We start from the raw sequence: 114,020 nt of genomic DNA on the forward strand, positions 1-114,020 counted from the left end.
ATCAAATTAAGTAGTAAGCCGGTGCATAAATCCGGTGGTTACAAGCAGTCTTCGGTGGAGCGGTAGTTCAGTCGGTTAGAATACCTGCCTGTCACGCAGGGGGTCGCGGGTTCGAGTCCCGTCCGTTCCGCCACTTATTAAAAGCCCTGAGCTAACGCTCAGGGCTTTTTTCTTATCTGACGTTTAATTATTGCGAAATTAGCAAAAATCCTCTGCGTTTTGCGATCTTTTTCTCTATAACACCGCCAGCGATAATCGTCCTCAGTTTACGAACATAACGATTGAGGAATATTATGACTCTCCCTGCATTTGGTCTGGGCACTTTCCGCCTGAAAGACGACGTTGTTATCGCATCAGTTAAAACCGCACTCGAACTGGGCTATCGCGCAGTTGATACGGCACAGATCTATGAAAACGAAGCTGCCGTTGGACAAGCTCTCGAAGAGAGCGGTGTACCGCGTAATGAGCTGTTCATTACCACGAAAATCTGGATTGAGAATCTCAGCAAAGACAAGCTTATCCCTAGCCTGAAAGAGAGCCTGAAAAAACTGCGTACTGACTACGTCGATCTGACGCTGATCCACTGGCCATCACCGAACGATGCCGTCTCCGTGGAAGAATTCATGCAGGCGCTGCTGGAAGCGAAAAAGCAGGGCTTAACCCGCGAAATTGGGATCTCCAACTTCACCATTCCGCTGATGGAAAAAGCCATTGCCGCTGTTGGCGCAGAAAATATTGCGACCAACCAGATTGAGCTGTCGCCATACCTGCAAAACCGCAAAGTCGTGGACTGGGCAAAACAGCACGGGATCCACATCACGTCATACATGACGCTGGCCTACGGTAAAGCGCTGAAAGATGAAGTGATTACGCGTATCGCTGAGAAACATAACGCGACTGCTGCGCAGGTGATTCTGGCATGGGCAATGGGGGAAGGTTATGCCGTGATCCCATCATCAACTAAGCGTGAAAACCTGGCCAGCAACCTGTTAGCAACGGATCTTCACCTGGATGCTGACGATAAAAAAGCGATCGCAGCCCTGGAGTGCAACGATCGCCTGGTCAGCCCGGAAGGCTTAGCCCCTCACTGGGATTAAGTTTTACCCACCCTCTGTAACCTGAACCCTCACACAGCTCCTTCGGGAGCTGTTTTTATATGTTCACTCAGGAAGTCAATAAAGGCCCGTATGCGCGTGCTTACCGCTCTGTCACTGTAATACACTGCGCTAAAAGGCATCTCTACCGGCAGACGCTTATTGGCCATTAACTCCACAAGTTCACCGCGCGCAATTTCTTTATCAATCATGTAATCCGATAAACAGGCGATGCCATTCCCGGTAAGGCATAGCTGCTTCAATGTTTCCCCGCTGTTTGAGGATAATCCGCAGGTAATTTCATGAAGTTGACCATCATGACAGGCGACAGGCCAGGTGTTCAGTGACACCGGCTCCGTAAAGCCCAGACACAGATGCTGCTTCAGTTCTTCAACCGTCTCCGGTTTACCATGTTCAGCAATATACTCTGGTGATGCGATAATTTTGCGGTAGCTGGCAAACAGAGGGCGGGCACGCAAGCTTGAATCGGTCAGGGTTCCTGCCCGGATAGCCACATCCACTTTACGCTCGATGAGGTTGATAAACGTCTCTGAGGAGACCAGAGAGAGCGTCATCTCCGGATAACGTTCGCGGAAAGGTTTAATCAGCGGCATCAGAAAGTGAAGCACCACCGGCGTGGCCGCATCAATGCGCAGTAACCCACGCGGCGTGCTGCGGGTCTCCATAATCTCCGTCTCCGCTGCAGCCATCTCCTGCAGTACCGACTGCACGCGGCGAAAATAACGCTCTCCTTCTTCCGTCAGGCTCAGTTGACGCGTCGTTCGGTTGAGCAGACTCACCCCAAGCTTCATCTCCAGCTTTTTTACCGAGCGGCTGATGGCTGAGTTAGCCTGTCCCAGCTGTTCGGCCGCGCGGCTAAAGCTGCCGCTTTCAACGACGGCGACAAAGATTGTCAGCTCTTCTGACGTTGCTTTCATTGTTGCACCACCCGCAAAATTCTATTGATATTTTGACCATTTTTGTTATTTAAGCACTGGCGCATACTGCCTGTCATCTTAATCCTGTTGATACGGAGTATTTTATGCCACTGGCGCTTCTTGCCCTGACGATCAGTGCCTTTGCAATTGGCACGACCGAATTTGTTATCGTGGGGCTGGTTCCCACCATTGCTAACCAGCTTGCGATCTCGTTGCCTTCCGCCGGGCTGCTGGTGTCCATCTATGCCCTGGGCGTCGCCGTCGGTGCGCCCGTGCTGACGGCCCTGACCGGACGTTTTCCGCGTAAGCAGCTGTTAGTCGCGCTGATGGTGCTGTTCACCGCCGGCAACGTGTTGGCCTGGCAGGCACCGGACTACACCACGCTGGTCATCGCTCGTCTGTTGACCGGCCTTGCACACGGGGTGTTCTTCTCGATTGGTTCTACTATTGCAACCAGCCTGGTACCCAAGGAGAAAGCGGCGTCTGCCATTGCGATCATGTTCGGTGGGCTGACCGTCGCTCTTGTTACGGGCGTACCGCTGGGCACGTTTATCGGACAACACTTCGGCTGGCGTGAAACGTTCCTGGCCGTCTCCTTACTGGGCGTCATTGCCCTGGTGACCAGCCTGCTGCTGGTACCGTCGAATATTCCTGGCCGGGCCAGCGCCAGCCTGCGCGATCAGCTGAAGGTGCTCACGCATCCGCGCTTACTGATCATCTATGCGGTCACGGCACTGGGCTATGGCGGCGTATTCACCGCCTTCACCTTCCTGGCACCGATGATGCAGGACCTGGCAGGCTTCTCCCCCAATGCCGTGAGCTGGATTTTGCTGGGATACGGTATTTCCGTTGCGATTGGCAATATCTGGGGCGGCAAGCTTGCGGATAAGCATGGTGCGGTACCGGCGCTGAAATTCATCTTCGCCGCCCTGGTTGTTCTGCTGATGATTTTCCAGTTCACGGCTTCGCTACACTACGCCGCGCTGGTCACGGTGCTGGTCATGGGGATCTTTGCCTTTGGTAATGTGCCCGGGCTTCAGGTTTACGTTGTCCAGAAAGCCGAACTCTATACGCCCAATGCGGTGGATGTGGCATCGGGTCTGAACATTGCCGCATTTAATATCGGCATCGCGCTGGGCTCTGTCATTGGCGGACAAACCGTAGAGCATGTTGGATTAACTCAGACCCCGTGGATTGGCGCGGTGATTGTCCTGGTCGCCTTCCTGTTGATTGGCCTGAGTGGACGTCTTGATAAACCCGCTCGTGTCGCGCTGGGATAAAATCAGTAAGTGCTTGCTTACAAAACTGGAAAGCGGTTTCTCAGAAATTGCGTTGAAAGTATGACCTAAAGTCCCTATAACATTAGAACCAGTCCGTTTTCCGGGCTGGTTCATGTTACAGAGGCTGTTTCCAAAAGTGCGAAAAAATACCTATGCCATGCGTTATGTTGCCGGAATGCCCGCGGAGAGGATCTTGCCTCCGGGGTCATTTGCGAGCATAAGCCAGGCATTACCCGCCGGCACTCCGTTAAGCAGCGATGAAAAAATCCGTGTACTGGTGTGGAATATCTTTAAGCAGCAGCGTGCAGAGTGGTTATCGGTCCTCAAGAATTTTGGCAAAGATGCCCATCTGGTTCTGCTCCAGGAGGCGCAAACCACCCCTGAGCTGGTCCGGTTTGCCACCACGAACTATCTTGCCGCCGACCAGGTGCCTGCATTTGTTCTGCCACAACACCCCTCAGGCGTGATGACGCTTTCAGCAGCACATCCCGTCTATTGCTGTCCTCTGCGCGAACGTGAACCTATTCTGCGTCTGGCAAAATCGGCGCTGGTGACGGTCTATCCGCTGCCGGATACCCGTATGTTGATGGTCGTGAATATCCACGCGGTAAATTTCAGCCTGGGCGTGGATGTCTACAGTAAGCAGTTACTTCCCATTGGCGATCAGATTGCGCATCACAGCGGGCCCATTATTATGGCGGGCGATTTCAATGCCTGGAGCCGTCCACGCATGAACGCGCTGTATCGCTTTGCGCGCGAAATGTCGCTGCGTGAAGTTCGTTTTAGCGATGACCAGCGCAAAAAAGCCTTTGGTCGTCCTCTCGACTTTGTCTTCTATCGTGGTTTGAGCGTGCATGACGCCTCTGTTCTGGTGACGCGCGCCTCGGATCATAACCCTCTACTAGTCGAATTCAGTCCCGGCAAACCTGATAAATAATGGTGTGTCAGGTCTGCCGTGGGGCAGGCCTGCGCGGGTGCTGCCCTTTATTTTCCACTCACAAAGGACAGTACAATGACAACAACACACTCCCATCATGACAACGTAGAAAAACAGTTTGGTTCTCAGGCAAATGCCTACCTGAGCAGCGCAGTGCATGCTTCTGGCCGCGATCTGGTGCGTCTCGGTGAACGTCTGGCGGCATTCCCGCAGGCCCACGTGCTGGATTTAGGCTGCGGGGCAGGGCATGCCAGCTTTACGGCTGCACAGCATGTCGCGCACGTTACCGCGTATGACTTATCAAGCCAGATGCTGGACGTCGTTGCCGAGGCGGCGAAAGCGAAGGGGCTGGACAACATTGATACGCGTCAGGGCTATGCCGAATCATTACCTTTTGATGATGCGTCGTTTGAGGTGGTGATCAGCCGTTACTCCGCGCACCACTGGCATGATGTTGGCCAGGCATTACGCGAAGTCAGACGTGTTCTGAAGCCGGGCGGCATCTTCATTATTATGGATGTGATGTCTCCTGGACATCCGGTGCGCAATATCTGGCTGCAGACGGTCGAAGCGCTGCGCGATACCTCGCACGTGCAAAACTACGCCGGCGGAGAGTGGTTGTCATTCATCACTGAAGCGGGACTGATCGCGCGTGCGTTGATTACAGACCGCTTACCGCTTGAGTTCAGCTCGTGGATCGCGCGTATGCGCACCCCGGAAGCATTAAGCCAGGCAATCAGGCTGTATCAGGAGAGTGCGTCCGCAGAGGTAAAGGCATACTTTGAACTGCAGGACGATGGCTCGTTTACCAGCGATACCATCATGGCTGAAGCGCAAAAAGCGGGATAAACAAAAAAGGCACCGAGGGGAATCGGTGCCTTTTTATCTTTCGATCGTGCTATCAGGAGTCTGGCGTCGCGCTGTTCTTCACAAACAGCGTCAGCTGGTCGCCAGGTTTCAGATTGTCAGTATCATTGTTCCAGCGCATCACATCCTTGATGTTCACGCCGTGTCGTTTTGCGATACTGGACAGTGAATCGCCCTTGCGCACGCGATAGGTAATGCTATCGCTGTTGCTGGCGAGACGCTGTGCGCTGCTACCTGCACCTACCGTCAGAGTCTGACCCACTTTCAGGCCTGAACTGCGCAGGTTATTCCACTGCTGCAGATCTTTCGCATTCACGCCAAGACGTGAAGCAATGCCCGAAAGCGTATCACCTGAACGAACCTTATAACTGCGGCTGTTAACTGATGAGACATCCGCGATCAGCGTTGACTGAACGGCGGCGATTTCACCCGAAGCTAAAGACTCACGTAACTGCTCAGCATGTTTCTGCGGAACCATTACATACTGCGGGCCACTTGCCCCCAGGGTGGAGCCTTTAACGCCAGCATTAAAGGTTTTCAATTTACTTACCGACATACCCGTCATATCAGCAACCTGTTGAATATCAACCGGATTGCTGAGGCGAACACGCGCCAGTGCACGACTTTCGTCTGGTGTTGGCAGTTGTACACCGTAACGCTTGCTGTTCTTGAGAATATCGCTCAATGCCAGCATTTTCGGTACGTAAATCTTTGTTTCCTGTGGCAGTGAGAGCGACCAAAAATCGGTGGATTTACCCCGTGCTTTATTCGCTTTCATTGCCTTCAGTACACGACCTTCGCCACTATTGTACGCTGCGACCGTTAACAGCCAGTCACCGTCAAACATCTTGTTCAGACGTTGCATCATGTCGAGAGCGGCTGTCGTTGAAGCGACAACATCGCGACGCGCATCATAGTTGCGGGTCTGTTTCAGACCATAGTTTCGCCCGGTGCTCGGAATGATCTGCCAAATGCCTGCGGCATTGGCGCCAGACGTCGCGTGTGGGTCAAAAGCGCTCTCCACTATGGGTAGGAGTACCAGCTCCATAGGCATGTTACGTTTCTTAACTTGCCCGGCTATCCAGTACATATACGGCTCTGCCCGTAACGTTACATCGTGGAGATAGCTCTTATTACTTAAATACTTCTGTTTCTGTTCGCGAATCCGGGTATTTTCCGGAATTCCCATCTTTAGCTCGTCGCCAATAGAGGTCCACAAGTCTTGATCCTGCGCGAAAGATGTTCCATCGTCCATCCAGCGCGCCGAACTTGCAAACTTCCCTGCTTCCCCTTGACCAGCTGCAGAAAGGCTCTGTGCGTGCTGTTGTACGTTGCTGCCGTTCTGCGACTGGCAACCTACAAGCAGGACAGAGGCGAGTAATATCGCTTTTGCCTTCATGTGTGTGTCAATAGTTGCTTAAAAGACGAGCGATAATAACGGCGAAATTTTGAAAAGGCAACCCGCAATTATCTGAAGTTATCTTTCTTTGACCTTAACCATGCAAATCGCTGTTCTGGTTGTTGCAAATTTGTTTCTTGGTTAATTTTATTAATTAAATCAAGATCATCTGTTCGTAAAAATAAATTAATTTGGCGCTCATTTTTCAGAATTACGGGTAGTGTTTTTTGGTCTTTTGCACGTAACTCCTTCACTTTGTGATAATAATCCTGAATCGCCCGATCCTCGGGTAAGAGGCTCACGGCAAACTTCATATTTCCTAATGTATACTCATGGGCGCAACAAATAATGGTGTCATCGGGTAACGCATTAATCTTCTGTAAAGACTGGTGCATTTGAGCTGGCGTGCCTTCAAACAGTCTTCCGCAGCCTCCGGAGAACAGCGTGTCGCCGCAAAAAAGATAAGGTTTACTGTAGAAACACAGATGTCCCAAAGTGTGACCTGGTGTAGCAAATACGGAAAACTCCCACTCGCGTATGAGGATAGTTTCGCCTTCTTCGACTACTTGCGTGACGCCCTTATCTTGTGCCTCCGCCGGTCCGTAAACCACCAGATGCGGAAAATGAGCGCGCAGTTCAGGCACGCCGCCAGTATGATCGTGATGGTGATGCGTCAACAGAATGGCTTCCGGCTGCCAGCCGTTCTCTTTTATTGCGCGCAGAACGGGGGAGGATTCTCCGGGATCGACAATGACGCATCGGCGATCGTCGTCAACCAAAACCCAGATGTAATTGTCCTCAAAGGCTGGAATACTGATAAGATTCATACATTACCTCTTATAGCGTGGCGGGTGTTTTGATGAAACCGGCAAGGATACCTCAGACTGTCGCAGCACCGGAACGTTGGGCGGAATTGCCCTGGGGTGAATACTATCGCGAAGCGTTAGAACAACAGCTGAAGCCCTGGCTTGCGAAGATGTATGGCTTTCACCTGCTTAAGATTGGCAATCTCAGCGCGGAAATCAATACCGAAAGCTGCGCTATCTCGCATCAGGTCAACGTCTCTCTCGGCGGAGCGCCGGTTCAGGTGAAGGCAGACCCGTTGCATCTGCCGTTTGCAGAGAAATCCGTTGATGCCTGTTTGCTCGCCCACACGCTGCCCTGGTGCAGCGATCCGCATCGTCTGCTTCGCGAAGCCGATCGCGTGCTGATTGATGACGGCTGGCTGGTACTGAGCGGGTTTAATCCGCTAAGCCTGATGGGCCTGCGTAAGCTGGTACCGGTACTACGCCGGGCCCCACCTTACAACAGCCGGATGTTCACCATGATGCGCCAGCTCGACTGGCTTTCGTTGCTGAACTTTGAAGTGCTCTGCTACGGTGGTTTTCAGGTGCTGCCCTGGGCGCGGCAGGGGGGCGTTGTACTGAGTACCCACCTCCCCGCGTTGGGCTGTTTGCAGTTTATCGTCGCGCGTAAGCGAACCATTCCCCTTACGCTTAACCCCATGAAGCAGAGCAAGTCGAAAACGCCCATCCGCCAGACCGTCGGCGCCACGCGGCAGTACAAAAAAACCGATTAAACGTCGGGCTGATAGCCCGCATCTTCATGAGCGGGATTGGATGCTGCAGCACGCGCCAGTTCGTCGCAGCGTTCGTTTTCCGGGTGGCCTGCGTGGCCTTTAACCCACTCCCACTTAATCTGGTGCTGGCCCAGCGCAGCATCAAGACGTTTCCAGAGATCGACGTTCTTGACCGGTTTCTTATCGGCGGTTTTCCAGCCGCGTTTTTTCCAGTTATGGATCCACTGGGTAATCCCCTGGCGCACGTACTGACTGTCGGTGCTTAACACCACGTCACAATGTTCTTTTAACGCCTCCAGCGCCACGATGGCCGCCATCAACTCCATCCGGTTGTTGGTGGTCAGAAAATAGCCTTCGCTAAAAGTTTTTTCGTGCTGGCGATAGCGCATAATCGCGCCGTAACCGCCGGGGCCTGGGTTACCGAGACAAGATCCATCGGTGAAAATTTCTACCTGTTTACGCATCTCTGGTAGACTTCCTGTATTCGAAACGTTCAGTAAAACGATAAGTCTGACATAAATGACCGCTATGAGCACTGCAATTACTCGCCAGATTGTCCTCGATACCGAAACCACCGGTATGAACCAGATCGGCGCGCACTACGAAGGGCATAAGATCATCGAGATCGGCGCCGTTGAAGTGGTGAACCGTCGTCTTACGGGGAACAACTTCCACGTCTACCTCAAACCCGATCGGCTGGTGGATCCGGAAGCGTTCGGCGTTCACGGGATTGCCGATGAGTTCTTGCTGGATAAGCCGACGTTTGCTGATGTCGCTGACGAGTTCCTGGAATATATCAAGGGTGCCGAGCTTGTCATCCATAACGCCTCGTTCGATATCGGCTTTATGGATTATGAATTCAGCAAGCTTAATCGTGATATCCCGAAGACGAATACCTTCTGTAAGGTGACGGACAGCCTGGCGCTGGCAAGGAAGATGTTTCCCGGCAAGCGTAACAGCCTGGATGCGCTCTGCTCGCGCTACGAGATAGACAATACCAAACGAACGCTCCACGGGGCGTTGCTCGATGCCCAGATCCTGGCGGATGTCTATCTGACGATGACCGGCGGGCAGACCTCAATGAAGTTCAGTATGGAAAATGAATCCCAGCAGACGCAAGGCGAAGCGGGCATTCAGCGTGTTGTCCGTCAGGCAAGCCGGTTGCGGGTTGTTTTAGCCAGTGATGAAGAGCTTCATAACCACGAATCCCGGCTTGATCTGGTCCAGAAGAAGGGCGGTAGCTGTATGTGGCGCGCCTGAAAAAACGCCGGAATGCCTGTAAAATCATCGTTTGGGCGATTTTTGCAGCAAACGATTCAAAACGCGAGAAAAAGCGTTGACGAGATCGGAGGCGCACCGTAATATGCGCCTCGTTCCCCAAACGGGAACAGTGGAGCGGTAGTTCAGTCGGTTAGAATACCTGCCTGTCACGCAGGGGGTCGCGGGTTCGAGTCCCGTCCGTTCCGCCACTATTCAGAAGGCCTGAATCAGAAATGATTCAGGCCTTCGTCGTTTCAGCATTCTGTAATCTCATCCCCTCAACAATTGTTAACAAAAAGTTAATATCTATGGTGCAATTAATTAACAATTGCACAAATATAGTGCGTTATCTGCACTGATGTTGTGCATTTAACCACCATTCCTCTCTTCAGACCTCAGTCAGAATGTGTCTTTCTGTAAAAATAATTCACGCAGAATCATTTGGTTATCTCCCGCTTTCCAAAAAATAACCGAACCAATTGCGTATTGGTTTGGTTATTGCTTAATCATTAGCACGATAAGCTTCATTCCATATCAATAACTTATCGTTAATAAAAATAAAATTATGATGAAAGCGAGCGAACCAATATGGAAAAACCGTCACGGTTTCTGGCCAATTCCAGCACCGCGCTTGAGCAGCTGCGCGGGCTAATCAACCAGCATGAGTCAACACCAGGCATACCGCTGCCCACGGAACGTGAGCTGTCGGACACTCTCGGCGTAGGGCGACGTGAAGTGCGTCGTGCGCTGGACGTGCTGGAAGAAGAGGGGCGCATCTGGCGTAAGCAGGGCAAAGGGACCTTTATTGGTCCGGCGGCACCTGTTGAACCGCTGGCCCTTCAGGGATTGGTTCAGCAGACCAACCTTCTGGAAGTGATGGAAGCTCGTCTACAGCTCGAACCCGGCTTAGCCCGGCTTGCGGCACTGCGTGCCACCAGGGAAAACCTCGCGCTCATGCAGCGCATGCTGGAACGCATCGATAAGGTCAGCCCGGATGACCGCGATCTCAACGAGCTGTGGGATAGCGCCTTTCACCGGGCGATTGCCGAGGCGGCGGGCAACCGTCTGATGCTCGGCCTGTTTGATGCCATTGATGCCGTGCGGCGTGAACCGGGCTGGCAGCATCTGCGCGAGCTGGCTCGCACCCCCGAACGTGTCGACAGCTATAACGACCACCACCATAAGATCATGGCTGCGATTATCCATCGCCAGCCTAATGAAGCCGCGGCCGCCATGCGCGAACACCTGCTCAGCCTGCAAACCGCCCTGATTCAGGCGATCCACCTCGAGGACGACTTCACGCCATGACGACAATACCCTTTAAGGACGCCACGCCCGTATTGCGAGTGCAAAACCTCAACGTTACGTTTGCTGGCTCGCCGGTTAGCGTGCTTGATGGTATTTCTCTGACCGTTAGGGCAGGCGAAACGCTCGCGCTGGTGGGGGAGTCCGGCTGCGGGAAAAGTATCACCTCACTGGCGCTGATGGGGTTACTGCCCCCCAGCGCGCGGATCGTCAGCGGGGAGATGCAGTTTCGCCGCCACGACCTGCTAAAGCTCTCACCGCGGGAATATGCCGATCTGCGCGGCAGCGAGCTGGCGATGATTTTTCAGGAGCCGATGACCTCGCTCAATCCGGCGTTTACGCTGGGCGATCAGCTTAGCGAAGCGGTTATACGACACCAGAACGTCTCGCGCGCAGAGGCGATGAAGGTCGCGCTGCAGATCCTCGAGAAGGTACAGATCCCGGCGGCAGAGATGCGCCTGAAAGCGTATCCCCACCAGCTTTCCGGCGGCATGCGCCAGCGCGTGATGATTGCGATGGCGCTGATTAACCGTCCCAAACTGCTGATTGCTGACGAGCCCACCACCGCGCTCGACGTCACCATCCAGGCGCAAATCCTTGCCTTGCTCAACGCCTTAAAAGAGGAAACCGGCACGGCGGTGCTGATGATCACCCACGATTTAGGCGTGGTGGCAGAAGTCGCCCAGCAGGTCGCCGTGATGTATGCCGGGCAGGTGGTGGAGCAGGGGAGCGTGGAGGCTATTTTTGCCGATCCGCAGCACCCGTACACCATCGGCCTGATGGGCTCGATCCCCTCGCTGGGCGCACGTAAGGGCCAGCTCTCCACCATTCCCGGCGCGGTCCCGCTCCCGGAATCCATGCCGAAGGGCTGCCGTTTCGCGACGCGCTGCCCGTTTGCGCAGACGCGCTGCCACGCTGAAAAACCGCAGCTCACCACGCTCGGCGCGGGCCATCAGGTCGCCTGCTTCCGCGTGCCGCTCGAACAGCACATTGCCCTGGGAGAAATCGCATGACCACGCCCATTCTTGAAGCCCGTGACCTCAGCAAGCTTTTCCCCGGCCCGAAAAAACTCTTTACTCCGGCACGGTTTGTCACGGCGGTCGATCGCGTTTCGCTTGCCGTGATGCCGGGCGAAACGCTGGCGATCGTCGGCGAGTCCGGTTCCGGAAAATCCACGCTTGGCCGTCTGCTGCTGCGCCTGCTGGCCGCCAGCGAAGGGCGCGTGTTTTACCAGGGGGAAGAGATCACGCATGCCTCGGGTGCGCGCCTCAATCAGCTCCGGCGCGAGCTGCAGATCATCTTTCAGGATCCCTTCGCCTCGCTAAACCCGCGCATGACGGTGGAGCAGATCGTCGGTGAGCCGCTGTGGCTGCATCAGAACATGAAAAAAGCGGATCGCCAGTACCGCGTTGCCGAGTTGCTCAAGACTGTAGGCCTGCCCGCCGCCTGGGCCGGCCGGTATCCGCACGAGTTTTCCGGCGGGCAGCGCCAGCGTATCGGCATTGCGCGCGCGCTGGCCTCGGGACCGAAGCTGCTGCTGGGTGATGAGCCGGTATCCGCGCTGGACGTCTCCGTTCAGGCGCAGGTGGTCAACCTGCTGGAAAGCCTGAAGCACCAGCTGGGGCTGACGATGGTGATTGTCGCCCACGGCCTGGCGGTGATCCGCCATATGAGCGACCGCGTGGCGGTCATGTATCTTGGGCAAATCGTCGAGCTTGCCACCGTGGGTGAGATTTTTGACGCGCCGCTGCATCCCTATACCCAGGCGCTGATCGCCTCGGCGCCGCAGATGCAGCCGGGCATTGAGCGAGATGCGCCGCTGCTGCAGGGGGATCTGCCCAACCCAGCCAGCCCGCCGTCCGGCTGTCGTTTCCACACCCGCTGCCCGTACGTCACCGACGAATGCCGCCAGGTCGAGCCGATCAATCAGGTGCTCGACGGCGGGCGTCAGGTTGCCTGCCACCGCTGGCAGGAGATCAACCGCGATCGCAGCGTTATCCAGATTGCACCGCCATCCGCCGCTTTTCTGCGCCGCCGCGCGCTGTTTGAACACGCGGCCACTCACTCGTCCCTTCCTTCAAGGAACTCATGATAATGACAATGCGTAATTCTCTTTTGACCGTACTGGGAAGTGTTATGTTGCTTGGCGCGGCGCTGCCCGCCCATTCTGAAAGCGTGCTGCGAATCGGTCTGGGCGCTGACCCGGACATGCTCGACCCGCATCTGGCGCGCACCTACTATGGCCGCTTCGTGTTTGCCTCCCTGTGCGACAGGCTGGTGGACGTGGATGAAAATCTGAAGGTTGTTCCCGGTCTGGCCAAAGACTGGGCGTGGAGTGCGGACGGTAAAACCCTGACGCTCAATCTGCGCGAAGGCGTCACCTTCCACGACGGTGAGAAATTCGATGCCGCCGCGGCAAAATACAACCTCGACCGCGCCCTGACCCTGAAAGGCTCCCTGCGTAAGAGCGAGATCTCCTCCGTTGAATCGGTCGAGGTCACCGGCCCAATGCAGATTGCGCTGCACCTGAAGACCCCCGATGCCGCGCTGCTGATGCAGCTCACCGACCGCGCGGGTGCAATGATGGCCCCCGAGGCGGCGAAAAAGCCTGACTTTGCTGCCCATCCCGTCTGTTCTGGCCCGTATAAATTCGACAGCCGCGTGTCCCAGGACCGCATCGTCCTGACCCGCTTCGACAACTACTGGAACAAAGACGCCTACCACTTCGACAAAATTATCTATCTGCCGATCCCGGATGCCTCCGTGCGCCTCGCGAACCTGCGGGCGGGCGATCTCGACCTGACCGAAGGCATCGCCGCCAGCGATGTGAAAACCGTCGAGGCTGACAGCAAGCTGGCGCTGGCAAAGGTAACGGGCCTGGGCTATCAGGGCATCACCTTTAACATCAACAACGGCAAGGTGCCGGCGAACGATCCGTTCAAAGATGCCCGCGTGCGCGAAGCCTTCTCGCAGGCTATCGACCGCGATGCGTTAAACCAGGTGGTCTTTGAAGGGCTCTACACCCCGGCCAACCAGGCGTTTTCACCGGTCAGCCCGTATCACGTCAACCTGCCGGTGCCGCCGCGTGACGTCGACAGAGCCAAAGCGCTGCTGAAAGCCGCCGGTGTGACCACGCCGCTGACCGTCAACCTGCTGGTGCCGAACAACCCTACCTCGCAGCAGGTGGGACAGGTGCTGCAGGCGATGGTGGCCGAGGCGGGCTTCACCCTGAACCTGCAGATGACCGAATTCGCCACGCTGCTGGATCGCCAGCAGAGCGGTGACTATCAGCTGAGCTTCTCCGGCTGGTCGGGACGCCCGGATCCGGACGGCAGCATCTACGGCTTTATCAACAGCAAAGGCACCCTTAACGACGGCCGCTACAGCAACGCGCAGGTTGACGAATGGCTGACCCAGGCACGCCAGAACACCGACCAGGCCGCGCGCCAGCCGCTGTACGACAAGGTGGTGAAGCAGCTGCAAACCGACATGCCTATTGCCTACCTCTACTTCGAGCCGCGCATTTTCGGCCTGAACAAAAGCGTGCAGGGCTTTAAGCCTTACCCGGACGGCATCGTGCGTCTGGCGGGTTTGACGCTGGCGAAATAACCGTCCTGAGGAGAGCCCATGCTGGAACTGATTTGCAAACGTCTGCTGCTGGCCGTCCCGACGCTACTGCTGGTGAGCATGATGGTGTTCGGGCTGCAAAAGCTGCTGCCCGGCGACCCGCTGATCGCCATGGCCGGCGAGGAGCGCGATCCGGCGGTCATCGCTCAGCTGCGTGCGGAGCTGAACCTCGATGCGCCGATCCCCGTGCAGTATTTCCACTGGCTGACGCGGGCGCTGCAGGGGGATCTGGGCGTCTCCTTACGCACGCACGAGCCGGTGACGCAGCTGATCGCCAGCAAGCTGCCGGTCACGCTGGAGCTGTCGCTGCTGGCGATGATTATCGCGCTGGTGTTTGGCATCAGCATGGGGATCCTCGCGGCGGTGAACAAAAACAGCTGGGTCGATCACGGGGCGAACTTCGTGGCGATCTCGGGGATCTCGATCCCGCACTTCTGGCTGGGGATCCTGCTGATTCTGGTTTTTTCGGTGAACCTGCAGTGGCTACCCGCCTCCGGCTACGTGCCGTTCAGTGAAGATCCGATCCAGAACCTGCGTACGCTGCTGCTGCCCGCGTCCGTTCTCGGAACGGGCCTCGCGGCAACGCTGATGCGCCATACCCGCGCCTCGATGATTGCCGTGCTAAAGGCGGATTACATCCGCACCGCGCGCGCTAAGGGGCTGCTGCCGAAGGCGGTGATCTTAAAGCACGCGTTTCGCAACGCGCTGGTGCCGGTGATTACCCTCACCACGCTGCTGTTTGGCGAGCTGCTGGGCGGTGCGGTGCTGACCGAACAGGTTTTCACCATTCCGGGCTTTGGCAAGATGATCGTCGACTCGGTGTTTAACCGTGACTACGCGGTGGTGCAGGGCGTGGTGCTGATCGTGGCGATTGGCTTCCTGATGCTCAACCTGCTGGCCGACGTGCTCTACGTCCTTATCAACCCGAAAATGCGAGGTTAACCATGGCGGAACTGACGACGCAAACCGTTACGCCCGCGCTGCCGCGCGCGCAGAACCGGGTACTGAAGAAATTCCTCGGCAATAAAAGCGCGGTGATTGGCGCGGTGGTGGTGGGGTTCTTTGTGCTGGTGGCGCTGCTGGCGCCGTGGATCGCCCCGTTCGACCCGGTGAAAGCCAACTTCCTGGCGGTGCGCAAAGCGCCGTCGGCGATGTACTGGTTCGGCACCGACGAGCTGGGGCGCGACATCTTATCCCGCATTATCTGGGGGGCTCGCACCTCGCTGATGGCGGGCTGTATGTCGGTCGTTATTGCGGTGGTTATCGGCGTGCCGCTGGGGCTGGTGGCGGGCTACTTCCAGAAGATGTGGGACGGCGTGATCTCGCGCTTTATCGAGGCGCTGCTGGCCTGTCCGTTCCTAATCATGGCGATCGCGCTGGGGGCATTTTTGGGCCCAAGCCTGACCAACGCGATGATCGCCATTGGCCTCTCCGCGATGCCGATCTTTGCCCGCCTGACGCGCGGCCAGGTGATCGCCATTCGCAACGAAGAGTATATCGACGGCGCGCGGGCGATTGGCCTGCCGGATCGCTGGATCATCATTAAATACGTCCTGCCCAACGTGATGTCGCCGATCCTGGTGCAGGCCACGCTGGCGATTGCCTCGGCGATTATCGCCGAAGCCAGCCTGTCGTTTTTAGGGCTGGGACAGCAGCCGCCCAATCCGTCCTGGGGGTCCATGCTCAACACCGCGAAAGGTTTTCTTGAGCAGGCCCCGTGGATGTCCATTTTCCCCGGCGTGGCGATTTTCCTTGCCGTGCAGGGCTTTAATTTACTCGGCGACGGGCTGCGCGATGCGCTCGATCCGCGCCATGACTAAGGAGTCATGATGACCAAAGCGCTTGATTTTACGTCCGGTTACGATTCACGCCGCCCGCCGATGCTGGGCCATAACGCCGTTGCGACGTCTCAGCCGCTGGCGGCGCAGGCGGGCATGAAGATGCTGCAGCTGGGCGGGAATGCCGTGGATGCGGCCATTGCCACCGCGATGGCGCTGACGGTGGTCGAGCCGACCGGCAACGGGATTGGCAGCGATGCCTTTGCCATCGTCTGGGACGGCGAAAAGCTGCACGGCCTGAACGCGTCCGGTCGTTCGCCTGCGAGCTGGCATGCGGATCTGTTTGCCGGTAAAACCACGGTGCCGGAAATCGGCTGGGACGCGGTGACCGTGCCGGGGGCGGTATCCGGCTGGGTCGCGCTGGCGGAACGCTTCGGCACGCTGCCGTTTACCACCCTGGCGCAGCCCGCCATTGACTATGCGCGCAACGGTTTCCCGGTCTCGCCGCTGATTGGGCATCTCTGGCAGCGCGGTTATAGCAAGCTGAAAGATCAGCCGGGCTTCAGCGCCTGCTTCGCGCCGGAAGGCCGCGCCCCGCGCGTGGGGGAGATCTTCCGCAACCCGGCGCAGGCGAACTCGCTGGAGCTGATCGCCCGCACCAACGGCGAAGCCTTTTACCGCGGCGAGCTGGCGCAGAAAATTGCTGCCTTCGCCAAAGAACATGGCGCGCACCTGACGGCTGAAGATCTGGCCAACCACCGCGTGGACTGGGTCGAGCTGCTGTCGCGCGACTTCGCGGGCGGTTCGGTGCAGGAGCTGCCGCCTAACGGTCAGGGGATCGCCACGCTGATTGCGCTCGGCATTCTTGAGCAGTGCGGCATTGAGAAGCATCATCCAGATTCCGTGCAGTCTCTGCATCTCTCCATTGAGGCGATGAAGCTGGCGCTGGCGGATCTCGACCGCTACGTGGCGGACGAAGAGCACATGGCGTTCGCGGCGAAAGAGCTGCTGAGCGACCATTACCTGAAGTCGCGCGCGGCGCTGATCAACCACGACAGCGCATCTGATTTTGTCTACGGTTCCCCGACGCAGAGCGGCACGGTCTACATCAGCACCGCGGATGCCAGCGGGATGATGGTCTCGTTTATTCAGTCCAACTATATGGGCTTCGGTTCAGGCATCGTGGTGCCGGATACCGGGATCAGCCTGCAAAACCGGGGCTGCGGGTTTGTGCTGGATCCTAATCACCCGAACGCGCTGGCGGGCAGCAAGCGTCCGTTCCACACCATCATTCCGGGCTTTGCGATGGACGGCAACGGCCAGCCGCTGATGTCCTTCGGCGTGATGGGCGGCCCGATGCAGGCGCAGGGGCACATGCAGATGGCGCTGCGCATCATGCTGCACGGGCAAAACCCGCAGGCGGCAATCGACGCCCCGCGCTGGCGCGTGGTGCAGGGCAGGGAGGTGATCGTTGAATCGACGTTCGATCGCAACACGATTGCCGCGCTGCGCGAACGCGGGCATCAGATCGTGGTGGAAGATCCGCTGCAGGATTACAACTTTGGCGGGGCGCAGGTGATCTATCGCCTGCCGGAAGGGCACTACGTGGCCGCGACGGAAAGCCGCAAAGACGGGCAGGCGTTGGTGAGTTAATGTTTTATCCTCCCTCTCCCTTTGGGCTGAGGGATCCCCGGTAATTTTTTAGCCGGAAGCGATAAATATTGTTTCAGGATAATTAATGACTTACAGCGATGCCCTGATCCGGCTGTAAATCGCTGAGGCGTTTCCTGTAGGCCGGGGCGAGGCGCAGGGATGCGCCGAGAGGGCGGGCTTTACATGGACGTTGCCTCCGCCCGTCCCCGACAAGCCGGAAGGAATAAGCCGAGGGCACCGCGAAGCGGCGATTTACCGCCGGGAGCCCGGGTCGCCAGGGTGGTGGCGACTGAGCCACCCTGGCACGTTCACAGGTTGTGTCGTTACAGAGTAGCGAGGAACATAAAGTGAACGGAATAACCTCCGCAGTCGTATGTTCCCCCTCACCCCAGCCCTCTCCCTCAAGGGAGAGGGAGTCGTCTTTGCTGGCATTATTTTATGGGGATCTCTCAACCCTTTGGGTGAGGGGAAAATTTCAGCCGATGCTAAACGGATCCGCATCCTGCCACGCCGGAAACTTCTCCCGGTACTCTTTCAGCGCCGTTAACGACAGCTCCGCATCAATGCGCGTCGCCTGGTGCGGCTCGGCAGTGGCGATGATCTCGCCCTGCGGATTCACCACCCGGCTGTCGCCGCGGTAGTGATGTCCGTTGCCGTCCGTTCCCACGCGGTTACAGCCCACCACGTACGCCTGGTTCTCAATCGCGCGCGCCACCAGCAGCGACTGCCAGTGCAGGGAGCGCGGTGCAGGCCAGTTGGCGACATACAGCGCCAGGTCGTAATCGTTGCGGTTACGCGACCACACCGGGAAACGCAGGTCGTAGCAAACCAGCGGCAGAATACGCCAGCCTCGCCACTCGAACACCACGCGCTCGTGACCTGCTTCATAGTGATGATGCTCATCCGCCATGCGGAACAGGTGGCGTTTATCGTAAAAATGCACTTTTCCTTCCGGCTCGACCAGCAGGAAGCGGTTCACCGGCCCGCGTTCGGTCTGCAGGGCGGCGCTCCCGGCAATCAGCGCATTAGTCTGCTGCGCTTTGACATGCATCCAGGCGACCACCTCATCCTGCGGCATTGACTGTTGTGCCGCTTCCATGGCGAAGCCGGTGGTGAACATTTCCGGCAGGACAATCACATCACGCCCGGTAATGTCTTCCAGTTGGCGATCAAAGTGGCGCAGGTTGGCGGGGCCATCCATCCACACTAAAGGTTGCTGCAAAATAGAAATCTTCAGACCAGGCACAATTCAGACTCCTCAAACGACCACTTTTTGACACTGTAGCACGACATAACGAGAAAATGTGGCAATAAAAAACCCCGCGCGAGGCGGGGTTTGTATAAGCGAAACGCGTTATGCCGCTTCAGGTTTGCGGTGCTTCTCCGGCAGCTTTACCGGCTGCGTCGCCAGCTCGTCCGGTTCGAAATCATCCACGTTAATACTGCGCAGACGGCTCTCTTCGGCTTTCACCAGCAGAGCGGCTTCATCTTTATTGATAATGCCACCGGCGAGCGCCTGTTTTGCCAGTTCGTCCAGACGGGTAAACGGCAGGTTTTTGCCCAGCTGTTTACAGATCTTCTGGTGAATCGGATCGGCAGCCATCACGTCCAGCAGCGCTTCTTCCAGCAGACCCACCGGGTTATGTGGCGTCGGCGTCAGATACTGACCACGACCGATACGGGAGCGGGTTGCGCTCGGTACCTGCAGGATCTTCGCCACCTTGTGGTCCAGCTTGTCGGACGGCGCCAGGTGGTGACGACCGGTCGGGAAGATCACCACGCGCAGGGCGCCTGCCACAAAGCGGTTCGGGAAGTTCGCCAGCAGATCGTCAATCGCCTGTTCAGCCTGATACATCGCATCCTGCACGCCCCAGTGCACCAGCGGCAGATCCGCTTCCTGACGGCCTTCATCGTCGTAACGTTTCAGGACCGCAGAGGCCAGGAAGATCTGGCTCAGCACATCGCCCAGACGGGCAGAGATACGTTCGCGACGCTTCAGGCTGCCGCCCAGCACCGCCATGGAAACGTCAGACAGCAGGGCCAGGTTGGCGCTCAGACGGTTCAGATGCTGGTAATAACGTTTGGTCGCATCGCCGGTCGGCGTGGCGCTGGTAAGGCCGCGCGTCAGGCCCAGCCAGAAGCTGCGCACCTTGTTGCTGCCCACGTGACCGATATGTTTGAACAGCAGCTTATCGAAGGCATCCACGTCGTTGTTCTGCGCGGCGGCCATCTCTTCCAGAACGTAAGGATGGCAGCGAATTGCGCCCTGACCGAAGATCATCATGCTGCGGGTCAGGATGTTTGCCCCTTCCACGGTGATGGCAATCGGTGCGCCCTGATAGCCGCGCGCCAGGAAGTTGCCTTCGCCGAGCATAATGCCTTTACCGCCCGCGATATCCATCGCGTCAATGATTGACTGCTGCGCGCGGTGGGTACAGTGGTACTTCACAATGGCGGACAGTACGGCTGGTTTTTCGCCCAGCATAATGCCGTAGGTAATCAGCGTGGCGGCAGCATCCATCACGTAGGCGTTGCCCGCGATACGCGCCAGCGGCTCTTCGATACCTTCCATCTTGCCGATGGAGATTTTGAACTGACGGCGGATGTGAGCGTAGGCACCAATCCCCATCGCGACCGACTTCAGACCGCCGGTTGAGTTCGAAGGCAGGGTAATGCCGCGGCCCACCGACAGACATTCCACCAGCATACGCCAGCCCTGACCGGCCATTTTCGGGCCACCGATGATGTAGTCAATCGGCACAAAGATATCCTGACCGCGGGTCGGACCGTTCTGGAACGGCACGTTCAGCGGGAAGTGACGACGACCAATCTCGACGCCTGGGGTAGAGGTTGGGATCAGCGCACAGGTAATGCCCAGATCTTCTTCACCGCCCAGCAGTTTTTCCGGGTCAGAGAGCTTAAAGGCCAGACCCAGCACGGTGGCGATAGGTGCCAGGGTGATATAACGCTTGTTCCAGGTCAGGCGCATGCCCAGCACCTGCTCGCCCTGCCACTCGCCCATGCAGACCACGCCGGTATCCGGGATCGCGCCCGCATCGGAGCCCGCTTCCGGGCTGGTCAGCGCGAAGCACGGGATTTCCTGACCGCGTGCCAGACGCGGCAGGTAGTGATCTTTCTGCTCTTCCGTACCGTAATGCTGCAGCAGTTCGCCCGGCCCTAAGGAGTTAGGCACGCCAACGGTAATCGCCAGGATCCCGGAAACGCCTGCCAGCTTTTGCAGCACGCGAGCCTGAGCGTAAGCGGAGAACTCCAGACCGCCGTACTCTTTCTTGATGATCATCGCGAAGAAGCGATGCTCTTTCAGGTACGCCCACAGCTCTGGCGGCAGATCGGCCATTTCGTGGGTGATGGCAAAGTCGTTTGCCATACGGCAGGCTTCTTCTACCGGGCCGTCAATAAAGGCCTGTTCTTCAGCGGTCAGGCGCGGCTGCGGGTAGTTATGCAGCTTTTTCCAGTCCGGATTGCCCTGGAACAGGTCGCCTTCCCACCAGGTAGTGCCCGCATCAATCGCTTCTTTCTCGGTACGCGACATTGGCGGCATCACTTTGCGGAAGCCTTTGAACACCGGCGCAGAGATCATTGATTTACGCATCGGCGCCAGGTTAAACGGCAGAAGAATGATGGCAAGAGGGACTAAAAGCCAGATATTCCAGAGACCTGCGACGCCAAGCGCAGCCGTCCAGGCCAGAAGAATCAGGCTGCTCAGGAATAAACTTACGCGGTGATAGAACAACACACCGAGCAGAACAACGGTTGCGAGAATGCTCAAAATCATCATAAAGAAAAGCTCCCTTGCTTGTAGGAGGTCTGACCACTTGTGATGATATGGTTGTAGTTGATGTAAATTCCTTTAGCAATGTGTTTACAAAATAATTACAACCTGGTTCACATTGTTCGTGTTTTAGCCGGCACAAAAAATCAAAACGCCGGACGATTCGCATGGCTTTAGCTTCTCGCTTTTCGCGCTATCCGGTACACTCCACTGTGTTATTTCATCAATACTGAAGGATTATCCTCATGTACCAGGATCTTATTCGTAACGAACTGAACGAAGCGGCGGAAACGCTGGCGAACTTTCTGAAAGATGATGCCAATATTCACGCTATTCAGCGCGCAGCGGTCCTGCTGGCCGACAGCTTCAAAGCCGGTGGCAAAGTGCTCTCCTGCGGTAACGGCGGTTCCCACTGCGACGCGATGCACTTTGCAGAAGAGCTGACCGGACGCTATCGCGAAAACCGCCCGGGCTACCCGGCGATTGCGATTTCAGACGTGAGCCACATCTCCTGCGTAGGCAACGACTTCGGTTACGATCACATCTTCTCCCGCTACGTTGAAGCGGTAGGCCGTGAAGGCGACGTGCTGCTGGGGATTTCTACCTCCGGCAACTCCGGCAACGTGATCAAAGCGATCGCTGCCGCGCGTGAAAAAGGGATGAAAGTCATCACCCTGACGGGTAAAGATGGCGGTAAGATGGACGGTACGGCGGACGTTGAAATCCGCGTTCCGCACTTCGGTTATGCTGACCGTATTCAGGAAATTCACATCAAAGTGATCCACATCCTGATCCAGCTGATCGAAAAAGAGATGGTTAAGTAAGACTTCGCTGGGGGCACTCTTGCCCCCGCTGTTGTGGAGGTGACGTATGTGCGAACTGCTCGGGATGAGCGCCAATGTGCCAACCGATATCTGCTTTAGTTTCACCGGGCTGGTTCAGCGCGGTGGAGGAACCGGGCCGCATAAAGACGGCTGGGGCATCACCTTCTACGAAGGCAAAGGGTGTCGCACGTTCAAAGATCCACAGCCCAGCTTTAACTCACCGATTGCCAAACTGGTGCAGGACTATCCCATCAAGTCCCGCTCGGTGATCGCCCACATCCGTCAGGCTAACCGTGGCGAAGTGGCGCTGGAAAATACCCATCCGTTTACCCGCGAGCTGTGGGGCCGTAACTGGACCTACGCGCACAATGGGCAACTCACGGGCTATAAGTCGCTGGAGACGGGCAATTTCCGCCCGGTCGGCGAAACGGATAGCGAAAAAGCCTTCTGCTGGCTGCTGCACAAGCTGACGGAGCGGTATCCCCGCACGCCAGGCAACATGGCTGCCGTGTTCAAATACATCGCGACGCTGGCGACCGAGCTGCGTGAAAAAGGCGTGTTCAACATGCTGCTCTCTGACGGCCGCTATGTGATGGCGTTCTGCTCGACGAATCTGTTCTGGATCACCCGCCGTGCGCCGTTTGGCGTGGCGACGCTGCTGGATCAGGATGTGGAGATAGACTTTCAGAAGGAGACCACACCGAACGATGTGGTCACAGTCATTGCAACGCAGCCGCTGACGGGCAACGAAACCTGGCAAAAGATTATGCCAGGCGAGTGGGTGCTATTTTGTCTCGGGGACCGTGTAATTTGACGCCAGCTGTGGATGGACGACTTCGTGGCTCAGCGGTTTGCTGACCACGTAACGGCCATCTACGATAGAGACCACCGGTGGCTTGTGGGTCTGCTCAAAGTAGTCGTAACCTGGCTTCAGCTGTTTCCAGAAATCCGCGTAGTATGAGTACTTGTGACGCGCCATGTTGGCGTCCGTCATGCGGAACGGATAGATGCTGACCTGTACGCTAGGCTGTCCAAAGACCAGCGCGCCGGTCACGAACTGGAATATCTCATCAATGCCGGAATCGGTCATCGCATAACAGCCGATAGACACGCAGGCACCGTGGATCATCAGGTATTTACCTTCATAACCGTGCGCACGGTCATAGGCATTCGGGAAGCCGATGTTAATGGCTTTATAGAAGCGGCTGTCAGGCTTGAGCTGGCTGCGCTGAACGTTGTAGAACCCTTCCGGACTTTTGAAGTCGCCCTGACGCTGTTTTGGCCCCAGCCCGCCGGAGTAGTTACAAATTTTGTAACTATCAAGCAGCTGATAGGTCTCGCCCATTTTCACAAACAGATCGAGAGTGCGTTCTTCCTTGAAGATTTGAATATAAACCGGCGATCCCATTAACTGCTGTTTATATTCCTTGCTGACCGGCGTCGTTGAGCTATTACTGCTGAGCAGTCCGGCAAACGACATGCACGGAATCAGAAGCATCGCAATGAACAATGCGATTTTACGCATACTACTAGTTCCTTGATAAAACCATGACCAACTTGCCAGGACGGCAAAAGAGACCCGAAATCAGATTATTCTGTTAGGAGCGCTCACATTAGCACCGCTATAGATTTTCGCAAGAGCCGGGCGGTGAGTTTACAAATTAGTTTTACTTTATAAACCATCAAAATCGCGATGGCTCCAGGAACTTTGCGCATTAGCTCGCAATTTGGCACGCGCTACGGCGGATTCCCTGCCCGCGAGAAGGGGAAAATGTTACACTTCGCGCCCACTGGATTGTTGTTCATGGAAACCTGCTAACCACATGTTTAAAATAAAAAAAGGACTTGATCTGCCGATTGCAGGCGTGCCCGCGCAGCACGTTTCGACAGGCGCAAGCGTTAATCATGTCGCCATTGTGGGCGACGACTACCTGGGAATGCGACCTTCTATGTTGGTACAGGAAGGCGATCGCGTGATCAAAGGACAGGCGCTCTTTGAGGACAAAAAAAATCCCGGCGTGATGTTTACGGCGCCCGCGAGCGGCACCGTTGTGGCGATTAACCGTGGCGAACGACGCGTTCTGCAGTCGGTGGTTATTCGCATTGAAGGCAACGAACAGCGTGAATTCGCCCATTACGATGCCGCAGACCTCGCGTCGCTGAGCCGTGACGCCGTTCAGGCTCAGCTTCTGGCGTCCGGTTTATGGACCGCGCTTCGTACGCGTCCCTTCAGCAAATCCCCTGTTCCGGGCACGGAACCGGCCGCGATTTTCGTCACGGCCATCGACACCAATCCGCTTAGCGTGGACCCGCAGCCGGTTATCCTGGCGCAGCGCAAAGCCTTCGATGCCGGGTTGACCGTTTTAACCCGCCTCACGTCAGGGAAAGTCCACGTTTGCCAGGCCGGCGGCGGCAAGCTTGGCGGGCATCCGCAGGGGCAGGTCACGTTTAATGAGTTTGCTGGCCCGCATCCGGCGGGTCTGGTCGGAACGCACATCCACTTTCTTGAGCCGGTAAGCCTGACGAAGCGGGTCTGGCATCTGAATTATCAGGACGTCATCGCCATCGGTAAGCTTTTTACTACGGGTGAACTCTGCGCTGAACGGATCGTCGCCGTCGGCGGGCCGCAGGCTGCACACCCACGCCTGGTGAAGACGCTGCTGGGCGCAGACATCAATGAACTGCTGGTGGGGGAAACCAAAGAGGGTGAAAACCGCCTGATTTCCGGTTCGGTCCTCAGCGGACGCCATGCTGCCAATGCACACGCGTATCTGGGACGTTTTCATTTGCAGGTCAGCATTGTGCAGGAAGGGCGTGAGAAAGAGCTGTTCGGCTGGGTGCTGCCCGGTGCGGAAAAATATTCCGTTACCCGCACCACGCTGGGCCATTTCCTGCGTAATAAGCTGTTTAGCTTCTCGACCAGTACGCACGGCGGCGAGCGCGCCATGGTCCCGATTGGTAACTACGAGCGCGTCATGCCGCTGGATATTCTGCCGACCATGCTGCTGCGCGATCTGCTCGCCGGTGATACCGACAGCGCGCAGGCGCTAGGCTGTCTGGAACTTGACGAAGAAGATCTGGCGCTCTGTACCTATGTCTGTCCGGGAAAATACGAATATGGACCGGTATTGCGCGAGGTGTTAACCCGCATTGAGCAGGAAGGATAACCGATGGGCTTAAAACACCTCTTTGAAAAAATTGAGCCGTACTTTACCGAAGGGAAGCTCAAAAAGTACTACCCGCTGTATGAAGCAACGGCGACTATTTTCTACACGCCGGGGCTGGTGACGAAAGGCGCGGCGCACGTTCGCGACGCCATCGACCTTAAGCGGATGATGATCCTGGTGTGGTTTGCGGTCTTCCCGGCGATGTTCTGGGGAATGTACAACGTTGGCCTGCAGACCATTCCGGCGCTGCACCACATGTACGATGCGCAGCAGCTGGCGCAGGTGCTCCAGTCTGACTGGCACTACCGTCTGGCCCAGTCGTTAGGGGTGAGCTTCGCTGCAGACGCGGGCTGGATCAGCATGATGACGCTGGGCGCGGTGTTCTTCCTGCCGATTTACCTCACGGTATTTATCGTGGGCGGTTTCTGGGAAGTGCTGTTTGCCATCATCCGTAAACACGAGATCAACGAAGGCTTCTTCGTGACCTCGATTCTGTTTGCCCTGATTGTCCCGCCAACCTTACCGCTCTGGCAGGCGGCGCTGGGCATCAGTTTCGGCGTGGTGATTGCCAAAGAGATCTTCGGCGGCACCGGGCGGAACTTCCTTAACCCGGCGCTGGCGGGCCGTGCGTTCCTCTTCTTTGCCTATCCGGCGCAAATCTCGGGCGACCTGGTCTGGACGGCGGCAGACGGTTTTTCCGGCGCGACGCCGCTTTCACAGTGGGCGGCCCATGGTGGCGAAACGCTGGTGAACAACGCGACGGGTCAGCCAGTCACCTGGCTTGATGCCTTTATTGGCAGCATTCCGGGCTCCATCGGTGAAGTCTCGACGCTGATGATTTTGCTTGGCGGGGCGATCATTCTTTTCGGACGTGTGGCCTCCTGGCGGATTGTGGCGGGCGTGATGATCGGCATGGTGCTGACCGCCACCCTGTTCAACGTTATTGGTTCTACTACCAACCCGATGTTCTCCATGCCGTGGTACTGGCATCTGGTGTTGGGGGGCTTCGCGTTCGGCATGATGTTCATGGCGACGGACCCGGTCTCGGCCTCGTTTACAGACAAAGGTAAATGGAGCTATGGCGTGCTCATTGGCGCGATGTGCGTCCTGATCCGCGTGGTCAACCCGGCCTATCCGGAGGGGATGATGCTGGCCATTCTGTTTGCCAACCTGTTTGCGCCGCTGTTCGACTACCTGGTGGTGCGGGCCAACATCAAGCGGAGGAAGGCGCGTGGCTGAAGTAAAAAATAACGACAGCATCAGCAAAACGCTGCTGGTGGTGCTGGTGCTCTGTCTGGTCTGTTCCATCGTCGTGGCCGGTTCTGCCGTGGGGTTAAAACCCCTGCAGCAGGAGCAACGCGCGCTGGATAAACAGCGCAACATTCTGGCCGTGGCCGGGCTGATGCAGGAAGGAATGAGCGCAGACGACGTTTCGGCCGTCTTTGCCGAACGTATTTCCGCGCGGCTGGTGGATTTAAAAACGGGTGAACTGCTGGATAAAGACCCGGCAACCTTCAACCAGGCGCTGGCGCTGAAAGATCCGCAGATGAGCGTGACGCTCGAGGCATCGCAAGATCCGGCCGGGATTAAGCGCCGCAGCAACCTGGCCGAAATTTACCTGGTGCGTGACCCCCAAAAACGCATTCAGGAAGTGGTGCTTCCTGTCTACGGCAACGGCCTGTGGTCAATGATGTATGCCTTTGTGGCACTGGATACGGATGGCCGCACCGTTAAAGGCATTACGTATTATGACCAGGGCGAAACGCCGGGGCTGGGCGGCGAAGTGGAAAATCCGAACTGGCGGGCACAGTTTGTCGGCAAGAAAGTGCTCGACGATAACGGTTTGCCTGCGCTGAAGGTGATGAAAGGGGCGGCACGTCCCGGTGACGACTACGCCGTCGACGGGCTTTCCGGCGCCACGCTCACCTCAAACGGGGTGCAGCACAGTTTTGATTTCTGGATGGGCGAGCTGGGCTTTGGTCCTTTCCTGAAAAACGTACGTGAAGGAGCGCTGAACAATGGCTGATACCGGTGAACTGAAAGAAGTGAAAAAGGTGCTCATTGGCCCACTGCTCGCCAATAACCCGATCACGCTGCAGGTGCTGGGCGTCTGTTCGGCCCTGGCGGTAACGACCAAGCTGGAAACGGCGGTGGTGATGACGCTGGCCGTCACGCTGGTCACGGCGTTTTCGAGCATGTTTATCTCGATGATCCGCCACCACATTCCCAACAGCGTGAGGATCATCGTGCAGATGGCGATTATCGCCTCGCTGGTGATCGTGGTCGATCAGCTGCTGCGCGCCTTCGCCTATGAAACCTCCAAACAGCTCTCGGTGTTTGTCGGGCTGATCATCACCAACTGTATCGTCATGGGGCGTGCGGAAGCCTACGCCATGAAAATGCCGCCGCTGGCGAGCTTTATGGACGGTATCGGCAACGGCCTGGGCTACGGCGCGATCCTGCTGACCGTGGGGTTCCTGCGCGAGCTGATTGGCAGCGGCAAGCTGTTTGGCATCACGGTGCTGGACACGGTGCAAAACGGCGGCTGGTATCTGCCAAACGGTTTGTTCCTGCTGGCCCCTAGCGCATTCTTCATTATCGGTTTGCTGATCTGGCTGATTCGTACCCTGAAGCCAGAACAGCAGGAAAAGGAGTAACCGACGATGGCTCATTACCTGAGTTTGTTTGTGCGCGCGGTGTTTGTTGAAAACATGGCGCTCGCGTTTTTCCTCGGCATGTGTACGTTCCTCGCCGTGTCTAAAAAGGTCTCCACGGCATTTGGGCTGGGGGTGGCGGTCACGGTTGTGTTGGGGCTTTCGGTTCCGATTAACAATCTGGTGTACAACTTCGTGCTGCGGGACGGCGCGCTGGTGGAAGGGGTTGATCTCAGCTTCCTGAACTTCATCACCTTTATCGGGGTGATCGCGGCGCTGGTGCAAATCCTTGAGATGATCCTCGATAAGTACTTCCCGTCGCTGTACAACGCGCTGGGGATCTTCCTGCCGCTGATCGCGGTGAACTGCGCCATCTTTGGCGGCGTCTCGTTTATGGTTCAGCGTGATTACAACTTCAGTGAATCCGTGGTGTACGGTTTTGGTTCCGGCATCGGCTGGATGCTGGCGATTGTCACCATGGCGGGGATCCGCGAGAAAATGAAATATGCCAACGTGCCTGCGGGTCTGCGTGGCTTAGGGATCACCTTTATCACCACCGGTCTGATGGCGCTGGGCTTTATGTCCTTCTCCGGTGTGCAGCTATAAGGGCTAACAGATGGAAATTATCCTTGGCGTGGTCATGTTCACGCTGATTGTACTGGTGCTGTCAGGACTCATTCTGGCGGCGCGCGCGAAGCTGGTGAATTCCGGCGACGTGGTGATTGATATTAACGACGATCCGCAGAATCAGATCCGCACGCCGGCGGGAGATAAACTGCTCAACACGCTCTCAGGTAACGGTATTTTTGTCTCCTCAGCCTGCGGCGGTGGCGGCTCCTGCGGGCAGTGCCGCGTGACGGTAAAAGAGGGCGGTGGCGATATTCTGCCCACCGAACTGACGCATATCACAAAGCGTGAGGCAAAAGAGGGTTGCCGTCTGGCCTGCCAGGTCGCGGTGCGCCAGAACATGAAGATTGAGCTGCCGGAAGAGATCTTCGGCGTTAAAAAATGGGAGTGCGAGGTTATCTCTAATGATAACAAAGCCACCTTTATTAAAGAGCTGAAGCTGCGGGTACCGGAAGGGGAAGATGTTCCGTTCCGCGCCGGGGGATACATTCAGATTGAGTGTCCTGAGCATACCGTGGCGTATGCGGACTTTGACGTTCCGCAGGTGTACCGCGCCGACTGGGACAAATTCAATCTCTTCCGTTTTGTATCCGAGGTAAAAGAGCCGACGCTGCGCGCCTACTCGATGGCCAACTACCCGGAAGAGAAGGGCATCATCATGCTCAACGTGCGTATCGCCACGCCGCCACCGAATGTGCCGGATGCACCGCCGGGCGTGATGTCGTCATACATCTGGTCTCTGAAGCCGGGAGATAAGGTGACCATCTCCGGTCCGTTCGGGGAGTTCTTTGCGAAAGATACCGATGCGGAAATGGTCTTTATCGGCGGCGGTGCCGGTATGGCCCCGATGCGCTCGCACATTTTTGACCAGCTCAAGCGGCTCGGCACCAAGCGTAAAATCAGCTTCTGGTACGGGGCGCGTTCGCTGCGCGAAATGTTCTATGACGACGAGTTTGAACAGCTGGCGCGTGAAAACCCGAACTTTACCTTCCATGTGGCGCTCTCCGATCCGCAGCCGGAAGATAGCTGGACGGGCTATACGGGGTTCATCCACAACGTGCTGTATGAAAACTACCTCAAACAGCACCCGGCGCCCGAGGACTGCGAGTTCTATATGTGTGGTCCGCCGATGATGAACGCCGCCGTGATTAAGATGCTGAAAGATCTCGGCGTCGAAGATGAGAATATCATGCTCGATGATTTTGGAGGCTGATGATGCTGACGTTTCTGGCAACCTTTGTGGTTTTTGTGCTTGTCATCTTCGGCATGTCGTTAGGCTGGATCGTTAAACGGAAAAGCATTCAGGGCAGCTGCGGCGGTATTTCCTCCATTGGGATGGAAAAGGTCTGCGACTGCCCGGAACCGTGCGATGCGCGGAAAAAAAGAATGGCCCGCGAGCAGCAGCGCATCATTTAATCTGCCAGGTCGGGTAAGGCGAAGCCGCCACCCGACAATTCCCACGCACACTTCTCAATCCTCATTTGTTTACTGTATACTTATCCAGTTATGAGTGAGGGCTTACTATGCGCAAAATAATCCATGTTGATATGGACTGCTTTTTTGCCGCAGTGGAGATGCGTGACAACCCGGCGCTGCGGGATATTCCCATCGCCATTGGCGGCAGCCGCGTTCAGCGTGGTGTCATCAGCACCGCCAACTATCCTGCGCGCAAATTTGGCGTGCGCAGCGCCATGCCGACGGCGATGGCCTTAAAGCTTTGCCCTCATCTCACGCTTCTGCCCGGGCGGTTCGACGCCTATAAAGAGGCTTCCCTTCATATTCGGGAAATCTTTTCCCGCTATACCTCTCTGATAGAGCCGCTGTCGCTGGACGAAGCCTATCTCGATGTGACCGACAGCGTGCATTGCCACGGCTCCGCCACGCTGATGGCGCAGGAGATCCGCCAGACGATTTTCAACGAGCTGAATCTGACGGCATCGGCGGGGGTCGCGCCCGTTAAATTCCTCGCCAAAATCGCCTCCGATTTAAATAAGCCCAACGGTCAGTACGTCATCACGCCGGAAGAGGTGCCTGCGTTTTTGAAAACGCTACCGCTCGGTAAAATCCCCGGCGTCGGGAAAGTCTCCGCTGCAAAGCTGGAAAGCATGGGGCTACGGACCTGTGAAGACGTGCAGCGAAGCGACCTCGCCATGCTGCTGAAGCGCTTTGGGAAGTTTGGCCGCGTGCTGTGGGAGCGCAGCCAGGGGATTGACGATCGCGATGTGAACAGCGAACGGCTACGTAAATCCGTCGGCGTTGAGCGCACCCTCATTGAAGATATTCATGACTGGTCCGAATGCGAAACCATAATTACGGAACAGCTTTACCCGGAGCTGGAGCGACGCTTAAGCAAGGTGAAGCCGGACCTGCTCATCGCCCGACAGGGCATCAAGCTCAAATTCAACGACTTCCAGCAGACCACGCAGGAACACGTCTGGCCGCGACTGAATAAAGACGATCTTATCGCAACGGCGAAAAAGGCATGGGAAGAACGCCGGGGCGGGCGAGGGGTGAGGCTGGTGGGATTGCACGTCACGCTGCTGGATCCGCAGTTAGAGCGACAGCTGGTATTAGGATTATAAAAAAGCCCGGAGCGCTACGCTTACCGGGCCTGCGTTTTTCACCCTCTCCCTGTGGGAGAGGGCTGGGGTGAGGGTATTACTTAACGGGGATCGCTTTCAGCAGTTCAGTCAGCAGCGTCCAGTAATGGCCGACGCTTTCGATATGAACCTGCTCATCCGGCGAGTGTGGACCGGTAATGGTTGGCCCGATAGATACCATGTCCATGTCCGGATACGGTTTCTTGAACAGACCGCATTCCAGACCGGCGTGGATCACCTGAATGTTCGGGGTGCTGTTGAACAGACGCTGATAGGTTTCACGCACCAGCGCCATCACCGGAGAACTTGCATCCGGCTGCCAGCCCGGGTAGCTGCCTTTTGCAGACGTTTTCGCGCCCGCCAGCGTGCCCAGAGATTCCAGCATGCTCACCACGTACTCTTTACCGCTGTCGATCAGCGAACGGATCAGGCAGATAATTTCCGCGCTGTCGTCGCTCATGGTCACCACGCCCACGTTCAGTGAGGTTTCCACCACGCCTTTCGCCACGTCAGAGTTGCGGATCACGCCGTTTGGCGTCGCGTTCAGCAGCTGAACGAAGGTGTCACGAGACTTCGCGGTCAGCGCGGCTTTATCCGTGGAGACGGATTCCAGCACCACGGTCAGGTTCTTCTCTTTCGCTGACAGTTCGTTTTTCAGGATATCCAGGTACACGGTGGAGAGTTTTTTCAGCTCGTCGGCTTTTGCCGCCGGTACTGCCACTGTGGCGAAGGCTTCGCGTGGGATCGCGTTGCGCAGGGTACCGCCGTTGAAATCAACCAGACGCAGATCCAGCTCAGCCGCATGGCCTGCCAGGAAGCGCGCCAGCAGCTTGTTGGCGTTGCCCAGACCCAGGTGAATATCGCCGCCGGAGTGGCCGCCTTTCAGACCTTTCAGCGTCAGCTTGAAGGTCTGGAAACCGGCAGGAATCGCTTCGCGTGACAGCGGCAGGGTAGAGATGAAATCAATCCCGCCCGCGCAGCCCATGTAGATCTCACCTTCTTCTTCAGAGTCGGTGTTGATCAGGATATCCGCCTGCAGCCAGTTCGCCTGCAGACCGAACGCGCCGTCCATTCCTGCTTCTTCGGTCATGGTCAGCAGCACTTCCAGTGGACCGTGCTCAACGCTGTCGTCAGCCAGTACCGCCAGCGCAGAGGCCATACCGATGCCGTTATCCGCGCCCAGGGTGGTGCCGCGTGCTTTCACCCAGTCGCCGTCGATGTACGGCTGAATAGGATCTTTAGTGAAGTCGTGAACGGTGTCGTTGTTCTTCTGTGGCACCATGTCCAGGTGCGCCTGCAGCACAACCGGTTTGCGGTTTTCCATGCCTGCGGTGGCGGGTTTGCGGATCAGAATGTTGCCAACCTGGTCACGTTCCGCATGCAGACCTTTTTCCTTCGCCCAGCCCATAATATGTTCGGCAAGCTGTTCTTCATGGTAGGAAGGGTGTGGAATGGAGCAGATTTTGGCAAAAATATCCCACAGCGGCTGCGGAGATAGTTGAGACAGTTCAGACACGATAAGTCTCCTTGTCGAGGCGCTGCAAACAGGGTTGCAGGTCACAGGGTTAGCAGGTTAATAGTTACCACAAGTCAGGCTTGCGAGATGAAACTGAGAATACCACTTTCTCTGCTGGCTGGTAGCATAAAGCATGTAAAAACACAGGCAGAGGGCGCTAAACACTGGTTTTTAGTGCGCCAGATCTCTATAATCTCGCGCAACCTATTTCCCCCTCGAACACTTTTTAAGCCGTATAAAAACAGGCTGGGACACTTCACATGAGCGAAAAATACGTCGTCACCTGGGACATGTTGCAGATTCACGCACGCAAACTGGCTGCGCGTCTGATGCCTTCCGAACAGTGGAAAGGCATTATTGCCGTCAGCCGTGGCGGTCTGGTACCGGGGGCGCTGCTGGCACGTGAGCTGGGTATTCGTCATGTCGATACCGTTTGCATCTCCAGCTATGACCATGACAACCAGCGTGAGCTGACCGTGCTGAAACGCGCGGAAGGCGACGGTGAAGGTTTCATCGTGATTGATGACCTGGTGGATACCGGCGGTACTGCGGTCGCTATCCGCGAAATGTATCCGAAAGCACATTTCGTCACTATCTTCGCGAAACCTGCTGGTCGCCCGCTGGTTGACGATTACGTGATTGATATCCCGCAGGATACCTGGATTGAACAGCCATGGGATATGGGCGTGGTCTTCGTACCGCCGATTTCAGGCCGTTAATCCCAGTACGTAACTTTACACGCCCGGCAATGCCGGGCGTTGTTCTTTTTGGCCTGCCACGCGTTACAATAGTCTTCATATGACGTATTCATGGAGGCAACGCAATGACGCAGGCGAATCTCACCGAGACACTTTTCAAACCCCGTTTCAAACACCCTGAAACGTCGACGCTGGTGCGTCGCTTTAATCCGGGGACCCAGCCTGCCGTCCAGTCCGCGTTAGACGGTAAAAACGTGCCCCACTGGTATCGTATGATTAACCGCCTGATGTGGGTCTGGCGCGGTATCGATCCCCGTGAAATCCTTGATGTGCAGGCGCGTATCGTGATGAGTGAAGCCGAGCGTACCGACAGCGAACTCTATGATACGGTAGTGGGCTATCGCGGCGGAAACTGGATCTACGAGTGGTCTAAACAGGCGATGCTCTGGCAGCAAAAAGCCAGCCAGGAAGAGGATGCCACGCGCAGCGGCAAGCACTGGCTGCATGCGGCCAATCTCTATGCCATTGCCGCGTATCCACATCTGAAAGGTGATGAGCTGGCCGAACAGGCACAGGCGCTGGCGAATCGCGCTTACGAAGAGGCGGCCCAACGCCTGCCGGGCCAGATGCGCGAACTCGAGTTTACCATTCCGGGTGGGTCATCCATTACCGGGTTCCTGCATATGCCTGAAGGTGAAGGCCCGTTCCCGACCGTCCTTATGTGCGGTGGGCTGGATTCGTTGCAGATCGATTATTACAGCCTGTATGAGCGCTACTTCGCACCAAAAGGGATCGCCATGCTGACGCTGGATATGCCCTCAATCGGCTTCTCCTCCAAATGGAAACTGACTCAGGATTCCAGCCTGCTGCACCAGCATGCGCTAAAAGCGCTGGAAAACATTCCGTGGGTCGACCACACCCGCGTGGCGGCATTTGGCTTCCGCTTTGGTGCAAACGTCGCGGTGCGTCTGGCTTACCTTGAATCTTCTCGCCTGAAAGCCGTCGCCTGCCTTGGTCCGGTCGTTCACGCCCTGCTCAGCGATCCTGCACGCCAGGGGAGCGTACCTGAAATGTACCTTGATGTGCTGGCCAGCCGTCTTGGCATGCATGATGCATCAGACGAAGCGCTGCGCGTTGAGCTCAATCGCTACTCGTTAAAAACGCAAGGGTTGCTGGGACGTCGCTGCCCAACGCCGATGCTGTCGGGATTCTGGAAAAACGATCCGTTCAGTCCGGAAGAAGAGTCGCGCTTAATCACGTCGTCATCTGCGGATGGCAAATTGCTAGAAGTGCCGTTCAGCCCGGTCTATCAGAATTTCGATAAAGCGCTGAAAGAGATTACACGCTGGATCGCTCAGAGATTGTGTTAATAGATTGCTAAATTTTGCTGGTTTGGTAAAACAGTGGCTTCACAAAAGGAGATCGCAATGACGTTACCGAGTGGACACCCGAAAAGTAGACTGATTAAGAAGTTTATGGCTCTCGGCCCGTATATTCGAGAAGAGCAGTGTGAAGAGAATCGCTTTTTTTTCGACTGCCTGGCTGTATGCGTCAACGTGAAGCCTGCACCCGAAAAACGTGAATTCTGGGGCTGGTGGATGGAAATGGAAGCAGAGGAAAAACGTTTTACGTATAGCTACCAGTTTGGCCTGTTTAATAAAGACGGCAACTGGCAGGCCACCTCTATTAAAGATCAGGAAGTGATTGACCGCCTGGAATATACGCTAAAAGAGTTCCATGATAAGGCTCGTGCACTGCTGGCGACTCTGGATCTCAAGCTCGAGCCCGCAGATAACTTTTCCAGTGAAGCGGTGAAGCTGACTGCCTGATGGTGTCCCTGCGCCGGGTGGCGGCTTCGCCTTACCCGGCCTACAAAAAATGATGGTTTTCTCCCTCTCCCCGAGGGAGAGGGCCGGGGTGAGGGCACCAGTCCGCATTAATCCCCGAAATAAAAAAACCGGCACAGGCCGGTTTTTTATTTCGCATCATCAGAACTGGTAGGTCATACCCAGGGCAACGATGTCATCGCTGCTCACGCCCAGTTTATTTTTGTCGTCAATCTGGTTGATTTTATAATCAACAAAGGTGGACATATTTTTGTTGAAGTAATAGGTCGCGCCAACGTCAATGTATTTCACCAGATCTTCGTCACCAATACCTTCGATATCTTTGCCTTTAGACTGGACATAACCCAGGGACGGACGCAGACCAAAGTCGAACTGATATTGTGCGACCACTTCAAAGTTCTGCGCTTTATTTGCAAATCCGCCAGAAATTGGAGTCATATTGCGGGTTTCTGAATACATCGCTGCCAGATAAATATCGTTCGCGTCATATTTCAGACCGGTTGCCCAGGCTTCGGCTTTCTGCCCCTGGCCACGCGCCAGCAGGTTCTGCGCGTTGGTGCGGTCAGAGTTGGTGTAAGCGCCGCTGACGGCGAAATTGCTGCCGCCGAAGTCATAGGTCAGAGAGGTACCAAAACCGTCACCGTTCTGTTTCTTGGCGTCACGGTTTTCGTTTTTGCCCTGGTACTGCAGGGTCATGTCCAGGCCGTCAACCGCGCCGAAGAAGTCGGTGTTACGGTAGGTAGCAAGACCGGTCGCACGCTTGGTCATGAAGTTATCGGTCTGCGCGGAAGAGTCGCCGCCGAACTCAGGGAACATGTCGGTCCATGCTTCAACGTCATACAGGGCACCCAGGTTACGACCGTAATCCAGAGAACCAAAGTTTTTCAGCTTCAGGCCCGCGAACGCCAGACGGGTTTTCTGAGAGGAGTCGCTCTCGGCTTTGTTACCTGCAAATTCAGATTCCCAACGGCCATAGCCCGTCAGCTGATCGTTAATCTGGGTTTCGCCTTTAAAACCGAAACGAACGTAAGTCTGATCGCCATCTTTGGTGGCATCATCGCTGATGTAGTGCATGGCTTTCACTTTGCCGTACACGTCCAGCTTATTACCATCTTTATTATAAACTTCAGCTGCGTGAACGGATGCAGAAGCCACTACGCCCATAACCATTAATGCCAGAGTGCTCTTTTTCATTTTCGATCCTGTCTTATAAACGCGCTAAAAAATTCGCTGGACGATAAGCTCATGCTTAAGTCCCGTGAAAAAACAGGAAGGGTTTTATCGTTCTGGAATGAAACTTTTATGACAAACTAAGAATAATTTTAAAAAACTGTGATTTATTATTTCGGTAATAAAAGTGTCAAATTCTCCCGCTACGCTTCCTGATCCCGCGCAACAAATTGTTTCGCGATGTGCTAAGGCAGTTGGCAACGGGGCTGACTCCTGCTAAAACGTTCGTTCGACATTACTTTCCCTTATCGTTGAACGGCAGAGAATCATGAGTGACAGCCAGACGCTGGTGGTAAAACTCGGTACCAGTGTTTTAACAGGCGGATCGCGCCGCCTAAATCGCGCCCACATTGTTGAGCTTGTACGTCAGTGCGCTCAGTTACATGCCGCAGGGCATCGTATTGTGATTGTGACCTCCGGGGCGATTGCCGCCGGGCGTGAACACCTGGGTTACCCCGAACTCCCCGCGACGATAGCCTCCAAACAGCTGCTGGCCGCCGTGGGGCAAAGCCGACTCATTCAACTCTGGGAACAGCTGTTCTCTATCTATGGCATCCACGTCGGGCAGATGCTGTTGACGCGTGCGGATATGGAAGACAGAGAGCGCTTCCTGAACGCCCGCGATACCCTGCGCGCGCTGCTGGACAACAATATTGTTCCGGTCATTAACGAGAACGATGCCGTTGCTACCGCTGAAATCAAAGTAGGCGATAACGATAACCTCTCTGCGCTGGCCGCCATTTTGGCCGGTGCCGATAAATTACTGCTTCTGACCGATCAGCAGGGGCTGTTCACCGCCGATCCGCGCTCCAACCCGGAAGCCGAGCTGATTACCGACGTTCACGGTATCGACGATGCGCTGCGCGCCATCGCCGGTGACAGCGTGTCCGGCCTCGGAACGGGCGGCATGGGGACCAAGCTGCAGGCCGCTGACGTGGCGTGCCGCGCCGGTATCGACACCATCATTGCGGCGGGCAGCCGCCCTGGCGTGATTGGTGACGTGATGGAAGGCATCTCGGTCGGCACCCGCTTCCACGCTCAGGAATCCCCGCTGGAAAACCGTAAACGCTGGATATTTGGCGCGCCGCCTGCGGGCGAACTCGTCGTCGATGAAGGGGCAACCGCCGCGATTCTGGAACGAGGAAGTTCATTACTTCCTAAAGGAATTAAAAGCGTGACAGGCAACTTCTCCCGTGGTGAAGTGATCCGTATCCGTAACCTCGAAGGCCGCGACATCGCCCACGGCGTAAGCCGTTATAACAGCGATGCCCTGCGCCGCATCGCGGGTCACCACTCACAGCAGATCGACGCCATTCTGGGCTATGAATATGGCCCGGTTGCCGTACATCGCGATGACATGATTATTCGTTAAGGAGCCAGAACATGCTGGAACAAATGGGCGCCGCTGCGAAGGCCGCCTCTTACAAACTGGCGCTCCTTTCCAGCCGCGAGAAAAACCGCGTGCTGGAAAAAATCGCTGATTATCTGGAATCACAGTCCCAGGAAATTTTGCTCGCCAACGAACAGGATTTACTGGAAGCGCGCCGCAACGGTCTGAGCGAAGCGATGCTCGACCGTCTGGCGTTGACCCCGGCCCGCCTGAAAGGCATCGCCGACGATGTTCGTCAGGTCTGCAATCTGGCCGACCCGGTAGGGCAGGTGATCGACGGTGGGCTGCTCGACAGCGGTTTACGCCTGGAGCGCCGCCGCGTGCCGCTCGGCGTTATCGGCGTCATTTATGAAGCCCGTCCAAACGTGACGGTGGATGTCGCCTCCCTGTGCCTGAAAACCGGCAACGCCGCTATTCTGCGCGGTGGGAAAGAGACCTGGCGTACCAACGCCGCGACGGTGAAAGTCATTCAGCAGGCGCTGGAAGAGTGTGGCTTACCGGCGGGTGCCGTACAGGCGATCGAGAGCCCAGACCGCGCGCTGGTCAACGAAATGCTGCGCATGGACAAATACATCGACATGCTGATCCCACGCGGCGGCGCTGGCCTGCACAAGCTGTGCCGCGAGCAGTCGACGATTCCGGTGATCACCGGCGGTATCGGCGTGTGCCATATCGTGGTCGACGATAGCGCTGAGATTGCACCGGCGCTGAAGATTATCGTTAACGCGAAGACCCAGCGTCCAAGCACCTGTAACACCGTTGAAACGCTGCTGGTGCATCAGGATATTGCGAACACCTTCCTGCCAGCCCTGAGCAAACAGATGGCAGAGAGCGGCGTGACGCTGCATGCTGACGCCAGTGCGCTCGCGCTGCTGCAGGATGGCCCGGCTAACGTGGTTCCCGTCAACGCGGAGCAGTACGACGACGAGTTCCTGTCACTGGATCTGAATGTGAAAATCGTGAGCGATCTTGACGACGCGATTGCGCACATCCGTGAGCATGGCACGCAGCATTCTGACGCCATCCTGACGCGTACGCTGCGCAATGCCGATCGCTTCGTGAACGAAGTGGATTCTTCTGCGGTATACGTTAATGCCTCAACTCGCTTCACCGACGGCGGCCAGTTTGGTCTCGGTGCCGAGGTGGCGGTCAGCACGCAGAAACTACACGCGCGCGGTCCGATGGGGCTGGAAGCGCTGACCACGTATAAGTGGATCGGCTTCGGCGACGATACGATTCGTGCGTAAATAATCACGGGTGATGCAAAAGTAGCCGTTTGATTCAAAAGGGCATTGACGCATCACCCGGATAGATCTAACCTTTTGCCCCGTGGTTACATTCGTAACCGGCCTCTCAGGGCCGATATAGCTCAGTTGGTAGAGCAGCGCATTCGTAATGCGAAGGTCGTAGGTTCGACTCCTATTATCGGCACCATCTTTTATAATAAAATCATCAAGTTATTATTGCATTGTTTTGCTTTGTTCAACACTAATGTGCAATTTTGCGCGTTGTAGATGTGGCAAAATTGTGGCAAGTACAGTGAGATTGTTTGTGGCTCAATGCAAGGGTATGCTAACGGCACGTGTTACCTTGTAGCTCCCGTCGATCTTGTCTTTTGAGCAATATTACTACTTTGATGGTTTCTGGTTACGGATGTTGTCAGTCCAGTTCGCAGCCAGCACAGTTTGACCTAAAGGATGTTATTACAATAACCTACGCAGGCATTCAAACACGTTTAGTCTGCCATTTAGGTTATTGCATTCACTTGACGACCCATTTGCATTTCACTTAGTCATATCTAACAAAAAAATGCATTCGATACCCTACTATTGACAGGCAGCTTTGAGCGATCTGCTGACATTACCAGCATAGTGGCGTATTAATCATCTAGGAGCAGGTCACAATCTCAGCCATCAAGCTCTGGACTAACCCAACTGCGAAACGCTGCAGACTAACAAGACCATCTTCGTCGTCCTCGCCGTAGAAACGTGTGAAGGCAACCGATCGCACCTTCTCATAGTCTTCACCATGTTCATCGCCTCCAAAACGCTTGGCGAGCGCCGCCAGCACGTACTTCAAAGACTCTTGGTCCTCCTCTGAACGAATAGAGCTATGACTTCGCTAGAGACAAAGTCGCTTACTTAGCTTCCCTGTTTCGATGTTGCAACTCACATATTTTTAACTTTCAGAATGTGTTACCCAATAGTTCGTGCTAATGCTACTATTTGTATTCAATCGGATTAATGATGTTGTTACGCGAGTCCATTGAACTCAACATAAGGGAGTATATGGGGTTAGCTGAAACATTAGTTAGTATTCCGCAGTCTGAAAGAGGCGGTGAGATTGCTCAACGTGGGTTTGACTATCAAACTTGCTGGGCTTTATCTCAAATGCTGGAATATGAACTAGATGAAAAGAACTATGTGTTTATCTTCGAATATCATGATGATGTTCTTATTCTTGATGACGAAGTTTCTCCAACACAACTCACATTTGCTCAAGTAAAAACAAGAGAGAAACACTGGACTGCATCCACTCTTAGTAATAGCACCAAGAAGAACCCAATATCTATCATCGGTAAGTTATTTATTCATCAAAAGAATTTCGCCGAATATTCACCCAAGCTCCTTTTTGTTACTAATGCTTCTTTCAATCTATGTGAGGAAAACGGTGGTAAGTCTTGTTTTGGTGCAAATGAAGTCAAAGTGGAGTATCAGACGAGCTTTAAGAAAGCAATCAAAGATCAAGTAAAGCTTGATGACTCCAGTATCGATCTTTCTGTTATGCGTTTCGTTCAATCCTCATTAAGCCTAGATGACCACATTACACATCTAAAAGGTAAACTATGCGATTTCCTTAGCAAGAAGTTTGGCGATAGCATTAGCCTGAGTGTTAATGCATTAGCTTCTTTGCTTGAACAGGCGTGTCGAGAAAAATCCAAGGTAAAATCCGCAGATATTATTAATTTTCCTGAACTTATCTCACGAAAGGGTTTCTCATCAGAAGCATTGAATGGTGTGCTTGATTCCTTGAATGCAAGTAATAGTTTAAAGCCTGATTGGGACAAAGCTAGTCCCCTATTCAATGATCTTGGCAAAACATCGCTTCAGCTCATTATCCTGCAAGCCATGTTCTCACAAATTTGCATCGACCTTAACCAAAACAAAAAAAATCCTTCGACTGTATATCTAGAATATGCAATTAGCCTTTACGATGAGGCGAGTGCTCACTCGGATTTGAAATTATATCTAACTGAAACCATGTACAAAATTGATGCACTTTGTCCAGATTATGCATTGACTTTAAAGTCAGGGAAGAAAGAATGCATAGTTATTTACTCAATAATTCAGAAGCTCTTAGAGGGAGGTGAATAATGAAAAGCATATACTTTAAAAGTGCTCATATATTATCCCTTCGCGATAAGAAAGGATTCTCCTTCAAGTTCTCACCTGATATTAATATCATTACAGGTGAGAACGACACAGGTAAGTCTAGCTTTATTAAGAGCTTATATCATACATTAGGTGCTGATGTTCGACTGGATAAAAAGTGGAAAGAAGATAACTTTGTTTCAAAAGTTGTTATTTGTGTTAATAATCGTGACTATGCGTTTCTTCGCCACGAAAAACGTATTTCCATTTTCGATATAACAGCAGGACAAGAGCATCACTTAGTGACCTCTAGCTCTCGTGCAGAGATTGCATTAGCTGTGCGTGATGTCTTTGATTTCAATTTGGAGCTTGTGACTAAAACTAATTTGGTTCAGGGACAAGCACAACCAGCAAGTCTTTATCTCCCTTACTATATTGATCAAGATAACGGTTGGGGGAAAGTTTTAGATTCATTTAGCAGTTTGGCTATGTATGAGGACTGGCAAAAAAATATCTTGAATTTTCATACTGGTGTAAAACCAAAGGAGTACTATACTTTACAAGGAAAGATTAATTTAATTGATATCGATCTTGTTGAAATCCGAACGACGTTAAAAGCTCTAAAGAGAGCTAAAAAGCGATTCGAAGAGTCATTTGGAAGAGTACTTTTCGATGTGGATGTAAAATATTATGAAGAGCTGCTGGAACGTTTCCTTCGTAAGTGCCAAGACTTACATCAAGAAGAAACAGAATACAGAATTAAGCTCATAAAAATATTATCTCTACGAGATGAATTAGTAACAGAAATAGAGGAATCAAAAAGACAGCTCGATGAAAATGATATAGATTCTTTGCTACCATCGGCAGGCTTAGAAGCAAGATATGTAGTACTTGAGAATAAAGAAAAGCTATTGCAAATCATACCAAAGTTGTATGAGGAAAAATCTGTATATGATGATCAACTCTCTAAAATTAAAGAAGATTTGAAACAGGCTATAAGCTTAAGCTCAGAACTCAAAAACATGCTTCTGGAAGTCAAAGAGCAACTGACTCTTCAAGACGTTATTAAGTCTCAAGCAAGTAAGCAGGTTGAGGTAACTTTCGATGAGCAAATTAACGAATTACTGCTAAAAATAGGCGAATTGGATGTTGCTAGAACTCAGCTTTCAAAAGAAATAGCAAAGTTCGAAGATAAAAAGCGAGCAAAAGAAATCAATGATAAGTTTAAAGAGTCACTGAAGTTTGCGCAAACTGAGTTAGGTATCAAAGATCCTAAAGTTGGAACTATTCTTCAATATGGTCCGATTTCTAAGAGCGAAACAGGCAGCCGTGCTCCAAGATCAATATTGGCTTATCACTATGCTCTTCTAAAAACAATAGAAGATAAATCGACAAGTCCTATGCTTCCAGTAGTAATTGACTCGCCTAAACAACAAGATCCAGATCCGCGTACAACAAAAAAGTTATTCGATTTATGTATTAATGGTTTATCAACTAATAGCCAGCTAATTATCGGCTCAGTTTCATTTGAAAGAGAAACGAATCAGTTTAAAACACTTATTATGACTGAAAAATACAGTCTGCTAAAATCAGAGCTTTACAATCAGGTTTATCAAGAGATTATGCCTCTTTATGAACGAGCTGCGTTATCATAATCTGATCATTTATATGGGAACACGCTCATCACTATGAGTGTGTCTCCTCATAGTTACGCTAGCTATCAATTAAATTAGCCTATTCAATTGACCAGCTCTTCATTGATCAACAATAAGTGCTATTAGCTACTTCAGCTTTCGGCACAGAGCGGACGAGATGGCTGGTTTGAAGGTCCGCTGTGAGCGAAAAGCGGAAGTTCGTAAGGTATTGCTAACACGCCGGGTGCTAATCGACTGGGAGTAGGTCATATTAGCAGCTCGAATCAGAGATTGTCGTTCGGCGGTCAGAGGCACCTGAACGACTGAATCGACCTGTTAAATCCACAGCACTAAGTGGTCGGTCAACATGATTGATTAAAAATTCTGACGCTAAGTTCGTTGCTAATGAAGTTGCTCAACTCAAAATAAATGGAATATCCTTTCGAAGTTTATGCGAAAGTTCATGATCAGGATAATACTCTACTGCTAGTTTCCACACCCGGCTTGCCTCATCATAATTTCGCGAATTCCAATACAGCCCTCCAAGATTGAACAAAGCAAGTTCGTTTTTCTCGTTTAATGATAAGCATTTTTCATAAGAATCGATTGCCTCTTGGATATATCCTTGAAATTCGTATGCAACTGCGACCTGGAACCAGCTAAAATCATCAGGTTGAATTTTTTCAGCTTGCTCAACTAAGATAGGTAAGCTTTCTTTGAAGCGCTCAAGTTGATTAAGAGCAACTCCGAGACAGTACCCATATTCACCACCAGCAATCTCATAAGCTTTACGAAAATACATCGTTGCATCTTCCCATTCATCTTCATCTTGAGCCCAATGGCCTATACGATCCCAAAGAAAAGCAGTATCTTCATCATTAACATTTTGTATTCGCATCTCAAACTCTTTTTTAAATTCATGATACGAGTACTTAGATGAATTATCATTTACTCTTAGATAATTTTTCGCTAATAGAATTTCTCTTGATGCATCAGGGTGGTTCGGATGCATTTCTAAAAAGCGAGTCCAAAAAGGCAAGCTTAACTTAGTAGAAACAGGCGAGGTTCGACAGAACGTAGCAACTAACATCAAGCACCATTGCCACAATTCATCTTTATTATCATTTCGAGTTAATAAACTATTAATCTCTCTATATGCCGAGCGATAATCCTCCATATTGAAAAGAGTATTTATGCGCCACTTTTCAACAAAGATGATTTTATGTTGATGATTCCTTGGGAAAAGAACTAAATCTAAGTGCTCCAATGCTAGTTCATAATTACCCTTACGATTATGAATAACACCTACCGCTAAATTAGCTTCATTTAAGTTCGGTTCTAAATCCAGTGCCTTCTTATAGCATTCAAAAGCTTCATTTTCTTTCCCCAATCGTGAATAACTGCTACCCATGTTTTTGTAACATTGTGCAGCTAGTTTTCCTTCCTCAACCAAATGTCCCAGAGCGTTCTTATACTCTTGAATAGCTTCTTTGTCTCTTTCAAGAGCTGTATATCCATTACCTAATGAATAATATAAACTCATCTTATTTATATTACCCTCATCGATTCTTTCTCTAAGATATTTTATACCATCCAAGATCCTTTCTTCATTACTATCAACTTTGTCCATGCCTTTATTTATTTCCGACATATATGGAACGATCATAGCTGGATGGTTGGCGCCGAAAATAGCTAAAAACTCATCGAAATTAGCACTTATCACATCGTCATGATTATTTTCATATAGTGAGTTAAGCAGTTCTTGAGCTAACTTTTTATCTTCCGGTATATGTATCTTAGGTATGGCTTTATTAATAGCCTTAGTAATGTTTGAAATAGGTTTGGTTATCAAATCGATTCTTGCATTGCGATTATTTATGGCGTTAAACCTCGCCACCTCTGCGATTTCATGCAAACGAGACTCGGAAATATCCTCAATGAACTTTACAGTCAATGTTTCTTGCTCAATCCATTGTTTTTCAGATTGTTCATAATCCCTTATTACGGCTTCGGCGAATGTTATTTTTAGATTATTACTTGGAGCATGAAAACATACATAGAATGAATAAGGATGCATTAGTAGGTAATTTAGGTTAGCTCTATTAACAGATATACTAATCGAACCATCATTGTTTAATTCTTGTTCAGTTCCTTTCAATTGAACAAACAATCTAATGTTAGTTGCTTGACCATTTGTAGTAATTTCAAGTTGATAGTCAACGCCGTAATCATTTATATCCTGACTTTGAATAAAAAAATCGTTTGAATCTCTGAGGAAATTTTCAAAAGCTGATATTGCAAGTCTTTCAATCCTATGATTCCTGTCTCTTTTGGGGAAATCATTCAAATGCTGCATTTTCTGTCCCTATATACTGTGCACGGAGATATCAACCTCTCTATTAAACTCGATTTCAGTATTTTGGCAACAATTTGAAGCAACTGTAACTTAGAGCGTGTACAGCCTGGAATCCCCGCTGGCGGTGCCGGCGGGCGACAACTTTTGATAACTCAATCCCATCACTAGCGAACTGAACTGCTATCCGTTGATTAATACATAGTGATGCCAGCAATGTCCGCTCCTGGCCCGAAGCGGACCGCCTGGAACACCGCGAAATCTGCTTAGAGCGAGGAGCAGACATTCAACGTCATGCCAGAAACTGGAAGACTGACATGTAAAGTTGTGGTAGCAGATTATCGTTGTATTCACAGGTATTACGAAGGAATATCAGATACCGCCCTCTCCACAATGACACAGCCCTGCTCCGCCAACAGCACATCACTCGCACACGGAAATATCGACTAGGGTATTGAATCCGCTGGTGGGCTGTCCGTAATAATACGGTCAATAGCCTGCCATGAAGCGTAATTGGAAGGAAATACCTTATCTAATTTTGAGTGATCCACCACAATTAAGCTCTTGTTCGACCGTTGAATCATGGTGTTATAAATCATACCGCAATCAATCAACGCTTCGCCGGTCAGCTGTAACGCCGCTGGCTCCCAGGATGGCATAATCTGCCGAATATTGTTCAGAGATTTGTTTGAAGCAGTGAGCGAGAATGGAGCAGCGGATTTGTAGGTGTTCAAGTACTTGTTCCACCATATCCAGCCCTTTCAGGTGGGGGTGGCGCGCGGCGAATTGCTGAAACTCTTGCTCATAGAGCAGGCGTCTGAGCAGATTTTTTTGCCAGGGGGCTGGCCTGTGGCCAGAGATCCTCAAGTACATTATCGAAACTAAACATGGTGATTTCTCCTCCCATCTTGCCGATGACAGTATAGGCCGAAGATGACGCTTACATTTCATTACAATGAATAAACGACACTTTAAGACGGGAGAATGATCACAGTTAACGTATGGTTAGCCGCGCAGGTTGTGATCGATGGACGGTTTTTAAATGACAAAATTGTCATCTGGCGAGCCGCTTTCTGTCTCTCTGCGCGCTGTAGACTAGCGGTATTTCTTCCCGGACGCATGATTGCCATGAAATTACTTCACTCAAGGCCATTTCAGATAATTTGCCTGTTGGTGGGCTTCTCTGTCGTTTATCTCCTTTTCTTTCGCCAAAGTAGCGTCGCTGCCACGCCGCATAAATCCGCCAGCCCGCTGGTGAGCCTGGCGCAGGCGCAGGTAAAAAATCTGCCGTTAATGCTGACGACGCAAGGCCATGTGGTGTCGCTCAACCAGGTGGATATCCAGTCACAGATCACCGGTACGGTGAAAACCGTGGCGTTCAGGGAGGGGGATTTTGTTCAGCAGGGGCAGCTACTTTTTACGCTGGATGATAGCACCCAGCAGGCGGCGCTACGCCGTGCTGTAGCCGCTCAGGCGGAATCGCGCACTTTGCTGGATAAAGCGCAGCGTGATGTCGTCCGCGGACGCGGGTTGAAAGCACAAAACTACATTTCGGCCTCCGACTGGGACACGTTGCAAAGTGTGCAGCAGCAGTACAGTGCTCAGTACACCGCCGCGCAGGAGGATATCCGTACCGCGCAGGCGCAGCTCGGTTATACCCGCATTTATGCTCCAGTGAGTGGTAAAACCGGTGCGTTGAATGTTCATCCGGGGAGCCTGGTGCAGCCCGGCAGCGCTTCGCCGTTGGTGAGCGTCAGTCAGTTTGACCCTATCGGGGTATCGTTCACGTTGCCGGAAAAAAACCTCAATGCAGTACTTGCGGCACAATCTCAGGGGCCGATCGCGGTATCAGTCAGTAATGCCAAAGGTGAAAAAGTCAGCGGCACGCTGGATTTTATCAATAACACGGTGAATACCGAGACTGGCACCATCGCGCTAAAAGCACATTTCGCTAATGCCGGGCGTCTGCTGTGGCCGGGAGCCTTTCAGTCGGTCACCGTTGAAGCGGGGGCCGAGCAAGTTGTTGTGCTGCCACCGCAGGCCGTTCAAAACGGCCCGGATGGGCATTTTGTCTTCCTGGTAGATAAGCAAAACCAGGCGGTCACGCAGCCGGTTAATCTGCTGCGGATCCAGCAGTCGATGGCGGTGGTGGATGGCCTCGCGCAGGGTACAGCGGTGGTGGTGGAAGGGGCGAATAACCTGCGTCCTGGCGTGACCGTGGCGGTAGCGAAAAACGTGGGGCAGAACTGATGAAATTTGCTGAGCTCTGCCTGTCCCGCCCGATTGCGGTGATGCTGCTGTGGCTGGCGGTGATCGTCACGGGTGTTATCTGCTGGACAAAACTGCCGGTGGCGGCGCTGCCATCTTTTGATATGCCGACCATTCGCGTCAATGCGTCATTGTCCGGCGCCAGCCCGCAGACGATGGCCTCGTCGGTGGCGACGCCGCTGGAAAAGAATTTGTCCACGGTGCCAGGCTTGTCGATGCTCACATCTACCAGCCTGCAAGGGGCGACCACGATTGTGCTGGAGTTTGATCCCTCGGTGAATATCGACTCCGCAGCCGTGGATGTGCAGTCGGCGCTCTATCAGACCATGAAAAAGCTGCCGTCGCAGATGACCACGCCGCCGTCATTTCGCAAGGTAAACCCGGCGGATGCGCCGATTGCCGCGATTGCCATTGATTCGCCCTCCATGACGCTGTCCGATCTTAACCGTCTTACTGACAACCTGATTTCGCCCGCGCTGTCGACCATTAAAGGTGTGGCGGAAGTGACGGTGATTGGGCAAAAACGCTATGCGGTGCGGGTGGAAATTGACCCGGAGCGGCTGGCGGCAACGGATCTGACCTTAACCGATGTGCAGGCTGCGCTGAAAGCAGCCAACGCCAACTCGCCAATTGGTGAACTCGACGGCAAACGGCAAATGATGATGCTGCAAACGCACGGCGATCTGATGAACGCCGCCGATTTCGCCAATGTGATTATCGCCACCCGCAACGGGCAGCCGGTGCGTTTGTCGGATGTTGCCAGCGTGCAGGACAGCATCGAAAACGCGCTGAGCTACAGTGCGGTTAACGGACACACCGCTATCGTGCTGAGCATTAACCGCCAGCCTGGGGCGAACATTGTTTCTACGCTGGATGCCATCAACCAGTTGCTGCCCAAATTGCAGGCGCAGATGCCGCCGTCGGTCAACATGCAGTTGCTTAATGACCGCTCGTTATCGATTCGCCAGGCCATTCATGATGTCAATATCACCCTGGTGTTGACGATTGCGCTGGTGATTATGGTGATCATGCTGTTCCTGCGTCATTTCCGCGCCACGCTTATCCCGGCGCTGAGCGTGCCGGTGTCGTTATTGGGAGCGTTTGCCCTGATGTATGCGCTGGGTATGAGTCTCGACAACATTTCCCTGATGGGGCTGACCATCGCCGTTGGGCTGGTGGTGGATGACGCGATCGTGGTGCTGGAAAATATTATGCGCTATCGCGAGCAGGGAGAGACAAGCTGGCGCGCCGCACTGCTTGGCGTGCGAGAAGTGGCTTTCACCGTGTTGTCGATATCGCTGTCGCTGGTGGCCGTATTTATTCCTATCTTCTTTATGCCGGGCACGCTGGGTTTGCTGTTCCATGAGTTCGCCTGGGTGGTCTCGCTGGCGATTGCTGTCTCGGCGGCTGCGTCACTGACGCTTATTCCGCTGCTGGTGCCGATGCTTATCAAAAAGAGCCACGCCGAAGCCGCGGAACCTGCCTGGAGCCGGGCATTCGAGCGCGGCTTCGATGCGGTGCTGTGCCGTTACAGCAAGGCGCTGCACTGGGCGGTGAATCATAAATTATGGATGGTACTGGCGGCACTGGCGACCGTGGTACTGACCGCGTTGCTGTATATCAGCGCGCCAAAAGGATTTTTCCCGCAGGAAGATATTGGGCAACTGACGGTAAATATCGATACGCCGCAGGATATGTCCTATGACGGGCGATTAGTGGTGGCGCAACAGTTGGGCAAAACGCTAGTCGCGGATCCGGCGGTGAGCGCAATGCTGACTAAGGTCGATCATGACACGACGCAACTGGTGCTGACGCTTAAAGATCAGTCGCAACGCCCACCGATGGCACAAGTGATTGCCCAAATGCGCGCAGAAACCCAGTATCTGCCCGGCATCACGCCGTTCTTTAGCGCGGTGCAGAATCTGAAAGTGGGCGGTCGCTCAGCGAAAAGCAGTTATCAGTACACCTTGCAGTCGGTCAACAGTGGTGATGGGCTATCGTTAAATGACTGGGCCAACAAGTTAATGGACGGCATGAAGAAAACCGGCGTGTTTGTGGGTATTAACAGCGATGCGCAGCTCAACGGCTTGCAGGCAGATTTACAAATCGACCGCAACAAAGCCTCGCTGATGGGCGTCGATATCGATCAGATCCGCAGCAATTTGTACGCCGCGTTTGGTACGCAGCAGGTATCGACAATTTATGCGCCGGAAGATAGCTATCAGGTTATCATGGAGGTGAACAATGCTTTCCGGCAAAACGAGAGCGATCTGTCGAAAATCTATGTGCGTTCGTCGGCAAATACGTTGCTACCGGTAACCACTTTTACGCATGTGACGCGCAGCCAGGGGATCACGGCGGTCAACCACCAGGGGCAGCTTCCGGCCATTACGGTTTCGTTCGATCTGGCGCCGGGTAAATCGCTGTCGGACGCCACGCGCGCCATTAATCAGGTGCAGCAGGATATCCAGATGCCGGGTTCGGTGTTTGGCAGCTATGCCGGGCAAGCGGCGCTGTACCAGCAGTCCCAGAGCAGCCAAATCTGGTTGATTGTCATTGCGCTGGCGGTGATCTACGTGATCTTAGGTGTGCTGTATGAAAGCTGGATCCATCCGCTGACCATTTTGCTGGGTTTGCCATCGGCGGCGGTCGGCGCATTGTTGGCGCTGCGGTTGCTGAATCTCGATCTGACGTTTATCGCCATGATTGGCATTTTGCTGCTGATAGGTATTGTGAAAAAGAACGCTATCATGATGATAGACTTTGCGCTTGCGGCTCAGCGTACGCAGGGGATGTCGCCGCATGATGCAATTATTCAGGCCTGTATTCAGCGTTTTCGGCCGATAATGATGACCACGCTGTGCGCGATGATGGGGGCGCTGCCCATCGCGTTTGGCTGGGGGGCGGGCGCTGAGCTACGCCAGCCGATGGGTGTGGCGGTGGTCGGCGGGTTGCTGTTCTCACAACTGGTTACCCTGTTTATTACGCCTGTGTTTTATCTGTTGTTCGCAAGCGTTGGTGACAAGCAAGCGCAGTTGCGCGATCGGGTGGAGGCATAATGAGATTACTGCTGGTCGAAGACCAAACTATGGCCGCTGACTATATTGCCAAGGGGCTGAAAGAGAATGATTTTGTCGTCGATGTTGCTAACGATGGCGTCGATGGCCTGCACTATTTGCTGACCAATGAATATGACCTTGCGATCCTGGATGTGATGCTGCCGGGGATGAACGGCTGGAAAATCCTTGAGCTGGTGCGTCAGGCGGGCAGATTAACGCCAGTGATGTTTTTGACCGCGCGTGATGATGTGGATGATCGGGTGCGCGGGCTGGAGCTGGGCGCGGAAGATTACCTGATCAAACCATTCTCTTTTAGTGAACTGCTGGCACGCGTGCGGGTAATTATGCGGCGGCGAGCGGCACATACGCCGGTGGTGGATGAGTCGGTAATGCAGATAAGCGATCTGCAACTCGATTTTCTTAAACACCGGGTAATGCGCGGTGGTAAACGCATTGAACTGACCCAGAAAGAGTTTATGTTGCTCAGCCTGTTAATGCGTCGCAGCGGGGAAGTGCTGTCGCGTACGGTGCTGGCGGAGCTAGTATGGGATATGAATTTTGACCCGGAAACAAATGTTATCGATGTGGCGATCCGCCGCCTGCGCAGCAAAATTGATGACGGCTACGAGGTGAAGCTGTTGCACACGTTGCGCGGCGCAGGCTATGTGCTGGAAGAGCGAAATGATGCTGATCCCGCGTAATTTCCCTATTACCCTGCGGCTGACGCTCTATTTTTCCATCGCCATGGGGCTGGTGTTGTATATCGTTTCGGGTCTGTTGTACTCCACCATGCGCAATCAGTTGAGCCAGAAGGACGAAGATGAGTTGCGCAGTACACTGCGCTTTCAGCAGGAGATTGCCGCCACTATCAGCGAGCGCCAGGGGCCGAAAGATCTCTGGCAGCAGGAGTTGTTTGAGTTCGTGGCGCGTCAGGAACGCTTGTCGCTGCGCATTATCAGCCCGGACGGTAAAGTGTGGGCGCAATCGAGCAAGATGCGAGTGCCGCAGGAAGATTTCCCCACGCCGTCTCCGGAGTTTAGTTATACCTCGTGGCGCTACCATAAGCACGAGGTCAGTGAAAAGTACCTGATTGCCTCCACCAATTTCGTCCTTAAAGACAATCAGTCGTGGCTGGTGCAGGCAGCGCTCAATGTGTCGCAAAACAACGAGATTATTGAAGATTACTGGACGCGCATGCAGGGTGTGGTGGCGCTGGCGATTGTGCTATTCGCCGCCATTGGCTACTGGCTGGCTCGTCGCGGGCTGCTGCCGCTGCGTACCATGAGCCGTGAGATCGCGCATATTCATGCCGCAGATTTACATACCCGTCTCTCCATACAAGATTGGCCTTCGGAGCTGAACACGCTCTCCGCCTCGTTCGATGGTATGATGATGCGGCTGGAAGCCTCGTTTGCCCAATTGACTCGCTTTTCTTCGGATATCGCGCATGAGTTGCGTGGCCCTATCAACAATCTGATCTCAGCCGCCAGCGTCACGCAAAGTAAAGCGCGCACTGCGCAGGAGTATCACGAAGCGCTGACCGCTATTGTCGAAGAGGGAGAACGTCTGTCACGAATGATCTCCTCGATGCTGTTTCTGGCGCGTGCAGACAATAGCCGTGAACCGTTGAAGCTTGAATCACTTAACAGCGCAACGGAGTTCGCCCGGCTGGTGAATTTCTACGATGTGCTGGCAGAAGAGAAACACATTACGCTTACCAGCGAAGGTGAAGTGACGTTTTACGCCGATCCTATTCATTTGCAGCGTGCGCTCTCTAACCTGTTGTCAAACGCATTACGCCATACCCCTGCAGGCGGGCATATCGTGCTCAGCGCAACGCAGCAGGCTAACGATGTCTGGCTCAGCGTAGTGGATAATGGCGAAGGCATTGACTCGCGTCATCTGCCGCACATTTTCGATCGTTTCTATCGCGTGGATGATGCACGCAGCAAAGCGGAGAATACCGGTCTGGGGCTGGCGTTAGTGAAAACCATCGCCGAAATGCACGGCGGTAAGATCACGGTGACCAGTGAGGAGGGCAAGGGCAGTCGCTTTACGCTGGTGCTGCCGCAGCGCAAGCCAACCTGACAGAATTGTCATCCAGGCGTTGAGTGAGAGTCATCATAGCAGGCGGATAATGGGCATTATCCGCTCCTCACTCAGGTTTACGTTATGCAAACACACTCTTTGTCTGATTCCACGAAAACACGCTTCAGCGCTTATGCCTCCTATATTCGCCAGTTTATCGCTTCCCCGCGCACGGTGGGGTCTGTGGTTCCGTCATCGGCTGCACTGTGCAAAACAATGATGAATCAGATCGACTGGTGCGACAGCCTCGTCGTTGCCGAACTGGGGGCGGCAAACGGCGTACTAACGAAAGGGCTACTGACGCGGATGCGCGCAGACGCCCAGTTAGATGCGTACGAAATTAACCCGCGCTTTCTTCAACAACTGGGGGCAATTAACGACCGACGATTGCAGGTGGTTGCCGCCTCGGCGGAGCAGCTTCTTCGCCCTTACGACGCTATCTTCTCCTGCTTACCATTGTTATCGCTGCCGGTGCGTGTGGTAACGCGGATTATGCGACAAATCCATCAGAGTCTCTCGCCGCAGGGAACCTATATTCAGTTTCAATACAGCCCGCTGTCAGAGAAATTATTGTCGCGTTATTTCTACTGGCAACGCGTCGTGGTGGTGAAAAATGTACCGCCTGCTCTGGTTTATATCTGTACGCCACGAAAAATTAACGAAACCTCTATTTAGCGAGATAGCGATCATGAACTCTGTACAAAAAAATACGCCGTGGCTTAATAAAGTCCCGGAGGTCACGGTAATATTTTGGCTGATAAAAATGATGTCGACGACGGTTGGGGAAACCGCGGCAGATTTTCTGAATATGGATTTAGGCTTTGGTCTGATTAATACATCATTTGTCGTCGGCGGATTGCTGGCGGTGACACTTTATTTCCAGATGCGCGCCACGCGTTATATTCCGGTGTTGTACTGGCTGGTCGTGGTGTTTATCAGTGTGTTTGGTACGTTGGTTACCGATAATTTAACCGATGCCTGGCATGTGCCGCTGGCATGGTCTTCAGCCTTTTTCACGCTGGCATTGATCACGACCTTTGCTGTCTGGTATCGCCGGGAAAAAACGCTCTCTATCCATCATGTCGATAGCGCAAAACGTGAAGGTTTTTACTGGCTGGCGATCCTCTTTACCTTTGCGCTGGGCACCGCGCTGGGTGACTGGCTGGCGGAAGGATTGAGCATGGGATATGACGTTACTGCCGGCTTTTTTGGCCTTTGGTTGCTGTTTATTGCTGCGGCACGGTTCGTTTTCCGGGCGAACGCGGTGTTCTGTTTCTGGGCGGCGTATATTCTGACTCGCCCGTTTGGTGCGGCCTGGGGCGATTTGTTATCGCAACCGCTGGAGAATGGCGGCTTCGGTTTTGGCGCCAATGTTACCAGTGTCATTTTCAGTACCATCATTGTTGTACTGGTTGGAGGACTTTCACTGGTGGAATACCGCAAACCAACGCAAAAGCGTTAATCACCTTGTGTAAGGGCGCCGCTGATGGGCGCCTTTACACGTTTAACCCACACATCCCAGCCGATAACCAAAACCACGAACGTTCTCCAGTAGCAATGTGACGCCAGGATCGCTTAACTTGCGGCGTAAGTTGCTGATATGCCCATCTACCGCTCGTTCGCTGCCATCGAGGTCTGGCAGACAGTGGTGCAACAACTCTGAACGGAAAAATACACGCATTGGCTGGTGAATAATATGGCACAGCAGCCAGTATTCTGTGGCGTGAGCAGTGCGGAAATCTCTTTACGCTGGCTGCCTACAAACACCTGGTGCGTGTCGCGATGAATTTCCACCGTGAGGGCGTTGTATGTCTGTGCGTTCTAGCTTGCAGCAGGTAGCAGGCGACGGCGGATCACATGCAGGCGTGCAACCAGTTCGGCGATGCTAAAGGATTTCACCAGATAATCCTCCGCGTCAAGGTTGAGGGCATTCACCATATCCTTATCGTTATTTAGCGTAGAGAGGACGATTACCGGCACCGTGCTTTGGCGTTTTATTGCTTGCAGCAATTCCAGACCCTTTTGCGGCGGAGATTCAATAACAATAAAATCAGATTTATTAATTAGCGTGAAATTAAAACCGTGATAGCTGTTTTCGAAAATTTCACGCGAAAATTTTATTTTAATATGCCGACGAATTGTCGGTATGTTTATTGGCATAGGCTATTAAGATGGTTGGTTTATTTTCTTGTGGCTGCATTGCTTCACCTCTTGTTGTCAGAAGATTTCCCGCCAGGCGGGTTTATTACCTGCAATTATCACCGTCTAATAATTAGAGGGTCTCAACGTCAACATGACAATATTGTCATGTTGACGTTGGACTCGCGTCACTACGCTAATGAGATAATTCTTCCGTCAACTATTCCTGTCGGGAGATACCACAATGAAACGAAATATGATTTATCTGCTGCTGATCATTTCTGCACTATTTACATTCGGGCAAACCGCCGCGGAAGCCAGAGTGAATAAAGTTGGGGAAACCTGGGTGCTTTCACCCGCTGCCTGGCACCCTAACCCGAATAAAATCCATGAAAACTATCCCTTCGATTTAAATGAAAAATCGACCGGTGATACGGACTCTGCAAAGCTACTTTCCACACAGAAAAAAGCGCAGTCGCAACAGGATTCCCACACTGAGGTGTTATTCACGGAATGAAAAAACGTCCAAAGATAGCTACCGGGTTAGGATTTTGCCTGCCTGTGCTGATAGCTGTGCCGGTGGTGGCCTGGCTAACCGGTTGGCACTGGCAGGCGGAAGCACAATCGCCACAACTCGGTTTTTTCTACTTACTCACACAGACGGTGAGCAACCCCGTTGGGGTGTTCACTGCCGTCGTGCTGTTGGCTGCGTTACTGTGGGTGCTGAAACCGGGTAAAGCGCATCGGTGGAAATGCGCATTGCTGATTATGGCACCGATTGCGTTGGGACAGGTGGCGGTTAGCGTGTTGAAACGAGTGGTACAGGAACCACGTCCCTATGTGATGTGGCTGAACCATGATCAACCGCAGGCGGTTGCGCAATTTTACAGTGAAGAACCGGCGAAGCGAGGTATGACCGTGCTGAATACGCTGCATGATAACCGCGCGATCCCTAGCTGGCAGCAAGATCACTGGGCGAAGGAGAGCACCTGGTCGTTCCCGTCGGGGCATTCGATTTTTGCCGCGGCCTGGGCGCTGCTGGGCGTTGGCGTGCTGTGGCCGCGAAAACGCTTTCTTGCTGCGTTTATCCTCACCGCATGGGCTGCCGGCGTACTGGTTAGCCGCCTGTTTTTAGGTATGCATTGGCCGGTGGATTTACTGGCGTCTATTGGCCTGGCGTTTATCCTCACTCGTCCGTCGGTGGTTGCGATAAACCGCTATTTGCCGCCACCGGGCGACAACATTCTGTAAGAGGAAAAAAAGCCCTCTCCGGGCGGAGAGGGTTACAGTTTCAGAGGGTGCCGCGTTCGGCAAGATCGAGGGCGAAATAGCTGAAAATCAGATCCGCCCCTGCGCGTTTGATGGCGCCGAGGCTTTCCAGCACCACTTTGTCTTCATCAATCGCGTCTGCCTGAGCGGCAAACTTGATCATCGCGTATTCTCCGCTCACTTTGACCTGCTACCCGATGATTAACATATTATGATGCCAGCAATGTCCGCTGCTGGCACTGAGCGGACCGGCGCGAAGATCGATGTCCGCTGTGAGCGAAGAGCGGAACTTCGCGATTAATCTCGCAGTCAAATAGTTGCATTACTCACATTACGGCGTATTAATCAATGGAGAGCAGATCAATAAGAACAGAAATAAACATTCCAAGCATTACTACAAGTCTGACATTAGAGCCAAACACATAATCCGTTCCCAGTGATTCACAAAAGGCGAATTATTGATTATTGTTTGAAATATAAGGTGTTTAGCAGCATTTTTATCTACGGAGATTGGTAGTACTGAGTTATATAGAGCTAAAAGCACAACTAACCTCGCACCAGCTTCTTTAGAGTATCTTAAAGATAAATCAAAATCGTTAAAATGTTTTTCCACTCTTTGTTTATGTGCATTATCCCAATCAGCAGGTGGCGAAACAAAATACTCAATAACTCCAGGCTCATCATTTTTGCCAACCAAGTATCTAGCCGATATCCACTGTTCATCATAATAACGGCTATCGTCTAAATAGGGATGTATTATCTGTTCTGCTTCATTTCTTGCAAAAGCTTCCCCTTTACCATCCATATTACAATCTCGACAAGCTGGCACAAGATTAACAGGCAATATAGAAAACTGAGGATAGTGAGCTTTAGGCAAATAATGATCTAAATTTCGAGGTCGCCCAATCCCACCACAAAATGGGCATTTTTCATTAGCAGCAGTCATCAGGGCATCATAAATAGTTCGAGCAGGCTTTTTCTTCCCAACAACATAATTTCCATAAAGCTTAACAAAGTCAGATTTCTTTAACCGACCTACAACAATAGGGTCTTCCTCATTTTTTATTTGCAGTGGTTGTATTGTATAAAGTTCACCAGTTAATGCCGATGCATTGTATGAAGCTGCCAATGTTTGCAAATCAGTTATTGCTTCATTCACTTTCAGCAACAAGCCCGGATTACCAGTTATGCCTTCGCGGCAGCTAGTCAGCATATCGGCATATGTATAAGCAGGTTGTTTAAGTTTTAACATCACTTAACACTCCGATCTCTGTGTGTGACAAGCGCTTTTAATAGAGCTCGGGCTTCAACACCAAGCTGGTTACGATACTCATCGACTATATCCTCATATGTTCCACCTGACTTAACAGATTGGACTAATAAATCGTGAAAACCGGATTTAACTACTTCAAGACCAAATACCTCTCTTGTTAAGATTCCTACATTCTCACCAAATGTTTCAATGTCTGGCCTGCGAGATTCGGTAGACAATCTTGAACGATTGATTTTCCAAACACATCGTTTAGGGACCTCTTGAAGTACCACAGGTGAGTGAGTTGCAATAATAGAAACACCATTTCTATCAAGTAGCAAATCAGACAGTGCACGAATAAAAGCAGACAGCAACGGTGGATGAAGATGGCTCTCTGGTTCATCAATTAGCACTAACGTTTTTTCTTCCACCGTTGCAACTAAACGTGTAAGTGTTAATAACACTACCGCATGACCGGAGCTCATTCTTTTTATACGTTTCCGTGCATTACTAACGAGCATCTCACCATTATATCCTGCTAGATTTTTCAGCTCCATGCTTGCAAAATTTTCATCAGACTCCAAAGTATCAATAGCCTGCAGCCATCTTTCACGCTTAGGAATCTGGCTAAAGCATAGCGTCAAAGCTTGTAGAAAGTCTTCATGAATATCATTTAGTCCTTTCAGCGACTCTCCTTTTTTTTTCAAACCTATATAGAAGTAGCAAGTTCCCTTTGATGGATCAGGCTGTTCACTTGGTGGCTCGAATGGATCGAATGCGCTAAATGACACAGAGACTAAACTACTAAAGTAATCATTATCAATCGGATCATCACTCCACCCCTCCAGATCATAAAATTTTGCATTCGACGTACCTTTACTGGTAACAGCTTCAATCATTCCGTTTAGAATTGTCGTTTTCCCCACACCATTACGACCTATGATCGCGTGAATATTGGTGCTTGGTTTTTCTCCTACTTTCACCTTAAATGATAATTCGATATCGGAAATCTTGTCTTGTGCAGGGCGAATGAACTTGAACTCAAAATTAGTCAGTGGATTCTTTCCCTCAAGTACTCGCGCAAACTGCCCTTTAATAACAGACAAACTAACATACCGAAGCAAAGACGTTTTAAAGACCTCCTCATCCTTAACAAGATCTATAAGTTCTGGCGCATAAGCAATATCTTTGAGCGCCTCAAGTAATGAAACTTTGACGGATTCTGGTAAATTCGAAATTTTCTGATAATAGTCGACATCCTGACCAACGGAAAAATATCCTTCTGGGAGAATTCTAAACCTGCTTCCTAACGTGGAGTAAGTTGATTTTTCAGTAGTTTGTCCTTGAAAGCCAATCTTGACATTCCCAATATCATGCCGTTCACCTTTCTGATCAAACAGATACATGTAAAACATTGTAATGAATGAAAAGTCATTCCAACGATCCACATGCAGGTAAGCCGTACTAATACCTGCGGCAGGAATACGTTGCTCTCGGGGTACAATAATGATTTCCATATAATTTCCGAAAACCTTTTTTTGTTTAGATTCACCTAATTATATCAAAAACAACAACAGATGTGTAAATATCTTCTGCGAGAAATTTAAATATAAAAGAAAACTCAAAAATTGTTTTTGCGGTTACGCTACTAATTAAAAGAAGTATCTTCAGGAGTTCTAATTATTAGTTGAAATAATTTACATATGAGACGCAGTTGGACTTTTGACATAATAAGATTCTAGCAAAGGCAGCTTCTGGCCAAAAGCAGTCTTTCGGGTTTAAGACCTACAGCCTGACACTTCCGAATCTAAGTGGTCGAATTTTATTAGTGATGGTGGAGTAATCTGCAAATGGGTAGTCAAGTCAAATGGAACTATGTATCCATTAGTATTTGCGGCTAATTAGATGTAAGATATTAACGTCTAATGTAGGAATGTTCCATTCAGGCCAGAGCGTCAAACAAAGCCCGAACTTACCAGTCGGGCTTCTTTATGTCGGTTTTCAGTGTCGCCTGTACCACGGCTAAAATGATTTGTCCGGTCAGGACTGTGTCCCATCATCCAGGGTCAAATTTCTCAATCCTCAGTCCTCCTGGTGTTATCATGTTTTAATGAGTCACTAGTAATACATGAGTATTATTCAAAGCATATTATGTATTAGGACTAAGCAATCTAATTGAATACCATTACTTTTTTTTATTAAACCATGCCTCATGTAGCTCTTGCAGTTTCACCCAAAAATATGCATCTGTATTGAAAATTATCGCGAGTTGAAAAGCTTCCTCAAGAGTTATATTTCGCTCATTTTTTATTATTTCCAAAATTTTTTCATATGATGTATCCATCAGTTCAGCAAGTCTTGCGGGAGGCATATCCAATGGTTTCAAGAATTCTTCGTATAAAATCTCTCCGACAGTTGAAGGTGCAGCATTTATCGTCCTCATCCCCCCTCCTTTTTTTTAAACGTCATCGGATTCATTATAGTAATTTGTTTAGCTAAACAAATCATAGAGTAAGGTTGGTTTAAGTGTTTTTCTTACTCAAATTCGATATATCCGCTGTCAGGAATGAATCATTTGCAAACAGTAGTTCTTATAAAGGTTAGCTAACCAAATTTATAAGTCATCTACAATCCTCTGTTATTTACATTTTGTTTCATTTTATTTATTGCTATTTAGTTTAGCTAAACAATCTATTTCATCATGTATAATCTGTGTATTTACCCACAGATTCTGTTGATAATATTGTGCATAACTTGTTTGTTAATTTTTTATTATATGACACTTGAGGGGCTGCTTTATGACATATGAGGGGCGATTTCATGACACTTGAGGGGCTACTTTATGACATATGAGGGGCGCATGTGGATATTTTTCCCCTTAATAATCATTGCTTTAATTGAGTTTTGCACACCCCTCTAACCAGATCTTTAACCTTATATATAACCAAAAAGATTAAAGGAATTATTAAAACCTTACTGTGATTCAGAAATTGGTCAATAAAACCAATTTCATATGAAGTTAGAACCCGATGAATAAAAACCCTGTTGACATTATTCTTTTTGGCAGTAAGTTTTAATTATTCTCAATTCATAACGTTGGTTAGCAAACTTTAGCGCCTAAAATTTTAGCCGCTAAAATCCTCAAATTTCTACTGAGAGATGGGTTCTTCGATGAAATCAGTTATGCCAGAACTTATAACCGTTGAAGAGTTGGCTTTTGCATTAAAGAAAACTGTAAAAAGTATCCGCAGTGATGCAACGCGAAATCCAAAATGTCTTCCACCAAGATGCCGTCTTCCCGGTAATAAACGTCTTCTCTGGCGTAGAGAGGATGTTAAGGACTGGATAGATAAATCTGTTGAGTCAAAGACAGAAAATGACGATATAGCGAAAGAGATAAATAGGTTTCAAAGGAAACGTGGCAGGCCGCTAAAACCCAAGCCGCGAGAATAAAAATATTCCTTGGGGTATTCAGATAAGTTTCCTTTCAATAAACACATATGCTGCACACTTTTACACGACTAATACTGCACAAATGCTTTACGAAAACACACTGAGTACACAGGAATACACAATACGTACACAGATTCACAACGGCAAATGTAGGGCAGGACATGTAAAGTAGGCCCACCGTAAACGGTGCTTCTACTTTACCTTCCCTTATTCGCAGCTGAGCTGCTCAACGGAGTCCTGCTCTGCGAGGCTGATCGGCTACCGCCTGTATGGAGAATGATATGACCGTTTCTCAGACTAGAAAAAATAGTACACCAATTAAAGTTTATTGTTTGCCAGATGAAAAAGCGCAAATCCAGGAAAATGCAGAAGCATCTGGCTTAAGTGTAGCGAGTTTCATTCGTAAAGTAGCAATGGGTTATCAGGTTGAGTCTATGGTAGATATTGAACAGGTTGTAGAGCTTAGCCGAGTAAATGCTGATCTTGGTCGACTTGGTGGGTTACTTAAACTGTGGTTAGCTAACGATCCACGCACAGTTGATTTTTCACCCTCATTGATAAAAACGTTGCTTGCTAAAATAGAATCAACCAGACAAGAACTAAGAAATATTATGGATAGAATCTTGGATAAATAAATTTATGGTTTCCTAAATATCTGTATTTGTTAAAAGTACGAGTTTTCAATATTAATAATCAGTTAAATTTGAGGTGGGCAAATGAAGTTAATGCTCCGAGTATTTTCATCACTGAGAGGGATTTTAGCAGCTAAAAAATCATTAGCAGCTTCCTTTCTGGCGTCCATCATGGCATTACCGGCGACAGCCGGTATCCCTGTAATCGATGGTACTAATGTGGTGCAGACCACAATCAGCGCAGTCAACAACGTTCAGGCTGTGGCAAAACAGATCCAGCAGTACCAGACGCAGCTGCAGCAGTATGAAAACATGCTCAAAAATACAGTCGCACCTGCAGCCTATATCTGGGATCAGGCCAATTCGACCATCAACAAATTGTTGCAGGCGCAGGACACCCTTAATTACTACAAAAACCAGGCCGGGAGTCTTGATTCATATCTGAAACGTTATCAGGACGTGAATTACTACCGCTCATCACCGTGCTTTAACAGTAATGTTGAATGTACTGCGGATGAAATTAGCGCACTGCGCAAAGCTGAACAGAACAGCTCTGAGGCACGTAAAAAGGCCAATGACGCTGTATTTAAGGCTCTTGACGAACAGCAGGAAACACTGCAAAGCGATGCTGACAACCTTGCAGATTTGCAAACGCAGGCAACCGGCGCACAAGGGCAAATGGAAGCTATTCAGGCCGCTAACCAGCTTGCCAGTGCTCAAACGAACCAGTTGCTGCAAATCCGCTCGCTTCTGGTAGCTCAGCAAAACGCTGCAGCAACACTGGCACAGGCTGAGGCTGATAAAGAAGCCCAACAAATAGTCGCTGATGAAAAAGCGTTAGCTGGCGAGAACACACCAAGCCCGAAGCGAATTTGGTGAGGGAGAGCTGAATGAAAGATAAACTTTTGGTCATTTTTATTCTAATAATTTCATTAATTCTATGCTCTTGCGATAAAAAAGATGAAGGTTGTTTATCGACGCCAGAGAATAAATTGAACGAACATAACTACGATAAATGTGCCCTGCGTGGCAATAACAATCCTAGCCCTAAGCGAGAATGGTAATTATGAGAATAGTAAGCAAGCTCACTTTTTTAGGAATGGTTTTTTTGTTTTCTGTAAATGCTTATGCTGGTCAATTAGATAGTAGCGGATTACTTGATACGTTATTAGATAAGTTTCAGCAAGTAGCCAGCACATGGTCATTAGTAATTGGTGATTATGCAAATTGGCTCTTCTGGGGGCTGGTATTAATAAGTATGGTTTGGACATTTGGTATGTTGGCGATGCAAGGGGAAGGTTTAATCAGTGCACTTGCAGAAATAGTTCGTTTTTTTGCCGTGATTGGTTTTTTTTATTATCTTTTAATCAACGGCCCAGCCATATCACAATCTATAATTAACTCAATGAGACAACTTGCAGCAAATGCTTTAGGAACAAGTACTGGTATTTCACCCTCCAGCATAGTGGATATGGCATTTGTGATATTAACAAAGGTCAGTTCAGCAGCATCAATTTGGTCTCCAATGATTTCGACCATTATGATAACCGTCGCGATAATAGTATTAGTAGTAATGGCGCTTATCGCGATAAATATGCTAATAATGTTAGTTTCTGCATGGGTGTTGTGTTATGCAGGAGTTATTTTGCTTGGGTTTGGTGGCTCGAAATGGACTTCTGATATAGCAATAAATTACTTACGCACAGTATTATCGATTGGTATTCAGTTATTTACGATGACATTAATCATTGGGATTGGGCAATCATTTATAGATCAGTATTTTTCTATTATTAAAAATGATATTCCTGATCTTAATAGTCTTATTGTTTTACTTCTGGCGTCAATTATTCTTTTAGTATTGACGAATAAATTACCGTTGTTGTTATCAGGCGTTGTTGGAGGAGCGTCCTTACAAGGGATCGGTGGTTTTGGAGCAGGTATGATTACTGGCGCTGCTACTACTGCAATCAGTGGCGCTGGGGCAATGGCAATGAGTGCTACAGCTCAAGTCAGTGGTGGTGCTTCCGCTCTAAAAGCAGCATTTGAATCTGCACAAGCGGCGATGGCAGAAGAATCTGGTTCTGGTGATAAAGGTGGTTCAGGTGGAGGATTTGGCGGAGGGGAAGATACCGGTTCCGTAGATACTTCTGGAGGACAACCATCAGGCGGTTCCGGTGGTTCTTCTGCAGGGAGTAATACAGGTAGTGTCAGCGGAGGAAGCCAGGGGTTTGCTTCATCATTCTCACGAGCTGGCCGCATGGCTTCTCACATGGCGAGCGGGCTGTCTAACGGAGCTTCGGAGTATCAGATGATGAAGGGAAGTACTAATTCTATCCGAAGACAACAGACCGTTGGTGGGGAAATAGCGAATCAAATACGTAAACACACAGCCGATCGTCAGACTAACCACGAACAGGATGAGTTTGAGGGTGATAGTTTAACTGGCAGTAAAAAATCTTGATTTAGGCGCGTCAGTTAGCGCGGTAACGTTAACTGACGCTTCCACTAAACACCTGTAAGGAGGTGGATAATGGCTGATTATAATAGCTTTGTTTTGGAAGGAATAAAAATTATTTTTGCCGATAACAACAAGGAGTTTATTAAAGAGATTTGTGAACCATTGATAAATATTCTATGCATCGAAGAGTATTATTCTGCTACGGGAATTTATAATTATGATGATGCTGATGAGCAAACGGAGTTATTGAAAAAAGCAATTTTTAGTTATAGGAATAATCATTGAGAAGATAGGCTAACATAATGTTAGCCTTTTTCTTATTTTTTCGATTTCTCTAAATGGTGATTTAAAATCTCTGCTTTTGCCTCTTCATAAGTTAGCTTACCTCTTATAACTTCATCCTTTATTTTCTGGTAAAATTCTGACCCGCGAGGATCTTTACCTGATAAATATAAGCTAGCCTCTGCTTTCCTAAATGCCTCAATCCTTTTTCTCTTCGTGGTCTCATCCATTTTCATTACTACCTATGTTTTAGTCAGTTGATGAGGTAAATGATATCATTTCGATAACTTCTATTCCTTTAGAATTAATTCTGTAGCATTCGTTTTTCGATTTCCTGATGTATGAAAATGAATCTTTTTTTGTATTGCAATCTGTCTTAGAAAAAGCATCAAGTAAAAGAAAAGACTTCTGATGCTCTGGTATTATCTTTATTGAAAAAACACCAATGAATAATAATGCAATTGCTGTCGATAATAGATCTGCAACTCTTAAGTAGCTATTCGAACATATAAGTATTTTTTTAAACCATATCATTAAAATTAGTTTTGCTCTATTAATATCTTGTGCCATTGTTTTTGCAATGTATAATAGATTCTTTTTATTGGATGAAGTTGATTTTTTATTTGTTTTTTGCATTGCTTTGAACATGGTTACGATACCGAAAGCTAACCCGAAAACTAACAACATAATAACTTTGAAATCAACCTCTTGGTTTTTTTTAATCGTCTCTCTTAGCATTGCAGAAAAAGGGAGGGTCAAAATTGCCGCGTAAAAGCATTGATAAGCAGTAATTCTTCCAAAGTATAAGTATATGAAAATGCTAAGGCCATAAATGGATAGAGATAGAGGAATGGCCATTGCGAAAGCATAACCATAAGATGAGTATATTAAGTATTCCGGTTGAATATCGTAATCAAAATTAATTTTATGTTTTGCATACCACATACAAATTGAAAAAATCAATACTGTTCCAATCCATTTAATGATGCTGTGCTCAATCATTTTATTGACGATTGTTTTTTTGTTGTTATAGGCACAAAAAATGAATGCTACCGAGAGGAATAATCCACAAACTAAGAAGGTTTTATCTTGAAGTAATAATGGGAACTTCATGATTACAATGCAAGCAATCAGCAAATATATAATGGATACAATATTGAAATCAAAATTTGCAATGTGTTTTCTAATGTAACGCATAAGATATCCTTTATTTCAACTTTAACGCTAAATCCTCAGCTTTTGGATGATAATACCGCATTAGCATTCTCGGGTCTTTATGCCCCGTGATTTTTGTCAGCTCGTGCATGGGGAAAATCTCAGCCAAGCGAGAGGTCGCTTCATGCCGGAGATCGTGAAATCTTAAATCTTTGAGGAAGGTGTCATCACATTGAGGTTTAGCTTGTTCATATCTTTCTCTGGCGCGCTTTACAGCTCGATCAAAAGCGCGGGTGATCGCATCGGCACGCATTCCAAAAACCTTGTCATCAGCTTGTTTAGAACGCTCCTTTAGATTGGATAGTACCATAACAGCCTTTGTGGATAAGGGGACATCGCGAGCATTACCATTCTTAGTATCCGGCAGATGTGCAACTCGCCTATCAAGATCGATAAAGCGCCATCGAAGTTCTGCAATTTCGCTACGGCGCATGGCTGTCTCTAACGCCAGAAGAATGATTGCTGGCAATACTAATGAATGTGTTGCGGCAATGATATGTTCGATCTCGTTGGCTAATTCCTTTCCTGACGTAACACCGGTTTGCTCAGAAACTAAAGGCAGCGCTTCCAGGCGTCTGGTCCTTGAGTTCTTGGGTTGGGGTTTGCGAATGGCCTCTACGGGGTTCAGCAGGCTCTCCATGCCCCATTCTTTCCGCGAAACATTGAATACATGAGAAAGTAAGGCCAAACGCCTTAAAACGGTTGCAGGAGCATAAATTTTCAACCATTCATCTCTTAGCTTGGCGACATCGGCACTCCTGATGCTGGCCATATAGTTTTTTGCCAGCTGAGTGCCTTTTAGTATCCGCACCAATGATCGGTCTTGCACTGCTCCTTTTTTGTCGGGAACAATCTCTTTTTCATAGCGCGTTAGGGCTTCATACAATGTCGTAGATTCCGCTTCGCTGCGGCTAAGCCAAACTCCTCTCGCCATTTCTGACTCGATCATTTTGGCCCAAGCATCTGCTTCTACTTTGGTGTTAAAGGTTTTGGTTTGAGAGGGAAAACCACGTTTACGGATTTGAGCTTCCCATTGGTAGTTACCACGTTTGCGTATAGTCGCCATTTCTGTCTGATTCCTAACGAACTGTGGCAATATTGTGGCAAAAAATCTATTTAAATTCGATAGGTATTGATTTCAAAGGACCAATTTACGCATTCGTAATGCGAAGGTCGTAGGTTCGACTCCTATTATCGGCACCATTCTAACGTCTCCCCAAGTCTACTAAAGTTCACTGAAACCCCTTATACTCTGCGACTTGAAGCCCCTTTTAGTATTTCTACGTCTACTAAAGTTCCCTGAAATCTACGGTCGTTTGGGGGTACTTATGGGGGTATTTGCTGTTCGGTCTAGAGGAGGTACCCCCAAGTGAAACTAAACGCCCGGCAGGTGGACACCGCCAAACCTAAAGATAAGCCTTACAAGCTGGCTGATGGTGGTGGTTTGTATCTCCTGATTAAACCTAATGGCGGCAAATACTGGCGGCTCAAGTATCGTGTAGCCGGCAAAGAGAAGCTGTTAGCGCTGGGTGTGTATCCTGAAGTCACATTGGCCGATGCTCGGGCAAAACGTGAAGAAGCCAAAAGGGGTATCGCTGGGGGTATCGATCCTATGGAAGCTAAACGGGAAGAGAAGATCGCCCGTGAAACGCAGTTAAACAACACCTTCAAAGATATTGCCCTTGAGTGGCATAGCAGCAAACTAAAAAAATGGTCTGCTGGGTATGCTTCAGACATCCTTGAGGCTTTCAACAAAGATGTGTTCCCTTACATTGGCAAAAAAGCAATAGCCGATATCAAACCGCTTGAACTGTTGAATGTGCTGCGGCGCATTGAGGGGCGCGGCGCTACAGAAAAGGCCAAAAAAGTTAGGCAGCGCTGCGGGGAAGTTTTCCGTTACGCAATAGTCACCGGCCGTGCTGAGTATAACCCCGCTCCGGATCTCACCAGCGCCATGCAAGGGCATGAGTCCAATCATTATCCTTTCCTTACACCGAAAGAATTGCCTGATTTCTTCAAGGCGTTGTCAGGATATACAGGAAGCGCTTTAGTAGTTTTGGCCGCTCGTCTGCTGATTATCACCGGCTTGCGTACCGGCGAACTCCGCGGGGCATTTTGGGATGAAATCAATATCAGTAAGGCGGTCTGGGAAATACCCGCCTCACGCATGAAAATGCGTCGCCCTCATGTGGTGCCGTTGTCCAGGCAAGCTCTTACGCTAATTGGCCAGCTCCAAGAGCTAACAGGCAATTACCCGCTTATGTTCCCTGGCCGTAACGATCCGCGAAAAACAATGAGTGAAGCCAGCATAAACCAAGTCTTTAAGCGGATTGGCTATGACGGAAAAGTCACCGGGCACGGTTTCCGGCACACCATGAGTACCATCCTTCACGAACAGGGCTACAACACCGCGTGGATAGAAACGCAGCTGGCACACGTCGACAAAAACTCTATTCGAGGAACGTACAACCACGCTCAGTACATAGACGGCCGGCGTGAAATGCTTCAGTGGTATGCAGACTATATGGAAGCGTTGGAAAACGGCGAAAATGTAGTGCATGGAACGTTTGGGAAAAGCGCTTAACTGTATGTATAGACAGTGCTAATTGACAGTAGTAGACTTCTGTAGACTATCGTTAGCAGGAAGCTTTTATGCGAGAAAACATCCTCAACATGCCCCATCATCTTCGCCGACAACGTGTGGTCACTGCTGAGCAGGCTGCAATGGCTATGGCTGGCGTGTACAGTTGTTCACGCTTAGATGAGTTGAAAGCTAAATTCCCTCCTGAGATCTACAACATTGCTTCCAGTTACTTGAGGATAATTTTGAGTGCTGTAAACGCTGAAGAACTACATCCCAAGAGAACATGGTCTAGCTCACCTGGCGGAGATATCACTGGAGCTGATTTTTATTCCAATGATATTTGGCCTTGGGCTGTTAAAGAAATATCAGCTACAGATAGTTGGTTTGGATGTGATCCAGATAGCTCTAGCGAAAAGTACCAGCCTTTACGAAGCGGGTGGGGCGACTTTGCTGGTAAAGATACAGCGTTAAAACTGATCGCTGGAATGGCTATTGCGCTTGAAAAATCAGGGGGCAAATATGTTCGTGGTAAAAATTTGAACAAATCCGAAGTTGCTAGAAGTGCTTCAAGAAGCATATTGGAGCATGGCGATGGCATCGATGTGACAGATAAGGCATTGACTATGCTAATTAATGAAGCTCTGAATACATACGCTTCTAAATAGCTCGTAAGGATTTCCAAAAAGACGATCCTCAGGTTCTAAAACTTCTGGCCGTATTTCTATTTCAGTGGAGGCGCTGCTTCCAACTGATTTACCGTGACTTCCACAACTACCCGCATGTTTTTGCTGAAATATACCTCGTAGACCACATTAGACTTCGAGAGGTATATATGTCCCAATCCCTTATCCGCTTACCTGAAGTTCAGCGCAGAACCGGCTATAGCAAGGCTTGGATCTATCGACTCATGGCTGAGCAACGTTTCCCCTCATCCATAAAGATTGGTACTCGAGCAATCGCTTTCATTGAAAGCGAAATTGATGAATGGATTAGTGAGCGCATTGAATCGTCACGCAGCCAAACGAACTGAGATTCCGTGAGCAGAGATAATTTGCGAGAGTTTGCACTTCGGATCTCGCAGAATAAGTTTGTCGCGACAGCTCACTAAACAATTCAAAAAGGTTAATGCCATGAAGAACAACTATGCCCGTCTGGGGCAGGGCTTCGCTCACCCTAAAAACTCCTTGCCTTGTTATTCAACTGAAGGGTATGCTTTAAAAGCACCAGCAAAATCTGGTGCCAGGATTGGCGTCCTGAATGACTGTATGGCGACACATGACGCGCCAAGCGTCTTTTTTTGTGCCGTTGATCCGTCTCACCTATTTTCACGCGTTGTGGTTCAAAACCGCTCTGCTAGCAAAATTATGGTGGGCTGGGTGGGGGCGGAGAAATCCGCGCCGGAGTCCATACAGTCCGGTTACGCCAACCCTGCTCAGTCCACCACCAGTGAAATTGGCGTTTCCGGTGGTGGTTATCAAGACCACTGTATGGAGGCTGCCACATGGCTACTACCCCAACCCAAAAACTGCCCAAATTCACCTGGCTTTTCCTCGGTACGCCGAAAGGCCGGACCTGCACTCCCGTTGTTATCCGCATCGTTGCCGACAGTGAGCAAGAAGCCCGCGAGTTTTATTCCCGCTGGGATCTTATCTTTGCCGCCAAAATTCGCTCTGAATGTTCGCTTTATCAGTACAGCAGCGGCGCGTTTGAACTGGATGTTGCGAAAATGGGAGGTAGCCATGTTTAACCTCCAGACCCTGACAGCTAAAGCCCGCGAGCTGCGCGGCAACGTGGTAAAAGCCACTACCACGAAAGGCACCCGCACCATGACGCCCGTTTACGAACGGGAAGAGCAGCGCAAACTGCGCGAACGCATCCAGCAGACCCAGCCGGACTGGGTTTTACTCTGGTGGGATATTGCGACCGTTACCGGCTGGCGTACCAGCGACGTGTGCAACTTCCGTTACTCCTGCATCAACTGGGAAACCGGCATTGCAACAATCATCGTAGCGAAGCAGACCAAAGCAGCGGAAGCCAGAGCGACCCGGAAGGGGATCGAGATTGTTCGCCAGCAGCGCAAGGACGCTGCCCGGCTTGCTGGCGATCACATTGGGTACATGCACTGGGATAGCGTGAGCTGCGACGAACTGGCCGCCGGCATGACGGAAGAAGAACAGGCGATCGTGTTTGAGCTGGTGGCAAAGGCTGAAGTTAAGCACGACACCAAACAGCTGCCGCCGGGCATCATCAAACGACTGCGTGAACGCATGGAGCGTAATCTTATCGGTGACGACCTGGTATTTTCCCGCAGCCAGATTGAAAGTAACCGCTGCCAGTCTCTGGAAGGTAGCGTGAGCCGCCAGACGATCTGGAAGAAACTGCACAACGTAATGCTGTGGTTTACCCGAGTGGTAAACACGCGTCTGCGCCTGAGTGCCTATTCCAGCCGCAAGATTGCCGCCTTTAATCTCATGTCCGCCGGCGGCGAACAGGGTTTGCTGGTCGCCTCTGAAATGCTCGGGCACAGTAACCCGGCAATCACCCGAACTTATCTCCAGTTAGGCAGTAAGGCCTCCGCCATTCAATCCCGCCTGGCCATGGAGGTATCTGTATGAAAATGGTTATCCAATTTTGCCGTCTCGGCGCTTTTGCCGATCACGTATCGGAGCAATTAAGTAGCGCGCGATATTGTTTTGCCAGCCAGTCATTAAGGGACGGGGAGGGGAAATTATGACTCCTGTTTACGATCTGGTTCGCCGGGCCGACGGCAAAAACGTTTTCAGTTTCCCGGCCGGCGGCCGCTATCTGGTGGACACGTCAAACGGTCTTCAGTCGATGCGCCCCCTTATGGACGACGAGATCATTTTTACGGTGGAGAGTGCCGCGCGCTTTCTGAGGAAAATTGGTTATCAGGTAATCCCGCCAGCGGCGTGAGGTAAAAAATATGACGATTAAAAATTCCGGCTTAGCTGCTGGTGGCCGCGCTCACCCTGAAATCAGGCCGGGCGATAAATGGAAGGACGGTCGGGGCAATATCGTAATTATCGAAAGTTACCGATTCGACAGAGTGACATATTGCCGCGAGGGGTACAGCTCACCGTGTTTTTGCACGCCAGAAAGACTGGTGCGGGAATTTGAATTTGTTTCTTCCGCACCGGTCGCCGGCGAAAAAGATATCGATCGGATTATGCGGGTACAGGGCATCGAGCGAATTCGTGTCATGCGGGAAATCATCAGGGAGCGAGGGAACAGAAAATGAAGAATGCACCAAACCTTAAAAAGCAGCCGGCGGATCTCATGGAGGAGTCAATCATCTTTGCCGGCGCCGATGCCTGGACGTTCGCCAAAGCATGGCAGGAAATGAACCCGATTGGCGACACGGTGCCGCCGGTTGTGCTGGATAAAAAGCAGCTGGCGGAGCTGGAGAATATCCGCATTGTTGATGATGGCCGGCTCTATGCCCGGGTTTGCCGCGGCGGGCATCTGACCGAACGGCAGATAACCATTCTCGCGACAAAGCTGGCGGTGGCCGGCGTGGAGCGCGCGCAATTCTACTCTGAAGGTTATCAGCTTCTGGAGGACTGGACGCCCCAGCTGCCGCGCCTCAAAGCCGATGCGGAAGCCGGCAAAAGCATGGTGATCGGCAAACCGCTGACGGATGTAAACCTCCGCGACCTGGCTGATAACGAAAAGGCGCTCATACTGGCCGCGCGTTATACCGGAATTGCGATCAATGAAAACAGCGAGGGCGTGTACGTCTACCGCGCCGGCATCTGGGAGAAAACGTCACTGCTCGAGCTGAGCCGCGAAATGGTGGCTATCTACAACGAGAACAAAACCAACTTCAGCAAGCGCGCGATCAACAACGTTATCGACGCCCTGAAAATCGTTATCCCGGTAATGGGAGAGCCGCGGCGCAGCCTGATCCCCTTTGCTAATGGCGTCTACGATATGGAAACCGGCGTTTTCTCCGAACACAGCCAGGATAACTGGCTGACCAACCACAACGGCGTAACCTACACGCCGGCGGTGCCGGGCGAAAACCTCCGCGACCACGCGCCGAACTTCCATAAGTGGCTAAGTTACGCATCAGATAGAGACGCAATTAAGATGCAGCGCATCGCTGCAGCGCTCTTTATGGTGCTGGCTAACCGGTATGACTGGCAGCTGTTCCTCGAGATAACCGGGGAGGGCGGCAGCGGGAAAAGCGTCTTTACCCATATCGCCACGATGCTGGCCGGCGCGCATAACACCGCCAGCGGGAACATGGCGGCGCTCGACAGCGCGCGCGGGCGGGCGCAGTTCGTCGGCAAGAGCATGATAACGCTTCCTGACCAGCCTAAATATTCAGGAGAGGGCACGGGGATAAAAGCGATAACCGGCGGGGATGCGGTGGAGATAGACCCGAAACACGAGCACCAGTACACCGCCGTTCTGCGGGCGGTGGTTGTGGCCACGAACAACACGCCGATGATTTTCACCGAACGCGCCGGCGGCGTTTCCAGGCGCCGCGTAATTTTCCAGTTTAACCGGCGCGTCAGCGAAGAGGATAAGGATCCCGACCTTGCAGAAAAGATATCCGCTGAAATTCCGGTGGTTGTTCGCCGGCTGCTGGCGAACTTTGCGAACCCGGAAAAAGCGCGGGCGCTGCTGCTGGAGCAACGGAATAGCGAAGAAGCACTGGAGGTAAAGCAGAAAACGGATCCGCTATATGCCTTCTGCGCTCACCTTGAGCGGCTGGCTGATTGTGCGGGAATGATGGTAGGAAACCGCAATCCGCCTCACTATCCGCGAATTTATCTCTATCACGCTTATCTGGCATTCCTGGAGGCCAATGGATTCGACAAACCGCTGACGCTGAATAAATTCGCAGAGGGGATGGAAAGCGCGATGAGGGAGTTTAATCACGAGTACCGTAAGGAACGGAGAGCCCGTGGCATGGTGACTAACGTCGAACTTTCGGAAAGTGCGGAAGACTGGTTACCTCAGACGCATCCTGTAGCCGGTCATAAAGAATGAAGTTCAGATAAATATGGAGAAAGGTATACATGGTATACATCGAGAGAAAAATTTATATATAAATCAGTGAAATAAACCATGTATACCTTGTTTTCAGGTATACACAGGGTGTACATGGTGTTCATTCTCTCATTAATCATCTGATGTTTTATTAAACAGAATGATGTATACCGTGTAGACCTGAAATCCCAAAATGTAGGCTGGTGTTCATAGGTTAATATCATGTTTTATAAGTGATTTATTCTCTTTATGAACACCATGTATACCTTAAGGGCAAATTCTTTAAAACGCATCCACACTTTTCGCGTTGTGCACCCCTGCAATTTCATTAACATCGTTTCATAAATCGCAATTAATTGTTCGATTGTTGCGATTAATGGAACTTTAATGATTGCTATTACAGGGGGGCATCATGAGTAAGGTTAACGTTAAGCCCGTTCTGCTGAACGGGGAGCAGATTCAGGCTCTGAAAACCATTCAGGAGAGGGAGCGCCAGAAGTCGGGCATGGGGATCGCGCCGTCAATCCATGCTGTTGCGCGCAAGGTATTTGATGCGGGACTATCAAAAATGGAGGCTGGCCAGTGAGCTACTCAATCAAAATTGGGAAACACAGCATCGAGCTGGCGGGCTATGTCGGTAAGGTTGTTGCTCCAAATACTCAGATGGCCGCTTTATTCCGTGGTATGGCGGGCGAACTCACCAGCCTGAGGACAACGGCGCAGCAGGCCGAAGCTGAGGCGGATTTGCTGGACGTTATCCGCAACGATCCGGATCTGAACGAACAGGCAAAAAATCGCAGGGCAGGTGAAGCCCGGAACCCGGACACGCTCAAAGACTTTACCCGCGGGGTGGCAGCCGTAAGCGAGCAGGCCGCAAACATTCTCGATTACCTGAAGAACAAGCTCGCTCCGGTTAATCCACTGGCATCTGATGATGTTCAGGGATTCATGCGTGACAGCGAGATGCGCCAGGCATTCGCCCGACTGGATCGCCGCAGCCAGGAAAAAATGCTGCTGTCGATGCACAGTGGAAAGCATCAGGAGCTGGCGGACGCCTTACTGAGGGCGCACGCGGTGTGTTCGGGGCTCGATACGGAACAGCTAAAACGTCTCGGCTTTTCCCGTATAGCATCAGAGAACGGGCAGGTAATTAGCGCGGTTGCCGATCTGGTCGACGCGGTAAGGAAGGACGTCGCACAAATTACAGCTGTCCGAACCTGGTATAACAATCTCGTTTACGGGAAGAACGACGATCCATCAGAAGTTCTGCCCCGCATGACCGGCCTTGATCAGTTAAGCGAACATGTCAGCGCGATGCTCAAAGGCAGCCAGCGGCAGGCACATTCAGAAGAGAAGCAGGCCGCCTGAGGGTGGCTTTTTTCTGCCCGGAGGGAAACATCACGATGCTATTAAGTAAATCAGCCTACGCCAGGCATATGGGCGTCAGCCGGCAAACTGTTTACGGCTGGATAGCCCGCGGTGAAATTGTAATTTCAGGCGATAAGGTAGATGTCGAAGCATCGCAGGCTAAACAAAATTCTGCTGGTGCTGGCGAACACCAAACTGAAATGACGTGGGCGCAGGCCGCCTCGTGGGTATGGGGGCATGACGGCGGGAAAGAGCTGCCGGCTGATATTGATGCTGGCCAGCGAATAGAGGCAGCAGCCGCTGAGCTGGGTTTTGATGTTCAGCACGAGCCCGCAGAGCAACTACTGATTCTCTTCCGGCTGGATGAAGAAACCCACAGCTTCTATGGCAAAGACCGTGCAGCAAGCGCTTTACGGTTTCTTCGTTCTGAGCTGACTTACGTTGCCACAATGCACCCCGATACGCTGGATGACTGGAACAAAACTGGTTTAATGTCACTCTGCCTGCTGGACGGCGAAAAACTGTAAACCCCCCAGCCCCTCAAACTTGACACTTTTTCGCGAGAAACTGGGAAAAGTGTCAACCCAACCTAACGGATCCTGACGCCTGCGAACAGCAGCTAGAGCAGAAGTGTAAGGGCTGGCGTTGAGATTTGTTGAGCCTTGGCTGTTAGCTTTTGTTAACCCTGATGCTAAGCAGGGCAGGTGTCAGCCTGTTATGGTTTGTTATGCCTTACTAGGGAAAACTAGGGAGAAAGTGTCAACCGCTACCGCTTCAGAAAACTTCAGGCACACGAACTCGTGAAGGGGAGGTGTCAAGCACTCCCCCTTTGCAATCATCCTCGAGCCTCTTTCAGATCGCTGTTCTGGTTTGCCCGGACGCTGGCGTTCAGATTGAGTTGTCAAAAGTTGTCACCCACCGGCAGCGCAAGTGGGGATTTTTGGCAGAACGCGCTCTAAGTTACAGTTGCTTTATTCAGGCGCATAAAAATATTTTAATTTCAGTGTTTAAAATAAATCTAAATATTAATTAGCGTTAAAGCGTCATCTCAATTTGCGGTATTACTTGATCCTTCCAGTAAGGAAGAATGGGTAAACAAATAAATCTATAAATGAACCAACAAGCATAGATACAATCTGGCTGGTAACAGTCTCCAGCCGACAATTTACCATGTGCGACTTTGTGTCTTAGTGAAGGACCTGCTTTGTAATTGAAAAGCATATCGATCTCATGAACTATATCCTCCCCAAGTATTTCAACTAAATCAACACGTTTATTTTCCAAAAGCCCTGACAATGAACGGTCCTCCTGAAGTCCGTCTGCAGTAAATTTGAACGAATCTCTTCCGCTACAGAAGAGAATATGACGTAGTGTGTTTTCAAGTTGAGGGATTAATATATATGCGGCTGATGAAAAATCACCTTGCCATAACCGGGCGAATCCTAAACTGAAGAGATGTTCATGGCCAAAAGGTACAAAACAACTTAAACTTACAATAGCATCGAAATGCCTTAATTCTACTGCGTATTGCAACATTGTAGTATGCCGGGCTGGCTTAATTCTTGACTCAGCGATAAAATATCTTAGGCTGCTCATATATGTAATGGAGTTTGATTTTAACCACTCATTGCCAGAATCTTGTTCTGAAGCGTGGATGGATGTTTTAGCTATAGGCTTGCCTTCCTGATCAAGATGTATTGAAGTGGGAAATAAGATGGAAAATCCACTTTTATCGTTTTCTGAGATTTGTTCTTTTAGGCTTTCAATAGATGGTGATTTTGATAATATCGCAAAGCAATACAATATTTCCGGTAGGCCTATATTTGTAAACTGATTAATTGTTTCATCGCATTCTTCTGATAGTTCGCAAGGTATTTCATAAGGAACCATCTCAGATAGGCTGGCTAGTTGTAAATCTCTCAATCTAACACGCAGGTAATCAATTTTATCCTGAAATCCTCCGGCTATTTGAAGTTCAGTGATAGCCTGTCGCACCCAACTAGCTTGCGCAGCATAGCTTGAAACTTGTTCGCACATCCTTAGTGTTTCATTAGAATACTCTTCTAAACAGCGTCGGCGACCTTCTGTATTATTAATTTTTTGATAGCATTTTGCAGCAAGTGACCATACTTTTTTTCTTGCTTCTGGGTAATCCTTTATACTTCCTCTTTTAACAAGATTTTCTGAATCTTCAGCAACTTCTTGAAATGTTTTTATTTTATAGCCTAAAGCTAACTCTCCAATTCTAGAAAATGCTACATATATGCAATTATTATGTGTGAAATAATAAAATCGCTCAAAAGTTTCTGTGAGGTGAGGTGGGATACGATCACGTTTACTCATCATTCCATTTATATAAAGAGCTCTTTGCAATAAATTTATTAATTCAAACAGGTTTTTATAATCATCAGCGGGTAGTTCTTTGTTTAAATGTTCTCGAACTATATTGGAATATGCCTTAACAGCTTCGATTCCACAGTTGTATTTCTTACGATCATTCGTCCAAACTATATCTGCAACTCTACCCTTCAATGGTAAGTTTTTAATATCAACAACAATATCTGAAAGAAGAGAGTTGTAATCATTTTTTATATTTTGAGGCGTAAACATTCTATGCTCGGCATCTTGCCATCTTGGATGCCAAGTATCGGCAGGATCATCAGATGACATTCGCATTGAACACAGCGTAGCTAATAATCTATAGGCTTTATAGGCTGAATGATTTTCACGTTCTAGCTCTGAGGATGCTAATTTATTTAGCTGAAGCCACATATCTATATCACACAGACCTTCATAATCCTCTAATAGCGATGTAAGTTGTATGCTGTGTAAGTCATCAATAGTAGTTTTATCGTCTAAATGATTTTCACTTTTTCTTCCCTGGTTCGTTGAGTCTGTCATAGATTCTTCCCTTCATTGAAAATGTTGAAGTAGGTGCTTTAAATTTTCACCCGACGCTTAGCTGCTCTTAGCTTATTGCATCTGGAGGCTGATTTACAATATTGCTCTTAAAGGTGTAACACTTTATATTTGTAATAGTTGTGGTGATAATTAAAGTGCGTAACTGATTGATTCATAATGTTTTATTGTGCTAACCATTCTGAGAGTTATGGTATGAGAAAGTCCAGTGGTTACAAAAATGATCGTTTGCCGTCACACAAAAAAAATCTTTTAACTTCAGAAACTAGAGAACGTGTAGTTGAAGGGCTGGTAGCTTCTGCAACAGCCGATTTTGTAGTTCTTGTGGATTGGTTGAAGTATGGAAGAGGAAAGGGTGAACCAATCCCCGTAGCAAAATGTGAAAGTTTAAGGGAAAGAATATCTCATCTTCAGACACTTAAGAGTGGGGTGCAAACAGACTGGAAAAACGTGCTCAAGCTGATGGAGGATACGATACATAAAAGTCACAAAGTTAAAGAAATTGCTCCACCTCCTTCGAAAATTGTCACCAGTGTGCTTAGCAAATTGAACGTAATAAGCTTGGATGTTGCATCAGGAAAGGCAACACCTGACATGCTTGCCAGTCTTCAAACTATGCTTCAGCTAATTTCTAGTCTGAAGGGAAGTGAGGATCTAAAAAATAGTGTTGGCTTAGTCATGGAAGACACAATCAGAGCACTACGTGGTTATAAAAGACAACAAGCAAAGCCTAAGCTCAGAAAAGCTGTTAACCCAACCGATTCTCAGCGTGACGAAAACATTTTTAGGAGTGAATGTGAGCCTTTAATTGGATTAAGTGATGTTTTCATTATCGCAGACTGTGTAATAGCTATGTCCGCTCGTCTAGGGTGTTCTCCAATCAGCTTTATAAAAAGAGCTGCTGCTATGAAAGGTGTAATTGATCCTGTAATCCTACCAGAGTTATTAGAGTTGCTTCAGCAAGATGACGAACTGACCAGAATGGTTGTTCCCATTAAAATCACAGATGATAATACTCGAAGTGATGGTGGGAAACTTGTTGGATTGACTGGAATCGTTGAAGGTGGCGCAGCTATCGGCGTAGAAGCTCAGCGTTTAATCACAAAAGAGCTAAGAAAACATCCATCGCTAACTGCCGCGCAACAAGTCTCGTTTGATACAGCTCGGGCGAGTTTGGCTCTGGAATCTGATCCATTTAAAGTTATCGAAGAGGTAAAACGGATAGCCATTGGCCTGAACTGGAGCCCTTTGACTGTTGCAGCTTACGCAGTACATAAATTTCCTAGGATTAGGCCGGACATTGCTGGAGACGTTATTACATTATTGGCTCAAGATGAGTTACTTACTGAAAATGGTAAAGGTAGGTGAATGGTAATCATCAAAGAGTCATTATTCTCTCTTCACGATTGTTTTAGCGAGTGCCCCCGATTATAAAACCGATTATTTCTTGTTCAAATGGAAGTTAATAAAACAAATTGGGGGTATCTTTGGGGGTATCTCTCACATCAATATAAAATAGAATTTTTATAAATCATGGCTTTATCTTTTGTGTATTGCTCCTATTATCGGCACTCACACAACAAAATCCTTTAAAAACAATAAGTTAAGACGATTTTTGTTCTCAAGATACAACCTTTTTTAAGGGATTCTATGACCAACAGTTGCCGCTATGGTTAACAGTGGCTATTCAGGGATGTTAGCACGTAGCGGCCTGTAGTTGTAAAGCTCGAACAGGTACAAAGCGTGAACAGTCCCCACGAACCGCTATCAACTCGAAGCTGATGACGCTGCCAACGTCTCTAAACCATCCCGAAACAGATTGATCACACGCATTTAAGCCCGATGTGCGGCCTTGTGGCTGCGTAAACAGGTGAATAGTGGTAATGCCCCGGTAGCAACAGATCCGGCTCTGCCAGCGCTTCGCTCACGCTCCGAAAGGTACACGAGCACCCTGATAAGGTGTGATCTCTCTGACAATCTGATTTGGTCACTGGTGACTTTCGCAAAGCGAAACCAACTAGGTTGGCCTGATGAAGTCGCTACGCTCCGCTTGTTGCTTGTACCACTAACGGGGCTTTATGGCTTCTATTGTCTTAAATCTGATACATTGCACAAACATCATGTGGATTGCTGTAAAGTTCATCAGTATGATTGCTTGTACAATCAGCGATTGGGAAAGCACTTCTGGAAGATAAGGGACGAGACGATATGAAAGTGACTGATGAGGCTTTGTTACGTTCAGGGTTTACGCAGCCCGAATTGCAGAAGATAAAAAGCAATATTGAAAAATATGGAGGAACGCTTGGAGAGGCCATAAATGACCTCGCTAGGCGATTTGTTACCTTAGCGGGAGTGGTGGCTGTGTGTGCCTTAATCCTACTGCTACTTATCGTCTTCAGCTCACCTGATAGAGCATTTGCATGGGGGCTGGCGATGATCTTTGGGGTTGCCATTATGTCCTTTGCACAGCCGCCGGTAATTTCCTATAAATCCTGGCGTTACCGAAAAACTATCAAGGATTAACTGGTTCCATTTTCGGTTGTCAATAGATCGAAAATCACTTTTGCTTTAACACCATAACCGACAATCTTCATTGTTAGCTTAGGAGTGCTCATTGTGCTGACTTTGCGATAGTAATCGTGTGGAAGCCAGCGGAATAATCTCCAGGCTCCAGTTTTTCGAGCGAGTCCAACAATGCTGTACACACTGGCACCAAGAGTAACACCATTATAGAGAGCCAAGCCCGTGTTAGGATTAAATCCCATGAACTGGGCCGTATGCATCGCGGAGTCAGCAATGATACCTTGCGAGGGTATATGTCCTGCTGGCTGATCAAAGTTGAGCACTTCTTTCGTTAATCCGTTCATTCCATCGGCAATCAGGACTGCCCCAGCCAGCATACCAATCGGCCCCATAGTGGATAACATCATAAAGCCACCAAAGAGAACCACGCCTGATAGCACCACATTTACAGCGGATATAACATAACCGACGATTTTATTATTTTCCTTAACAAACTCGACCTTCGCGTAAAGCTGTGCGGACTTGGTTTTTAATAGACGCTCTTGTTCAAGCAGGTTGTCTGTTTCAGCACGAAGATTTTTGATGCATACAATACATTCTTCATCGGTTTTAGCTCGTCGTGCTGTTTCAAATTCTTTATCTACAACCTGTTTTATCTCTCCAACAAACTTGATACGTGTTATCCCATCTTGCAAATAGAATGCTGATAGCCGATTTGCTGTTTCGACGAGTTTCCGGGCTTCCAGATTCACCATGGTATCTGACCATGTTCTGTTCCAGCCCCTGTTGAGCAGCGCAATATCCATTAAAGACTCCTTCCCAAAATGTGTCTGGTCATTTTACGTGCAATAAGGTCGAAGACAACAGGAAATGCTTTCCCAACGTCTGATTTTAGCGGAACGAACACATAATCAAACTCTGGGACTCCACGCGGTAATTCTCTATTTTTCATTGTCCGACGTATCAAACGTCCTGGAGTACGTGCAGGATCGTCTACCGGGATGGGGTCAGTCCAACATGACTCTGAGGCGTCTGTTAAACCTGTGGCGATTCATAGTGCTTATTGATCCTCAATCCTGTCTGCTATCTCTGGTAATTCCTCAGTTGGGCTAGTGTTTAAAAAAGCACATCTTAAGGGTATTCTTGCATGAACATAACTACCATGAAGATAGGCGAGCAAATGACCAGTGAACTAACGGAAAAAGATCTACTGGATAATGGTTTTTCGAATAAGCAATTGTCTCGTCTGAAAGAGGTATTGAGTAGTAATGAAAATACTGGCGAAACGCTTTCAACATTAATAGATGAACTGAGCAAGCGTTTTTATGGAGGGATTATCTGTCTGATGCTTATCCTTGCACCGCTGATTTTCCTTCCCATCTTTTATACGCCCTCGCTGCTGTTATATTACTTACCTGTTGCAATTATTGGCGTTATTGCGGTCTGGTATCTGATTCCACTTGGCCTCACATGGAAAGCGCATAAAATGATGAAAGGCCGGTAGGCTTCTCACTCACTCCTGACAGAAGGAAAACATCAACACTTCTTAGGCATCATGCGCCAGGTTCCTCTGACAGCCCCGACAAACCATCACACATCTCCTGCAACTCATTAAACATCCTTGCCACATGGAAGCCATCGCACACCGAATGATGGACCTGCACCGCGAGCGGCAGCAGCACTTTTCCATCCTGCTCGTAGTATTTTCCAAACGTGAACATAGGCGAAAAGAAGTTCTTCATGTGCGCAATGTTCATATTAAAGTTCGTAAACGTTACCCACGGAATCGACGACACGAAAAAGACATTTTCCCGGGACTCTTCCTTCGGCCAGTAAGAAAGGTTATTTCCATAGCGGGCCGTATCTTCTGCATACGTGTTCTGGAAGTGATGAATATTGCCGTCATAGTGGCTCCACAATGACGAAAACGTCTCCGTTTCGGGATGGAAAATCGTATAGCTTGGATGAATTTCATTCCAGACGACAAGCTCATTGTCCTTCATGGCCATGCGGAACTCAGGATGCCGGTTCATGATGTTAGACAGGAGAAAAATGATCGTGGGGTAAAACTTCCAGCCCACCGCTTTGATATGTTTTCGCAGCGCGGTAATGTCGATCAGAACGGTTTGGTTAATTGTGCATTCAGCAAATGACTGGAAGACTTCAAAATGCTCCTTCCTTGGCCAACGAGATAAATCAACAGGCGTATAGGCCGGGGCTGTTTTTTTCATTGTTTAACCTTTGATTATCAATCGTCTACATGATTTAGGGCCAGAAACAACCGCACAACCATTTCAACCGTATCTAATCTTCCTGTCAATCTCAGCCTGTGGTTTTCCGAACAGGTATCCCTGCACGAGATCGCAGCCAAGCGCCTGAAGACGTTCAAGCTGCGCTTCGGTTTCAACACCTTCAGCAATGACCCGCATATTGAGGCTCTTCGCCATGCCGGTAATCAACTTAACGATATTTAGGGCATCATCCTGCGTGGATATCGGGTTCACAAAGGATTTGTCGATTTTAATTTTATCAAAATTCAGTTCACTCAATCGTGAAAGCGAGGAATATCCCGTTCCGAAATCATCGATGGAAATTTTTACGCCCAGTGCCCGGAGCTTTTTGAGAATAGTGATCGGCATGTTGCTGTCACTGAAGAGCGAAGACTCTGTTACCTCTAACTCAAGTCGGTTGGCCGGTAGCCCCGTCTCTTTCAGAATGGACTGTACCATCGTGGTAAACGATTTAGTGCCTAGCTGAACGGGTGAGACATTCACCGAGATCCTGGCCGGCACCGCCCAGGACACCGCTTCCCGGCAGGCCATCTCAAGCACCGACTTGCCGATCTCATTGATCATCCCCGTTTTTTCAGCGACGGAAATGAAATAGTCTGGCGCGAGTATCCCTTTCACCGGGTGTATCCAGCGAATAAGCGCTTCATAGCCGTAAATTTCATTGCTGAATGCATCGACAATAGGCTGGTAATACACAACGAATTCATTGTGATCGATCGCCAGAGCCATATCATGTTCAAGGGTCCTGCTTTCCTGCAGTCTTTGCAGCATCCACTGCCGGAAGACTTTAATCTGCTGCGAACCTTCTTTTTTCGCTTCGTAGAGGGCCAGATCGGCAAATTTGTAAAGATAATCAGAGCGTCGTTCATTATCTGATAAAACGATGCCCACGCAGGTGGCAATTTTTATCAGCTGGTTATTAATCGTATAGGGCTGGCTGATATGATCGCTGATTTCTTTGGCGCGCGAAACGGCGGCGGTTTCCGTGAGTCCGCTGGAGAGAAGGGCGAATTCGTCTCCGCCCAAACGGTAAAACGTATCCGTTGCGCTGCTCATCGAGGTCAGCCGTCGGGATACCTGATTCAGCAGCAAATCTCCCGTATCATGGCCATAGGTATCGTTGACCTCTTTGAAGCGGTCTAAATCAAATAACATCACCGTGACGGGGACGTGGTTTTTATCTGCCTGAAGATTAATTTTGTTGAGATCGTCCCAGAAGAAAAGGCGGTTTTTCATGCCGGTGAGGGAGTCATGATAAACATCATATTCCAGCTTCGAGTTCTGAATTTGCAGTTTTTCTTTTGATATTTGAAGTTCGTCAGCCAGGCTTTTAACCTGCATGTGTGCTTTCAGAATGTTTTTATTCTGGTAGATCATTAAAAAGCCAAGAATAAAGCTTAAAATCACCAGAAGCAAAGAAAGTGCGGAATAAATATAATACAGGATTTGTATTTTGTTGTTGGATTCATTAACAGTGTTAATATCTTTTGTTAATGCTGTTGCAGACAGCTGGCTGAGCGGTGCGTCGAGCTCATGCATATTTGTCAGGTATGCCTGTAACTCCGGATGGCTCATTTTTTCAAGATGACTATCCAGATAGGCCAGTATTTTTTCTAAGCGTAAAGCGAGCTCCTGATGCGTTTTATCGCTGTTAATGTAGCGACCTAAATCGCCCCCCTTCATTAAATCGCCCTGACTGAGCATAATTTCGAGGCGCATACGGACCTGGTCTATCGTAACGTCATCAGTATCGGTTGCGTATAGACCAAGCCATGATTCAAAACGGTAATACTCTGATACCAGTTGTGCCACGGACCAGGACTCAGTGTATTGAGTCAGTTTTTGCAATTCCTGCTGTCGATCATAAACAAGGTATGCAATATATCCTGTCGTGATAAAAAGAGAAAAAATGATACCAACCAGTATCCTGTTCATTATGTTCTCCTGAACGACTACTCAATCTTCATTTTGCTTACCTGCCATGCTGATCGTGAGTAATAAATCTGATTATTCAACTCAGGAAGACTGTCATAGGGGTATACAATGAACGATGGGCCTTTATCGCGGATGCGCATATATTCGCCATTGACCTTTAAGGCAAGGATGGCGTTGTATTTTTTAAAGTCGCTGAGAGGGATGACGGTTGAGTAATCATTGAGCGCAATAACATTAACGTTCGTACCTTTTGCACCCACATAATCCATGAGCTTGCTCATGGGGACACCCTCAAACTTCGTACGACCGTTATACCAGGGTGAAGTCGTCTCGAAACTCACTACTCCGAGTTTTTCAAGGCTGGCGAGATCAAACACTGCTTTTCCATTTTCATTGGTATTTTCTATATTACCGTAAATCGTTAAAATGGGTTTACCAACTGGTTTTGGCAGGTCGCCAGCCCAGGTTACACTTTGTACCAGACAGCATAACAACAGTAGGGTTAATCGCATTTTGACCTCCACCTTTTTAACAGAAGTATAAGAATTATAATTTAGATATCACACGAGTTGATATATTTTGTTGGGGAGTAGGGGGTTTTATCGTTTTTATTGATGTAAACTCATTTTAATCAATGAGTTAGGTGTTGTGAGTGTCAGGGTGTTTGATACTAGAGCGACGCTTAACTTTTTGATAAAAGCTAAAATTGCGGCCATAAATGCTCTTCTGTTTAAAAAATAACCGCTTTAATTGAGAGATATTATCTTCCACGATAATTGCGGGGTGTCCGTGGCTTTTTGGCGCGCGAATCTGGCGACGAAATACGCGCCCCGGTTGTGTGCGCTGTTTCAGGATGATGATGATAAGCGAGGACACGAACATTCTGATTGTGCGTGTCCCCTACCGCTTGCCTTACTTCACGTCATCCCGGATGGCTGACGCCGACTTACCCCCTTTCGCCATGCTGGCAAACACTGTGTCCCGGTAGATCCACGCATGAACGAGTGCGGCGGAGAGATGGACCAGCACCACGGCAAAAAGCAACTTTGCCAGAAGTCTATGGGCGTCGTGGCACCAGGCATAGAGTGCTGGACTGGTCGGGACAATCGCCGGCAGGTTGACGCCATCAAACATGACAATTGGCAGGCCCGCTGCCGACAGCTGCGCCCAGCCCAGCAGAGGCATTGCCAGCATTAACCCATACAGCATCCAGTGTGATGCCTTTGCGGCAAGCACCTGCCAGACGGGCAAATCGGCAGGAAGTGGGGGCGTGCGGCTCAGGAGCCGGTTGACCAGACGAACCAGTGCCAGCAGTAAAATGGCGATACCCAGAGGCCGGTGGAGGTCGATTAACCAAATCCGATGATGTAACGACGTCATCATCGCGGCACCGATGAAAAGCATGGCCAGGATCATCACCGCCATCAGCCAGTGCAGGGTTCGCGCCAGGGTATTGAAATGCTGCGGCGCGTGCGCTCGCATATCTTTATTTGAGCTCATTTTACCTCCTGCTTTTGCACGGCTTCGGTGGCCTTGCCGTAGCCGATTTCCCGCTCACGGCGGCTGAAAGAGTGGGAGTAGGCAGCGGAGCGGGCGTTTAAGATGGGATCATCAGACACCGCAACGCCTGCAGGAACGACAGAAGGATCAAAGTTAACGTCGCGGCACGCACCTGTGGATTGTGCTTCGACCCGCGTCACTTCCAGCGTGCCGGCTACCACCTTTTTGCGATCGTCCGGCCACGGCTGGGATGGGTCATCCACCGGATCGCCCGGCTGTGCGAGCTGCAAAACGTAATCCCAGTAGAGTGGCTTCTGCGCCAGGCGCTGACGCAGGTTCTCGAACAGGAAGTTGTCATCGGCTTTCTGTCGTTGCTCATCGTTTATCGACAGGAAAGGCTCGTGCGGACGCATCATCCAGCGAACGGCCTGGCGATCCCCCTGCGCGTTCACAAGGTAAAAGGCGTTAATGCTGTAAAACGTCGCGCCTGCGAAGCTGCCGGGCGCGGGTTTTTGTGCCGCCCATTTAAGGTATTTCTCCGCCTCCGGGTACGCTTTTAAAAAGTCTGCCAGAAGCTGCGGATCCGGTTTTCCGGTGGCCACATCAACGGCCGTGGCTTTTCGCAAGGCCAGAAAACCTTCCGGGCTGTGCGTGGCGAAGAAAGGCTCGTTGTTCATCGCCATCCGCCATTGTTGCTTGTCATCTGTCTTCAGCAGCAGCGCCATGCTCAGGGTTTTGGTCGTACTATCCGGGGCATGCGGATCGCCAGTACCAATAGAGAATCGACCCACCACGGGCACTTCCTGCTGTGAGAAGAGGCGGGAGGTTGAAAGAGAAACCGCCGAGCCGTTTGGCGTAAAGGTGCCGGCAAAGCAGATGCCTTTTCCATGCGCGCGGCGAAAACCCGGCGGGAAGGGTTTCGGTGTTTCCCCTACCAGTGCCTGGCTGACCGTGCGTGAACCAAGCCAGCCCGCCGTCCATGCAAAAGCAGATGCTAATGTACCGGCGACAACGGCGATTGCAGCCAGCGCGCCCCAGGTTTTTTTGGACCTCAAATCCAGTTTCGACATAGACGTTTTTCCAGAACAAAATATTTTCATCTGTCATGCACAACGTATTGCGCGTGACAGGTGTTAATACAGTGGCGAATATGGCTCGAGTATAGGAACTAAGGGGCGTAAAGAAAGAATATCACGAAAAGTTTAAACCTTTCCGCTGTCAAAAAGTCCGGGTTACTCATCGTGTCGGAAGTTGTGACCGAGTCGGTGACCCAGCGAGAAATAGTGGCGAAATAGATAATAGAGGGGGTTCCATTTCTCCACATTAAATTTTACTCCTCTCTGAGTATGAATTAATAATGCCTCAGATATGTGGACGCAGGTTATCGTGGCATCAACGGACACCAGGTTTCCCTGCGAACCGGTCAGGAGCGATATCCCGCAAACCTTAGCCTCTATTTGTACAGGACACTCTTTAATTCTCAACGAGTTAATCGTCACCGCCTTTTCCTTATGGAAATTCCCGCAGCTAAATTTGTCCTGTTCAAAAACATATCCCATCTTTTTCTTCCATTCCGGTGGCGATGCTTTTCCCGTTTTATTTGCGATAGCTTCAATATTCTGCCAGAGCCTACTGTCCGGTATGTTCAGAACAATATCGGGGTTACCCGTGATATTTTCATAACATTTTCCGGAGGTGCCAAGCCCGAACACGATATTCCGGTCAAGGATCCACCACGAGGAGACCGGGCTCAGGTTGGTTGAACCGTCAGGATTTTGGCTGGAGATAATGGCGACCGGTGTACCAAAATATAAAGAAGCAAAATCGACCTGCTGGGTTTTCATTTTATCATCCTCTGATTAAAGGAGACCCAGTCTACGTTGTGCAAACGTGCGTTACTTCGGTGAAGCGCGAAGTAAAACGCGCCTCACGGAATTTCCAGGAGCGCAATGTTAACCACTTCTTTCTGAGCAGGGGGAAGACATCACGTTCAGCCTTTAAGGAAATAAGAACGTGTGAAATTATGAGCCCATATATGCAGGTCTCCTGGTTTACTTGCCCTTATTTTTGTAAAGCATCGAGACGCAAGCGCCACAAATCATAGCGTTCTTCTCCCGGTTTAACGGTTCCCGCGAAGTGGTCATTGAGGCGACTCGAGGTAAATACCAGGTCTCCGTTCGGACGGATTGCCGGCGTGTCTGGCCAGCGCACCTCTTCGCTTGCCGCAATGAGCGACATGGAATGGGTTTCAGGATCGTATCTGACGATACCATTGCGTGTGACATCGGTAATGTAGAGGTTACCTTTTACATCTGTCACCATTCCGTCGGTGTTGCCCCCCACGCGTCCCAGATCGCGGATCTGCCCGGCGATTTGCGCATTGGTTGACGCAGGCTGCCTCAGTATCGCGGTCGGTACCGCATAGGCGCGCGTGCCGGTTGTCACCGTCCAGTACAGCATGCCCGCATCGGGTGAAAGCGCAATGCCATTGATACCAATCAGTAATGGTTTACCAGGCCAGACTTCAGTCCCGTGCGAGACGACGTTAACGCCTGGCTCAATCTGCAGCGCAGGGTGACGATCGAGCACGCGCCGGGCCGTACCGGTAGCGAAATCGACGATAATTAGTCCCACCTGGTTTTCAGGCGCACTCCGCGAGCCGCTGTCGGAGATATAGGCGACACGGCGGTTCTCATCGACCACCACATCATTAAGAAAGCTGGCCTTGCGGTCCGCTACGCCGTCCAGGGCGATGCGTTTGATGGTGCGGCCAGAGTGGAGATCCAGTACGACCAGTTTCTGCGCCCCCACGGGGGACTCTGTTTCGCCTGCAACAAACCCCATGTCCAGCGCCCATAGCCAGCCGTTTTTACGGTCAATATAAAAACCGAGCACGTTGCGCAGGCTCTGAGCCGGATCGGTGTTCACCGCATTCCCCTCGCGGGAGGGAAACGCCGTCAGGCGGGCAGGGCCAGACTGCGCCGTCGTATCCAGAATGCTTAACGTGGCGGGTGCTGCGGCGGAAACCAGCCGGGGCGTGCTGACAAAGGCCCGGTCCATTGCATCAAAGTGGATACCTGCAATAGGGGCATTGACCGAACCGGAAAACGTCGCAGGTATCTTTCCGTCTTGAGCGGTATCCCAGCTCACGCCGGCGTAGCTTCGCCAGCGCTCCAGAGGCGGGTGGTTCGCCGCGTTGACAATACTCGAGAAAGGGAACAACGCCGCCATTGCGATGGCGGGCAGAATATGGGGACGGTTGAACATTGACAGACTCCAGTGGAACGATCAGGTGATGAATGCTGGCCACTTTACTCATTGCCCAACGGGAGATAAATTAGCCAAATTGAAAAACATTTGTTCCTGAGAGAGCAAAATGAGCCGGAAATTCGATTACCTCGGCGACGTAGAAGTCTTCATTGCTGTGGTTGAGCACGGCTCATTTACTGCCGCAGCGGTTGCCCTTTCAACCACCCCTTCGGTACTGAGCCGCGCGGTCACCCGTCTGGAAGCGCGTCTTGGACGGCAGCTATTACAGCGCACGACCCGCCGGGTGGGGCTGACTGAAGCCGGACGCGTCTATCTTGAGCAGGCGCGCTCAGCGTTTTCTCTGCTCGATGACGCCGAACGCGTTGGCCGGGGTCAGGAGGGCGATCTGACCGGTCGCGTGAGAATGAGTGTCCCGACCACCTATGCCCACTACCGCCTGCCGCCGCTGCTGGCGCACTATAATCAACGCTACCCACGCGTACAGGTGGAGCTGAACATTACCAATCGCAACGTTGACCTGATCGCAGAGGGGTTCGATCTGGCGATCCGTCTGGGACAGTTGCCTGACAGTGGACTTGTGGCGCGTAAGCTGGAAGACGCGGCATTGCTTCTGGTCGCCTCTCCGGACTACCTGCATCGGAGAGGAAAGCCTCAGACGCTGGAAGAGCTGCAGCGCCATCAGTGCCTGCCGTTTATCATGCCGCGCACCGGTCGTATCGCCCCCTGGGTATTTCATGATGAAGGGCGCGATATTGACTGGTTGCCGGGTTCAACCATTGAAATATCGGACGATGTACTCGGCGTGGTTTCGCTGGCGGAGCAGGGGATGGGGATCTGCCAGAGCTATGAATTTATCGTTCGCGACAGAATACAGGGCGGCCAGTTAGTTGAGGTGCTGCCGCACCTTCGGGGACGATCGCGACCTTTCTCCGTGCTGTTTGCCCCGCACCGACGTCAGTCAGCAGCCACCCGGGCAATGATTGACCTTCTGACCCGACAAGAATGACAAGGACGAGTCCACCATGAAAAAAGCGCGTTTTTCCTTTTGGATCCCACTCATCGTGAGCGGGATAGCACTGATATCGGGTTTTGTGGTCTGGTCAGTCAACATTTACCGCGTGACATACCTTTCGATCCGCGGGGAGCAGTACCTTGCCTGTGGGGCGTTGCTGCTGGCGCTGGTGCCGATGGTCTATTTCATCAGAAAGGGGAGACTGAAAGGTAAGCGCCTTGCTGGCGCGGTAAAAATCTACCTCGGCTTCTTTATTTGCAGTCTGCCGGTTGCCATGTTCGTGGTCTTTACAACGGCCTGGCTGCTGGAGGGGGACTATTCGGCCTGGAGCAAACCTTACCGGTATGAGTCCAGTACCCGCCACAGCTGCTCGGGTGCGGAAGTCTACGAGCCGGAATTAAAGAAGGAGATCCGCATCTGTAACCCGCAGGGTGACGTTTATTCCGATACCACCCTGTATGTGGAAAAGCGGAGCAATGCCCTGGGGATTGTGGTGCTTTGGGCTATCACGCGCGCCTGAACCGGGGAAAGTCAGGGCGCGAGAATTAGCGTCAGCCCGCCTCCAGCATCCCAAAACTCACAATCCGCGCGCGGCCCAGCTCTTTCGCCCGGTACAAGGCCACATCCGCGGCGCGCAACAGGTTGTCGGTCTGGGCATGCTGTGGGTAGCTGGCAATCCCAATCGACACGTCCACCGGCCCAATCTCGGTCAGCCCGTAGCGAAGCGACAGCTCATGCACGCCGGTGTAAATCTTCTGCGCGCAGGCGTACGCTTCTGCTTCATCGGCACCGGAAAGCAGCACCAGAAACTCCTCGCCGCCGTAGCGGAATGCCAGTCCGTTGTCATGTGCGGCCCGCTGAACAATTGACGCCACGCTTTTGATCACCAGATCGCCCGCTTCATGGCCGAAACGGTCATTAATGCTCTTGAAGTGGTCGATATCAATCATCATGCAGCTTAAGGGCACGCCAGTGCGTATCGCCTGTGCCGTTTGGGTTTGCAGGGTATCTTCCAGATGGTGACGATTACGCAGGCCGGTGAGCGGGTCAAACAACGCTTTTTCCAGCAACGCGTCGCGCAGACGCTGGTTGGCCAGCGCCAGCCCGAGCGCCTCGGCCATCAGCTCCAGATATGCGCGGGAAGGGGCATTGTCCGCCGTGATATTCTGGAAGGAGAGCAGGCCAATGGCCTCGCCCTGAGCGATAAGCGGCACGCAAAGCGCGCTTTCCGCCTGGGATGCCGGAAGATGGTAGCAGGCAATATCCGGCTCACCGTTTACCGGCGGGTGGCTTTGCCCGCGTCGCACGGCCCAGCACTCGTCCGGATGGAACGTCGTCTCTTCACCAACCGGCGAAAGCCACTGCGCGACGCAGCGCATCTGCCACGGTTCGCGGTCAAGGACGTAGAGCCGGCCCGCGATCCCCGGCGCGATATTGGGGGCAAACAGCTCCGCCACGTTAATCACATCGTTAAAGTTCTCACACCCCTGCAGCCGCTGGGTCATGCGCGCCAGCAGCTCGCGGATGGCCCAGTCGGCATCGCGCTCTTTTTCCAAACGCTGTCGTGCCAGGCCGTTTTCACGGAAGATGCTGATGGCCTGGGCCATATCGCCTATCTCATCGATCTGGTTGAAATTGGGCGCTTCAACCGCGTAATCCTGGGATGCCAGGCGGTGCACCACGTCGCTCAGGCGCACCACGGGGCGCAGCACCCGGCGTTTCAATATAAAACCGAGCACAAACAGGAACAGCAGGGCGGTCAGGCCGACCGTCAGCTCAGAGGCGGTACGCAGCGCTTTCGATTTTTTTGTCGCATCTTTAACGGAGCCGATAACGCGCTTGTCCAGTATCTGGCGAAAGTGATCGATCTGATTCTGCGCGCGATCCAGCTCCTGCTCATAGGGCTGACCATAGAGTAAGGCAACGGCCTGGGCGTCTTCTCCGCGTTCAAGGCTGGCGAGGGCGGTTTGCTGTTCGTCCTGCAGCTCATCGATGATTTTTATGCCTTCGCGCAGCAGGGAGAGCTCATCATCCGATGCGCCGTTGTCCCGCAGTTTTTCCAGCCGTATTTCAATGTTCTTAAGGTAATTCTCTGACTGATTGTATTCTTTTAACGTTTGGGGATCTTTTTTGATGACATAGAGGCGTGCTAAATCGGACTGTGCCCAGGCGTCTGTCTCAACATCCTCTGTGAGCTGATCAAATCGCTGTCGCTGTTCAACGGCTTGGCGCTCTGCCGTGTCAGCATTGGATGCCAACAGCATGATAATGCCGGAGGCGATGGTCAGGCAGACCGTGGCACCATAGGCCCAGTTTGTTATCGTCGCGATTCGCACCAGATGATCCTTTTACGACATGAGTAGGATGGCGTTCTTTAAATTATAGAAAACGTTTGATTTAAGGCGTAAAAAAAAGGCGGCACAGCGCCGCCTGGTGTGGTCTTTATCGTCACGTCCTTACAAATCTGGAGGGTTTTTTCCTTCTTCGATGAAATCGGGGTCCAGCTCTTCGGCGTTACCTTCGTGATCGCGCCCTGAGAAGAGGTTCCAGCAGGCGATAAACAGCGCGGCGATGAGTGGCCCAATCACAAAACCGTTAATGCCGTACAGCTCCATGCCGCCGAGGGTGGAGATCAGAATCAGGTAGTCCGGCATTTTGGTGTCTTTCCCCACCAGCAGCGGGCGCAGAATATTGTCCACCAGCCCGACGACGATCACGAAGAAGCCGACAATAAACAGCCCTTGCCAGATCTGGTGCGTGGCGAACAGGAAGATGGCGGCGGGCACCCAGACAATCGCCGAGCCGATGGCGGGCACGAGAGAGAGGAACGCCATCAATGCGCCCCAGAGCACGCTGCCGTCAATACCCGCAATAGCAAACGCAATACCGCCGAGTATGCCCTGAACCACGGCCACTGCCGCCGTCCCTTTTACCGTGGCGCGCGATACGCCAACGAATTTGGCGAACAGGTGCTGCTTGGCGAAATCAGACAGCGGTAAGGAGTCGAGGATCTGGCGCACCAGATACGGGCCGTCTTTCAGCAGGAAGAACAGCAGATACAGCATGATGCCGAAGCTAATCGCAAAGCCAAACGTGCCTTTGCCAATCAGAAACGCGCTGCCGGCGAGATACTGTCCGCCCTGCAGAGCGACATCGGAGAGTTTTTTCTGGATCTGCGCCGCGTTGGTCAGGTTGTGATCCGCGAGGAAGCCGCTGGCCCAGTCAGGCAGGTGGTTGAAGATGCTCGCCACCACTTCCGGGAACTGGGTGTTGTTCTCCTGTAGTTTGGTGTAAACCACGTTCAGCTCAATGGCGAGCGAGGAGAGGATCACCATCAGCGGGATAAAGACGATTAGGCAGATAATACCGATGGTCAACAGCGAGGCCAGCCCGTTGCGATCCCCCAGCGCGGCGCGCAGCTTGTTTTTTACCGGGTTGAAGATGACGGTCAGAATGGCGGCCCACAGTATCGCGGAGAAGTAGGGCGACAGCACGTCGAAGAAGGCCCAGGTCACAAGGGCGAGAATGAAAATAAAGAAACCTTTAGTCAGTCCGTTAAAGCGCATCAGTCAGTCCTGGTTACTCATAAACTGTGTCGACTATAGAACTGATTGTGAGAATTACCAACCTTGCATCGGGTGGCGGCTGCGCCTTACCCGTCCCGCGGGCAGTGTTACGGTATGACTTCGCGCTTTACGGATACCACTTTCGACTGACCGAAGAGCGCCTTTTCCCGCACCATGCTGTAAGTATCTGCTTGCGGAGGTGCTTATGGCCTGGCGTCCGATTCTCTATGTGATCCTCACAACCCACCCCAGACTCAGCGCGCGGCGCGCCCGTTTGCGTCTGGTCATCTAGCTTTTTATTAACAATCGCGGTATAACACACCTTCTTTGGATGTTTAGATGTCCATACGTATAGAAGGTAATATGCAAACACAACAAGAAAATGGGCAGCTTAAGCGCACCATGAAAACACGCCACCTGATTATGCTCTCGCTGGGTGGCGTGATTGGGACAGGGTTATTCTTCAATACCGGCTACATCATTTCCACGACCGGGGCGGCGGGCACGCTGCTGGCGTACCTGATAGGCGCCCTGGTGGTCTGGCTGGTGATGCAATGTCTGGGCGAGCTCTCCGTGGCGATGCCGGAAACCGGCGCGTTCCACGTCTATGCCGCCCGCTATCTTGGCCTGGCGACGGGCTACACCGTGGCGTGGCTCTACTGGCTCACCTGGACGGTGGCGCTCGGGTCGAGCTTTACCGCCGCCGGGTTCTGCATGCAGTACTGGTTCCCGCAGGTGCCCGTCTGGGCGTGGTGCGTGGTCTTCTGCGTGGTGATTTTTGGCCTGAACGTCATCTCAACGCGCTTCTTTGCGGAAGGCGAGTTCTGGTTCTCCCTGGTGAAAGTCATCACCATCATCGCTTTCATTATTCTTGGCGGCGCGGCGGTCTTTGGCTTTATCCCGATGCAGGACGGTTCACCCGCGCCGGGCTTAAGCAACATCACCGCCGAGGGCTGGTTCCCGCACGGCGGCCTGCCGATCCTGATGACCATGGTGGCGGTGAACTTTGCCTTCTCCGGGACCGAGCTTATCGGTATCGCCGCAGGGGAAACGGAAAATCCGCACAAGGTCATCCCGGTCGCGATCCGCACCACCATTGCGCGCCTGATTATCTTCTTTATCGGCACCGTGTTTGTGCTGGCGGCGCTGATCCCGATGCAGCAGGCCGGGGTAGAAAAAAGCCCGTTCGTGCTGGTGTTCGAAAAGGTTGGTATTCCTTACGCGGCGGATATCTTTAACTTTGTGATTTTGACGGCGATCCTCTCGGCGGCGAACTCCGGGCTGTACGCCTCCGGGCGCATGCTGTGGTCGCTCTCTAATGAGAAAACGCTCCCGCGCTGCTTTGCCCGCGTGAACAAAAACGGCGTGCCGCTGACGGCGCTCTCGGTCTCTATGCTCGGCGGCGTGCTGGCGCTATTCTCAAGCGTCGTGGCACCGGACACGGTGTTTGTCGCGCTCTCGGCGATTTCTGGCTTTGCGGTGGTGGCCGTCTGGATCAGCATCTGCGCGTCGCACTTCGTTTTCCGTCGTCGTCATCTGCAGTCCGGTCAGCCGCTCTCTGCGCTGCAGTACCGCGCGCCGTGGTATCCGCTGGTGCCGGTGCTCGGTTTTATCCTCTGCGTGGTGGCCTGTGTCGGCCTGTGGTTTGACCCAAGCCAGCGCATTGCCCTTTATTGCGGGATTCCGTTTGTCGCCCTGTGTTATGGTGCCTACTATCTGACCCGAAATATGACATCGCAGGAGCCCGAACATGTCGCAGAATAATCCGCTTACCGCCCTCCTTGAAAAGCAGCCGTTTGTGGTGCTGGATGGCGCGATGGCGACGGAGCTGGAAGCGCGCGGCTGTAACCTGGCAGACAGCCTCTGGTCTGCCAAAGTGCTGATGGAAAACCCGGAGCTTATCCGCGAAGTGCATCTTGATTACTATCGCGCGGGCGCGCAGGTGGCGATCACCGCCAGCTATCAGGCCACGCCTGCGGGTTTTGCGGCGCGCGGCCTGGACGAGGCGCAGTCCCGGGCGCTGATCGGCAGAAGCGTGGAGCTGGCGCGTAAGGCGCGCGAAGCGTATCTGGCTGAAAATCCGCATGCGGGCACGCTGCTGGTGGCGGGCTCCGTTGGGCCGTACGGCGCGTATCTGGCGGATGGCTCAGAGTATCGCGGCGACTACGTGCGCAGTGCGGAAGCATTCACCGACTTCCACCGCCCGCGCGTGGAAGCGCTGCTGGATGCGGGCGCTGACCTGCTGGCCTGCGAAACCCTACCGTCCTTTGAGGAGATTAAGGCGCTGGCGGCGTTGCTGTCTGAATATCCCCGCGCCCGGGCGTGGTTCTCCTTTACCCTGCGGGACAGCGAGCACCTGAGCGACGGTACGCCCCTGCGTGACGTGGTCAGCGTGCTGGCAAACTCTCCGCGCATTGTTGCGCTGGGCATTAACTGCATCGCACTGGAAAACACCACGGCGGCGCTGAAGCATCTGCAAAGCCTGACGTCGCTGCCGCTGGTGGTTTACCCGAACTCGGGCGAGCATTATGACGCGGTAACCAAAACCTGGCACCACCACGGTGAAGCGTGCGAGACGCTGGCAGGGTATCTGCCCCAGTGGCTGGACGCCGGAGCGAAGCTGATTGGCGGCTGCTGTCGGACCACGCCGAAGGATATTGCTGAGCTGAACGCGCAGCGCTGAGTGCTTTGCCGGGTGGCGGCTGCGCCTTACCCGGCCTACGGATCGCTGACCCTCTCCCACGGGGAGAGGGAAAAAAACAACCGCACAAAACCAACTATCCTTTCCCGCTTTTTATCTAAAAACGAATCGTTATGAGCGATTCATTTTTATTCCTTTATCAAAATTCTCGCGTTGGAAATACTGCCCTCATAACAACAAGGGGAGCAGGCACTATGGCAATTTCATCGCGAATCACACTTCTCGGCGCACTGGCGCTGTGGGCATTTCAGGCGCAGGCGGTGGACGTCACCGTCGCGTATCAAACTTCTGCGGAACCGGCGAAAGTCGCGCAGGCGGACAACACCTTTGCCAAAGAGAGCGGCGCGAAAGTCGACTGGCGCAAGTTCGACAGCGGGGCCTCCGTCGTGCGTGCGTTAGCCTCCGGCGACGTGCAGATCGGCAATATCGGCTCCAGCCCGCTGGCGGTCGCGGCCAGCCAGCAGGTGCCGATTGAGGTGTTTCTGCTCGCCTCGCAGCTCGGTAACTCTGAAGCGCTGGTGGTGAAGAAAAACATCACCAAACCGGAAGACCTGATCGGCAAACGCATCGCCGTGCCGTTTATCTCAACCACCCACTACAGCCTGCTGGCGGCGCTCAAACACTGGGGCATCAAGCCGGGGCAGGTACAAATTATCAACCTCCAGCCGCCGGCGATTATCGCGGCCTGGCAGCGCGGCGATATAGACGGGGCCTATGTGTGGGCACCGGCCGTGAACGAGCTGGAAAAAGACGGCACCGTGCTGACCGACTCCGAAAAGGTGGGACAGTGGGGCGCGCCAACGCTCGACGTGTGGGTCGTGCGTAAAGACTTCGCCGAGAAACATCCTGAGGTGGTGAAAGCCTTCGCGAAAAGCGCGATTGACGCCCAGCAGCCGTACATCAGTAACCCGGATGAATGGCTGAAGCAGCCCGCCAACCTGGAAAAACTCTCCCGCCTGAGCGGCGTGCCGGAAGCGGACGTGCCGGGGCTGGTGAAGGGCAATACCTATCTGACCCCCGCGCAGCAGGTGCAGCAGCTGACCGGGCCGGTAAACAAAGCGATTGTTGATACCGCCACCTTCCTGAAAGAGCAGGGCAAAGTGCCCGCGGTAGCGACGGATTACAGCCAGTACGTGACCGATCGTTTTGTGAAATAAGGAGTCCGCCATGCTGAATATTACAAATCTGTCTGCTGATTACGGTGGCAAACCCGCGCTGGAGGAGATCAACCTGACGCTGGACAGCGGTGAACTGCTGGTGGTGCTGGGTCCGTCCGGATGCGGAAAAACCACGCTGCTGAATCTGATCGCCGGGTTTGTCCCTTATCAGCATGGCACCATTCAACTGGAAGGCAAAAAGGTGGAAGGCCCCGGCGCCGAGCGCGGCGTGGTCTTCCAGAATGAAGGCCTGCTCCCGTGGCGCAACGTGCAGGAAAACGTGGCGTTTGGGCTGCAGCTTGCGGGCATCAATCGTGAACAGCGGCTGGAAACGGCGCGGGCGATGCTGAAAAAAGTGGGGCTGGAAGGGGCGGAAAAACGCTATATCTGGCAGCTTTCCGGCGGCCAGCGACAGCGTGTCGGGATTGCCCGCGCGCTGGCAGCGAATCCGCAGCTGTTGCTGCTGGACGAGCCGTTCGGGGCGCTCGACGCCTTTACCCGCGAGCAGATGCAAACCCTGCTGTTGCGCCTTTGGCATGAGACGGGCAAGCAGGTGCTGTTGATTACCCACGATATCGAAGAGGCGGTGTTTATGGCCACCGAGCTGGTGCTGCTCTCGCCGGGGCCGGGCCGTGTGCTGGAGCGCTTGCCGCTGGAATTCGCCCGCCGCTACGTCGCGGGGGAACCCGTGCGCAGCATCAAATCCGATCCGCTGTTTATCGAACAGCGTGAATACGTTTTAAGTCGCGTGTTTGAACAGCGGGAGGCCTTCTCATGAGCATCGTCTTCAGTGAAAAAACGCGCCGCACGCGTCTGGCGCTGCGCTGGCCTTTCTCACGTCAAATCACGTTGAGCGTCGGTACGCTGCTGGTGCTGCTGGCGGTGTGGTGGGCAGTTGCTGCCCTGCAGTGGGTCAGCCCGCTGTTTCTGCCCCCGCCGGGACAGGTGCTGGCCAAACTCATTACCATCGCCGGGCCGCAGGGCTTTATGGATGCCACGCTCTGGCAGCACTTAGGTGCCAGCCTGGCGCGCATTCTGGTGGCGCTGCTGGCGGCGGTGATTATCGGGATACCGGTCGGGATCGCGATGGGCTTAAGCCCGACGGTGCGCGGCATCCTTGACCCGCTGATTGAGCTTTACCGCCCGGTGCCGCCGCTGGCCTATCTGCCGCTGATGGTGATCTGGTTCGGCATCGGTGAAACGTCAAAAATCCTGCTGATCTATCTGGCGATTTTTGCCCCGGTTGCCATGTCGGCGCTGGCGGGCGTGAAGAGCGCCCAGCAGGTGCGGATCCGCGCGGCGCAGTCGCTGGGAGCCAACCGTACGCAGGTGCTGCTGTTCGTGATTTTACCGGGCGCGCTGCCGGAGATTTTAACCGGGCTGCGCATCGGCCTTGGCGTGGGCTGGTCCACGCTGGTGGCGGCGGAGCTGATTGCGGCCACGCGCGGACTTGGGTTTATGGTGCAGTCGGCGGGAGAGTTCCTGGCGACTGACGTGGTGCTGGCAGGGATCGCGGTGATCGCCGCGATCGCCTTCGGATTAGAACTGGGGCTGCGCGCGTTACAGCGCCGTCTGACGCCCTGGCATGGAGAAATACAATGAGTGAACGTCTGACCATCACCCCGCTGGGGCCGTATATTGGTGCACAGGTGTCGGGCCTGGATGTGACCCGTCCGCTGAGCGATAACCAGTTCGAGCAGCTGTACCACGCGGTGCTGCGCCATCAGGTGGTGTTCCTGCGCGAGCAGACGATCACCCCACAGCAGCAGCGCGCGCTGGCCCTGCGCTTTGGCGATCTGCATATCCACCCGGTCTATCCGCATGCGGAAGGGGTGGAGGAGATTATCGTCCTCGACACCCACAACGATAATCCGCCGGATAACGATAACTGGCATACCGATGTGACCTTTATCGACACGCCGCCTGCGGGGGCGATTCTGGCGGCGAAACGGCTGCCGGAGACGGGGGGCGATACGCTGTGGGCCAGCGGGATTGCGGCGTATGAGGCGCTCTCCGCGCCGCTTCGGACACTGCTGAGCGGGCTACGGGCGGAGCACGACTTCAAAAAATCGTTCCCGGAGTACAAGTACCGTAAAACGGAAGAGGAACATCAGCGCTGGCAGGAGGCTGTGGCGAAACATCCTCCGCTGCTGCACCCGGTGGTGCGGACCCATCCGGTGACGGGCAAACAGGCGCTGTTCGTAAACGAAGGGTTCACCACGCGCATTGTGGACGTGTCCGAGAAAGAGAGTGAGGCGCTGCTGGGATTCCTGTTCGCGCATATCACCAAGCCGGAGTTTCAGGTGCGCTGGCGCTGGCAGGAGAACGATCTGGCGATCTGGGATAACCGCGTAACGCAGCATTATGCCAATGCGGACTATCTGCCGCAGCGCCGGATTATGCAGCGGGCGACGATTTTGGGCGATAAGCCGTTTTATCGTGCTCCTTGATCCCCTCACCCTAACCCTCTCCCCAAAGGGGCGAGGGGACTGCCCGGTGCGATTTTCACCCTCTCCCTTTTAGGGAGAGGGCTGGGGTGAGGGTATTAAATGCGCCTCAATATACCGCTGATAGCGGTTCGCCTTCAGGTAACACAAATCCACCAGCACCAGCCCGTCAACGCAGTTGTTGAACGCCGGGTCGCTGCCAAAATCAATAAACTGTACGCCGCCGGGCTCGCAAAGTTCGGAATATTGCTTGTAGAGCGGCGGAATACCGCAGCCAAGATTGCCGAGCAGGGACTTCAGCTTCGTCAGATCGTCCACGTAATCCACGCCGCCAAACTGTGCCAGCACGTCCGGCAGGGAGGCGGGATACGGCTGGCGCGAGGCGGCAAGCGGATGCGTCGCCGGGAACCACAGGCGGTAAAAGGCGACCAGCAGATCCCGCGCGGCAGGCGGTAAGCCACCGGAAATGGAGACCGGGCCAAACAGGTAGCGGTAGTGCGGATAACGCGCCAGATAGGCCCCAATGCCGGACCATAAATAGTCCAGGCCGCGGCGCCCCCAGTAGCGCGGCTGAATAAAGCTGCGCCCCAGCTCAATACCGTGCTCCAGCACGTCCTGCATTTTGTCGTCGTAGTGGAAGAGGCTATAGCTGTACAACCCCTCAACGCCGCGCTTTTCGATCTGCATGGCCGTCGGCATAAAGCGATAGGCCCCGACGATCTCCAGATCGTCCTCATCCCACAGGATCAGGTGCAGATAATCATCGTCGTAGCTGTCGGTGTCCCGGCGTTTGCCGCTCCCTTCCTCCACCGCGCGAAAGGCAATCTCGCGCAGGCGGCCCAGCTCGCGCAGCAGCGGAGCGTCTTCCTGACCGTTACGCTGCCAGAGATAGATGGTTTTACCGTCGCTGGTTTTGCCCAGACATTCGGTCTGCGCCAGCGCGCGTTTCAGGGTGGCCCGATCTTCCGGACGGGCAATCGCGCACTGGGTTTTAAAGACGCCGGGCACTCCCTTGCCAAGACGCATCACGTGCTGACGGCACTGCTCGGCCATCTCACGCGACGAAAGGGTGGCGCTGTGCCAGTGATGCCACGCAATCTGCTGGCCGATTTTGATCGGCAGCTGGCTGTGGCGGCGGCGGAACATCTGCTGCATCAGCAACAGCATCGACAGCGTCGGGGAGACCAGCGTGCTGGCATAAAAGAGCAGGCTGTTATGCGCCTGTATATGCACCGGCAGCAACGGGGCGCGCAGCTTGCCGGCGAGTTTAATAAAGCCGGAGTGCCACTTTTTGTCGCGAATGCCTTTGCGCGTAGGGCGGGAAACTTCTCCGGCCGGGAAGAAGATCAGCACGCCCGCGTTTTGCAGATGCTGTTCCATCTGCACCAGGGATGTTTTCGCCGTCCTGCCGCCCATATTGTCCACCGGAATAAACAGCGAGCTGAGGGGCTCAAGGTGGGTCAGCATCCGGTTGGTCACGACTTTCACATCGCGTCGCACGCGGGAGACGGCGTACATCAGCGCCAGCCCGTCCAGCGTACCCGTCGGGTGGTTGGCAATAATGACCAGCGGGCCATGTCCGGGGATTTGTTCAAGATCGCGGGCGGAAACGGTGCAGAGAATATCAAGGTGTTCCAGAACTTGCTCCACCATATCCAGGCCTTTCAGGTGGCGGTGTGCTGCGGCAAATTGCTGAAATTCGTCTTCGTAAAACAGTCTTTTTAACAGACTTTTTTGCCAGGGTGCAGGCCTCGCCTGAGGCCAAAGATCGTCGAGAACGCTATCGAGGCTAAACATGATTACTCCTCCTGCCGTCTTGCGAAGACAGTAGAAGGAGCAGATGTCGGTTGTATTGCAGTTTGGTGAAGATTAGCGAAGGATTTTTTTCTCGGCCAGATCCAGCGCGAAGTAGCTGAAGATCAGGTCCGCGCCTGCGCGTTTGATGGCGCCGAGGCTTTCGAGGACCACTTTCTCTTCGTCAATGGCACCCGCCAGCGCGGCGAATTTGATCATCGCGTACTCGCCGCTCACCTGATAAGCACCCAGCGGCAGTTCGGTGCGCTCGCGGATGTCGCGCAGGATATCAAGGTACGCGCCAGCCGGTTTCACCATCAGGCAGTCTGCGCCCTGGGCTTCATCAAGCAGGGATTCACGAATCGCTTCGCGGCGGTTCAGCGGGTTCATCTGGTAGGTTTTACGATCGCCTTTCAGCGCCGTGCCCGCCGCTTCACGGAACGGGCCGTAGAAGGAGGAGGCGAATTTGGTGGAGTAAGACATGATGGCGGTGTCGGTAAAGCCCGCCGCGTCCAGCGCCTGACGAATCGCCTGAACCTGTCCGTCCATTGCCGCAGATGGGGCGATGAAGTCCGCACCTGCCGCGGCCGCGACGACAGCCTGCTTGCCAAGGTTCAGCAGGGTGGCATCGTTATCCACGCCGTGATCGCACAGCACGCCGCAGTGGCCGTGTGAGGTGTATTCGCAGAAACAGGTATCGGACATGACGATCATTTCCGGCACGGTCTCTTTGCAGATGCGGGACATGCGGGCGACGAGGCCATCTTCTTTCCACGCGTCGCTGCCGGTGGCATCGGTATGGTGTGAGATGCCGAAGGTCATCACCGAGCGGATCCCCGCGTTGGCGATGCGTTCAATCTCACGCGCCAGATATTTCTCCGGAATGCGCATGACGCCCGGCATGGCTTCGATGGCTTTGTAGTCATCGATCTCTTCTTCGACAAAAATCGGCAACACCAGATCGTTTAAGGTCAGGGTTGTCTCTTCAAACATAGCGCGCAGTGCAGGTGACTTGCGCAGGCGGCGTGGGCGTGCAATTAAATCGGTCATGGTATGCCTGATGTTTGTGGAACAAAGAAGGCTAGTGTACCTCAAAGTGAAGACGGGTGTTTTACTAAAGTGGGCATTTTGCTTTTTGCGAAATGCGGCAGGTCAGGTTTCATTTCATCAATATTTAATACTGGTTAGTATATTACTGATTGGGGGTGAGATATTCGTATTGTTTCTATATTAAGTGGGATGCATCATTAAAAGTGATTTATTATTTTTTGTTATATATTTCTCCTTCGCTTGTCTGTATTTTAACGTTTTGTTTTTATAATATTTATCTTGAGTGACCCCTGCGTTTGTTATTTTTGATGTGTTATTGGTCTGGATACGGACTTAATGGAAACATTCATTGAACCTTTTCGAAATGAAACTGCATAATTCCCTCCGCAATTAAATGTTGCAAATTCATTGATGGACAAACTTGCTTACGTCCCTGAGGAGGGATGACCCAATGCAAACATGGAAAAAGAAACTCGTTGTATCTCAACTTGCATTAGCCTGCACCCTGGCTATCGCTTCTCAGGCCAGTGCGAAGGATATTTCCGGTACAACTTATAATACCTTTGGATACGATAATACAGCGTCCACACCCTGGTATTATGGCTATGCCGACTGGGATTGCTCAGACGTTACCCACGACGGTGATATTTATCCGGTGATTAATAAATCCACCGTGAATGGTATTATTTCAACATACTATCTGGATGATGGTATCAATGGTCGGGCTAATGCATTAAGCATTTCCAACAGTACCATTAATGGCATGATTACCTCTGAGTGTATGACCACCTCGTGTGCTGATGGTATAGATACCGACGGCACGACCCATTCTCAGTACGATCGTTTTAGCCTGACCGTTGATCACTCCACCATTAACGACACCTATGAGCATTATGCTTACAATGTGGTAAATGGCGATAATACCGAAACCCACTATCTTGATACCTATGGGTTGGGCAATGCAATTACCCTGGATGTTGAATCGGATATTGTTATCCAGAATAACTCTCACGTCGCGGGTATTACCCTGACGCAGGGGTATCAGGAGCTGGATAATACCCCGTACGACGGTGTTGAAGGCGTAGCCAACAGCAGCAACGTCTTTACCGACACGCTACTGGTGAAAGATTCGGTACTGACTTCTGGTGCGTACAGCGATTTAGGTACCAGCGGATTCTACGGTCAAACCGCGAAGCCGAGCGACTATGGTGAAACCAACGCGACAGCGGCAGATGATGCGGCGCTGATTGTGGCCGCCAGCGCGTCTGATAACGCGATGCAGACCAGCGCCACGTTCGATCACTCCACCGTTACTGGCGACATTCTTTTCTCCAGTACCTTCGACAACAACTTCTATCCGAACGGCGATCCGGCAACGGATACCAGTGCAGACGGTGTCTATAACCCAACTACCAACGGCTGGGACGGTACCGATAAGCTGGACGTTACTCTGACCAATGGCAGCAAATGGGTTGGTGCAGCGCAGTCGAGCGTCGAGGCTATCGGCACGGCGCAGATGTATGGCCTGGGCTACAGCAACGTAGACTGGAGCGCTCTGTCCCCAAACAGCATTTGGCCAGACTCCACCTATGACAGCAACGGACATGTTGCGGGCGAAGCGGTGTATCAGAGCGGTCTCTTTAACATCACGCTGGATAACGGTTCCGAGTGGGATACCCGCAAGGTGTCTAACATCGACACGCTGACGGTCAACAACCAGTCTCAGGTCAATGTTGAAAACTCAGGTCTGCTGGCGGATACCATCACCCTGACCAATGCTTCCTCATTGAATATCGGCGACAGCGGCGGCGTGGCCACCGACCATCTGTATCTGGACAGCTATAGCCGTGCGGCACTGACGGAAGAAACGGCCGATCTGTATGCCAACACCATCACGGTGGATAACGGTGCAGAGCTGGTGCTGGGGCTGGGACAGGTTGATACGCACAATATGGTACTGACCGATGGCGGTGTGCTGAACGTTGCCAGCCGTGATTACGTGCTGAACAGCGATCTGAACAACGCACGCTATATCACCAACGATAAGCACAATGCCGATTACGACTACGGCGTTGTGGCGATTAATTCTGATGGTCATCTGTCAGTGAACGGTGACGTCGCCGGTAACTACAAGGTCCGTATCGACAACGCGACCGGAGCCGGTTCCGTCGCCGATTACAAAAACAAAGAGATTATTCGCGTCTATGACAATAACGCGGATACTGCAGCCAGCTTTACTGCTGCAAACAAAGCCGATTTAGGTGCCTACACCTACCAGGCGCAGCAGCAGGGTGACGCCGTTGTCCTCCAGCAGAAAGCGCTGACCGACTACGCCAATATGGCGCTGAGCATCCCTTCTGCCAACACCAACATCTGGAATCTGCAGCAGGATACCGTAGGTACGCGTCTGACCAACAGCCGTCACGGCCTGGCGGATAGCGGCGGAGCGTGGGTGAGTTACTTCGGCGGTAACTTCGACGGCGACAATGGCGTTCTTAGCTACGATCAGGACGTGAGCGGTATTATGGTCGGTCTGGATACCCAGATTGACGGTAATAATGCGAAGTGGATCGTCGGTGGTGCGGCAGGTTTCGCGAAGGGGGATATAAGCGATCGTACCGGTCAGGTCGATCAGGACAGCCAGACGGCGATGATCTACGCGTCTGCGAAGTTCATGAACGATCTTTTCCTCGACAGCTCCCTGAGCTACACCCGCTTCAACAGCGATCTCTCTGCTAACATGAGCAACGGCCAGTATGTTGACGGCAACACCACCAATGACGCAGTTGGTTTTGGGCTGAAACTGGGCTATGACTGGAAACCAAACCTGTCCGGCTACGTCACACCATACGCAGCCGTGTCTGGCCTGTTCCAGTCTGGCGATGATTATCGTCTCAGCAATGACATGCGCATGGATGGGCAATCTTACGATAGCCTGCGCTATGAACTTGGTATTGATACGGGTTATACCTTCAACTACGGCGGCGATCAGGCTCTGACGCCTTACTTCAAACTGGCCTGGGTCTATGACGACGCCGATAACAATGCCGACATTAACGGTGACAGCATTGATAACGGCGTGAAAGGCTCCGCTGTGCGCGTAGGGCTGGGCACCCAGTTCAGCTTCACGAAGAACTTCAGTGCTTACACTGATGCCACTTATCTGGGCGGCGGCGACGTTGATCAGAACTGGGGCGCAAACCTGGGTGTGAAATATACCTGGTAATAAATAAAAGCGGGGGGAGGCGTTACCTCCCCCCGCTTTTTACAGAAGTAATAAAAATAATATTGAACCGACAAATACGGATGCCTTGAGGTCTGCATGAAGGTTAATGCGAAACCACTTTCTGAATTACGCCGGCTCGAACAGTGTTTGAAATCAGCCAGTACCCCTTTTAAATCTGCTCCAAAACAATTAATTATATCCGGTGAATGTAATGAGTGCCGCACCATCGTATTCCAAACCGGTGTTATCGAAATCTATCGACATTCAGATGAACTGCTTGTGGGCATCGCGACAGCGCCGTTTATTATGGGTTTGTCCACAGTGATGATTAATCACTGCCAGGAATATAGAGTGATAGCCAAAACATCCTGCACGGGTTTTTATTTGCCCACTGAAACCACCCGTCAACTTATACAACAGAACGCGCTATGGAAAGAGGCCTTCGGTTGGTTGTCCTGGATAAACTACATTCTTGAGAAACGCGATATGCAGCTGGTGGGAAATAATTCCTATCACCAGATCCGCGCCATGCTGTTGAATATGGCGGAGTGGGATGAAACGTTGCGTTCAAAAATCGGTGTGATGAATCATATTCAACAAAGTACGCGTATTTCACGTTCAGTGGTTGCTGAGGTTCTCGCTGCCCTGCGGCAAGGTAACTACATCAATATGAGCCGGGGCAAGCTGGTCAGCATCAACCGCTTGCCCACGGAATATTAAGATCAGTTAGACGCGGTGAGCACCTGGGCTTTATTGGCGCTCAGTTCTGCCACCAGGTTATTAATCCCGTCACTCATATTGACGAAACGCGTATGCGGGGAGCGGGTGACCACCACAAACGCGCCCACGTTTGACTGCGGGATCATGGCCATATAGGTGATGAATCCACCGCCGCCGCCGGTTTTCTGAATAATACCCGGACGCCCATTTTTCGGCGCCATATAGACCCACCCCATGCCGAGCGCATCGGCTTTACCCGGCACGTCCATCCCGATGACGCGGTGCAGCTGAGTACGCTGATAAATCAGAGTCTGCATGCGATCGGCCTGGCTGGTGCGAGCGTAGAAATCTGAAGAAAGGAACTGCTGCATCCAGCGCATCATGTCGCCAGGCGTGGAGTAAACCCCGCCGCTGCCCACAGCCGCGAGCGTGTTATTACAGGGGCTGGCGCCTTTCTCTGCCACCATCAGGCGACGGCACTGATCCGGGGACGGAGTAAACGTGGTGTCTTTCATGCCGAGCGGACGGGTGATCTGCTCTTCAAACAGCTGCGTATAGGGTTTGCCAGCCGCCGTTGAGAGGGCATCCGCCAGCAGGTCGAACGCCAGGTTTGAATAAGAGGCCTGCGAGCCCGGTGCCGCTTTCAGCGTGGCGGTACTCAGATAGCTCCAGCGCTGGTCGCGCGTTGGCCAGACAAATACGTCACGATGCGCTGCTCCGCCTGGCTGCTCACGCGGCAGGGCGCTGGTGTGGGTTGCAAGGTTCACAAGCCGGATCGGCGTCCCCTGATACGTAGGTACCCGGGCACCTGGCGGCGCGTATTTGCTGAGCGGATCGTCAAGCTTCACCACGCCCTGGTCGAGCAGTTTCACCAGCATTTCGCTGGTCATCAGCTTGGTTAAGGACGCGATGCGGATAACGGAATCCAGCTGCGGGTGAACGTTATTTCCCGGACGCGTTTCGCCAAAGCTGCGGAACACACGCTGGTTGCCGTCGATGACGACCATCGCCATCCCGGTCGCGCCGCTGCCGTAATAGATAAGGTTCGCGTAGCGATCGGCAATATCTGAAGCTAAAACGGGTGCCGTCAGCGGTTGGGCTGCCTGGGCGGTAGAAAAGCTCACCGCACACAGCGCGGCAAAAGAGAGCAGACAACGTTTCAACGAAAAGCATCCATGAAGTGAATGAGGAAAGTAATGGGTATTTATACTACTAATCGGAACCGCGCAATGCCCCGAATTGCATAACGATAGCGAGAAAAACGTAACCATGGGTAAATATGAACAATTTACTTACGAGCCATCTCCCATTTTGTGACATCGGGCTTATGATAGGCACCAGTTTCACTCAATCTTACGGAGAACGGTATGTCTGAGAAGCGTGTGGTTATGGTTGTCGATATGCAGAACGGGGTATTTGAAACCCCTCGTCATCAGCGTGAAAAGTGTGTCTCTCTGATCAACCAGCTTACGCAGGCAGCCGACACGGTGATTTTTATTCAGCATACTGAGGCTGGTGGCCTGGAAGAGGGGAGTGAGGGGTTTGCACTACTGCCTGAACTCCATCAACCTGCTGACGCGCTTTACGTGACCAAAACCGCCTGTGATGCCTTCTACAACACCGCGCTTGAGGCGCTGCTGCGTGAGCAGGGCATTCGCGAGTTTGTCATTTGCGGCTGCGCCACCGATTACTGCGTCGATGCGACGGTTAAGAACGGCGTCAGCCGGGGTTATCACATCACCGTGGCGGAAGATGCCCATACTACAGCCAATCGCCCGGCGGCAGATGCGCAGATCCTGATTAACCATCACAACGACGTCTGGCGTAACTTCATTGCGCCGGCGAATCCTCTCGCGGTGAAACGCACCGAAACAATTCTTGAAAACTGGAAAGCGAACTAATAATTAACGCTCGGGTCTGACCTTTTTGCCGGAGCCGGGAGGCTGGCTCGGGCAGGTTTTCGTGTGGTGACGTGTTGTACACAGCAACAGCCATAACAACAAGAAGGAAGCATTATGTTTAAGTCTTTTTTCCCAAAGCCAGGGCCTTTTTTCCTGTCGGCATTTATTTGGGCACTCATCGCTGTCATTTTCTGGCAGGCGGGCGGCGGCGCATGGCTGACGCGCATCACGGGGGCGACAGGCGAGGTGCCGATTAGCGCGGCGCGCTTCTGGTCGCTAAGCTACCTGCTGTTTTACGCCTACTACACGGTGTGCGTAGGGCTGTTTGCACTGTTCTGGTTTGTCTATTCACCACACCGCTGGCAGTACTGGTCGATCCTCGGCACATCGCTGATTATCTTTGTGACCTGGTTCCTCGTGGAGGTGGGCGTGGCGGTTAACGCCTGGTATGCGCCGTTCTACGATCTGATCCAGACCGCGCTCAGCTCGCCGCATAAGGTGACCATCAACCAGTTCTACCATGAAGTTGGCATCTTCCTCGGCATTGCCTTGATTGCGGTTATCATCGGCGTGATGAACAACTTCTTCGTCAGCCACTACGTTTTCCGCTGGCGTACCGCGATGAACGAACATTATATGGCGCACTGGCAGCACCTGCGCCATATCGAAGGCGCCGCGCAGCGTGTGCAGGAAGACACCATGCGTTTTGCCTCCACCCTTGAAGACATGGGCGTCAGTTTTATCAACGCCATCATGACGCTGATTGCCTTCCTGCCGGTGCTGGTGACGCTCTCTGCGCACGTGCCGGATCTGCCTATTGTCGGTCATCTTCCGTATGGTCTGGTGATTGCCGCGATCGTCTGGTCGCTGATGGGAACGGGCCTGCTGGCGGTGGTGGGGATCAAACTGCCGGGGCTGGAGTTTAAAAATCAACGCGTCGAAGCCGCGTACCGTAAAGAGCTGGTTTACGGCGAAGATGATGCCAACCGCGCCTTGCCGCCGACCGTCCGCGAGCTGTTTGGCGCCGTACGCCGTAACTACTTCCGACTCTACTTCCACTATATGTATTTCAACATTGCCCGTATTTTGTATCTGCAGGTGGATAACGTTTTCGGTTTGTTCCTGCTGTTCCCGTCGATTGTTGCGGGTACGATTACGCTCGGTCTGATGACGCAGATCACTAACGTTTTCGGTCAGGTTCGTGGGTCGTTCCAGTACCTGATCAGCTCCTGGACCACGCTGGTAGAACTGATGTCTATCTACAAACGTCTGCGCAGCTTTGAACGCGAGCTGGACGATCGTGACCTGCAGGAAGTCACCAACACATTTAGCTAATACAGGACGTTGCTATGTCTTTTGCCGTACCGCGCGCGTTACCGTTGTCCTTGCTGGCCGCTCTTGTGCTGGCAGGCTGTGCCGAAAAAGGGGCTGCTCCGCTCAAAAAGGGGGAGAAGCCCGTCGATGTGGCAAGCGTTGTGCGGCAGAAAATGCCCGCCAGCGTGAAGGATCGCAATGCGTGGGCAGACGCGCTGGCAAAAACCTTTGAAAGCCAAAAGATCGCGCCGACCGAGGAGAACATTTGTTCGGTGCTGGCGGTGGCGCAGCAGGAGTCGATGTACCAGTCAGACCCAGCTGTGCCGGGGCTGAATAAAATTGCCTGGAAAGAGATCGACCGCCGCGCGGAGTCCATGCACATCCCGGTGTTCCTCGTGCATACCGCGCTTAAAATCACCTCACCGAACGGCAAAAGTTACAGCGAGCGGCTGGATACGGTGAAAACCGAAAAACAGCTTAGCGCCATATTTGATGATTTCATCAGTATGGTCCCGATGGGGCAGAAGCTGTTTGGCTCACTGAACCCGGTCCACACCGGTGGCCCAATGCAGGTAAGCATCGCGTTCGCGGAGAAGCATACCGACGGCTACCCGTGGAAAATCGACGGCACGGTGCGTCAGGAGGTCTTCTCCCTGCGCGGTGGGCTGTGGTTCGGCACATATCACCTGCTGAACTACCCGGCGAACTACGATGAGCCGCTGTACCGCTTTGCCGACTTTAACGCCGGCTGGTATGCCAGCCGTAATGCGGCATTCCAGAGTGCGGTCAGCCGCGCAAGCGGCGTTAAGCTCGCGCTGGACGGCGATCTCATCGCTTACGGCAGCAGCGAGGCGGGAAGCACTGAGCTTGCCGTACGGAAATTATCGACAACGCTTGGCTTGAGCAACAGCGACATTCGCCGTCAGCTTGAGAAAGGCGATAGCCTGGCCTTTGAGAAAACGGATCTGTACAAGAAGGTGTTTGCGCTCGCAGAGCAGAAAAGCGGGAAAACGTTACCGAGGGCTATCCTGCCGGGCATTCAGCTGGAAAGCCCGAAGATCACGCGTAACCTGACCACCGCGTGGTTCGCAAAACGCGTGGACGATCGCCGGGCTCGCTGTATGGGGCTTTAACGGCGACGGCGAAAGCGCAGCGCTAATGCCACCACGCCCAGAATCATACATCCCGCGAGGAAGGGAATCAGGCCGAACAGGGTGCTGACGCCAAAGCCAATCTCAACTCGCGGGCGTCCGTTATCCTGTACCTGCATCAGGTGTTCATAAACGCCTGGCGCATGGACCAGCATATTGAGCAGCTGTGAGCCAGCCCAGAAGCAGAACAGGACAAACAGGGCATACGCGATATTACCCGCCGTGGAGGTTTTTGGTTTTCCGCCAAAAATCGGTTTCGACAATGTAAAGTCAGCCATGATGACCTCCGGATAAATCGCTCTGTTAATACGCTTCGTACAGGGTGAGTTTGACAGGTCATCGCATTTGTCAATATCAGAATCGTGGTAATTTACGCGCCGGAATCCTCCTGGATTGTTGATTTCTGCAGCACATCACAATTTCATGACTTAACTGAAATTGCGTCGCGTTTCAGAATTTCCGTATCTGCCACAGACCTGGCCGTAAATCTGTGAGAGGATGTCTTTTTTTCCTGCCGGAGTTGTTATGAAGCTCACGTCCAAACTACGCCGAGACTGGCACTACTACGCCTTCGCTATCGGGCTGATCTTTATTCTTAACGGTGTTGTGGGCCTGTTGGGGTTTGAGGCAAAAGGCTGGCAAACGTATGCCGTTGGGCTGGTGACCTGGGTGATCAGTTTCTGGCTGGCGGGGTTGATTATCCGCCGTCGTCCTGAAGAGACGACAGCGGATGAGGCGGAGTCGGCGAAGCGCGCCGATTAACCGTTTACGGAACTTTTAAGCGCGCTGTCGGCGGCGTGACGCTCCAGCGCCAGTTCGATCAGGCGGGTGATCAATTCCGGGTAGCTCAGGCCACTTGCCTGCCACAGTTTCGGATACATGCTGATGTTAGTGAACCCCGGCAGCGTATTGATTTCATTGATCACCACCTCGTTTTCCGGCGTCAGGAACACATCCACGCGCGCCATGCCGCAGCAGCCGAGCGTCTGATAAGCGCGAATGGCGATCGCCCGGATCTTATCGTTAACCGCCGGATCGATATCCGCAGGCACGACAACCTGGGCGCCTTTGTCATCAATGTATTTAGTGTCGTACGAGTAGAAGTCGCTGTTTAACACCACCTCTCCGCAGGTGCTCGCCTGTGGGAAATCGTTGCCCAGCACGGCGCACTCAATTTCACGGCCTTTGATACCCTGCTCAACCACCACTTTATGGTCGAACTCAAACGCCAGGCGGACGGCCTGAGTGAACTGAGCTTCGCTGGTCACTTTGCTGACGCCCACGGAGGAGCCCTGGTTTGCAGGCTTCACAAACAGCGGCAGACCCAGCTCTCCGCTAATTTGCGCGAAGCTGTGTTTGTCGCGGTTGGCGCGGGTGAGGGTCACGAATGGCGCAATGTTCAGCCCGGCATCGCGCAGCAGGCGTTTGGTGACGTCTTTGTCCATGCATGCGGCAGAGCCGAGGACGTCCGAGCCGACGAACGGCAGGTTGGCCATGCGCAGCATTCCCTGCAGGGAACCATCTTCGCCCAGTGTGCCGTGAACGATAGGGAAGACAACGTCGATCTGGGCGAGAGCCTGTGCATTGCCGGCGTCGATAAGCTGCCCCTTCACGACGCCGGGTACGGTGGCGACGCTCACTTCCGAAGGATTAAGGGCGATGTGTGCCGGATCGTGAGCATTCAGCAGATACTGGCTGGCATCGTTAACGTGCCACTGGCCCTGTTTATCAATGCCCAACAGCACCACGTCGAAGCGGCTTTTATCGATCGCATCAACGATATTTTTGGCCGATTGCAATGACACTTCGTGCTCCGCTGATTTTCCCCCAAAGACAATACCTACGCGCTGCTTAGCCATCTCACTCTCTTCCAGTCTGACGAAAAGCCAATAACATACCACGATGCCCGGCGGGTTTCGCGGCCTTCTGCCATAATGTTTTGGGGAATGTTGAGGGGGGAGAGTGAAAGGAAAAACGCTGCTGACCGTATTTATCATTTTGGCCATCGCAACGGTGGGTTACCGCTGGTTGCCGCCTTACTACAACCCTTTCATGCCGCTGACGCTTGACGACCCGCCGGGCCGAATCACCCAGTATAAGCTTCGGCGCTTAACCCCCGAGGCGTGCGCGAGCCTGCTTTCGCAGGCTAACCAAAGAGATCTCATCCGCACCCAGCCGGTGGCTGACAGCGGCGGCGCGTGTCCGCTTAATAACGTTGTACGCGTGCGTGACTTCGGTCCGGTCGGCCTGAGCAGCAGTTTTCTTTCCAGCTGCCCGCTGGCGCTCAGCTCCGCGCTGTTTATCAGCCAGCAGGCCCGGCCGCTGACAAAACGCTATACGGGCAGCGACCTGGCGCGTATCGATCATCTCGGCAGCTTTGCCTGCCGCAATATTTACCACCGCCCTGACGCGCGACGCAGTGAACATGCTACGGCTGAGGCGCTGGATATCGCCGCTTTTCGTCTGACGAACGGGGAACGCGTCACGGTGATGAACGGCTGGAAGGCGGCAACAACGCAGCCATGGCTGAAGGCCATGCTGGTGGCAAGCTGCGGCTACTACGGAAACGGCCTGGGGCCGGAGTATAACGCGGCGCATGCCAACCATTTTCATCTGGGCATGCGCGGTTTCGGACTCTGTCGGTGAAGCATAATATTCCGCCAGAAAATGGATGAATTGTGACTTATTTCAAAAATATGATGACTGGGAAGATAAAACACCAAAGTCAGTCAGGCCGCATCTCTGGTGCGACGTCAAAACGCGTAACTTGCTAATCTGACGGCGAATTCGCCTAAAAATGAAGACTATTTCTTTATGGAATCCTGGAAAGTTAATCTCATCTCGGTCTGGTTCGGCTGCTTCTTCACCGGGTTGGCCATCAGCCAGATCCTGCCGTTCCTGCCGCTGTACGTCTCGCAGCTGGGGGTGACTTCGCATGAAGCGCTCTCCATGTGGTCCGGTCTGACGTTCAGCGTCACGTTTCTGGTCTCCGCCATTGTGTCTCCAATGTGGGGCAGCCTGGCGGATCGGAAAGGC

The 114,020-nt window shown here is 52.1% G+C and carries 109 protein-coding genes, 3 tRNA genes and 4 pseudogenes (1 of these 116 running past the window's edge); 78 read left to right on the forward strand and 38 right to left on the reverse strand.

Going from position 1 to position 114,020, the window contains the following annotated elements; translation table 11 throughout:
- The first annotated feature begins 56 nt into the window (after positions 1-56).
- Both AC0TNG_RS11615 and dkgB read left to right on the forward strand, forming a co-directional pair.
- A tRNA-Asp gene (locus AC0TNG_RS11615) sits at positions 57-133 on the forward strand.
- A 160-nt stretch (positions 134-293) separates the two neighbouring features.
- A complete protein-coding gene (gene dkgB / locus AC0TNG_RS11620) occupies positions 294-1,097 on the forward strand; it encodes a 2,5-didehydrogluconate reductase DkgB (protein WP_024909445.1) in 804 nt (267 codons plus the stop codon).
- Between the two features lie 29 nt (positions 1,098-1,126).
- Here dkgB and yafC read toward each other — a convergent pair whose 3' ends face one another.
- Positions 1,127-2,032 (reverse strand): DNA-binding transcriptional regulator YafC, encoded by a 906-nt coding sequence (gene yafC / locus AC0TNG_RS11625; protein ID WP_473713217.1) that lies wholly within the window; start codon positions 2,030-2,032, stop codon positions 1,127-1,129.
- A gap of 104 nt (positions 2,033-2,136) precedes the next feature.
- On the opposite strand from yafC, the gene AC0TNG_RS11630 reads away from it, so the two are divergent.
- The 3 genes from AC0TNG_RS11630 to AC0TNG_RS11640 all read left to right on the forward strand — a co-directional run bounded on the left by AC0TNG_RS11630 (position 2,137) and on the right by AC0TNG_RS11640 (position 5,098).
- The gene (locus tag AC0TNG_RS11630; protein WP_417926894.1) at positions 2,137-3,312 is read left to right on the forward strand and encodes an MFS transporter; all 1,176 of its coding nucleotides are present in this window, start codon (positions 2,137-2,139) and stop codon (positions 3,310-3,312) included.
- A gap of 136 nt (positions 3,313-3,448) precedes the next feature.
- A complete protein-coding gene (locus tag AC0TNG_RS11635; RefSeq protein WP_024909448.1) occupies positions 3,449-4,249 on the forward strand; it encodes an endonuclease/exonuclease/phosphatase family protein in 801 nt (266 codons plus the stop codon).
- 75 nt (positions 4,250-4,324) lie between these two features.
- Positions 4,325-5,098: a class I SAM-dependent methyltransferase gene (locus AC0TNG_RS11640; RefSeq protein ID WP_048990296.1), complete on the forward strand. Its 774-nt coding sequence runs from the start codon at positions 4,325-4,327 to the stop codon at positions 5,096-5,098.
- Positions 5,099-5,150: 52 nt separating this feature from the next.
- Here the strand turns inward: AC0TNG_RS11640 and mltD are convergent, their stop codons facing one another.
- Positions 5,151-6,515: a murein transglycosylase D gene (gene mltD, locus AC0TNG_RS11645; protein ID WP_032645479.1), complete on the reverse strand. Its 1,365-nt coding sequence runs from the start codon at positions 6,513-6,515 to the stop codon at positions 5,151-5,153.
- Between the two features lie 68 nt (positions 6,516-6,583).
- A complete protein-coding gene (gloB, locus tag AC0TNG_RS11650; protein ID WP_090418137.1) occupies positions 6,584-7,342 on the reverse strand; it encodes a hydroxyacylglutathione hydrolase in 759 nt (252 codons plus the stop codon).
- Positions 7,343-7,374: 32 nt separating this feature from the next.
- Here gloB and AC0TNG_RS11655 point away from each other — a divergent pair, with 32 nt between their 5' ends.
- A complete protein-coding gene (locus AC0TNG_RS11655) occupies positions 7,375-8,094 on the forward strand; it encodes a class I SAM-dependent methyltransferase (RefSeq protein ID WP_024909452.1) in 720 nt (239 codons plus the stop codon).
- Here the strand turns inward: AC0TNG_RS11655 and rnhA are convergent.
- The gene (rnhA, locus tag AC0TNG_RS11660) at positions 8,091-8,669 is read right to left on the reverse strand and encodes a ribonuclease HI (RefSeq protein WP_175557791.1); all 579 of its coding nucleotides are present in this window, start codon (positions 8,667-8,669) and stop codon (positions 8,091-8,093) included. The genes AC0TNG_RS11655 and rnhA overlap by 4 nt on opposite strands.
- On the opposite strand from rnhA, the gene dnaQ reads away from it, so the two are divergent.
- The 9 genes from dnaQ (at position 8,623) to AC0TNG_RS11705 (ending at position 17,717) form a co-directional block, all read left to right on the forward strand.
- Positions 8,623-9,354 (forward strand): DNA polymerase III subunit epsilon, encoded by a 732-nt coding sequence (dnaQ, locus tag AC0TNG_RS11665; RefSeq protein WP_055726119.1) that lies wholly within the window; start codon positions 8,623-8,625, stop codon positions 9,352-9,354. The two genes, rnhA and dnaQ, sit on opposite strands and share 47 nt — an antisense overlap.
- Before the next feature lie 132 nt (positions 9,355-9,486).
- Positions 9,487-9,563: transfer RNA gene (locus AC0TNG_RS11670), tRNA-Asp, on the forward strand.
- A gap of 379 nt (positions 9,564-9,942) precedes the next feature.
- A complete protein-coding gene (locus AC0TNG_RS11675; RefSeq protein WP_024909454.1) occupies positions 9,943-10,662 on the forward strand; it encodes a FadR/GntR family transcriptional regulator in 720 nt (239 codons plus the stop codon).
- Positions 10,659-11,672 (forward strand): ABC transporter ATP-binding protein, encoded by a 1,014-nt coding sequence (locus AC0TNG_RS11680; RefSeq protein ID WP_290094492.1) that lies wholly within the window; start codon positions 10,659-10,661, stop codon positions 11,670-11,672. Before AC0TNG_RS11675 ends, AC0TNG_RS11680 begins: the two co-directional genes overlap by 4 nt.
- Positions 11,669-12,751, forward strand: a complete 1,083-nt coding sequence (locus AC0TNG_RS11685) for an ABC transporter ATP-binding protein (RefSeq protein ID WP_290094493.1) — start codon at positions 11,669-11,671, stop codon at positions 12,749-12,751. Before AC0TNG_RS11680 ends, AC0TNG_RS11685 begins: the two co-directional genes overlap by 4 nt.
- Positions 12,752-12,753: 2 nt before the next feature.
- On the forward strand, positions 12,754-14,268 hold the full coding sequence (locus AC0TNG_RS11690; protein ID WP_208763519.1) for an ABC transporter substrate-binding protein: 1,515 nt from the start codon (positions 12,754-12,756) through the stop codon (positions 14,266-14,268).
- 18 nt (positions 14,269-14,286) lie between these two features.
- Positions 14,287-15,228 carry an ABC transporter permease gene (locus AC0TNG_RS11695; RefSeq protein ID WP_015571382.1) on the forward strand — a complete coding sequence of 314 codons (942 nt, stop codon included), beginning with the start codon at positions 14,287-14,289 and terminating at the stop codon, positions 15,226-15,228.
- 2 nt (positions 15,229-15,230) lie between these two features.
- Positions 15,231-16,106: an ABC transporter permease gene (locus AC0TNG_RS11700; RefSeq protein WP_024909458.1), complete on the forward strand. Its 876-nt coding sequence runs from the start codon at positions 15,231-15,233 to the stop codon at positions 16,104-16,106.
- Between the two features lie 9 nt (positions 16,107-16,115).
- Positions 16,116-17,717 (forward strand): gamma-glutamyltransferase family protein, encoded by a 1,602-nt coding sequence (locus AC0TNG_RS11705; protein ID WP_370884134.1) that lies wholly within the window; start codon positions 16,116-16,118, stop codon positions 17,715-17,717.
- 475 nt (positions 17,718-18,192) lie between these two features.
- Here AC0TNG_RS11705 and AC0TNG_RS11710 read toward each other — a convergent pair whose 3' ends face one another.
- Complete coding sequence (locus AC0TNG_RS11710; RefSeq protein ID WP_024909460.1) at positions 18,193-18,963, reverse strand: amidohydrolase; 771 nt, start codon at positions 18,961-18,963, stop codon at positions 18,193-18,195.
- A gap of 108 nt (positions 18,964-19,071) precedes the next feature.
- Positions 19,072-21,516, reverse strand: coding sequence for an acyl-CoA dehydrogenase FadE (gene fadE, locus AC0TNG_RS11715; protein WP_024909461.1), 2,445 nt, complete (start codon positions 21,514-21,516; stop codon positions 19,072-19,074).
- A gap of 239 nt (positions 21,517-21,755) precedes the next feature.
- Here fadE and lpcA point away from each other — a divergent pair, with 239 nt between their 5' ends.
- Positions 21,756-22,334: a D-sedoheptulose 7-phosphate isomerase gene (lpcA, locus tag AC0TNG_RS11720; RefSeq protein ID WP_010427884.1), complete on the forward strand. Its 579-nt coding sequence runs from the start codon at positions 21,756-21,758 to the stop codon at positions 22,332-22,334.
- Between the two features lie 46 nt (positions 22,335-22,380).
- Positions 22,381-23,148: a class II glutamine amidotransferase gene (locus tag AC0TNG_RS11725; RefSeq protein WP_008500262.1), complete on the forward strand. Its 768-nt coding sequence runs from the start codon at positions 22,381-22,383 to the stop codon at positions 23,146-23,148.
- On the opposite strand, the gene dpaA is transcribed toward AC0TNG_RS11725, so the two are convergent.
- Positions 23,119-23,859, reverse strand: a complete 741-nt coding sequence (dpaA, locus tag AC0TNG_RS11730) for a peptidoglycan meso-diaminopimelic acid protein amidase (RefSeq protein ID WP_024909462.1) — start codon at positions 23,857-23,859, stop codon at positions 23,119-23,121. The genes AC0TNG_RS11725 and dpaA overlap by 30 nt on opposite strands.
- A 298-nt stretch (positions 23,860-24,157) precedes the next feature.
- On the opposite strand from dpaA, the gene AC0TNG_RS11735 reads away from it, so the two are divergent.
- From AC0TNG_RS11735 to dinB, 8 genes are all read left to right on the forward strand, one after another.
- Positions 24,158-25,501 carry a Na(+)-translocating NADH-quinone reductase subunit A gene (locus AC0TNG_RS11735; protein WP_473713218.1) on the forward strand — a complete coding sequence of 448 codons (1,344 nt, stop codon included), beginning with the start codon at positions 24,158-24,160 and terminating at the stop codon, positions 25,499-25,501.
- A 3-nt stretch (positions 25,502-25,504) separates the two neighbouring features.
- Entirely contained in the window at positions 25,505-26,740 is a 1,236-nt protein-coding gene (locus AC0TNG_RS11740) for an NADH:ubiquinone reductase (Na(+)-transporting) subunit B (protein ID WP_473713219.1), read from the forward strand.
- Positions 26,733-27,527 (forward strand): Na(+)-translocating NADH-quinone reductase subunit C, encoded by a 795-nt coding sequence (locus AC0TNG_RS11745; protein WP_032646966.1) that lies wholly within the window; start codon positions 26,733-26,735, stop codon positions 27,525-27,527. Before AC0TNG_RS11740 ends, AC0TNG_RS11745 begins: the two co-directional genes overlap by 8 nt.
- The gene (locus tag AC0TNG_RS11750) at positions 27,520-28,158 is read left to right on the forward strand and encodes an NADH:ubiquinone reductase (Na(+)-transporting) subunit D (protein ID WP_024909466.1); all 639 of its coding nucleotides are present in this window, start codon (positions 27,520-27,522) and stop codon (positions 28,156-28,158) included. The genes AC0TNG_RS11745 and AC0TNG_RS11750 overlap by 8 nt, the downstream gene beginning before the upstream one ends.
- Positions 28,159-28,164: 6 nt before the next feature.
- Positions 28,165-28,761 carry an NADH:ubiquinone reductase (Na(+)-transporting) subunit E gene (nqrE, locus tag AC0TNG_RS11755; protein WP_023334613.1) on the forward strand — a complete coding sequence of 199 codons (597 nt, stop codon included), beginning with the start codon at positions 28,165-28,167 and terminating at the stop codon, positions 28,759-28,761.
- Between the two features lie 10 nt (positions 28,762-28,771).
- Positions 28,772-29,995 (forward strand): NADH:ubiquinone reductase (Na(+)-transporting) subunit F, encoded by a 1,224-nt coding sequence (gene nqrF / locus AC0TNG_RS11760; RefSeq protein ID WP_473713220.1) that lies wholly within the window; start codon positions 28,772-28,774, stop codon positions 29,993-29,995.
- The gene (nqrM, locus tag AC0TNG_RS11765; protein ID WP_023615899.1) at positions 29,995-30,198 is read left to right on the forward strand and encodes a (Na+)-NQR maturation NqrM; all 204 of its coding nucleotides are present in this window, start codon (positions 29,995-29,997) and stop codon (positions 30,196-30,198) included. The genes nqrF and nqrM overlap by 1 nt, the downstream gene beginning before the upstream one ends.
- Before the next feature lie 107 nt (positions 30,199-30,305).
- Positions 30,306-31,364 (forward strand): DNA polymerase IV, encoded by a 1,059-nt coding sequence (gene dinB, locus AC0TNG_RS11770; protein WP_008500252.1) that lies wholly within the window; start codon positions 30,306-30,308, stop codon positions 31,362-31,364.
- A gap of 76 nt (positions 31,365-31,440) precedes the next feature.
- Here the strand turns inward: dinB and pepD are convergent, their stop codons facing one another.
- Entirely contained in the window at positions 31,441-32,898 is a 1,458-nt protein-coding gene (gene pepD, locus AC0TNG_RS11775) for a cytosol nonspecific dipeptidase (protein ID WP_032646976.1), read from the reverse strand.
- Positions 32,899-33,158: 260 nt separating this feature from the next.
- Between pepD and gpt the strand changes: the two genes are divergently transcribed.
- From gpt to crl, 3 genes are all read left to right on the forward strand, one after another.
- Positions 33,159-33,617, forward strand: coding sequence for a xanthine phosphoribosyltransferase (gene gpt / locus AC0TNG_RS11780; protein WP_010427903.1), 459 nt, complete (start codon positions 33,159-33,161; stop codon positions 33,615-33,617).
- 104 nt (positions 33,618-33,721) lie between these two features.
- Positions 33,722-34,966, forward strand: a complete 1,245-nt coding sequence (gene frsA, locus AC0TNG_RS11785) for an esterase FrsA (protein WP_024909469.1) — start codon at positions 33,722-33,724, stop codon at positions 34,964-34,966.
- Positions 34,967-35,023: 57 nt separating this feature from the next.
- Positions 35,024-35,425 (forward strand): sigma factor-binding protein Crl, encoded by a 402-nt coding sequence (gene crl / locus AC0TNG_RS11790; RefSeq protein WP_024909470.1) that lies wholly within the window; start codon positions 35,024-35,026, stop codon positions 35,423-35,425.
- A 159-nt stretch (positions 35,426-35,584) separates the two neighbouring features.
- Here crl and phoE read toward each other — a convergent pair whose 3' ends face one another.
- A complete protein-coding gene (gene phoE / locus AC0TNG_RS11795; RefSeq protein WP_473713221.1) occupies positions 35,585-36,637 on the reverse strand; it encodes a phosphoporin PhoE in 1,053 nt (350 codons plus the stop codon).
- A gap of 304 nt (positions 36,638-36,941) precedes the next feature.
- Between phoE and proB the strand changes: the two genes are divergently transcribed.
- The 3 genes from proB (at position 36,942) to AC0TNG_RS11810 (ending at position 39,497) form a co-directional block, all read left to right on the forward strand.
- Positions 36,942-38,045, forward strand: coding sequence for a glutamate 5-kinase (gene proB, locus AC0TNG_RS11800; RefSeq protein WP_008501877.1), 1,104 nt, complete (start codon positions 36,942-36,944; stop codon positions 38,043-38,045).
- A gap of 11 nt (positions 38,046-38,056) precedes the next feature.
- Positions 38,057-39,310: a glutamate-5-semialdehyde dehydrogenase gene (gene proA / locus AC0TNG_RS11805; protein ID WP_032646979.1), complete on the forward strand. Its 1,254-nt coding sequence runs from the start codon at positions 38,057-38,059 to the stop codon at positions 39,308-39,310.
- A gap of 111 nt (positions 39,311-39,421) precedes the next feature.
- A tRNA-Thr gene (locus tag AC0TNG_RS11810) sits at positions 39,422-39,497 on the forward strand.
- A gap of 453 nt (positions 39,498-39,950) precedes the next feature.
- Here AC0TNG_RS11810 and AC0TNG_RS11815 read toward each other — a convergent pair.
- A complete protein-coding gene (locus AC0TNG_RS11815; protein ID WP_000878752.1) occupies positions 39,951-40,133 on the reverse strand; it encodes a hypothetical protein in 183 nt (60 codons plus the stop codon).
- 218 nt (positions 40,134-40,351) lie between these two features.
- Here AC0TNG_RS11815 and AC0TNG_RS11820 point away from each other — a divergent pair, with 218 nt between their 5' ends.
- Together AC0TNG_RS11820 and AC0TNG_RS11825 are read left to right on the forward strand one after the other, a co-directional pair.
- Positions 40,352-41,437, forward strand: coding sequence for a DUF4297 domain-containing protein (locus AC0TNG_RS11820; RefSeq protein WP_172951202.1), 1,086 nt, complete (start codon positions 40,352-40,354; stop codon positions 41,435-41,437).
- A complete protein-coding gene (locus AC0TNG_RS11825) occupies positions 41,437-43,089 on the forward strand; it encodes a coiled-coil domain-containing protein (protein WP_001575467.1) in 1,653 nt (550 codons plus the stop codon). The genes AC0TNG_RS11820 and AC0TNG_RS11825 overlap by 1 nt, the downstream gene beginning before the upstream one ends.
- A gap of 394 nt (positions 43,090-43,483) precedes the next feature.
- Here AC0TNG_RS11825 and AC0TNG_RS11830 read toward each other — a convergent pair whose 3' ends face one another.
- The 3 genes and pseudogenes from AC0TNG_RS11830 to AC0TNG_RS11840 all read right to left on the reverse strand — a co-directional run.
- Positions 43,484-45,424, reverse strand: coding sequence for a tetratricopeptide repeat protein (locus tag AC0TNG_RS11830; RefSeq protein WP_267217175.1), 1,941 nt, complete (start codon positions 45,422-45,424; stop codon positions 43,484-43,486).
- A gap of 443 nt (positions 45,425-45,867) precedes the next feature.
- Entirely contained in the window at positions 45,868-46,080 is a 213-nt protein-coding gene (locus AC0TNG_RS11835) for a hypothetical protein (RefSeq protein WP_473713222.1), read from the reverse strand.
- A gap of 16 nt (positions 46,081-46,096) precedes the next feature.
- Positions 46,097-46,310: pseudogene (locus AC0TNG_RS11840) on the reverse strand (GNAT family N-acetyltransferase); the annotation flags it as partial.
- A 239-nt stretch (positions 46,311-46,549) separates the two neighbouring features.
- Between AC0TNG_RS11840 and AC0TNG_RS11845 the strand changes: the two are divergent.
- The 6 genes from AC0TNG_RS11845 to AC0TNG_RS11870 all read left to right on the forward strand — a co-directional run bounded on the left by AC0TNG_RS11845 (position 46,550) and on the right by AC0TNG_RS11870 (position 54,298).
- Positions 46,550-47,671, forward strand: a complete 1,122-nt coding sequence (locus tag AC0TNG_RS11845; protein WP_267217173.1) for an efflux RND transporter periplasmic adaptor subunit — start codon at positions 46,550-46,552, stop codon at positions 47,669-47,671.
- On the forward strand, positions 47,671-50,748 hold the full coding sequence (locus AC0TNG_RS11850; protein ID WP_267217172.1) for an efflux RND transporter permease subunit: 3,078 nt from the start codon (positions 47,671-47,673) through the stop codon (positions 50,746-50,748). The genes AC0TNG_RS11845 and AC0TNG_RS11850 overlap by 1 nt, the downstream gene beginning before the upstream one ends.
- A complete protein-coding gene (locus AC0TNG_RS11855) occupies positions 50,748-51,449 on the forward strand; it encodes a heavy metal response regulator transcription factor (RefSeq protein WP_267217171.1) in 702 nt (233 codons plus the stop codon). The genes AC0TNG_RS11850 and AC0TNG_RS11855 overlap by 1 nt, the downstream gene beginning before the upstream one ends.
- Positions 51,430-52,836, forward strand: a complete 1,407-nt coding sequence (locus tag AC0TNG_RS11860; protein ID WP_267217170.1) for a heavy metal sensor histidine kinase — start codon at positions 51,430-51,432, stop codon at positions 52,834-52,836. The genes AC0TNG_RS11855 and AC0TNG_RS11860 overlap by 20 nt, the downstream gene beginning before the upstream one ends.
- 99 nt (positions 52,837-52,935) lie before the next feature.
- On the forward strand, positions 52,936-53,511 hold the full coding sequence (locus AC0TNG_RS11865; RefSeq protein WP_085803545.1) for a class I SAM-dependent methyltransferase: 576 nt from the start codon (positions 52,936-52,938) through the stop codon (positions 53,509-53,511).
- The gene (locus AC0TNG_RS11870; protein WP_323748655.1) at positions 53,450-54,298 is read left to right on the forward strand and encodes a COG4705 family protein; all 849 of its coding nucleotides are present in this window, start codon (positions 53,450-53,452) and stop codon (positions 54,296-54,298) included. The genes AC0TNG_RS11865 and AC0TNG_RS11870 overlap by 62 nt, the downstream gene beginning before the upstream one ends.
- Positions 54,299-54,340: 42 nt before the next feature.
- Here AC0TNG_RS11870 and AC0TNG_RS11875 read toward each other — a convergent pair.
- Together AC0TNG_RS11875 and AC0TNG_RS11880 are read right to left on the reverse strand one after the other, a co-directional pair.
- Positions 54,341-54,547 (reverse strand): annotated as a pseudogene (locus tag AC0TNG_RS11875) (winged helix-turn-helix domain-containing protein); the annotation flags it as partial.
- Positions 54,548-54,657: 110 nt separating this feature from the next.
- Positions 54,658-54,996 carry a response regulator transcription factor gene (locus AC0TNG_RS11880; RefSeq protein WP_267217168.1) on the reverse strand — a complete coding sequence of 113 codons (339 nt, stop codon included), beginning with the start codon at positions 54,994-54,996 and terminating at the stop codon, positions 54,658-54,660.
- A gap of 223 nt (positions 54,997-55,219) precedes the next feature.
- On the opposite strand from AC0TNG_RS11880, the gene AC0TNG_RS11885 reads away from it, so the two are divergent.
- Together AC0TNG_RS11885 and AC0TNG_RS11890 are read left to right on the forward strand one after the other, a co-directional pair.
- Positions 55,220-55,492 (forward strand): hypothetical protein, encoded by a 273-nt coding sequence (locus AC0TNG_RS11885; RefSeq protein WP_267217167.1) that lies wholly within the window; start codon positions 55,220-55,222, stop codon positions 55,490-55,492.
- On the forward strand, positions 55,489-56,226 hold the full coding sequence (locus AC0TNG_RS11890) for a phosphatase PAP2 family protein (RefSeq protein ID WP_267217166.1): 738 nt from the start codon (positions 55,489-55,491) through the stop codon (positions 56,224-56,226). The genes AC0TNG_RS11885 and AC0TNG_RS11890 overlap by 4 nt, the downstream gene beginning before the upstream one ends.
- Before the next feature lie 40 nt (positions 56,227-56,266).
- On the opposite strand, the pseudogene AC0TNG_RS11895 reads toward AC0TNG_RS11890, so the two are convergent.
- From AC0TNG_RS11895 to AC0TNG_RS11910, 4 genes and pseudogenes are all read right to left on the reverse strand, one after another.
- Positions 56,267-56,428, reverse strand: a pseudogene (locus AC0TNG_RS11895) (porphobilinogen synthase); the annotation flags it as partial.
- 210 nt (positions 56,429-56,638) lie between these two features.
- On the reverse strand, positions 56,639-57,496 hold the full coding sequence (locus tag AC0TNG_RS11900; RefSeq protein ID WP_097751240.1) for an HNH endonuclease: 858 nt from the start codon (positions 57,494-57,496) through the stop codon (positions 56,639-56,641).
- On the reverse strand, positions 57,496-59,013 hold the full coding sequence (locus AC0TNG_RS11905) for an AAA family ATPase (RefSeq protein WP_000402610.1): 1,518 nt from the start codon (positions 59,011-59,013) through the stop codon (positions 57,496-57,498). The genes AC0TNG_RS11900 and AC0TNG_RS11905 overlap by 1 nt, the downstream gene beginning before the upstream one ends.
- Positions 59,014-59,681: 668 nt before the next feature.
- The gene (locus AC0TNG_RS11910) at positions 59,682-59,939 is read right to left on the reverse strand and encodes a HigA family addiction module antitoxin (RefSeq protein ID WP_001575470.1); all 258 of its coding nucleotides are present in this window, start codon (positions 59,937-59,939) and stop codon (positions 59,682-59,684) included.
- A gap of 728 nt (positions 59,940-60,667) precedes the next feature.
- Here AC0TNG_RS11910 and AC0TNG_RS11915 point away from each other — a divergent pair.
- The 6 genes from AC0TNG_RS11915 (at position 60,668) to AC0TNG_RS11940 (ending at position 64,324) form a co-directional block, all read left to right on the forward strand.
- Complete coding sequence (locus tag AC0TNG_RS11915) at positions 60,668-60,949, forward strand: hypothetical protein (RefSeq protein WP_000843928.1); 282 nt, start codon at positions 60,668-60,670, stop codon at positions 60,947-60,949.
- A 281-nt stretch (positions 60,950-61,230) separates the two neighbouring features.
- Positions 61,231-61,584, forward strand: coding sequence for a conjugal transfer transcriptional regulator TraJ (gene traJ, locus AC0TNG_RS11920; protein WP_000218774.1), 354 nt, complete (start codon positions 61,231-61,233; stop codon positions 61,582-61,584).
- Positions 61,585-61,665: 81 nt separating this feature from the next.
- Positions 61,666-62,460, forward strand: a complete 795-nt coding sequence (gene trbJ, locus AC0TNG_RS11925) for a P-type conjugative transfer protein TrbJ (RefSeq protein WP_001373492.1) — start codon at positions 61,666-61,668, stop codon at positions 62,458-62,460.
- 11 nt (positions 62,461-62,471) lie between these two features.
- The gene (locus AC0TNG_RS11930) at positions 62,472-62,645 is read left to right on the forward strand and encodes a hypothetical protein (protein ID WP_165761718.1); all 174 of its coding nucleotides are present in this window, start codon (positions 62,472-62,474) and stop codon (positions 62,643-62,645) included.
- 2 nt (positions 62,646-62,647) lie between these two features.
- On the forward strand, positions 62,648-64,042 hold the full coding sequence (gene trbL, locus AC0TNG_RS11935; RefSeq protein ID WP_074428595.1) for a P-type conjugative transfer protein TrbL: 1,395 nt from the start codon (positions 62,648-62,650) through the stop codon (positions 64,040-64,042).
- A gap of 69 nt (positions 64,043-64,111) precedes the next feature.
- Complete coding sequence (locus AC0TNG_RS11940; RefSeq protein WP_023338107.1) at positions 64,112-64,324, forward strand: hypothetical protein; 213 nt, start codon at positions 64,112-64,114, stop codon at positions 64,322-64,324.
- 32 nt (positions 64,325-64,356) lie between these two features.
- Here the strand turns inward: AC0TNG_RS11940 and AC0TNG_RS11945 are convergent, their stop codons facing one another.
- From AC0TNG_RS11945 to AC0TNG_RS11955, 3 genes are read right to left on the reverse strand one after another with little or no spacing between them, the layout of a single operon-like run.
- A complete protein-coding gene (locus tag AC0TNG_RS11945; protein WP_064589656.1) occupies positions 64,357-64,557 on the reverse strand; it encodes an antitoxin VbhA family protein in 201 nt (66 codons plus the stop codon).
- Positions 64,558-64,570: 13 nt separating this feature from the next.
- Entirely contained in the window at positions 64,571-65,518 is a 948-nt protein-coding gene (locus AC0TNG_RS11950) for a hypothetical protein (RefSeq protein WP_267217165.1), read from the reverse strand.
- A 10-nt stretch (positions 65,519-65,528) separates the two neighbouring features.
- Positions 65,529-66,602: a site-specific integrase gene (locus AC0TNG_RS11955; RefSeq protein ID WP_000201381.1), complete on the reverse strand. Its 1,074-nt coding sequence runs from the start codon at positions 66,600-66,602 to the stop codon at positions 65,529-65,531.
- A 303-nt stretch (positions 66,603-66,905) separates the two neighbouring features.
- Between AC0TNG_RS11955 and AC0TNG_RS11960 the strand changes: the two genes are divergently transcribed.
- From AC0TNG_RS11960 to AC0TNG_RS12015, 12 genes and pseudogenes are all read left to right on the forward strand, one after another.
- A complete protein-coding gene (locus AC0TNG_RS11960; RefSeq protein WP_048209331.1) occupies positions 66,906-68,120 on the forward strand; it encodes a tyrosine-type recombinase/integrase in 1,215 nt (404 codons plus the stop codon).
- A 68-nt stretch (positions 68,121-68,188) separates the two neighbouring features.
- Positions 68,189-68,785 (forward strand): hypothetical protein, encoded by a 597-nt coding sequence (locus AC0TNG_RS11965; protein ID WP_047072699.1) that lies wholly within the window; start codon positions 68,189-68,191, stop codon positions 68,783-68,785.
- Positions 68,786-68,952: 167 nt separating this feature from the next.
- A complete protein-coding gene (locus AC0TNG_RS11970) occupies positions 68,953-69,150 on the forward strand; it encodes a helix-turn-helix transcriptional regulator (protein ID WP_047072697.1) in 198 nt (65 codons plus the stop codon).
- 235 nt (positions 69,151-69,385) lie between these two features.
- Positions 69,386-69,574 (forward strand): annotated as a pseudogene (locus AC0TNG_RS11975) (ash family protein); the annotation flags it as partial.
- 47 nt (positions 69,575-69,621) lie between these two features.
- Positions 69,622-69,867: a host cell division inhibitor Icd-like protein gene (locus tag AC0TNG_RS11980; protein WP_059443829.1), complete on the forward strand. Its 246-nt coding sequence runs from the start codon at positions 69,622-69,624 to the stop codon at positions 69,865-69,867.
- Positions 69,860-70,735, forward strand: a complete 876-nt coding sequence (locus AC0TNG_RS11985; protein ID WP_014830795.1) for a tyrosine-type recombinase/integrase — start codon at positions 69,860-69,862, stop codon at positions 70,733-70,735. The genes AC0TNG_RS11980 and AC0TNG_RS11985 overlap by 8 nt, the downstream gene beginning before the upstream one ends.
- Positions 70,736-70,850: 115 nt before the next feature.
- Positions 70,851-71,054 (forward strand): hypothetical protein, encoded by a 204-nt coding sequence (locus AC0TNG_RS11990; protein ID WP_020686326.1) that lies wholly within the window; start codon positions 70,851-70,853, stop codon positions 71,052-71,054.
- 10 nt (positions 71,055-71,064) lie between these two features.
- Complete coding sequence (locus tag AC0TNG_RS11995; protein WP_023325055.1) at positions 71,065-71,379, forward strand: DUF4222 domain-containing protein; 315 nt, start codon at positions 71,065-71,067, stop codon at positions 71,377-71,379.
- Positions 71,376-73,139, forward strand: coding sequence for a DNA primase family protein (locus AC0TNG_RS12000; RefSeq protein WP_032447735.1), 1,764 nt, complete (start codon positions 71,376-71,378; stop codon positions 73,137-73,139). Before AC0TNG_RS11995 ends, AC0TNG_RS12000 begins: the two co-directional genes overlap by 4 nt.
- Before the next feature lie 412 nt (positions 73,140-73,551).
- The gene (locus AC0TNG_RS12005; protein WP_014830800.1) at positions 73,552-73,725 is read left to right on the forward strand and encodes a hypothetical protein; all 174 of its coding nucleotides are present in this window, start codon (positions 73,552-73,554) and stop codon (positions 73,723-73,725) included.
- Positions 73,722-74,507 (forward strand): hypothetical protein, encoded by a 786-nt coding sequence (locus AC0TNG_RS12010; protein ID WP_473713223.1) that lies wholly within the window; start codon positions 73,722-73,724, stop codon positions 74,505-74,507. Before AC0TNG_RS12005 ends, AC0TNG_RS12010 begins: the two co-directional genes overlap by 4 nt.
- A gap of 35 nt (positions 74,508-74,542) precedes the next feature.
- Positions 74,543-75,034 carry a DNA-binding protein gene (locus tag AC0TNG_RS12015; protein WP_464357662.1) on the forward strand — a complete coding sequence of 164 codons (492 nt, stop codon included), beginning with the start codon at positions 74,543-74,545 and terminating at the stop codon, positions 75,032-75,034.
- A 508-nt stretch (positions 75,035-75,542) separates the two neighbouring features.
- On the opposite strand, the gene AC0TNG_RS12020 is transcribed toward AC0TNG_RS12015, so the two are convergent.
- Complete coding sequence (locus AC0TNG_RS12020; RefSeq protein ID WP_473713224.1) at positions 75,543-77,408, reverse strand: DUF4209 domain-containing protein; 1,866 nt, start codon at positions 77,406-77,408, stop codon at positions 75,543-75,545.
- 213 nt (positions 77,409-77,621) lie between these two features.
- Here AC0TNG_RS12020 and AC0TNG_RS12025 point away from each other — a divergent pair, with 213 nt between their 5' ends.
- Positions 77,622-78,794: a hypothetical protein gene (locus tag AC0TNG_RS12025; protein WP_234081187.1), complete on the forward strand. Its 1,173-nt coding sequence runs from the start codon at positions 77,622-77,624 to the stop codon at positions 78,792-78,794.
- Between the two features lie 840 nt (positions 78,795-79,634).
- Positions 79,635-79,949 (forward strand): hypothetical protein, encoded by a 315-nt coding sequence (locus AC0TNG_RS12030; protein ID WP_020882780.1) that lies wholly within the window; start codon positions 79,635-79,637, stop codon positions 79,947-79,949.
- Here AC0TNG_RS12030 and AC0TNG_RS12035 read toward each other — a convergent pair.
- Positions 79,946-80,755: a DUF4225 domain-containing protein gene (locus tag AC0TNG_RS12035; RefSeq protein WP_024909473.1), complete on the reverse strand. Its 810-nt coding sequence runs from the start codon at positions 80,753-80,755 to the stop codon at positions 79,946-79,948. The two genes, AC0TNG_RS12030 and AC0TNG_RS12035, sit on opposite strands and share 4 nt — an antisense overlap.
- A 341-nt stretch (positions 80,756-81,096) precedes the next feature.
- Between AC0TNG_RS12035 and AC0TNG_RS12040 the strand changes: the two genes are divergently transcribed.
- Positions 81,097-81,453: a hypothetical protein gene (locus tag AC0TNG_RS12040; protein ID WP_230581871.1), complete on the forward strand. Its 357-nt coding sequence runs from the start codon at positions 81,097-81,099 to the stop codon at positions 81,451-81,453.
- 49 nt (positions 81,454-81,502) lie between these two features.
- On the opposite strand, the gene catA is transcribed toward AC0TNG_RS12040, so the two are convergent.
- The 7 genes from catA to AC0TNG_RS12075 form a co-directional block, all read right to left on the reverse strand.
- Positions 81,503-82,180, reverse strand: coding sequence for a type A chloramphenicol O-acetyltransferase (catA, locus tag AC0TNG_RS12045; protein ID WP_024909475.1), 678 nt, complete (start codon positions 82,178-82,180; stop codon positions 81,503-81,505).
- 63 nt (positions 82,181-82,243) lie between these two features.
- Positions 82,244-84,175: a putative bifunctional diguanylate cyclase/phosphodiesterase gene (locus tag AC0TNG_RS12050; protein ID WP_024909476.1), complete on the reverse strand. Its 1,932-nt coding sequence runs from the start codon at positions 84,173-84,175 to the stop codon at positions 82,244-82,246.
- Between the two features lie 17 nt (positions 84,176-84,192).
- Positions 84,193-84,687 (reverse strand): putative pterin-binding protein, encoded by a 495-nt coding sequence (locus AC0TNG_RS12055; RefSeq protein WP_024909477.1) that lies wholly within the window; start codon positions 84,685-84,687, stop codon positions 84,193-84,195.
- 400 nt (positions 84,688-85,087) lie between these two features.
- Positions 85,088-85,675 carry a cytochrome b gene (locus AC0TNG_RS12060; protein ID WP_024909479.1) on the reverse strand — a complete coding sequence of 196 codons (588 nt, stop codon included), beginning with the start codon at positions 85,673-85,675 and terminating at the stop codon, positions 85,088-85,090.
- A complete protein-coding gene (locus tag AC0TNG_RS12065; RefSeq protein WP_267217163.1) occupies positions 85,672-86,745 on the reverse strand; it encodes a catalase family peroxidase in 1,074 nt (357 codons plus the stop codon). Before AC0TNG_RS12065 ends, AC0TNG_RS12060 begins: the two co-directional genes overlap by 4 nt.
- A 162-nt stretch (positions 86,746-86,907) precedes the next feature.
- Entirely contained in the window at positions 86,908-87,519 is a 612-nt protein-coding gene (locus AC0TNG_RS12070) for a flavin reductase family protein (RefSeq protein ID WP_024906763.1), read from the reverse strand.
- A 217-nt stretch (positions 87,520-87,736) separates the two neighbouring features.
- On the reverse strand, positions 87,737-88,942 hold the full coding sequence (locus AC0TNG_RS12075) for an L-dopachrome tautomerase-related protein (RefSeq protein ID WP_024906764.1): 1,206 nt from the start codon (positions 88,940-88,942) through the stop codon (positions 87,737-87,739).
- Positions 88,943-89,051: 109 nt separating this feature from the next.
- Between AC0TNG_RS12075 and AC0TNG_RS12080 the strand changes: the two genes are divergently transcribed.
- Positions 89,052-89,951, forward strand: coding sequence for a LysR family transcriptional regulator (locus AC0TNG_RS12080; protein WP_090418099.1), 900 nt, complete (start codon positions 89,052-89,054; stop codon positions 89,949-89,951).
- A gap of 16 nt (positions 89,952-89,967) precedes the next feature.
- On the forward strand, positions 89,968-90,477 hold the full coding sequence (locus AC0TNG_RS12085; RefSeq protein ID WP_024906765.1) for a hypothetical protein: 510 nt from the start codon (positions 89,968-89,970) through the stop codon (positions 90,475-90,477).
- Positions 90,478-90,508: 31 nt separating this feature from the next.
- Here AC0TNG_RS12085 and AC0TNG_RS12090 read toward each other — a convergent pair whose 3' ends face one another.
- Both AC0TNG_RS12090 and AC0TNG_RS12095 read right to left on the reverse strand, forming a co-directional pair.
- Positions 90,509-92,293, reverse strand: coding sequence for a GGDEF domain-containing protein (locus AC0TNG_RS12090; protein WP_473713225.1), 1,785 nt, complete (start codon positions 92,291-92,293; stop codon positions 90,509-90,511).
- Between the two features lie 120 nt (positions 92,294-92,413).
- Complete coding sequence (locus AC0TNG_RS12095) at positions 92,414-93,523, reverse strand: AI-2E family transporter (protein ID WP_024906767.1); 1,110 nt, start codon at positions 93,521-93,523, stop codon at positions 92,414-92,416.
- 363 nt (positions 93,524-93,886) lie between these two features.
- On the opposite strand from AC0TNG_RS12095, the gene mmuP reads away from it, so the two are divergent.
- From mmuP to tauD, 6 genes are all read left to right on the forward strand, one after another.
- Entirely contained in the window at positions 93,887-95,287 is a 1,401-nt protein-coding gene (gene mmuP, locus AC0TNG_RS12100) for an S-methylmethionine permease (protein WP_473713226.1), read from the forward strand.
- Positions 95,274-96,206, forward strand: coding sequence for a homocysteine S-methyltransferase (gene mmuM, locus AC0TNG_RS12105; RefSeq protein ID WP_473713227.1), 933 nt, complete (start codon positions 95,274-95,276; stop codon positions 96,204-96,206). The genes mmuP and mmuM overlap by 14 nt, the downstream gene beginning before the upstream one ends.
- A gap of 212 nt (positions 96,207-96,418) precedes the next feature.
- Complete coding sequence (gene tauA, locus AC0TNG_RS12110) at positions 96,419-97,381, forward strand: taurine ABC transporter substrate-binding protein (protein ID WP_001018397.1); 963 nt, start codon at positions 96,419-96,421, stop codon at positions 97,379-97,381.
- 10 nt (positions 97,382-97,391) lie between these two features.
- On the forward strand, positions 97,392-98,159 hold the full coding sequence (gene tauB, locus AC0TNG_RS12115) for a taurine ABC transporter ATP-binding subunit (protein ID WP_090418090.1): 768 nt from the start codon (positions 97,392-97,394) through the stop codon (positions 98,157-98,159).
- Positions 98,156-98,983 (forward strand): taurine ABC transporter permease TauC, encoded by an 828-nt coding sequence (gene tauC / locus AC0TNG_RS12120; RefSeq protein WP_024906771.1) that lies wholly within the window; start codon positions 98,156-98,158, stop codon positions 98,981-98,983. The genes tauB and tauC overlap by 4 nt, the downstream gene beginning before the upstream one ends.
- Positions 98,980-99,831 carry a taurine dioxygenase gene (gene tauD, locus AC0TNG_RS12125; RefSeq protein ID WP_473713228.1) on the forward strand — a complete coding sequence of 284 codons (852 nt, stop codon included), beginning with the start codon at positions 98,980-98,982 and terminating at the stop codon, positions 99,829-99,831. The genes tauC and tauD overlap by 4 nt, the downstream gene beginning before the upstream one ends.
- 69 nt (positions 99,832-99,900) lie before the next feature.
- Here the strand turns inward: tauD and olsF are convergent, their stop codons facing one another.
- Both olsF and hemB read right to left on the reverse strand, forming a co-directional pair.
- Complete coding sequence (olsF, locus tag AC0TNG_RS12130) at positions 99,901-101,625, reverse strand: bifunctional ornithine lipid synthase OlsF (RefSeq protein WP_473713229.1); 1,725 nt, start codon at positions 101,623-101,625, stop codon at positions 99,901-99,903.
- Between the two features lie 72 nt (positions 101,626-101,697).
- Complete coding sequence (gene hemB, locus AC0TNG_RS12135; RefSeq protein WP_024906774.1) at positions 101,698-102,672, reverse strand: porphobilinogen synthase; 975 nt, start codon at positions 102,670-102,672, stop codon at positions 101,698-101,700.
- Positions 102,673-103,123: 451 nt separating this feature from the next.
- On the opposite strand from hemB, the gene AC0TNG_RS12140 reads away from it, so the two are divergent.
- Together AC0TNG_RS12140 and AC0TNG_RS12145 are read left to right on the forward strand one after the other, a co-directional pair.
- Positions 103,124-105,898, forward strand: a complete 2,775-nt coding sequence (locus AC0TNG_RS12140; RefSeq protein ID WP_473713230.1) for an autotransporter outer membrane beta-barrel domain-containing protein — start codon at positions 103,124-103,126, stop codon at positions 105,896-105,898.
- A gap of 96 nt (positions 105,899-105,994) precedes the next feature.
- Positions 105,995-106,618 (forward strand): helix-turn-helix domain-containing protein, encoded by a 624-nt coding sequence (locus tag AC0TNG_RS12145; RefSeq protein ID WP_032646125.1) that lies wholly within the window; start codon positions 105,995-105,997, stop codon positions 106,616-106,618.
- 2 nt (positions 106,619-106,620) lie between these two features.
- Here AC0TNG_RS12145 and ampH read toward each other — a convergent pair whose 3' ends face one another.
- On the reverse strand, positions 106,621-107,781 hold the full coding sequence (gene ampH / locus AC0TNG_RS12150) for a D-alanyl-D-alanine-carboxypeptidase/endopeptidase AmpH (protein WP_024906778.1): 1,161 nt from the start codon (positions 107,779-107,781) through the stop codon (positions 106,621-106,623).
- 204 nt (positions 107,782-107,985) lie between these two features.
- On the opposite strand from ampH, the gene AC0TNG_RS12155 reads away from it, so the two are divergent.
- From AC0TNG_RS12155 to AC0TNG_RS12165, 3 genes are all read left to right on the forward strand, one after another.
- A complete protein-coding gene (locus AC0TNG_RS12155) occupies positions 107,986-108,519 on the forward strand; it encodes an isochorismatase family protein (protein ID WP_032646126.1) in 534 nt (177 codons plus the stop codon).
- A gap of 114 nt (positions 108,520-108,633) precedes the next feature.
- Positions 108,634-109,854 (forward strand): peptide antibiotic transporter SbmA, encoded by a 1,221-nt coding sequence (sbmA, locus tag AC0TNG_RS12160; RefSeq protein ID WP_473713231.1) that lies wholly within the window; start codon positions 108,634-108,636, stop codon positions 109,852-109,854.
- Positions 109,855-109,868: 14 nt separating this feature from the next.
- A complete protein-coding gene (locus AC0TNG_RS12165; protein WP_048990432.1) occupies positions 109,869-110,966 on the forward strand; it encodes a DUF1615 domain-containing protein in 1,098 nt (365 codons plus the stop codon).
- Here AC0TNG_RS12165 and AC0TNG_RS12170 read toward each other — a convergent pair.
- Complete coding sequence (locus tag AC0TNG_RS12170; protein WP_024906782.1) at positions 110,963-111,262, reverse strand: DUF2755 family protein; 300 nt, start codon at positions 111,260-111,262, stop codon at positions 110,963-110,965. The genes AC0TNG_RS12165 and AC0TNG_RS12170 overlap by 4 nt on opposite strands.
- A 247-nt stretch (positions 111,263-111,509) precedes the next feature.
- Between AC0TNG_RS12170 and AC0TNG_RS12175 the strand changes: the two genes are divergently transcribed.
- A complete protein-coding gene (locus AC0TNG_RS12175; RefSeq protein WP_023334666.1) occupies positions 111,510-111,746 on the forward strand; it encodes a DUF2754 domain-containing protein in 237 nt (78 codons plus the stop codon).
- On the opposite strand, the gene ddlA is transcribed toward AC0TNG_RS12175, so the two are convergent.
- Complete coding sequence (ddlA, locus tag AC0TNG_RS12180; RefSeq protein ID WP_208763549.1) at positions 111,743-112,843, reverse strand: D-alanine--D-alanine ligase; 1,101 nt, start codon at positions 112,841-112,843, stop codon at positions 111,743-111,745. The genes AC0TNG_RS12175 and ddlA overlap by 4 nt on opposite strands.
- Positions 112,844-112,946: 103 nt before the next feature.
- Between ddlA and AC0TNG_RS12185 the strand changes: the two genes are divergently transcribed.
- A complete protein-coding gene (locus AC0TNG_RS12185; RefSeq protein ID WP_473713232.1) occupies positions 112,947-113,630 on the forward strand; it encodes an extensin-like domain-containing protein in 684 nt (227 codons plus the stop codon).
- 168 nt (positions 113,631-113,798) lie between these two features.
- A protein-coding gene (locus AC0TNG_RS12190; protein WP_473713233.1) for a multidrug efflux MFS transporter crosses the window boundary here: on the forward strand, positions 113,799-114,020 show its 5' end (the start). The gene runs 993 nt beyond the window's last position; the window shows 222 of its 1,215 coding nt (coding positions 1-222); it begins with the start codon at positions 113,799-113,801; the stop codon falls past the right edge of the window.

It is taken from the genome of Enterobacter sp. PL_is514, from assembly GCF_055816715.1.

What these genes read in the sequence shown, in the direction of transcription:
- phoE (WP_473713221.1), bottom strand. Translation starts at nt 36,637, where the DNA reads ATGAAAAAGAGCACTCTGGCATTAATGGTTATGGGCGTAGTGGCTTCT.
- AC0TNG_RS12170 (WP_024906782.1), bottom strand. Translation starts at nt 111,262, where the DNA reads ATGGCTGACTTTACATTGTCGAAACCGATTTTTGGCGGAAAACCAAAA.
- mltD (WP_032645479.1), bottom strand. Translation starts at nt 6,515, where the DNA reads ATGAAGGCAAAAGCGATATTACTCGCCTCTGTCCTGCTTGTAGGTTGC.
- AC0TNG_RS11680 (WP_290094492.1), top strand. Translation starts at nt 10,659, where the DNA reads ATGACGACAATACCCTTTAAGGACGCCACGCCCGTATTGCGAGTGCAA.
- AC0TNG_RS11890 (WP_267217166.1), top strand. Translation starts at nt 55,489, where the DNA reads ATGAAAAAACGTCCAAAGATAGCTACCGGGTTAGGATTTTGCCTGCCT.
- yafC (WP_473713217.1), bottom strand. Translation starts at nt 2,032, where the DNA reads ATGAAAGCAACGTCAGAAGAGCTGACAATCTTTGTCGCCGTCGTTGAA.
- nqrE (WP_023334613.1), top strand. Translation starts at nt 28,165, where the DNA reads ATGGCTCATTACCTGAGTTTGTTTGTGCGCGCGGTGTTTGTTGAAAAC.
- dkgB (WP_024909445.1), top strand. Translation starts at nt 294, where the DNA reads ATGACTCTCCCTGCATTTGGTCTGGGCACTTTCCGCCTGAAAGACGAC.
- AC0TNG_RS11955 (WP_000201381.1), bottom strand. Translation starts at nt 66,602, where the DNA reads ATGGCGACTATACGCAAACGTGGTAACTACCAATGGGAAGCTCAAATC.
- sbmA (WP_473713231.1), top strand. Translation starts at nt 108,634, where the DNA reads ATGTTTAAGTCTTTTTTCCCAAAGCCAGGGCCTTTTTTCCTGTCGGCA.
- AC0TNG_RS12035 (WP_024909473.1), bottom strand. Translation starts at nt 80,755, where the DNA reads ATGGATATTGCGCTGCTCAACAGGGGCTGGAACAGAACATGGTCAGAT.
- AC0TNG_RS11695 (WP_015571382.1), top strand. Translation starts at nt 14,287, where the DNA reads ATGCTGGAACTGATTTGCAAACGTCTGCTGCTGGCCGTCCCGACGCTA.
- AC0TNG_RS11735 (WP_473713218.1), top strand. Translation starts at nt 24,158, where the DNA reads ATGTTTAAAATAAAAAAAGGACTTGATCTGCCGATTGCAGGCGTGCCC.
- gpt (WP_010427903.1), top strand. Translation starts at nt 33,159, where the DNA reads ATGAGCGAAAAATACGTCGTCACCTGGGACATGTTGCAGATTCACGCA.
- AC0TNG_RS11655 (WP_024909452.1), top strand. Translation starts at nt 7,375, where the DNA reads ATGAAACCGGCAAGGATACCTCAGACTGTCGCAGCACCGGAACGTTGG.
- AC0TNG_RS11990 (WP_020686326.1), top strand. Translation starts at nt 70,851, where the DNA reads ATGACTCCTGTTTACGATCTGGTTCGCCGGGCCGACGGCAAAAACGTT.
- AC0TNG_RS11835 (WP_473713222.1), bottom strand. Translation starts at nt 46,080, where the DNA reads ATGCCATCCTGGGAGCCAGCGGCGTTACAGCTGACCGGCGAAGCGTTG.
- AC0TNG_RS12165 (WP_048990432.1), top strand. Translation starts at nt 109,869, where the DNA reads ATGTCTTTTGCCGTACCGCGCGCGTTACCGTTGTCCTTGCTGGCCGCT.
- AC0TNG_RS11870 (WP_323748655.1), top strand. Translation starts at nt 53,450, where the DNA reads ATGTACCGCCTGCTCTGGTTTATATCTGTACGCCACGAAAAATTAACG.
- AC0TNG_RS12000 (WP_032447735.1), top strand. Translation starts at nt 71,376, where the DNA reads ATGAAGAATGCACCAAACCTTAAAAAGCAGCCGGCGGATCTCATGGAG.
- nqrF (WP_473713220.1), top strand. Translation starts at nt 28,772, where the DNA reads ATGGAAATTATCCTTGGCGTGGTCATGTTCACGCTGATTGTACTGGTG.
- AC0TNG_RS12070 (WP_024906763.1), bottom strand. Translation starts at nt 87,519, where the DNA reads ATGAAAACCCAGCAGGTCGATTTTGCTTCTTTATATTTTGGTACACCG.
- proB (WP_008501877.1), top strand. Translation starts at nt 36,942, where the DNA reads ATGAGTGACAGCCAGACGCTGGTGGTAAAACTCGGTACCAGTGTTTTA.
- AC0TNG_RS11880 (WP_267217168.1), bottom strand. Translation starts at nt 54,996, where the DNA reads ATGCCAATAAACATACCGACAATTCGTCGGCATATTAAAATAAAATTT.
- tauA (WP_001018397.1), top strand. Translation starts at nt 96,419, where the DNA reads ATGGCAATTTCATCGCGAATCACACTTCTCGGCGCACTGGCGCTGTGG.
- tauD (WP_473713228.1), top strand. Translation starts at nt 98,980, where the DNA reads ATGAGTGAACGTCTGACCATCACCCCGCTGGGGCCGTATATTGGTGCA.
- dnaQ (WP_055726119.1), top strand. Translation starts at nt 8,623, where the DNA reads ATGAGCACTGCAATTACTCGCCAGATTGTCCTCGATACCGAAACCACC.
- AC0TNG_RS11640 (WP_048990296.1), top strand. Translation starts at nt 4,325, where the DNA reads ATGACAACAACACACTCCCATCATGACAACGTAGAAAAACAGTTTGGT.
- AC0TNG_RS12015 (WP_464357662.1), top strand. Translation starts at nt 74,543, where the DNA reads ATGCTATTAAGTAAATCAGCCTACGCCAGGCATATGGGCGTCAGCCGG.
- hemB (WP_024906774.1), bottom strand. Translation starts at nt 102,672, where the DNA reads ATGACCGATTTAATTGCACGCCCACGCCGCCTGCGCAAGTCACCTGCA.
- AC0TNG_RS11915 (WP_000843928.1), top strand. Translation starts at nt 60,668, where the DNA reads ATGAAATCAGTTATGCCAGAACTTATAACCGTTGAAGAGTTGGCTTTT.
- AC0TNG_RS11685 (WP_290094493.1), top strand. Translation starts at nt 11,669, where the DNA reads ATGACCACGCCCATTCTTGAAGCCCGTGACCTCAGCAAGCTTTTCCCC.
- AC0TNG_RS11970 (WP_047072697.1), top strand. Translation starts at nt 68,953, where the DNA reads ATGTCCCAATCCCTTATCCGCTTACCTGAAGTTCAGCGCAGAACCGGC.
- mmuP (WP_473713226.1), top strand. Translation starts at nt 93,887, where the DNA reads ATGCAAACACAACAAGAAAATGGGCAGCTTAAGCGCACCATGAAAACA.
- AC0TNG_RS12060 (WP_024909479.1), bottom strand. Translation starts at nt 85,675, where the DNA reads ATGAGCTCAAATAAAGATATGCGAGCGCACGCGCCGCAGCATTTCAAT.
- dinB (WP_008500252.1), top strand. Translation starts at nt 30,306, where the DNA reads ATGCGCAAAATAATCCATGTTGATATGGACTGCTTTTTTGCCGCAGTG.
- AC0TNG_RS11855 (WP_267217171.1), top strand. Translation starts at nt 50,748, where the DNA reads ATGAGATTACTGCTGGTCGAAGACCAAACTATGGCCGCTGACTATATT.
- AC0TNG_RS11905 (WP_000402610.1), bottom strand. Translation starts at nt 59,013, where the DNA reads ATGGAAATCATTATTGTACCCCGAGAGCAACGTATTCCTGCCGCAGGT.
- AC0TNG_RS11690 (WP_208763519.1), top strand. Translation starts at nt 12,754, where the DNA reads ATGACAATGCGTAATTCTCTTTTGACCGTACTGGGAAGTGTTATGTTG.
- AC0TNG_RS11985 (WP_014830795.1), top strand. Translation starts at nt 69,860, where the DNA reads ATGTTTAACCTCCAGACCCTGACAGCTAAAGCCCGCGAGCTGCGCGGC.
- AC0TNG_RS11850 (WP_267217172.1), top strand. Translation starts at nt 47,671, where the DNA reads ATGAAATTTGCTGAGCTCTGCCTGTCCCGCCCGATTGCGGTGATGCTG.
- gloB (WP_090418137.1), bottom strand. Translation starts at nt 7,342, where the DNA reads ATGAATCTTATCAGTATTCCAGCCTTTGAGGACAATTACATCTGGGTT.
- AC0TNG_RS12075 (WP_024906764.1), bottom strand. Translation starts at nt 88,942, where the DNA reads ATGTTCAACCGTCCCCATATTCTGCCCGCCATCGCAATGGCGGCGTTG.
- AC0TNG_RS11830 (WP_267217175.1), bottom strand. Translation starts at nt 45,424, where the DNA reads ATGCAGCATTTGAATGATTTCCCCAAAAGAGACAGGAATCATAGGATT.
- AC0TNG_RS11950 (WP_267217165.1), bottom strand. Translation starts at nt 65,518, where the DNA reads ATGCGTTACATTAGAAAACACATTGCAAATTTTGATTTCAATATTGTA.
- AC0TNG_RS12005 (WP_014830800.1), top strand. Translation starts at nt 73,552, where the DNA reads ATGAGTAAGGTTAACGTTAAGCCCGTTCTGCTGAACGGGGAGCAGATT.
- trbJ (WP_001373492.1), top strand. Translation starts at nt 61,666, where the DNA reads ATGAAGTTAATGCTCCGAGTATTTTCATCACTGAGAGGGATTTTAGCA.
- AC0TNG_RS11740 (WP_473713219.1), top strand. Translation starts at nt 25,505, where the DNA reads ATGGGCTTAAAACACCTCTTTGAAAAAATTGAGCCGTACTTTACCGAA.
- AC0TNG_RS11995 (WP_023325055.1), top strand. Translation starts at nt 71,065, where the DNA reads ATGACGATTAAAAATTCCGGCTTAGCTGCTGGTGGCCGCGCTCACCCT.
- AC0TNG_RS11825 (WP_001575467.1), top strand. Translation starts at nt 41,437, where the DNA reads ATGAAAAGCATATACTTTAAAAGTGCTCATATATTATCCCTTCGCGAT.
- fadE (WP_024909461.1), bottom strand. Translation starts at nt 21,516, where the DNA reads ATGATGATTTTGAGCATTCTCGCAACCGTTGTTCTGCTCGGTGTGTTG.
- AC0TNG_RS11860 (WP_267217170.1), top strand. Translation starts at nt 51,430, where the DNA reads ATGATGCTGATCCCGCGTAATTTCCCTATTACCCTGCGGCTGACGCTC.
- AC0TNG_RS12065 (WP_267217163.1), bottom strand. Translation starts at nt 86,745, where the DNA reads ATGTCGAAACTGGATTTGAGGTCCAAAAAAACCTGGGGCGCGCTGGCT.
- AC0TNG_RS11945 (WP_064589656.1), bottom strand. Translation starts at nt 64,557, where the DNA reads ATGAAAATGGATGAGACCACGAAGAGAAAAAGGATTGAGGCATTTAGG.
- tauB (WP_090418090.1), top strand. Translation starts at nt 97,392, where the DNA reads ATGCTGAATATTACAAATCTGTCTGCTGATTACGGTGGCAAACCCGCG.
- lpcA (WP_010427884.1), top strand. Translation starts at nt 21,756, where the DNA reads ATGTACCAGGATCTTATTCGTAACGAACTGAACGAAGCGGCGGAAACG.
- ddlA (WP_208763549.1), bottom strand. Translation starts at nt 112,843, where the DNA reads ATGGCTAAGCAGCGCGTAGGTATTGTCTTTGGGGGAAAATCAGCGGAG.
- AC0TNG_RS11705 (WP_370884134.1), top strand. Translation starts at nt 16,116, where the DNA reads ATGACCAAAGCGCTTGATTTTACGTCCGGTTACGATTCACGCCGCCCG.
- traJ (WP_000218774.1), top strand. Translation starts at nt 61,231, where the DNA reads ATGACCGTTTCTCAGACTAGAAAAAATAGTACACCAATTAAAGTTTAT.
- AC0TNG_RS11900 (WP_097751240.1), bottom strand. Translation starts at nt 57,496, where the DNA reads ATGTTAAAACTTAAACAACCTGCTTATACATATGCCGATATGCTGACT.
- AC0TNG_RS11750 (WP_024909466.1), top strand. Translation starts at nt 27,520, where the DNA reads ATGGCTGATACCGGTGAACTGAAAGAAGTGAAAAAGGTGCTCATTGGC.
- AC0TNG_RS11700 (WP_024909458.1), top strand. Translation starts at nt 15,231, where the DNA reads ATGGCGGAACTGACGACGCAAACCGTTACGCCCGCGCTGCCGCGCGCG.
- AC0TNG_RS12030 (WP_020882780.1), top strand. Translation starts at nt 79,635, where the DNA reads ATGAAAGTGACTGATGAGGCTTTGTTACGTTCAGGGTTTACGCAGCCC.
- AC0TNG_RS11725 (WP_008500262.1), top strand. Translation starts at nt 22,381, where the DNA reads ATGTGCGAACTGCTCGGGATGAGCGCCAATGTGCCAACCGATATCTGC.
- AC0TNG_RS11845 (WP_267217173.1), top strand. Translation starts at nt 46,550, where the DNA reads ATGAAATTACTTCACTCAAGGCCATTTCAGATAATTTGCCTGTTGGTG.
- AC0TNG_RS12175 (WP_023334666.1), top strand. Translation starts at nt 111,510, where the DNA reads ATGAAGCTCACGTCCAAACTACGCCGAGACTGGCACTACTACGCCTTC.
- AC0TNG_RS11910 (WP_001575470.1), bottom strand. Translation starts at nt 59,939, where the DNA reads ATGAGGACGATAAATGCTGCACCTTCAACTGTCGGAGAGATTTTATAC.
- AC0TNG_RS11965 (WP_047072699.1), top strand. Translation starts at nt 68,189, where the DNA reads ATGCGAGAAAACATCCTCAACATGCCCCATCATCTTCGCCGACAACGT.
- AC0TNG_RS12095 (WP_024906767.1), bottom strand. Translation starts at nt 93,523, where the DNA reads ATGCGCTTTAACGGACTGACTAAAGGTTTCTTTATTTTCATTCTCGCC.
- AC0TNG_RS11885 (WP_267217167.1), top strand. Translation starts at nt 55,220, where the DNA reads ATGAAACGAAATATGATTTATCTGCTGCTGATCATTTCTGCACTATTT.
- nqrM (WP_023615899.1), top strand. Translation starts at nt 29,995, where the DNA reads ATGATGCTGACGTTTCTGGCAACCTTTGTGGTTTTTGTGCTTGTCATC.
- AC0TNG_RS11980 (WP_059443829.1), top strand. Translation starts at nt 69,622, where the DNA reads ATGGCTACTACCCCAACCCAAAAACTGCCCAAATTCACCTGGCTTTTC.
- olsF (WP_473713229.1), bottom strand. Translation starts at nt 101,625, where the DNA reads ATGTTTAGCCTCGATAGCGTTCTCGACGATCTTTGGCCTCAGGCGAGG.
- AC0TNG_RS12080 (WP_090418099.1), top strand. Translation starts at nt 89,052, where the DNA reads ATGAGCCGGAAATTCGATTACCTCGGCGACGTAGAAGTCTTCATTGCT.
- AC0TNG_RS11675 (WP_024909454.1), top strand. Translation starts at nt 9,943, where the DNA reads ATGGAAAAACCGTCACGGTTTCTGGCCAATTCCAGCACCGCGCTTGAG.
- trbL (WP_074428595.1), top strand. Translation starts at nt 62,648, where the DNA reads ATGAGAATAGTAAGCAAGCTCACTTTTTTAGGAATGGTTTTTTTGTTT.
- frsA (WP_024909469.1), top strand. Translation starts at nt 33,722, where the DNA reads ATGACGCAGGCGAATCTCACCGAGACACTTTTCAAACCCCGTTTCAAA.
- AC0TNG_RS12050 (WP_024909476.1), bottom strand. Translation starts at nt 84,175, where the DNA reads ATGAACAGGATACTGGTTGGTATCATTTTTTCTCTTTTTATCACGACA.
- AC0TNG_RS12155 (WP_032646126.1), top strand. Translation starts at nt 107,986, where the DNA reads ATGTCTGAGAAGCGTGTGGTTATGGTTGTCGATATGCAGAACGGGGTA.
- AC0TNG_RS12085 (WP_024906765.1), top strand. Translation starts at nt 89,968, where the DNA reads ATGAAAAAAGCGCGTTTTTCCTTTTGGATCCCACTCATCGTGAGCGGG.
- catA (WP_024909475.1), bottom strand. Translation starts at nt 82,180, where the DNA reads ATGAAAAAAACAGCCCCGGCCTATACGCCTGTTGATTTATCTCGTTGG.
- AC0TNG_RS12140 (WP_473713230.1), top strand. Translation starts at nt 103,124, where the DNA reads ATGCAAACATGGAAAAAGAAACTCGTTGTATCTCAACTTGCATTAGCC.
- AC0TNG_RS12040 (WP_230581871.1), top strand. Translation starts at nt 81,097, where the DNA reads ATGAACATAACTACCATGAAGATAGGCGAGCAAATGACCAGTGAACTA.
- AC0TNG_RS11930 (WP_165761718.1), top strand. Translation starts at nt 62,472, where the DNA reads ATGAAAGATAAACTTTTGGTCATTTTTATTCTAATAATTTCATTAATT.
- AC0TNG_RS11630 (WP_417926894.1), top strand. Translation starts at nt 2,137, where the DNA reads ATGCCACTGGCGCTTCTTGCCCTGACGATCAGTGCCTTTGCAATTGGC.
- AC0TNG_RS12055 (WP_024909477.1), bottom strand. Translation starts at nt 84,687, where the DNA reads ATGCGATTAACCCTACTGTTGTTATGCTGTCTGGTACAAAGTGTAACC.
- AC0TNG_RS11940 (WP_023338107.1), top strand. Translation starts at nt 64,112, where the DNA reads ATGGCTGATTATAATAGCTTTGTTTTGGAAGGAATAAAAATTATTTTT.
- crl (WP_024909470.1), top strand. Translation starts at nt 35,024, where the DNA reads ATGACGTTACCGAGTGGACACCCGAAAAGTAGACTGATTAAGAAGTTT.
- AC0TNG_RS12020 (WP_473713224.1), bottom strand. Translation starts at nt 77,408, where the DNA reads ATGACAGACTCAACGAACCAGGGAAGAAAAAGTGAAAATCATTTAGAC.
- AC0TNG_RS12025 (WP_234081187.1), top strand. Translation starts at nt 77,622, where the DNA reads ATGAGAAAGTCCAGTGGTTACAAAAATGATCGTTTGCCGTCACACAAA.
- AC0TNG_RS12145 (WP_032646125.1), top strand. Translation starts at nt 105,995, where the DNA reads ATGAAGGTTAATGCGAAACCACTTTCTGAATTACGCCGGCTCGAACAG.
- dpaA (WP_024909462.1), bottom strand. Translation starts at nt 23,859, where the DNA reads ATGCGTAAAATCGCATTGTTCATTGCGATGCTTCTGATTCCGTGCATG.
- tauC (WP_024906771.1), top strand. Translation starts at nt 98,156, where the DNA reads ATGAGCATCGTCTTCAGTGAAAAAACGCGCCGCACGCGTCTGGCGCTG.
- proA (WP_032646979.1), top strand. Translation starts at nt 38,057, where the DNA reads ATGCTGGAACAAATGGGCGCCGCTGCGAAGGCCGCCTCTTACAAACTG.
- AC0TNG_RS11820 (WP_172951202.1), top strand. Translation starts at nt 40,352, where the DNA reads ATGGGGTTAGCTGAAACATTAGTTAGTATTCCGCAGTCTGAAAGAGGC.
- mmuM (WP_473713227.1), top strand. Translation starts at nt 95,274, where the DNA reads ATGTCGCAGAATAATCCGCTTACCGCCCTCCTTGAAAAGCAGCCGTTT.